The following is an 89659-nucleotide window of genomic DNA, read 5'->3' as shown; positions in this document are numbered from 1 at the left end:
CTCGAATGCAAGAAGTAAAAAGCGGCTCTAGTTTCGGAGCAGGGAACGACACCGCCCTTCACTTTGGCCTAGACAACAACACCAACCCCACTGTCGCAATAATTTGGCCAGACGGCACACAAGAAACCTTCACGAACATAGCCACGAACCGCACATGGAACATCATCTTCAAACACACATGCTGGCTATACAACTGCGTTGACACACCATAAACACTGCGGATAAAAAGGTCCACCGTGTGAATCACGGATTCTAGGATAATTTGGTTTTACTCACAATCAACGGGTGAAGTTCTTTTAGTACCTGCTGGTCTTTCTGTTTGCGCTTGGGCCGTTAGGATCCAGGTAAATCCTTTTGTTTATGGAACTCCCGCAGGAAAAGCGGTAGAGTCTTCCATGGAGGAAACAACCTGTGGCTACTAACATATCGATTGAATTGGACCGAACTCTAGGTGATATTGATCCGAACATTTTTGGTGGCTTTGCTGAGCACCTTGGTCGCCATATTTACGGCGGTATTTTCGAACCTGAATCCCCTCTTGCGGATGCTGATGGTCTCCGGAGTGACGTGCAAGATGCCATCAGGAGATTACGCATGCCGGCAATACGGTACCCAGGTGGCAACTTCGTATCCGGATACCGCTGGCGTGATGCTGTTGGACCTGTAGAAGAACGTAAAGCTCGGATGGAGCTTGCTTGGCATGACATTGAACCAAACACCTTCGGTACTAATGAATTCATACGTTTTTGCCAGAAGGTTGGTAGCGAACCGTACCTCGCTGTTAATTGTGGGGACGGCGACATGCGTGAAGCACGTGATTGGGTTGAGTACTGTAACGGCACCAAAGATACCGAACTAGTGAAACTAAGAAAATCCCATGGTTACGACGAACCGCACGGCGTTAAGTACTGGGGTATCGGCAACGAAGTTGACGGACCCTGGCAAATTGGAATGAAAACACCTGAGGAGTACGCCCGGGCGTACACCGAATTTGCCAAAGTCATGAAATGGACTGACCCGAGCATTAAACTATTCGCGTCCGGAATAAGCTTTTGGCAACCCGATTGGACTGAACGCCTGCAACTCCTTGTGGAGCAAGCAGGAAGTCTTATTGATTACATGGCAATCCACTGGTACGTCGGTAATGACGAGGAACGTGGTTACGGCCAAGGTTTTGAGGACTACATGAGTCTCTCCGAATTGATTAACGAGAAGCTCACTGCCACTGAAGGCATGCTTCATGCTCTTCGTAGCGCCAACAAGATCGAAAATCCAATTCCCATTGCGGTAGACGAATGGAACGTCTGGTACCGCGCGATGAACGAACAGAAGCTCGAGGAGGCCTATAACTTAGAGGATGCTTTAGTAGTCGCGATGCACTTCAATGCCTTTATTCGCCACGCTAGTTCCGTGAAAATGGCGAACATTGCGCAGATCGTGAACGTCATCGCGCCAATCTTAACTAGTCCCGAAGGACTAGTACTACAAACTACATTCTTCCCCTTCGAGGTTTACCGCAACACCTGCGGAACGACTGCTCTTGATGTGCATTGGGCTGGCGATACCTTCTCGACAAAAAAATTCCCTGCCTTACGAACTCTTGATGTATCAGCAACTCTCGATGAGGCGAACAAGAAACTAACTGTGTACGCCGTTAACCGGTCCGAGTCGAAAGCAAGTGACGTGACAATCACTCTTCATGATGGTCATTTCGCTGGTCCAGGCTCCACCCAAATAGTGAATGGCCCTGACGTCAAAGCAGAAAACACCTTTGCGACACCAGATAACGTAATTACCCGCAAGGAATCCATCACTGCTGAAGGCAGCACCTTTGACACTACTTTGGAGCCGCACTCAGTTACAGCATTAGTCTTCGACGTGGCTTAATTCCGCTCAACAAAAAGTCATTACGACAGGATGAATGATTCAAACGAATAATTAGGTGGACGTGGCCCTAGCAGCACGCTTGGATTCGGTCTCTCGTTGCCAATCCTCGAGTGACCAACGGGGCCCGTCACCTCGCACAACCATCGCAGCATGTAGACTCACATTTCGCATCTTCTCGAACATGAATTCAACTCCGGCTTGTTCGGTACTAGAGGTAGCTTGAGTACCGAGCGTCCGAACGTAACGAATATCGACGCTCCAGCGCACACCATCTGTGTGGTTAACCTTGCTGCCGTGAAACGTCATGTTGTGAAATAACAAAATGTCGCCAGCCTTCATCGGGATTGGAATGGGAGTACCCCGAGCTTCAACATCCACAAATGACCGCATGTTGCTGTTTTCATCCCTAGCACTATCGTAAAGCTCCCATTTATGACTTCCAGGAATCACAAACAAGCAACCATTCTTTTCATTAACGTCCACTAACGGTATCCATACGGTCACGGTGTGCGCGTGTTGTGAAGCCTTACCGTAATACTGACTATCTTGATGCAGTGGGAATGCTGTCGATTCGCTCCGCGGCATCTTTGGACGCACAAGGTAATCAACAAAGGTAATGTCTGGCCCAACATGGGCCTCAACAGCATCGATAATAGCTGGATGGTTAATTAGTGGGTACAGGGAAGGATTAAAAGCCGTGGTGGGCCAAGACCGCTTAGTGAGGGGCGCTTCCTGGTGAAGAGCCACAAGACGTTTTCCAAAAGGCAGATTTAAATACAGGTCAGTAGCCTTGCCTTGATTTACAAGCTCACGAGCATGAAGAGTAATCTGTTCATTAATGTCGTTCCGTAACGGTTGAAGGTCTGCTTGAGAAATAGCGCCCTCAATTAGTTGGTAACCATCTCTTTCGTAAATGCTCTCCATTAGTCATTCTGGCACATCAAAACAAATAATCCCAGTCATAATTAATTACGAAACTACGGTCTCACAGTCGCGAGATCGGTACTAGGACAGAGTCTAATTTCGTACAACGAGCCCAAATTATGCGACGATCTACCCTAGAGTGTTTGTAGAAACTAATCTCATTTGTTTTGAAGACCAATATATTGATCTATCGCTCCTTGAGGTGAAGTCAAGTGTCGCAAGAGTTTGACGTGGCTATAGTCGGATTCGGACCTGTCGGGGCTACCTTAGCCAATCTACTGGGTCTTCACGGTTGCCGGACAGTTGTCTTAGAGCAAGACACGGAGATTTTCCCTGTCCCTCGCGCAGTTCACGCTGACGATGAAGCTCTCCGAACATTCCAAAGCCTGGGACTCCTCGAATCAATGCGGCCAGCGCTGGGGACGTACACCAAGAGGGAGTACCTTAATGCTAAGGGCGAGATTTTCTTCGAGGCGTCAGTACGAAAAACTACAGCCATTGGGCACCGAGAAGACATTTATTTCCACCAGCCCACGTTGGAGGCTGTCCTTCGTGGGGGTTTAACTCGCTTTGAACACGTAGATACTCGGCTCGGGATGGAAGTAGAGAAGATAGAACAGGACAACGTCGGAGTAACTCTTACGGCCCGACAGGCAGAAACCGGCAAGATAGAAACGATACGATCAAAGTATGTCGTGGGTTGCGATGGGGCTCGTAGCTTAGTCCGGCAACAACTCAACATCAGACTTCGCGACCTAGGTTTCGACCAACCTTGGCTCGTGCTGGACGTCCGCCTGAACCCCGACGTAACGCCAAAGGAAGCAAACTTACCAAACTGTCACCAGCAATATTGTGATCCGCGCCAACCCGTTACTTATGTACCAACCGCAGTCAAAGGACATTACCGTTGGGAGTTCATGCAAATTGACAAACCGGCGCCTAATTCAGTTCCGCCAAAAGAACAGGTACGGAATCTCCTCTCCTCGGTTGTTGACCCTAGCAATGTTGAGATACAGCGAGTAGCGATTTACACTTTCCACGCACTAATTGCGAAACAGTGGCGCGTCGAACGTGCTCTCCTCGCGGGTGACGCCGCCCACCAAATGCCACCCTTTGCTGGACAGGGTATGTGCAGTGGCTTACGGGACGTACATAATCTCAGCTGGAAACTAGCTTTAGTAGTGAAAGGCGCATCTTCCGACGAACTCCTCAATAGTTACGCGGTAGAGCGTATCCCACACGTGACGCGCATGACCCGAGGAACTATATTCCTGGGAAACCTCATCCAAACACGTAGCTTCCTCGGCGCCTATCTCCGAGACATCTTGTTTAAAACTATCCTGCGTATTCCTAGGTTATTCACAACATTAGCTAGTTTCACTCTCCGCTCCCCTAACCTAAAAAAGGGGGTTCTCGGTGGCGAAATCAGTCGGGCAAAGGGAAAACAATTCATTCAGCCGACAGTTCTACTCGACACTGACGAAGCCGTACCACTGGACTCAGTATTAGGTGATGGCTTTTCAGTACTAACCATAGCCGAACACGATGACGTCCTAACTAAACTTGCAGATACCTTAATAACTACCACGTTGCCTATCACATTTGTGCAGGTAGCCAATGGAAAAGTCACGTCCAACCTGCAGTCAGGAAGTTTCAAGAGAATCCTCGATGTGGAAGGAAAACTAGTGGCGTGGTTCAGAAAATACCGAGCACAATTCGTTATTATCAGGCCTGACCGGTACGTTCTTGGCGCTTACACCGCCACCGGATTAAATCAAGGAATGAAAGAATTATTCTCGCTACTATGTTTACATTCAAACACCGGCGTTCCTTGAGGGAGTTAAAATGACACCTGAAATTCGAATCCGAAAACTATCGCACGTAGGTCTATTAGCTCAAAACCCAGAAGCCCAAGCAGCGTTCTACCGTGATTTCGTCGGCCTAACCGAAACCGCACGCGACGAAACAGGTCGCATATACCTTCGATGCAACAACGACCATCATCAAATTGTCCTTGTACCAGCCGAGGAAAACGGGATGGATCACTACGCCCTAGAAGTCAAGGAACTAGCTGACCTCGAAGCGGCGCAAGAGCAATTACTAAGAGCAGGCATAGAGTGCCAAACTAACTTTTCAACCGAACTTGGGCATGAGGAGTCTATTCGCTTCCGCGACCCACTTGGATTTAATGTGGAACTCATCACTGGCTTGTCCCAACTCACTCCACCTTCTGGCGTACGAACGGTTCGACCTAGAAAGTTCCAACACATCACTCTCAGAACCCCAAAGTTTGGTGCTGGTCTCGAGTTCTACACCAAAGTACTTGGGCTTCGTATCTCAGATTGCGTTGGGGAGGACTTCGTATGGATGCGATGCACCCCCGACCATCACGGCCTAGCTGTATCACGTCACCAAAAACAAAGCCTCCACCACATAGCTTTTGAAGTAAGGGACATGGCGGAGTTAGTTCAACAAGCTGAGTACTTAGCACAGCATGACCGTGTCCTTCTTTACGGCCCTGGACGACACGGACCGGGCAATAACCTTTTTATTTATTTCCACGATACCGAGGGGAACATAGTTGAGTTTTCAGCCGACATGCAACAAATATGGGATGACGCCAAATACGTCCCAAAGGTGTGGGATCCCAACGAACGTTGGTCTAACCGCTGGGGAACTCCTGCCTCACCTGAATTCCGGAAGTAAAAACAATAAGCAACCCTAAAACTTTTAATTTTTTGTATCATTAGTTAAACAAGACGTTGCCCTTAGTTAGTTTGCAAACCATTCAGGAGGTACGGGTAGTGGCACAAACAGATGCTATTCCAGATATGGAGAGAGAACTAAAATTCTTTCCCATTGAAACAAAAGATCCAAAAAAACTCACCAAAGAGCAAATCAAAAAATACAACGAAGTAGGGTACGTCTTCCCATTAGACGTTTACTCGCCTGACGAGATCGAAACTAACCGCTCGTACTTCGACAAACTCCTAGTTATGGCACACGAACACGGACTTGGCGATTGGGACGTAAACGCCTGGCACACAACCTGCCAGGGACTCTATGACCTCATCACGGACGACCGCATCTTAGATTACGTAGAGGACATAATCGGCCCTAACATCGTTTGCACCATGAGTCACTACTTCTCGAAAGCACCGGGAGACAAAAAATCAGTGTACTGGCACCAAGACGCACAATTCTGGCCACTCACACCCAGTAAAGTAGTGACTGTCTGGATAGCAATCGATGATGTGGACGTCGAAAATGGCGCCATGAAACTCTTCCCCACCACGCATCATCTTGGCATCGTCCCATTCGAATGGGTCACCGACGAAGAAGACGGCGTGCTTAACCAACACGTTCATAACCCCGAAGAGAAATACGGGGAACCAATTTCAGTTGAGCTTAAAGCTGGCCAAATCTCTCTCCACACAGACATGCTTCTTCACGGATCCATGCCTAACCCATCCAACCGTCGTCGCTGTGGCCTTACCCTCCGGTATCACCCTGTCGAAGTGCGGGGTAACGAAGATCTACGTACTAAGCACGCTATCCTAGCTCGTGGTCACGATCCAGAAGGCTACTGGGTGCATCACCCCAGACCAACTGAAGAAAAAATACCCTCATGGTTTTCCGAAGAAGCTGCCGACGGAGCTGCCGAGGAACCGCTAGGGCCACGTCCTCCTGATTAAAGTTAGCGAGGTTAAATATGGCAGGATCCAGTAAAGATCTTGTGGGTAACGCCGCAACCGTTGACGTTGCTGCGGGAGGCAAGTACCCGGAGGATCTTTATCGTTACACTGACACTGCAAAATCCGAAATTCATGGTCTTGATAAGGTCGCCGAAAACGATATCCGGTTTTTCCATCAGGAAGGCTACCTCGTAGTTCATGACGCTTTCACACGCGAAGAAATAGCAGATGGCCTAGCGGGGATAACTGACCTTATTAATGGGAACAACCCTGAATTCAAAGGCTTGCAGTACGAGAATTCAATGCAAAAACAACCAGATGAACTAAGTCTTTTGGAACGGCATTCCTACGCACGTAAACTTTTCTTTTTCGCTGATTACGACCCCAGAACGAAAGCCATGACTGAACACCCTAAACTGCTTAGTGCCTTACGAAAGCTAATCGACGCTGAGGAATTGACAATGTTTCAAGACATGGCGCTTCTCAAACCCCCGCTAACCGGTAGAGAGAAACCTTGGCACCAAGATTTAGCGTACTTTAAGGTTCCTCTCTCTACCGTGGTTGTGGGAGTCTGGATTGCGCTCGACGAAGCTACCGTCCGTAACGGCTGCATGGTGGTAATTCCAGGATCACATAATCAGGGACCCGTAACCCATTTCAAGCGACGAGACTGGCAGATTTGCGATACCGATATTAATAACAATGGTGCTGTAGCTGTCCCTTTGAAACCAGGAGGCTGCCTTTTCTTCCATGGCCTTATGCACCACGGCACACCAGCTAACCGCTCTAACCTGCGGCGTCGTGCCCTGCAATTTCACTACAAGGCATCAAACTCACCTTCCATAAGCGAAGAGGAACGCCTTGCCACTTTTGGTAATGAGGGTAAAGACGTCAGCTGCTAAACCGCTAACAATAATACGAACATATGGAAATACTAGAGATGTCAATAGGCTTGTGCCAGGAAAAGACCTATAAATGTTATTGGCGTTAATCGTCGGCCCCAAGATTTTCGGACCAAGAAGACTGTGATGTTATTCTGAATATGGGGTTGCAGAAGTTAAGTGAGCAGGTAGAAGTTTCCGGAGACTCAAGAGTAACAGGTCGCACCTGAAACCCGGTTAAAGAGTAACACCACCATCAACCACAAGCTCAAGGCCAGTAATGTAGCGTGCCTCGTCACTAGCGAGAAACAATGCAGCATGCGCTACGTCCCAAGCATCACCCATGTGACCTAAAGGAACCTGTGCTTCTCGCTGTTTCCACATAGCCTCAACATCGCCCTTTCCAAAAGCGACTGCTAAACTTTCAGAGCGCTCCACCATAGGAGTTTTCATAAGGCCAGGCAACACAGCATTAACGCGCACCGATTTAGAAGCGAACTCCACAGCAGTAGATTTGGTCAGTTGAAGGATTGCTGCTTTACTGGCGTAATAGCTTGAGTAAGGCACTCCTGTCCAACGGATTGCCGCGATCGAAGAAATGTTTACAATCGATCCGCCACCACCATTAATCATTACGGGAATAACGTGCTTCATACTTAGGTAAAAAGACTTTAGATTGACCGACATAACTCGGTCCCAATCCTCTTCAGGAAAATCAATTACTCCACCTGACTCGACAACACCCAGATTATTATCTAGAACATCAATACCGCCATAAACATCAACCGCGGTTTCGACCATATGTTTAATGTCTTCCTGATCAGTAGCGTCAACTCGAAGCGTGACCGCTTCCCCTCCTTCTGCACAAATCAAACTAGTGGTAACTGCAGCTGCTTCTTCATCAATATCAGCACATACAACACGAGCTCCTTCTCTCGCAAACAGAACAGCCGTAGCTTTTCCGTTACCCCAACCTGGTCCACTCGAACCTGCCCCAACCACCACTGCCACCTTGCCCGCAAGACGCCCAACCAATCAAATCACCCCCAACACCTAAATCGATCGCATTCCACCATTGGAACTTTTATCTTCAAAACCCTTCCCTAAGCTTCCCTCCAAATTGTTATTGACCATCTAACTTTTGCCGTAACATGCAAAGCATATTTAGCGCTGGAACAACTCACCATTTAGCTACATCACCACGTTAGTCGCAATCTAAACTTCATGCCTAAATCTTAACCAGGTATTAATTTATATGTAAGGAGATTACCGAATGTTCTTTTCACCGGTTTCATGCGAGCCATCCCATGAAAAGACTATCTATAAAAATGGTTATGAACTACTTAAAACCAACACACGGTCATATTGATCTTTTGTTAGAGGCGAAATACTAAGACGAGAGTTCTTTACGAGTTTTGTTTCTTGAAGAACTTCATCCGCCCGGAATTCTGATATCGATACCGGCCGCTCTAACTCCCTAATTGCTTCAACGTCTACAGTCCACCACCTAGGGTCATCAACTGAGGACTTCGGATCTTCGTACTTGTGTCCAGAAGAAAATTGGGCAGGATCTGGATAAGGTGCGGACTTCACCTCTGCCAATCCTATAGCTGCAGGAATCTTAGTGCTCGAATGGTAAACAACCACAATGTCACCAAGTTCAATCTCTTTAATGAAATTCTTAGCTTGATGATTTCGAACATGCTTCTGCCACATGACCGGGCAGTCGCGTTCAGCTGCTAGGTCAGAATAAGAGTAATGATCCGGCTCGTTCTTAAATAACCAGTAGCGCATACCTAATACTATCAGTTTCAGGCCCAGAATTAATCAAATCTCTCATCCATTAACGACCTATTTGTTTGTCATGTCAACAAACCACAAGTGAAGATTCTCACGTCGTTATTGTGTTTCAGACGCAAGAATCCCTTCACCTGACCATCGTTTATTTGACTACAGGGGGAATAATGGGAGAGAACCTCGCTTTAAGACTACAAACCGACAATAACGTAGACCAAGCACGTTTAACTCACTCGCCACAACTACCACAACACGATGTTGCCGAAAAAAGCAGTGTGACTCGAAATTATTGGTACCTCGCTGCAGAAACACCACCAGTAGAGATTCTGGACAGCCTGAAGTTAAGGTAATCCATCAGTTTTAGGCTTGGGTTAGTCTGCTGCTATTGGTTGATTAATAACTCTGCTAGCAACATAACCAGAATTAATTGATGCTTTTCACCCGGACTCTACCCTAGTCTCTTAAGTCGATTGTCTCAAATCAAACTACCACTGAATTTTGTATAAACAGGACAGCGGAAATTTTCGTAACCTGTGCAGCAAACACGCTCAACGTTTCTTGAGACTCGTGACTCCTAGAACCGCATATTAATCTTTAAAACTTCCTGCTCTGCTCAAGAAAATCTGACAAGAAAACAAAAGTACCCCCAACAAGAATTACGAAGAGGAACAACATTCCAGCAGCTAAAACGGAACTCATCACATCACCTCAATTCGTCTAGAGGTCTAAGAAAACTACTGCCAAAGACATCGAGGAAGTATTTCGCTTCAACTGATTGCAGTTCCTCAAGTTCTTGAGAAATGGCATTGAAGGCCGATTGAAACTCGCAATTTCCATTAGCTATTTCCTGTGCGCACTTAATGTAAGCACAAAGCTTATCAGCAATTTTTACTAGTTTAGCTTCCGAATCATTAGCTCCCAAAAGCGGTTGGTACTCACCCACGAGTTCACTGGGTAGCATGCTTAACAGTTCGGAATTAGCGTAAGTCTCAAGTTCAGCAAATGCGAGTCTAGTTGAATCACTAAATTGCTTAACCGGTGTTGCTACATCCCCAGTAATAACTTCGCTTGCATCATGAAACATTGCTATAACAGCCACCCGCTCTGGATCAGCTTCTTTTCCGAAAATCTGCTTCCGTATTGTTGCAAGAGCGTGAGCCACGAAAGCTACAAGCAGACTATGCTCTAAGACGTTTTCTGATTCACTAACGTGCATTAACCCCCACCGCCGAATAAATCTAAGGCGAGCTAGAAACGCAAAGAACGGCGCTTCCACAGCTGGAGACACCTTTTCAGCAAACATACTTAAATATTAAGGTATTATTGCTTTTATGTCAATCGAGACCACACTAGAGACTAAATTAAAACTACATACAAAACTCTTAAACCACTGAACTCCTAACGCCCTAGCCATTTTCTAAGGCGTAAGAGTGGCTAATGCACACTTCAATTGCAAATAACTGTATCGTTCCTCAAGCACCTCGAACAAAGGTCGTAGCTTTCCGCGTAAATCCTGGGGCAAAGCCTCACGAGCTCGCAATATTTCCTCAATCTGGTGATTTATAAGCCCACATGCCTCTCGAGCAGTCAAATCATTTCTATACACAAGTTCAGAAATGTGACCTTCTACCGTGCGGACCTTTATGTTTCTCTCCTCGGCAATCTGTTCAAGTGAATAGCCTGCGAGCCTTAATTCTAGGGTCTTGCTAGCCGTATCAGTACTGACCAATTTGCTCTCGGAAGAAGCAGATTCTTCTTCTGGAGGCGGAAGCTTAAACTCTGCAGTTTTATTGAGATACTCTAATATCTTTGCTAAAAAAGTGGGGCCGTACCGTTTTAGCTTTGCCTCGCCTATGCCGGTAACGTGACTGAGTTTTAGCAGGCTATTCGACCGATCGGTAGCCATTTGACGAAGTGTGACATCATGAAAAATCACATACGGTGGTACTTGCTGTTCACGAGCGAGCTCACTTCTTAAGCTGCGGAGTGCTTCGTACAACCCTTGCTCGACCTCGCCCTGAAGTTCATTACGGACCGGGGTTGCTTTCTTAACTTGCCTTTTAGCTGGGGTAATAACTGGATCTCGACGCAACTGCACCTTAACTTCACCACGTAGTACTGCGGCACTGGATTCTGTCAGCTTCAGAGAACCAATCCCCTCAGCATCAGTAGTGAGATAACCAGCAGCAACTAGCTGTCGAGTCACGGATCTCCACTGTCGACCATCTAGTTCCTTGCCAACTCCGAAGGTCGTTAACTGGTCGTGACCGAAACGAACCATACGAGGAGTGGGTTTACCCATAACAACATCAATCACGTGTCCAGCCCCGAAACGCTGCCCTGTACGATAAACAGCTGAAAGTACCTTTTGAACAGCAACAGTGCCATCCCAAGTCTCAACTGGCGAAAGACAAGTATCACAATTCCCACAAGGCTTCTCAAGGTCCTCACCAAAGTACGATAGTAAAATCTGCCGTCTGCAGCGAGGAGATTCACAATAACCAAGGAGTGCATTAAGCTTCTGCTGAGTAACTCGTTTATACGCTTCTTCTGCCTCTGAACTCTCTAACATCCGGCGCATGGTCACAACGTCACCAAGTCCATAAGTCATGAAGGCATTAGCAGGCAACCCATCGCGACCTGCACGACCCGTTTCTTGGTAATAACTCTCAAGGCTCCGCGGAGCGTCAAGATGAGCAACAAATCTAACGTCCGGCTTATCAATTCCCATACCGAAAGCGATGGTTGCAACCACAATTAGGCCCTCCTCTTGCAAAAAGCGCTCTTGGTTACACCTGCGCGTCTCGCCGTTAAGACCAGCGTGGTAAGGCACCGCTTTGACATCATGTCGCTGCAGCCAAATCACTGTCTCATCCACACTGCGACGTGAGAGGCAATAAACAATTCCGGACTGGCCTTGGTGCTCATTCTGATAGAAGCGAAGCAGCTGCTGGCGGGCATTCTGCTTATCTAAAACACGATAGTGAATGTTTGGCCGGTCGAAACTTGCGATAAACCGCTCGGCAGTATCAAGATTCAACTTCTCGATTATTTCGCGCCGTGTAACATCATCAGCGGTAGCTGTGAGTGCAACTCGAGGAACCCCAGGAAACCGATCCCCAAGGACACCAAGCCCCAGGTACTCACGTCGAAAATCATGACCCCATTGGGAAACACAATGCGCTTCATCAATTGCGAACAACGATACGCTCGCCTTTTCTAGTAATCCCAAAAAACGATCGGTTAGAAGGCGCTCTGGAGCAACATAGAGCAGATCTAGTTCACCATCAATGAGATTTCGTTCCACGTGCTTAGCCTCAGACAAAGCCAGTGTCGAATTTAAATAAGAAGCTCGAACACCTACCTGTCGAAGAGCATCTACCTGATCTTTCATTAGAGCGATTAAGGGAGAAATCACGACTCCAACACCCGGCCTCAACATTGCCGGAATCTGGTAACACAGGGATTTTCCACCACCAGTAGGCATCAGTACCAACGCATCGCCACCGGCACTTACATGACCTACTATTTCTTGTTGTATATCTCGAAAAGAATCGAAACCAAAAACTTCTTTAAGAATTTGCGAAGCACGCACTAGGTCGGGAATCGACCTCACAGTTACTCAACCCACTCTCCTGATCGCATCAAAGGCTCTCGGGAACCATTCTTTGAAATGCCGCACAAATCCATCTCAGGTGACCCAATCATAAAATCCACGTGCTGCAGGCTACTATTAAGCCCTGCCCTTGTTGCCTCCTCATCAGTCATGGAACGGCCGCCTTCAATTGTAGTCCGATAACTGCTACCCAAGGCTAAGTGGCTAGCCGCATTCTCATCGAACAAAGTGTTGTAGAACAAAAGGCCTGAGCGATGTATTGGACTTGAGCAGGGCACTAATGCTACCTCCCCAAGTCGGCGAGCACCATCATCAGTATCAATGATTTTGTTTAACGCCTCATCACCGCGACTCGCCTTAGCGTTAATAATTTTTCCACCCTTAAAAGTCAGCTCGATGTCTTCAATAAGCTGACCGTTATAAGCCAAAGGCCGACTCGCTCTTAGAATTCCATTCACTCTTTCACGATGAGGTGAAGTAAAGACCTCCTCAGTAGGAAGGTTAGGTACAGACCGCACACCATCCGAGGCGAATACCGCTCCACCACACCAGAGATGACCCTCCGGCAGACCAACCGTAAGGTCGGTACCAGGACCACGAAAATGGAGTTCTCTGAAACTAGCTTCCGTTAGGTACTTCCGGCGTTCAGCTAAAACATCTATATGTCTTTCGAAAGCTTCAATATGCCCAGGCTGATCTACTCTAACCATCTTGAATATTTCATCCCAAAGGCGCTCTTCAGCCGTGTCGGTGTCCCCAGGAAAAACTCTGGCAGCCCAAGCGGGTACCGCAGACGACACAACACACCAACGAAAAGCATGAGCCATGGTCAGCCTAGTAAAAGGCATGAGATGCTCCCGCCCTACCTTGAGTACACGAGCAATACGAGCTGGGTCTACATCCGCAAATAGGGCCGGATCCTCAGCTACAACTGAAATTAAGGCATCTCCACGCTCGGCACCCTCCATAGCAGAGTCAGCCCGCCAGTCCGAGTAAGCATCAAGATTATCTTCATCAGAATGCAAGTACCTTGCAAGAAGAACATGATCATCTCGCCACGTGACATCAACAAAACTAGCTCCTACCTTGTATGCTTGCTCCGCAATCCTACGCGTTAAAGAGGCTGCTTCTACCGGCGAACGTATAACCAAACGCTGACCCGGCTGAAGATTAACGCCCACTCGTACCGCAAGCTCCCCATACCGACCTAACCGCTGATCAAAATCAGAACCCATGAGAAGTTATAGTACCCTGGCATTAGACTGCAAAGGCCACCGACCGTTACCGCCAAGGTTTGAACAGTAGAACTAATGCCCCCAGTAGCACATATTTATTTGAACGACCAACGATTTAGTATGTTTAACTTACAAACTCAGTAGGTGGAATTCGTATACTGGGAACGCGTAGGTGAAACCTGCCTACTAAAAACGAATATCCTTCGGGGCAGGGTGAAATTCCCGACCGGCGGTAAATCTCGAAAAGATGAATAAATTAACCTCGAGATCAAGTCCGCGAAGTCGCAGTTTAAGCGCGACCCGAGCCGGCGCAAATCCGGCACCGACGGTTAAAGTCCGGATGACAGAAGGAGGTGAGCCTTGGCGGTACAAATGTCCCGCCAGGCGTGGTGTGATAGCCATACAAAAGATAAGTGAAGTGAAAGAAAGGGCAGGCCATAAACTTGTGTAGTCACGAGTTTTTCATGGCACGAGCCATAGAACTGGCAGAGCGCGGCCGCGAATCTGTTGCCCCTAACCCCATGGTTGGCTGTGTCGTAGTTAAGAACGAACGAATTATTGGAGAAGCCTGGCACGAAGAAGCTGGCCAAGATCACGCAGAAATCCTGGCACTCAGGCTGGCTGGACCAGAAGCCACCGGAGCCACCGCCTACGTGTCTCTCGAACCCTGTAATCACCAAGGTCGGACGCCACCCTGCACCGAAGCGTTAATCAAGGCTGGTATACAGCGAGTAGTAGTAGCTGCAATGGATCCAAATCCCCAGGTTAACGGCAAAGGCATAAATCGCCTTAGGGAATCAGGGGTGGAAGTTCTAACCGGGATTTTAAGCGAAGAAGCAGAATCCCAAAATGAGGTTTTTCGGACAAACCAACTCGAGTCTCGTCCTTTTGTTTTGTACAAAACAGCAATGACTCTCGATGGTAAAATTGCTACCCGAACGGGACAGTCCAGATGGATCACTGGTGAAGCAGCCCGCGATCGAGCCCAAGCGTGGAGAAGTGAATTAGATTCTATAGCCGTCGGAATAAACACGGTTCTGCTTGACGATCCCCTGTTAACCGCTCGAGGAGCTGGTAGACGCACACCAATAAAAGTGATTTTTGACTCCATAGCCCGAACGCCGCCCAATGCTCACTTGTTTGATCCCGATGAGAACAACAAGAGTGCCCAGGTGATTATTTTCGTCACAGCAAAAGCCTCAACAGAGCGCGTAGATGTCCTGCGTAAAGTTGGTGCAAAAGTAATAGAAGCACCAGAACAACAGGGGCGTCCTGACGTAACCTTCGCCCTAACTACGCTTCTAGAGCTTGGCGTAAGTAGTCTCCTGCTCGAAGGTGGAGGTACGCTTGCTTGGTCATTTTTCCAAGCAGAATCTGTAGATCGAGTAGCCTGGTTCATTGGGCCAAAGCTTCTTGGTGGCGGTGGAGCAAGTCCTCTTGGAGGCTTAGGAATTACTCAAATGGATCAGGCTATTCCTCTTGACATTCACACAGAGATAATCGGTGAAGACCTGCTCATCATGGGTCGTTGTAAAAAGCTGCCAAGATCAACGAAGGGAGTGAGGTGAATCGTGTTCACTGGTATCGTGGAAGAGATAGGGAAAGTTGCCCGCACAAGCGTTACGGCCGCCGAACTTCAGGTGTACATTGAAGCAGAAACAGTATTAGAAGGACTTGCCGTAGGGGACTCAATTGCAGTATCAGGTTGCTGCCTAACAGTCGTAACAATTCTAGAAGGCGAATTCAAAGTCGAACTATCTAAAGAAACAACCCATAAAACCTCACCCAATTGGCAACCAGGTGCTCAAGTAAATCTTGAGAGGGCCACCCGCCTTGAAGATCGATTAGGTGGCCACATTGTTACCGGCCACGTCGAAGGGATCGGGACTATCCTTCACGTTCAAAACAAACCAGCTTCGCACCTAATCACTGTCCAAGGCCCAGAATCACTAGCTGGCTACCTTGTACCGAAAGGAAGTATTACCGTAGACGGAGTAAGCCTCACAATAGTAGATGTTGGTGGCCCAGCAGGATCAAGTGTTGATCTCAACAGTAATGAGTTCACTATATCGCTAGTGCCCCACACTTTAAAAATGACAACGCTTGGCAACTTAGAGCGAGACTCAATCGTAAACCTCGAAGCAGACCCCATAGCGAAATACGTCGAACGCCTAATCCTAACGAAAGAGGCTTCTCATGCCGAGTAAATCCGGTATAGCAAACATCAAAACCATCATCTCCGACCTCAAGGTGGGTCGACCCGTAATCATTGTAGATGACGAAGATCGTGAAAACGAGGGCGACATTGTCATAGCAGCTGAACATGCCAAAGAGTCAAACATCGCGTTCACAATACGTTATACGGGTGGTGTTATTTGCCTTGCCATGGATAACGTTATTGCCGACGACCTTGACCTCCCACCAATGGTCGAACACAACACCGCACGGAGATCAACGGCTTACACAGTATCAATCGAGGCCCGGGAGGGAGTCGACACCGGAATAAGTGCAAAGGACCGTGCCACCACAATCTGTACAACTGTCCGTGACGGAGTAACCGCGGAAGATCTAGCTCGTCCCGGTCATGTCTTCCCATTGCGCGCCCGAGAAGGCGGTGTCTTACGACGCGCGGGGCACACTGAGGCAGCCGTCGATCTGAGCAGACTAGCTGGACTCAAACCGGCAGCCGCAGTTTCCGAATTAATGCATGATGATGGCACTATGATGCGCTTACCAGCAATCCTAGAATTTGCCAAAACACACGACTTAAAAGTTGGTACTATTGCTGATCTGATTGCCTATAGACTCGACGCTGACGCCTTCATAAAACTAGCTGCCTCAGCCCGAATGCCAACGCCTTGGGCGGAGTTCACAGTGTACGGCTACAAGGATCAACTGAATAACAATGAACACCTTGCCATGACTCTTGGCGATACAACTGACGGACATCCCGTACTAGTTAGAATGCATTCGGAGTGCCTTACGGGAGACGCCTTACACAGCTTACGTTGCGATTGCGGCTTCCAGCGCGATGCCGCTCTCAAAGCGATTGCTGATGAAGGAAGGGGCGTATTGGTCTACCTACGCCAGGAAGGCCGTGGCATAGGTCTACTAAACAAGATAAAGGCTTACGGCCTTCAGGACCAAGGTAATGACACTGTAGAAGCCAATCAGAAATTAGGTTTTCCTGCTGACCTACGTGATTACGGCATAGGCGCCCAAATACTTCACAATCTCGGCGTAAAAAAACTCAAATTACTTACAAACAATCCTCGTAAGATAGCTGCTCTTCAAGGCTTTGGTATAGAAATTATTGAACGGGTTCCACTTCACGTGGGCGAGAATCCTTACAACGAACGTTATCTCGAAACGAAGCGCAAGAAACTAGGCCACATAGGGAACTAAAGTTTGATAGCTTGAACACAGTACCAGAAAGGGTCCTACCATGAAAACACCCGAACGGCTGAAAGGAAAAGTAGCCATAGTGACTGGCGGTGGGAGTAGGGGCGAACTAGTCGGCACTGGGCAAGCCACTGCAATTCTTATGGCGCAGCACGGCGCTACCGTACTAGTTGCTGATCGTGATTTAAACAATGCCAACGAAACAGTAGCAACCATTGAAGAAGAAGGCGGTACCGCTTCTGCATTCAAGGCAGACGTTACTGATAACGCATCCTGCAAAGAAATGGTTGAAACAGCTGTAAACCTTTTTGGTGGCCTTCACGTCTTGTTTAACAACGTTGGATTAGGGAGTGGGGGAACGGTTGTTGATGTAGACGAAGACCAATGGGACCTTGCTATTAAGGTAAACCTCAAGAGTGTAATGCTGACCAGCAAACACGCCATCCCAAAAATGATTGGTTGTGGAGGTGGCTCGATAATCAACATTTCATCGATAGACGGTCAAGCTGCAGGTGTTTGGCCTAACACACCGTACGCGGCTGCCAAGGGAGGAATAATTAACCTTACTCGTCATATGGCTGTGCACCACGGACGTGATGGCGTCCGGGTCAACTGTATTGCCCCCGGCATGATCCATGCTCCATTTGTCAGCCATATTTCCGATGAAGTGCGCGATCTCAGACGTTTAGGTTCACCACTCGGAATTGAAGGGAACGCCTGGGATATAGCTTGGGCTGGTGTTTACTTCGCAAGCGAAGAATCCCGCTACGTATCCGGCCAAACTCTCACTGTCGATGGTGGTCTCCTAGCGGCTACTCCCTTAGCAATGCGCCATCATCTTGGCTTTGGGGAGGACACGGACGACTAACACCACAGGGTGGGTTCCTTCGCAAGCTCAAAATGATTAAGTCGTGTTGTAATTACAAATAAAAGAGCCAGGTAAATGCTGCCTTATATGATTTACACTCGGTGACTTCAACCTTGAAGGCAATAATCTAGGTTATTTTTCTGGTGGTGCCCACGCTCTGGGTGCTATACCCTCAAGGTGAGTTTTTACATCAACCACTGCAGGTCTACCATCCGCAAAAGCCTGATCAAGCGCAGTGGGTAGCTCACTCGGCTTATTAACAGTGACCCCAAAACAACCCATCGACTTAGCTATTCCAGCGAAGTCAGTTTCCGGGAATAACCAAAGTTCATCTGAACCAGTCGTCCTACCTCCATAGGTACTTTCGACACCGCCCTGCTCTTGGTTAAGTGAATGATTGTTATTGATAACTGTCACAGTTGGGATACCTGCCTTCAAAGCAGATTCTAATTCAGATAAATGCCACCAGATACCCCCATCACCTGTAAAACACATTACCGGTCGTTCCGGAGCAGCAGCCTTGGCTCCAATCGCGGCGGGTAGTCCCCAACCGAGCGATCCAGCGCATCGTATATATCTCTGTTCCGGGTATTTCAGGTCCACCATGGTTCCTGTCCAAATACCTGAGTGACCAGTATCTGAAACAAGGATTGCGTCTTCGGGTAAGTACTCAGTGAGCTCCCCGCAAAGCTGCTGCGGCATCATCGGTTCCCGGTTAGACTCCACTTCAGGGGCAACCCCTTGACGCCATTCACTCACCAATGCCTGTATACGATTAATCCAGGGGTCCCTTTGAGTAACTGGCTCGGCTTCATCAATCATGCTCTTCAAAGATGCTCTGACGTCACCTTGTAGTCCCAGAGTGAGTGGAAAGTTTCGACCTAACTCCGAGGCGTTGATGTCGAGTTGCATAACACGAGTGCCTGAGGGCGGAATTGTGTAGTCGTTTGTGACCATGCCACCGGCTTGACTACCGATGAAGAAGACAAGATCTGATTCAGCTACTGCCCGATTGGCACACTCTCTTGAATACTGTCCACAAACACCCACCAAGAGCGGGTGATCGTAACGAATTTGGTCCTTTGCATTTAACGAGGTTGCTACCGGGATTTTTAACTTCTCGACTAACTCCACTAACTCTGACCCTGCATCTGAAGCCGTGACACCACCGCCTGCAACTATTACTGGCCTTGCGGCCTCGCGTAGCAACCGGACAGCTTCGCGCACTTTAGAAGCTTCTGCTTTTGGCCTAAAAGGAGGTAATTGTGAAAAGTCCGGCTCAATGACGACTTGTAAGTCTGCCTCACGATCAGCTATCTCCTGCCCTAAGAAACCAGCGAAGTCAAGATGAACTGGTCCAGGTGTACCAGTTGTGGCCTCACGGAAAGCCTGACGGAGGAACAATGGAAGTTGATCGAGGTGATCGACTAAAACATTGTATTTGGTTACCGCATCAAAAGGTCGGGAGTGGTCAACCTCCTGATAGGCATGTCGGTGTTGGTGTTTCTGCACCTGGCGCCCGGTAATCGCTAAAACAGGTGAACTGGCGAGGAAAGCATCCTGGAGTCCTGCAGAGAGATTCACGGCCCCCACGGATTGGGCCATGCAGATCCCAGGGCCACGACGGATCCTGGCGTATCCATCAGCCATGTAGGCTGCAGCCTTCTCACCATGTGCTTGTACGCGCTTTATGCCAAGCTTCTCCATTTCCATTAAGGCCCTTGGCGCAATGTATGGGACGAAAAAGACATGGTCAATCCCGTGACCGTACACGGTTTCAGCTAGGAACCGGCCGCCTGACATGATGGACATGGTGTATTCACTCCTTCTGGGTTGTGTAGACCTGGATTGAGTCTATAACAGTATCGTGTTCTTACCCCTTAAGCTGCTTAGCCAATTATAGCTAGAAAGTTAGTCCATCACGTAACCACCAGAAACAGAAAGCGAGAGGCCCGTGAGGTAGTCGGCTTCAGCCGATGCAAGAAACGCTGCTGAACGAGCAATGTCATCTGGTTGGGCGATGCGGCCGAGAGGCACAATCATTTCAGTACGAGACACTAATTCCTCTCGATAAGCTGTTGTCGCGGTACCCTCGGGCTTAAGTGCTTCTGCCATATCGTCAACCCGTTCGGTATCAACCAGAACTGGACAAATGGCATTAACCGTGATCGCGTGAGGTGCTAATTCCAAAGCCAGAGCCTGAGTAAATCCCCGGACAGCGAACTTAGACGTGCAATACGCGGCGTACCTAGCCACCCCTCGTTTTCCAGCAACCGACGACAGGTTAATAATTTTGCCACCAAGGTCTCTTTTGATCATCGTACGGGCTACAGCCTGTGAACAGAGGAACGTACCCTTAACATTAACGGACTGCACTAGATCCCAGGCATCTTCTTCAACGTCAACAACCAATGTTCGATCACGGCCTGCAGGTGCGCCAGCGTTATTAACCAGGATATCTATGCCACCGAAAACCTGGATTGCTTGATCAATCATCGACTGCACCTGGGTCGAATTCGAAATGTCGGCCTGCAGTGATAATGCCCGCCTACCTTTAGCCTTTATTTCTTCTACTACGGCAGGTAAGCCCCCCCAAGTGTCTGCTTCACCACCAGGACGCTCAATTAGGTCATTAACGATGATATCGGCTCCCTCTTCTGCTAAACGAACAGCGATCGCCCGCCCAATACCGTTCTTACCCGCAGCACCCGTAACCAATGCAACCTTTCCTTCAAGGGAATACATATAGATCCTCCAATAGATGTTCGAGACTTTGCATCAATATTACCCGACCTTGGTTACCAAAACGGACATTTGTTCCCGCAGAGGATATTTCCAGTACTAACTACATTAGGTAAAAATCAGTTCTTTGGAGTCAAAACTTGAGATAGTGACGAAAACGTTTTGTTTCTCAGCAATCAGAGTTACTACGATCAACTAAAAGTTTCCGTAGGTTTAAATCGGGATCTGACCTAGCACCTAAATGCTGAATTACCCACGCTGAAATCTGAGTCGCAAAGCGAGCTGCTGCCTCGGGATTCTGTCCACGGAGGTAACGAGCAAGGAAAGCACCTGCAAACGAGTCACCTGCCCCCGTCGCGTCGATTAAGTGATTAGTAGCGGGCGAGATCCACGTGACTGTGTTTCCATTCCGAATCAATGCTCCCTGAGCATCGAGCTTTAGGGCGATCATTGATGCCGGATAAAGCTTGGCAAGAACTTCAGCAATGGCCACAGGTTCAGTCTCACCAGATAACACTGCGCCTTCCTCTTTATTAGGCAAGAACAAGTCAATATCTAGGTCTCGTGTATGACTAAGAAATGTATCGACACACATCTCCTGAATAAGCTGGAAGGAACCTGGATCAAACGAAATAGTAGCACCTGCCGATTTTGCTAACTTGGCGGCTTGTCTAGCTGCCGTACGGGGCGGATCAGCAAAGAACGACCATGCCGTGAGGTGGAGGTGATTACATTTCCCAAGGAGATCTTTCGGAAGTTCAGATGGCAGCAAATAATGATCAGCACCCTTACCGGACACCATAGACCTTTCACCTTTGCCATCAATCCAAACAGCTACTGACCCCGTGAGTTGCGCGTCAGTCTCAACAAAGCTAGCGAGAACCTTTTCGCTCTGCAAGTTCTCCTTCGCTAATTGACCAAAACGGTCCCTGCCAATCTTGCCAATAAATGTAGTATCGAGACCACACCGACGAGCCCACACTGCCACATTAGCAGCACTTCCACCCGGAGCGAGCATCACTTCCCCGAAAGCATCCCCACCAGTGAGGAGCTCGGTGTTGGTTCTAATCATCACATCCCAAGCAAAATCACCAAGGACCAAGAGAGGTATCGACATGCGGCAAAAGTTTATCACGTCCAGCAACATTCCCTGAGCAAATACCATTTATTTAGCAAAATCAGCGGAAGTGTAACTACTTACGATGTTTTGGGTAGGACCACTCAGAACTCAGTAAACCTCAACCTGTCCTGACGGGCACTGACAGCCTAGAAAGTTATAGAGAAGGATTAGGTATTTGTTGTCATCTTTTACTGCGTATGCTTATCTATAAAGCCCACCCGTTGATTAGTCACTCTTGGCCCGTAATGTCCGTAGAACAACCCCGATGAGAGAAAGTACCAATACGAGAAGAAGACCAAAAACGCCAAATCCAATCGACTGCACGAAAGGAGGAACACCTTCTCTTAAGTCCCCATGAAAAGAAATATTATGCTGCAACACTTCTTCGCTGTTGGTGTTTACAGGTTGTTACAGAAAAGCGTAATAAACATTGATACCTGTTCCATATCTAAGCGAGAACCCCCAAACAGTATTGTCAGGCAACGTAACCTCAAGCCGGTAATATCCTGGTTCTATTGGGGTCATCACACGCCGGACCGAACCTGCACTGGACATACTCGAACGGGGGAACATGAAAGCTAGGATTTCATGATGACGCGTGATTTCGGGCTGAGTCCTAACTTCAAGAATCAAAGGGGCAGCTGGTCGCTGAGAAATTGTTACCTCAGCGCGGCTCCCTAAACGAATGCTTTCGGTTAGTGAGGATGGGTTCGGATGTTCAGCCTGGACAGCTCCTACTAACAAGAACAACAGGCATGCAGCCAAATTTTTCATGCGTCGTCTACTGTAGTTTTTGGTTTGAGGGATTCGGCTACCCAGGATCCCGAGTAAGCGGCCATCACAGCTAGAACCAAACCACTAGGTAAGCCGAACACTAAAGCCCCTTGGTGCCAGTTGACACTGGAGATCAATGTCAGCAGGTAGTTAGTGACAAAACAGGTTAATCCGATCACTAGGCCGCTTAACCACAGTGGGGATCGTTTAACTAAGAGGTCAGCGGCGATTCCTGCTAAAAGGAGGAATGGAATTGCTGGCTTTGAATGGCCAGCAAGGTTAACGCTCGAAGAAATCATTAACCAACCTGCGAGAAGAAGTCTAATTAAGGTGAATCCCGTGGCGGCCAAAGTTGCTGCAAAAGGAACAGGGTTTAGGCGAGCAATCAAAACCAGCACAAAAACGGGTAAACCAGTTAGTAATAGTGGATGCCAAAATGTGGGAAAGGCCGGAACTACAAACTCATACTCCGCGAGAAGAACACCGTACCAGCCAATCAGAGTGGCAGCAAAGAAAATGGAGACAAAACCAAGGAGTTTTTGTCGACCTGGATCTGTTGTAAGCCTTCGATCTACCCAGGTCCCAACTAGACCTCCGAAACTGAGCATGTTCAGGCCCAAGACGCCTATAAGGTGCATGGGGGCCCATAACGTCAAGTCCGTACCGAACCACCTGTGCCATAATTCGTCAGCTGGCGCAAAAACCAGCACTAGCAACGTGCCGAGTGCCGTTATGACGAGTCCTGGGTGGAGATGAGCTCGCCCTAGCCGGAGGTGAAAACGACTTGCCTGCCTGTCACGAAAAAACCCGAGAAGCGTAACAACTAGCACGATGCCCATCGAAAGGTAGATCAGGTTATGTGGTGGCGAGAAAAAAGTATCGCGCCCTTTATCGATATGCCAACTTATATCCCAGTAAATCCCGAATAAACCAGAGAAAGCTCCTACCGCCATTATGGGAAGTATGCCGAGTCGCCAAAGGTCCTTCGTACTACCGGTTGTAACCTGCGTAGGACTCAGTTTAGTCATGAAGTGGTACCTATTTTCTTAGATAGGCTCCAAAACTGGACTGATGTTAACTTTGGGAATCTTCGAGAAATTATTGTCATAGTACTTTGATCTTTTGCCAGCGACCCGACCGGAATCGTATTAGGTATACCAGGGCTAGGCAGGTTCCATAGAAGAGAGCTCCAATCCAAGCATCGCGGACACCACCATCGAAAACAAATACTATTAAGGTAACTAGAGGTAAGAACAACACCCATCCTATGACCATTCGCGCCACCATCGTGAAAGTAGTATCTCCCGAACCGTTCAGCGCTCCGGACAGCACTACGGCGACTGCATCGAACAGTTGAAATATTGCCATCAAGCGTAGAATCTGCACTCCAGCTTTAATTACATCTGGATCGCTCGTAAACAAGCTCATTAGCGCCGCTGGAGCAATCAAGAAACTGAAGCCAATTGTTCCCATTGCGATCATGCCAAGAACAGTTCCTCGATAGCCTACTCCTTGCGCCAGGTCGGGTCGCTTTGCCCCGAGCTGTTGGGCCACCATGCTTGAGGTTGCCATCGAGAAAGCAATGCCAACCATGAAAGATATGCTCATGTACTGAAGTGCTATCTGATTAGCAGCCAGAGCCCCTGTCGAGATAGTGCCAATAATGGCGAAAAAAACGCTAAAGCTGGAGATCTCTACGAAATCACCTAGGCCCATTGGTAGGCCAACGCGGAATACTTGCAAAATATCTCGTTTTTTTATGGCGCGCCGGCGATGTGTTTCGTAGCGCCGGCGGATTGCTGGCGCCCATAAGATAAAGGCGCTAAGTCCGGCGTTAACAGCGTGGGCTATTACTGTGGCTATTGCGGCTCCCGTCACTTCTAATCTGGGAAATCCAAGGTTTCCTAGTACTAAAAGCCAATCGAGAATAATGTTAAGTAGTACTGTTACCCAAGCCAGAATCATGGGAGTGCGAGAATCACCCCGTCCAATCATGAATCCCCAGACCACGCCAGAAAATAGGAAGAAGGGTAGTTCAAAACCACGGATGAAGAGGTAGTTTGCCCCTAGGATCGCAACCTGGGGCTCATCGCTTGGTGCTAGGAATGGGAATCCCCAGCGGAAGATCCATGGAAAGGCTAGCGAAACGGCACTCATGATTGCCACCACGACTAGGCAGCGCCAAACCCATTTTCCTACAGCTTCGTCGTCTTCTGCTCCGTGAGCACGACCGACGAAGACCACGCTGCTATTAGCAGGTCCTCGAAAGAGTAGTGCGATTGCGAAAAACAGTACTCCAGCCAGTCCCGTTGCAGCTAAAGCTTGTGTACTTATTCTCGAGACGAAAAAGGTGTCCGCTACCATGAGTAGGGTGTAAGACATTTGTTGAAATATAAGTGGCGTGGCTAGAATCGCTATCTTCCGGGTTAAGCCGGTACGAGAAAAAAAAGTCCCGCGGATACTCATAGCCCAACAGACGAGGCGTGCATCAAATCGGGTCGGTGGACCTGGCGTAGAGACAGAATTGTGAGTACTGTGTCATCATAATTCGGGTTCACACTCGGATTATGAAAGATTCTAGGGCGCGAAGGCATGACGGCCATTATCGATGCCTGAGGCTCAATTGGGAACCCCCTCCATAACAAATCAACTTCACGCACTAAATTTAGCTCGTACTTTTGTGTATCTCGTCAGCCTGTTGGGGTGTTCCGGATACTTGAGCTTGAATCTATAATAATTAATAAATTGCCTGTCATTGTTAAGTACCCATGCACACGTTAATTTGATCCTATCTCTAATTTCGAGGTTAATGATTGATCGCCTATACTGCGGGGTAGGAAGGCAGGGGAATTCATGAAGATTACTGGGGTTCGCTCTAGCATTGTCGCTGTTCAGCGAAATCGAGCTCTCCGAACTGCTTATGGAGAGATGCCTGCCACTACAACGGTCATTGCTCAGGTGTTCACGGACGAGGGTATCACCGGAATTGGACAAACTGTCGCGCCGGCCCCTTGGTATGGAGAGACTGCTGAATCTATTAAGGTGTCCATCGATCGTTATTTGGCGCCGGCGGTGGACGGCTTGAATCCGTTTGCTATTGAGGATCTCGTTGTTCGTATGCACAAGGCCCTTCGGGGAGCTACTTATGCCATGACCGCTGTTGAGTTCGCACTGTGGGACATCAAGGGTAAAGCTCTTGGCGTCCCCGTTTACGAGTTGCTTGGGGGACAGTGCAGCCAGGGAGCACCCTTGCACGCGTTCGTTGAACGTGAAAGTACCGAGCTGACCGCAGCGCGAGTGGCGGAACTAGCTGATCAGGGTTGGACCTGGTTTAAAACAAAAATTGGGTTTGGGGTTCACGCTGATCTCGATTGGTATGCAGGTTTACGAACTGCAGTACCCGAGGGCCTTCAATTTCAACTTGATGGTAATACTAGCTATGCACTTGGCGAAGCCATCCAAACCCTTACGCAAATAGAGTCAATTGGTGGTGTCGCCATCTTTGAGCAACCCGTTCGCCACCTCGACGAAATGTCGACGTTAGCCACAAGATTGAAAACTCCGCTCCAGGCGGATGAGTTGTTAACAAACCCACGTACCGTCTATGAGATTGCGAGGGCACAAGGAGCTCATGTGTTGCATTTCAAGATTCATAAGTACGGTGGCCTTCTACAAGCCAAGCGTATGGCTGCTGTTGCTGAAGCCGCCGGCCTAGAAATCTCGATCGCTCCTTACTTCGACATCATGGCTGCAGCAGCTGCTCACCTGGCTGCTTCTACACCGAATATTCGCTGGCCCGCCGGCTTCTCTGACATGAACGACACTTTTTTGGTTGAACCGTATCTTCCTAATGGACAGATCATGGAGCCTCCCTCTGAACCTGGCCTGGGAGTACTACTTGATGAAGATAAACTCGCGCAATCATAATTAACCTCGTCCCGAGCTCATTAGTTAGTTCAGTCGAACGAACCCACAATCGTTACTTCTAATCTCCAAACCGCCATTATGCCGTAGATTCCCTACCCGGATTAACGAGATAACTTGGGTCTCATCCGAACATTTGTCGTAAAGTTACGCATCAATTTAATCTAATGAGCTGGCGAAACCGACTTAAGGGTAGTTAAACGAAGCTATGGCTAAAACTAAGTAATCTCTCAGACTAAACGGTGGGCCTCCTAAGGGTATTAGGTTTTGTTCCATGTTTAGGTTTTTGTAGGTTTTCCAACGCTAATTGGTCGTAATCCTTAGAAAACCTGTAATCTTTTACACTTTGCTCCTGTAAATTTTCATACTACGGGTCCTGAAAATAGGTGTAGGTTGTGGATTAACGTCGATAACCGGGGTCAGGTAGGACTTTGGGTCGGCACTTGTCTTATGGAGGACAAAATGAATTCTAGATCGTTAACTGGATGGTGCCTTGTTTTAGGACCGCTCCTAATGTTCATAATTTGGGGATTGCTTGATCCGTTAGTAATTGGAGATACATCAGGAGAAGGCTTAAGTCCTTCAGAGGAAACACTAGGGTACTTGGAGCTGGCTGCGGCGAAGCCCGTGGTGGCAAATCTGTTCGGGTTCCTCGGGTCCTTGGCTATGATCGCAACGTTCGCTGGTTTCACGTGGTTGTCACGTTCGATTAAGGGAGCTGGCGCAACCTGGGCTTCGATACCTGGTTTTATCTTCCCAGCCCTCGCGGCAGTTGCGATAGGGTTCATTGGTTTATCGATAAGCGCTCAGGATCTTTTCGCTGATGGTTTCACGGCTGCGGCTGCTCAATTGGAAGTTGTTGGTAATAATCTTGGTGGGGGCTTCGGTCTGTTTTGGGGAATTGGTGCATTGTTCCTTGGTACTGCCCTAACTTGTGAGAAAAACATTCCCGCCTTTTTGGGTTGGACCCTGACTATAACTGGTTTAATTATGGTGGTCACCTCGGCATTTTCTGGTGGCCAAGGTGGCTCCTTTGGCTTCATCATTTGGATTGTCATGAGTCTCGCCACGATCGGCGTGGGAATCAACATCCTCAGGGGAAACGCTGATTCGGGGGCTTCCTCAGCAGCTACAGAGTAAGGAATTAGTTCGTCAACAAGGGGCTCGTGGCGCGCCACGAGCCCCTTGTTAAGTTCAAAGGTAAAACGAAAGGGAGGGTATCATGGGATCAAGCAGGCAAACAGGTTTACTTCTCGTAATAGGTACGATAGTAGCGGCTATTGGGTGGTTTGTTCTTTACTTACCACTGGCGGGCGGTAGTCCTGACACAAGCACCGCTCAAGTAGCGCAAAACATGATCGACAGTGCAACAAGAGCTCACTGGGCAGTGATATTCGCATATGGCGGATTCATTTCTATCCTAGTTGCGCTAGCATTCGTTGCTCGTGGTATGGCCATGGGTGGTGGTGCAGGAGCTGGCAACGGTAACATCGGAATGATTCTGTTCTTACTGTTCAGTGCTGGCGTCCTAATTGTCTTTGGCCTTGAATGGGGCGCTGCTGGCGCAAGTTCGGTTGAGCACGGAACATTGTTCCTAGATCTCACCGGTGCAATCTCAACTGGTGGCCAAATTGTTTTAGCCATCGCATTAGCACTAACCACTTTGGGTCTCTTGAGTGAGGGGAACAACCCAATTGCTCCTCTTGTATTAATAGTTGCCGCAGTGCTTTTAGCACTCAACTTCGTTTGGCCAGGCATAGGTGCTTGGTCGCAATTCGGTGCCTGGATCCTCTTCATGCTAGGAACACTTATACTAGGTATTCAAACATTAGGTAACTCAGACAGCTAAACAAAGTCATTACAAGAAAAAACCCCTGACTTAAACCTCAGGGGTTTTTTCTTGTATAGGTTCAGTAAAAAGGAAAACATAGTCCACGGTAGTCCGGTTTTGAAGATTCGTACTGTACTCTCTGCTCGAACTCTATTTTGTATTTATTGCCCACTCTCGATGTTGAAGAACATAACTAATAAAGAAAAAACAAACTACTCTAATTTGCTCGTACTGAATTTCTTTCTATTTTGTGCCGACACAAACTAATTCTGTATTCCTTGGTGTGGGTCCTTATGGGAGCTTGATAGTCTATGTAAAGATAGTTTTTACTCTTGTCGGTAATGACATTGAGTGCTACCCTCTCCACTATTGACTAGAGATCCATCAAGCCTGCGAGGTTCCCTATGAAAGAAGCTCCCACCGGGGCCAACGATCGCCCAAGAATTAGAGAGTCCGACCGTTCGGTGCAACCCAACTTCATCACTAAAGTAATTGATGAGGAGCTTAGGGCGGGTCTTCGAAGCAAAATCGTGACGAGATTTCCTCCAGAACCGAATGGTTTCCTCCACATCGGGCATGGCATGGCTCTCTTGTTGAACTTTGGAATCGCTCAAGACTATAACGGTTACGCGAATCTCCGCTTCGACGACACTAACCCAGAGACAGAGGACTCCCAGTTCGTCAAAGCCATGCAGGAAGACATGCACTGGCTTGGTTGCCGTTGGGAGAATGTCCTACACACATCCGATTATTTTGAACAACTTTATAACCTAGCTGTAAAACTCATTGAGCAAGAAAAAGCCTATGTGGATGACTTGTCAGAGGACTTAATCCGGGAATACCGCGGATCCGTAACCGCTCCAGGTCGCGAAAGTCCGTATAGGACTCGTTCCACCGCTGAAAATCTTGAGTTGTTCAAGCGAATGAAGGACGGTGCTTTCAAAGAAGGATCAAGAGTTCTTAGAGCCAGAATCGATATGACGGCACCCAACATGATCATGCGGGATCCGATCCTCTACCGAATTGTGGATGAATCACATTTCCGTACTGGCAATAAGTGGAACATATACCCCATGTACGACTTTGCTCACCCATTATCTGACGCGCTTGAGGGAGTTACCCATAGTCTCTGTTCATTGGAGTTCGAAAACAACCGTGAGATTTACGACTGGCTTGTTGAATCTCTGTTCGAAATTCCGCGACCACATCAGTACGAGTTCGCACGTTTAAACCTCGAGTACACGGTTACATCCAAACGTAAGCTTGCGCCACTCATTACCGATGGTCACGTGAGTGGCTGGGATGACCCACGCTTGCCAACTCTAGCTGCCCTCAGGCGCCGCGGAGTTACTCCCGAAGCAGTAAAGGATTTCGTGAATCGAGTTGGGGTAACGAAGACAAATAGCGTGACTGACCTGGGTCTTCTCGAGTACGCCATCCGTGACGACCTAAACCGACGGGCACCTCGAGTCCTGGCTGTCTCAGAACCGCTGAAAGTAGTTATCACTAACTACCCGGATGACAAGATCGAGAGTCTAGATGCTCCTTACTGGCCACACGACATCCCAAACGAGGGCTCCCGGACCTTACAATTTGACAAACAATTGTTTATTGAACAAAGTGACTTTAGCACTAACCCACCAGATGATTGGCGGCGCCTCGCAGTCGGCAGTGAAGTCCGCCTCCGGCATGCCTACGTGATCCGCTGCAATGAGATCATCAAAGATGCTGACGGTAACACTGTCGAACTTAGGTGCACCTACGACCCTGACACATTAGGGGCTAACCCAACTGACCGCAAGATTGCCGGTACAATCCATTGGTTAGCAGCAGCAACAGCTATCCCAGCTGAGTTTCGGCTTTACGATCGACTCTTTCAGGTTCCAGTCCCAGGAGCAGAAGGTAGGACTCTGGTTCAAGACCTCAACCCACTGTCGCTCGAAATTAAAAATGGGTTTGTCGAGCCGAACGTAAAATCCCACTCGGTTGAAACCCGATACCAATTCGAACGCCTTGGCTACTTTTGGCATGACCCACATCAGTCACCATCGAACGGTCTTGTATTCAATCGAATAATCACCCTAAGAGATAATTGGAATGCCAAACGCAGCAATCAAAAAACAAGCAGGGCAGCTACTGTTACCAAGAGGTCAAGCCAAAAAACATCCTCAGGGCAAACCGAGGCGTTAGATTACTCAAAATCTTTCTCGAGCAAACAGCTTATACGATTTGAACATTACGTTAATCTCGGTCTCTCAAAAGCTGATTCTCAATTGATCACGATGAACGATAATCTTGCTGATTTCTATGACTCTTGTGTAACAGAAGGCCACGACGCCATATCGTTAGCTAACTGGGTGGTAAACGAATTAGCACGGATAGCAAAAACAAGGCCTTTGACAGATCTACCTTTCGGTCCAACCGAATTCACTCGCCTTATTGTCCTTACTGATAACAAGACCATCTCTTCGCGAGCAGCTAAAGAAATTCTTGAAGCAATGCTTATGGATGAAGGTGACCCCGACAAGATTATGGAGGCTCGAGGCCTCACTCAGGTCAGCAATGAGACCGAACTCGAGAAAACCCTCAAAGCAGTTCTTTCTGCAAACTCTGGAAAGGTAGCAGAATATCGTGATGGCAAAAGGGGTTTATTAGGTTTTTTTATGGGCCAAGTAATGCGAGAAACACAAGGCAAAGCAAACCCACAAATGACGAAAGAGCTGCTCGAAAAAATATTAAATGACACTTAACCATTTTTCTTAGGAAGAGCTATTATCGGCGACGCTTTTTTGTGTTGCTACCTCGTGTGTACTTGCAGTGGCAATCCGGATTTAACTTAACTTCTTCACTTAACAACAGTATCTATAACTCTGATTTGGGAATAAACCCAAACTACTACCGTTCTCTTTTCGTCGAACCTTTTAATCATAAATTACACTTCTAAAGACCCTTCGGCACCGGTGCTATTCATAGGTCGAAAACTGTATCGAGCTGCTCAGCGAAATCATCAGGGCTGGTAACTGGGATTCTGCATGCCCCGCCCTCACAAACGTAGGCCGTAGCTCGACCACCTAAAGAATGTTTTTCCTCCAATAAGGGAAGTACCTTCAATAGTGGATCAGAGGCACCCGAAGATAAGATCTGAACTACTTGGGAGAGATCGCGGTCATTTAAGACCTGCACAAGAGCCTTAGTATCGTTTGCCTCTGGACTCCCAACAATAACCACTTCTCTAGGGGGACTCAGTAAAGCCTCTGTGACCAACAACGCTGTAGCAAAACCTCTAGGTTGGGAAGCCATCGCATCCTTTAAAGGACGAACTGACTCAATCGCTATCTCCTCGTAATGGTGATTCCCTAGGAATCGCCCAACACGAAAAATTAGTTCAGCAGCAGCGAAACCCTCGGCCGGGGTCGCACTATCAAAAATCCCCTTTGGACGCACTATGAGCGATTCACCATCATCAGGTGTATTGAAAAATCCACCTCGCGGGTCACGGAAATGCTCTACCACCGATTTTGCCAAGTCAATAGCCAGCTCTAACCAGGTGGCTTCAAAGGTAGTTCGATATAGAGACAAAAGGCCAAGCCCGAAAAATGCATAATCCTCTAGAAGCCCGTCGATTCTCGCTTCGCCATCCTTGTAACTGTGCAAAAGCCGACCTTTACTGTAAAGCTTATCTTTGATAAACCACGCGTTCCGCTGCGCAGCATAGATGTAATCATCGCGTCCAAGTAAACGCCCGGCATCGGCATAAGCACCAAGCATAAGACCGTTCCAAGACGTCAGAATCTTGTCATCTAGACTGGGTCTAATTCTGGCTTCTCTGGCCTTAAAGAGAGTTGACCGAGCCCGATCTATCCGAATTGCAATGTCCTCGATGGTCACTCCGAAGCGCTCAGAAAGAACAGTGTCTTCGTTCGGAATTTCAAGCACATTTCGACCATCAAAATTTCCTGATTCAGTCGCACCAAAGTACGAAGCCACTAGTTCCGTGTCATCCCCTAGGATCTTTTCTAACTCAGTGAAATCCCAAGCATAAAACTTACCTTCTTCTCCCTCGCTGTCAGCATCCAAGGCACTGTAAAAACCACCTTCCACCGAAGTCATTTCGCGACTGACCCATGTGAGGGTCTCTTCGACCGTCCTGAGATAAAGGGGGTCACCTGTCTGACCGTAGGCTTGGGCATAACTATTAACTAATTGGGCATTGTCGTAAAGCATTTTTTCAAAGTGAGGAACTAGCCAGCGGTTATCTACACTGTACCGGCTGAAACCCCCACCCAACTGATCAAAAATTCCCCCACGAGCCATTTTTGTGAGGGTAAAGTACGCCATATCTCGGACCTTAGGGCTCTTCTGGCTTAACAAAAAACGTAACAATACGTGAGGCGGGAACTTGGGAGCACCACCAAATCCGCCGTGATTTGAATCAAACTGTTCTTGTAGAGATTCAATTACAGAACATAACGAGAAGGGTTCTACTCCGCCCTCTCCGACAGGCAATTCAAAGGAACGTTGGAGGTGTTTGGTGATATCGCTTGCTGAATTTTCAACTTCATCCCGCCGGCCCTCCCACAAATCAATCAAGGCACGAAGTACGCGACCGAAAGCAGGCTGTCCGTAGCGGTCTTCCACTGGGAAATAAGTACCGGCAAAGAACGGTTCCCCAGTCGGCGTCAAAATTACCGTCATAGGCCAACCACCGTGCCCCGTCATCGCCTGAACAGCGCTCATATATATTGCGTCAACATCTGGTCGCTCTTCACGATCTACCTTTACATTGATGAAGTATTGGTTCATCACGCGAGCGGTCGCTTCGTCTTCGAATGACTCGTGTGCCATGACATGGCACCAGTGGCAAGACGAGTAGCCGACCGACAATAGTATTGGGAGATCTTGTTCTCTAGCTTCTCGAAATGCCTCTTCGCCCCAGGGATACCAATCGACAGGGTTTTCCTGATGCTGCAACAGGTACGGACTCGTCTCGCCCGCCAATCGATTTTTTTGGTGACCCATTACCGCAGGGTAGCACCGAAGGAAGGTTTGAAAAGCAACTCAAAAACACTAAACATTGCACAACTAACTACTGCCAATAGATGTACCTTGACACAGGCGTAATTTCTACACTGGATTCTTCTGCATCTTAACGAGGAAAATCAGCCCGAAAGTTTTAGAACTATACCAGCAATAATTCAGTCCCCCTGATTGTTTCCATCACCGTCCCCGTCAGAACCTGTTTCTCTCTCACTCTCTTGGGTCGGAGTCAGTTCTAACAGCTCAGGGAACGACTGTACTCCCGAGTCTACTATTAGGGTTTCTATGACCTCGGAGATCCGAATTTGTATAATTTCATCCTCAATTTGGTCACGAACATCACTGAATGGTGTAGTCTTACCGCCTTGACGTTCATAAACGAGAATTGTGTGAAAACCGAATTGGGTTTCTACGGGCCCAATGGGTATGTCAACCTCTGCGCCGAAAGCTGCCTCTTCGAAGGGGGCAACCATTTGACCACGGGTGAAGCAACTCAAATCCCCACCATTAGGTCCGGAGGGACCAGTACTACGATCAATAGCTAGCTGCTGAAACTCGGCCCCCTCCTTGAGATCTGCGAGGGTATCTTGAGCTTCTTCTAAAGTCTCCTGGAGAATGTGACGGGCACATACAGTTTCTTCCGAAGCATACCGATCCTTATAAGCGTAATAATGAAGAGCAAGTTCACCAGTGGTTACCTTTATGTCGTTGTTCAGGACTCGCATAACTTGCTGGATCTGCTCGGTTTCACCCAATACTTGTCGTAATTGGCTCTCATTGGAAAAGCCAGAGAGGTTCAGCAAGTCTTCGAATTCCTGGTCCGACTCAACACTGGCTTTTATCTGGTCAACACGAGCCTGTACGAATTCCTCGGGAAAGGGGATGCCTTGGTCTTCTGCCGCTTTCATAAGAACGAGAGAGGTAACCCTCTGTTCAAGGAAACCCGGTCTAAACTCAGCAAACTGCGCTCGAATTGTATCCGTAAGTTCCATTCTTTGCGAGGCAGCTACAGCTTTTAGGGCAATCTCGAAACGCTCGTCGAACTCAGAGAGCGTCTCGACTTTTTCTCCTAAACGGATCACGACAGGATCATCCTGGGCAACCGCCGGTACTATTAAAGTAAAAACAGCAAGCGGTAATAGGATTCTGGTTAAACAACGTTTTGGTTTGCAGTTCATGACAAGCACCCTACCACCTGATGGTGGGTGTGCTTAGTGACTCACTTAGCCGCGCGACCCATTTGCTTTTTAACCGCCGCCAGCCGTTGGTATAACTCAAGTTGTTCATCAGTCGGTAATTCAGGAACAACCACACTTACCTCTGCAAGTTCATCTCCCCTACCGCCAGTTCTCTTTGGCCAACCTTTCCCACGTAGACGGAGTACGCGACCTGTTTGGGTACCTTTAGGAAGAGACATTTCAACATCACCATCAAGAGTGGGCACACGAACGTTCCCGCCGAGAACAGCCATATAATCTGGTACAGATATTTTAACCCGAACGTTGTCACCATCAAGAGCAAATGTTGGGTGTCGCTTTAGGGATAGCTTGAGCAGTAGATCCCCACCACCGGGCGCATGTCCCCGCAGCCTAAGTTTGGTACCTGCCCTAGCACCTTGGGGAATCTGCACTTCAAGACGTCTCCCGTCCACTGTGACAGTCGTCTGTTGTCCTAGATACGCGGTAATAAGATCAATGGTTAGGCTTGCCTGCACGTTTTGACGACTAGTTACACCACCATGGAACTGACCAAACGGGTCTTGTCCTCCTCACATCGTTCCCCCAAAAAGCCCTTGGAAAAAGTCGGAGAAACCTGCGAAATCTTCAGGACTAACATTGGTGTAAGTTGGGCCACCTTGAGATGCAAATTTAGGGTGTCCATCGGTGGTGCCGAACTGGTTATAAAACTGACGTTTCTCGGGGTCAGAAAGAACCGTGTATGCCTCATTAATTTCTTTAAAGCGCTCTTCAGCGCCGGAATCGTTTAGGTTTCGGTCCGGATGGTGCTTGGCAGCAAGTTTTCGAAATGCAGATTTAATTCCATCCTGATCCGCATTTCTCGACACGCCGAGAACATCATAGTAGTCCTTGTAACTAGACACCCGGCATCTCCCCTCTGGCTATGTAATTACTCTTGAAAAACTAGCACACGAGCAGGCCGTACTAGACGTTCATCGCGGACAAAACCAGACTGGAATACCTCGGCAATCGTCCCCTTTTTCTCGGAATCGTCAGTCGGGACTGCCGTGAGCGCCTCATGCAGGTCAGGGTCAAACTTTTCGCCAATCTCACCTATCCGTTTAAGCCCCAAGGAATCAAGATTACGTTCCAAGCCTGCCATCACAGACTGAACACCAGGAATGATCTTTGCTGGATCTTCTTCATCCGCAACCGCTAAAGCCCGACCGAGATCATCGAATACGGACAGTATTGGAAGTACAGCACTGTCTAGCCCTGCTTGCCGCGCACGATCTGCGTCTTGCGCTGCACGCCGGCGGTAGTTATCGAGGTCCGCCCGTGCCCTTAAATGCCGGTCGTTGGCATCCGAAAGTTCCGACTCGATGGTAGCAAGGGAGGCCTGGAGAGTAGCAAGCTCTTCACGAAGAATATCGATCTCACTTAATTCCCCTTTGTTGACAGTAACTTCAGCCTCAGTTTCACTAGGGGGATTTACAGATTCCTGGGACACATTATTCGTATTTTCTTTATCTCTTTTACTCATGTGACTCCGTCGCTAGGGAATAGGAAGTAACTGTGTACGGGATATTACGACCTCCCCTACCCAGCCGGTTTGAAATCAGCATCGATGACCTCTTCGTCATCATCTTTCGAGCTATTGACGTCATCTTCGGCGTTCTCCTCCCCTTCTGCGGAAGTGGTTGCCGTTGTCGCCTGTTGAAGGGCTTGAAGCGCCTGACCTAACTCACCAGTGAGTTTTTCGTAACGATCCTTAGTAACATCAGAATCGTTAATTGCCTTTTCTGCCGTCTCGATGATTTCACGTACTGGAACTGTAAGTTCATCAGGTGCACCTTCTGCCTCATCCAGCACCCGTTTCGCTTCAAGTCGGAGAGCATCTAGTTGATTACGAGCCTCCGCGAGCTCTCGTGCTTCCTTATCAGCATCAGCATTGACTTCAGCTTCCTGGACCATCCGATCGACTTCATCCTCGGAAAGAGTAGTCGTGTTCTGAATAGTTATTGAAGCCTCTTTGTTGGTTGACTTCTCCTGAGCGGTAACGCTCAATATGCCGTTAGCATCAATATCATACGTAATCTCAATCTGTGGTGTACTTGCTGGCATGGGAGGAATGCCCTCAAGCTTAAATCGGCCCAATGACTTGTTGTGAGCAGCCATTTCACGCTCACCCTGGAGTACGTGTACTTCAACACCAGTTTGATTATGTTCAGCTGTGGTAAACGTCTGACCCTTCTTAACTGGGATGGTAGTGTTCCTATCTATAAGACGAGTGAACACGGCCCCCTTTGTCTCAACTCCAAGGCTTAAAGGAGTGACATCGAGAAGTACAATGTCATCTACATCACCGGTCAGTACACCCGCTTGGATAGCTGCGCCTAGAGCTACGACCTCATCAGGATTTACCGTCTGATTAGGTTCCTTTCCAAGCATGTCGGTAACAAGTTGCTTAACTGCCGGAACGCGGGTCGAACCACCCACCAGGATCACTTCATCAATCCCATCCTGGGAAAGTTTAGCGTCGCGAAGAGCAGCTTGCACCGGTTCGCGAACACGCTTAAGTAGAGGAGATATGAGCTCCTCAAAAGTGCTACGCGTCAATTTCTTCTCAAGATACAGTGGCGCGTTAGAGCCAGGATCCATAGCAATAAAAGGCAAGCTTAAGGTGGTTTCTGGAAGACCAGAAAGCTCAATTTTGGCTTTCTCTGCAGCCTCAATAAGCCGCTGCAAAGCCTGCTTATCCTTACGAAGATCAACATCGTACTCCTGCTGAAAATCGTCAGCGAGCCAGTCAACAATGGCATGATCGAAGTCCGAACCCCCAAGGTGTGTATCTCCGGAGGTGGAACGTACTTCAAAAACCCCTTCACCTACCTCGAGGATAGAAACATCAAAAGTCCCTCCCCCAAGATCGAACACTAGAACAGTTTCGTTACCCTTCTTGTCCAAACCGTAAGCGAGAGCTGCGGCTGTAGGTTCATTCACGATACGAAGAACCTCTAAACCAGCAATCTTACCGGCATTTTGGGTTGCTTCGCGTTGGGAATTATTGAAATAGGCTGGGACAGTTATCACGGCTTTTGTCAACGTCTCGCCTAATGAGGCGCTCGCATCGTCCACCATTTTTCGTAGAACCATCGCCGAAATTTCTTCAGGCGTGTACTGCTCTCCCTCGACTACAAAACGTACTCCATCATCGTCGCCCTGGACAACCTCATAGGGAGCTCGTTCCGCTTCACCCTGAATTTCCCCCCAGGTACGACCAATGTACCTCTTAACCTCAAATAGGGTGCCCTGAGGATTAAGCACTCCCTGCCGTTTAGCTACCTGACCAACCAGTCGCTGGTCATCCTTAAAGGCAACAACTGACGGGGTGGTGCGATTACCTTCACTATTCACTAAGACCGCTGGTTCACCAGCTTCCATCACAGCAATGACGCTGTTTGTAGTACCGAGATCTATTCCAATTGCCTTTGCCATCCGTAAACTCCTTAACCGTTAATGGGGTGGACCGAACATGCCTCGTCAGGAAACCTGCTAGGACAAGGCGCAGAGTTCTCACCGGACGCAATTATACCGAGAGGCGTTCACGGTGTCAACAGATATGAGTCTATCATTATCAAGTTTCTTTGTCATTCCCTAGTTGCGAAATGGTTTCCTATGTAGCGTAGAAAAATAATTTGGGCGCCAATCAATAACAATGGGGTTATCCGCTCCCATTTCGTTAACTAACCCAGGTAATTCCCGACCTCGATTGAGTAACTTAGGTGGCTAAGCTTACGAACTACACAAGAATTTTAGCGTGCAAAGATAACCGCTAAACAACCAAATCAAACATCTCCAAAAAACCGAAGATCTAGGGAATTAAAGTAAGTTACATAAGATCAACAAAGCAAGCATAGACTTAATTAATGCTGGAAAAACCAGCTTTAGTACCCTAAAACACTACTTTAGGAGGTCATTTGATAGGGTTTTACCCCCTTAAACGCAATCAAGATGCAAACCCTTGACGAATAATGCATAACGCGGTATTATGCCCTTTATACGCGCTCAGGTTGAGCGCTTTTTTTTTGCTTTGCGCATCCCTTACCCAAACCGATCCTCTGGCGCCTTCGAATCTCCCTCGCAACAACGAGGTTACCTACTAGCAGGACTAACGAAATCAAAATGTACCAAATGTTTAACCTGAATCCTCCAAACCTAAAATCTCCTTCAATTGAGGCTCCAGCTAATACAGCAACTAACAAGCTGGGTAGCCCCCCAATAGCAGTAGCAACAAAAAATGCAGTAAACGGCACTCGCAAAATCCCAGAAGCGTAGTTCACAAAATCACCGGGAACCGCGACCAACCGAGCACAGAGCACCGTCTCAAACGCCGCTTCCCGAAGACCTTGGAAAAACCCCACACTAGGAGGGACTATACGTATCGACAACAACTTCGGGAAAAAATAAGCTAACGAAGCGGAAGTAAGTGTAGCGATAAAAGAGTACACGAATCCCCAAAATGGACCAAAAAGGTATCCAGAGCAAACAGTAAGAATAGTTGTCGGCAAAAATAGAACTGGCCGTACAAGGTAAATCACAAAGAGCCACAGACCACTTAATGGAGAAATCGTCACCGCTAAAAGCCAACTCTCTAAAAGAGCGCCAATCCCCCCCTCCCAGCTCCGGATTCTTATCCAAAACACAGCAAGTCCTGCGGCCCACAATGCGACCCCAAGGTAACGAACCCACCCGTGCGCTATATGCATGAACCCTCCAAAGTAAAGGTCTCAACTATTATGCCCCTGCAGAAAGTAAAATCATGACATGGCACAAGTTAGCAAGGATCCTTTCAGCGGAGCAGTCTTAGCAGGAGGCCGCTCAAAGCGTTTCGGAAGTAATAAAGCTATGGCTAACTACCAGGGCCAAACCCTCCTTTGCCATGTCCTCCAAAGTCTGACAGAAGCGCACGAACGCTTCGTAATAGCGAATCAACCAATATCTTCCGTAAATGTTCCCATATATCCCGACCTCATCAAGACAGGAAGCCCAATGTCTGGTCTACATAGCGCCCTAACCTATGCAAACCACTCCTGGGTAGCTGTTGCTGCTTGTGATCTACCCAATCTAAACACAACCTACTGGCGTTTTCTTTACAACGCAAAGGGGGATAGCCAAGCTGTTGTGATAAAACATGATAATGGCAGGCTAGAGCCATTAGCAGCTCTATATCACCGCACAGCTCTACCAATAATAGAAACTAGGCTCCGCACAAACCAGTTTTCTCTTCACGCACTAATGGCTGACCTCAATACAACCTATGTTGCGTCGCAACCGTTTGCTTTGGGCGGATTGTTTAAAAACATTAATAAACCAGAAGACTTATGAAGGATTCTACTGCTTTTCTTGACGTTCTTTTAGCGCTTGCTGATGATAGATAGAACCATGTGGTAGTTGTTGGCAGCAAATCAACCACTCCAGTAATCTCTAAAGCTCAATCTGGTATTTAGTTATCAATCCTTCAGAAGAGACATGATAGATTCACTAGACACAGTGCCCACACTTTGGGCTAATCGAAAGGGGAACCATGAAGCATCTACCTGACGGAGTAAGCCTCGAAGGCCCAATTAAGGGTTTTGAGGAAATACTTACCCCTGAAGCTCTCAGCTTAGTTGCAAGCCTTCACCGAGAATTCAACCAAAGGCGGACCGAGCTACTGCAACATCGGGTAGAAAGACAGACCCGCATTGACGCAGGCGAAAATCCTGATTTTCTAACTAGCACAGCCAACATCCGTGAAGGCGATTGGAAAGTAGGCCCGGCACCTAAAGATTTGGATGATCGTCGAGCTGAAATAACCGGCCCGGTAGATCGCAAAATGATGATAAACGCTCTTAATTCAGGTGCTAAGGTATTTATGGCTGACCTCGAGGACGCTACCAGTCCCACCTGGTCTAACGTGGTAGAAGGCCAAATTAACCTCCGTGATGCTGTTCGACGAACAATACGCCTAGAGGATCACGACCGCGACCGAATCTATGAACTTGGTGATACCATCGCCACCTTAGTTGTTCGACCTCGCGGTTGGCACCTACCAGAAAAACACCTCATTGTTGACGGCGATGCCGTTTCAGCCAGCCTATTCGACTTCGGGCTGCACATGTTCCACAACGCCCGGGCCGCACTTGACCGGGACAGTGGACCTTATTTTTACCTCCCCAAACTAGAGAGTCACCTAGAAGCCCGACTGTGGAACGAGGTCTTCGATTTCACTCAGGATGCTCTAGAGATTCCCCGTGGGACTATTCGAGCTACAGTTTTAATTGAGACAATCCTTGCCGCCTTCGAGATGGATGAAATACTCTACGAGTTACGCAATCACATGGCCGGACTCAACGCAGGCCGTTGGGATTACATCTTTAGTGTAATCAAGAAATTCTCACAACGCGGAAATATGTTGTTGCCCGACCGAGCTGAGGTAACCATGGGAGTACCATTTATGCGGGCCTATGCTGAACTCCTGGTCAAAACCTGCCACCGCCGGGGTGCTCACGCGATTGGTGGAATGGCAGCCTTCATCCCAAGCCGCCGTGATCCAGAGGTCAATGAGAAAGCTCTGGCCAAAGTCCGAGAAGACAAGAAACGAGAGGCTGATCAAGGATACGACGGAACATGGGTAGCTCACCCTGACCTCGTGCCACTAGCCGAGGAAGCCTTCGGCGCCACCTTTGGAGCCTCGCCCAACCAAAAAGGAAACATGCGTGAGGACCTAAACGTTAGTGGGAGTGACCTGCTAGACCTAGATTTCGAAGGCAGTGTTACTCACGACGGTGTACGGATGAACATCGATGTGGGCCTACAATACCTGAATGCCTGGTTCTCTGGAAACGGAGCTGCCGCAATTTACAATCTGATGGAGGATGCAGCTACAGCAGAAATTTCTAGGGCACAGCTTTGGCAATGGATCCGCCATGGAGCTAAATTAGACGACGGTCGTCCTGTAAATACGGAGATGTACAAGCGCTTACGTGATGAAGAGTACGCCCGACTAACTTCCAAGGGCGTCCAAAAGTACCCAGAAGCAGTCAAGACTCTGGATCAACTAGTGCTTACGGACAAATTCGAGCCTTTCTTGACTCTTCCCGCCTACAAGAAGCTCTGAAGCCCTACGATAGGCGGGAAATAATTCAACCAAGGTTTTGGTCGAGTAAGTTCTTTGAACTTATTTCGCCAGCCTACGTCCAAAACGAATTGGGAGAAAAATGCAGTTAACTTGGTATGGCCACGCCAGTTTTCGGATTGAATCTTCGGATGGCAAAACAATTGTTACTGACCCCTATGACCCTGACACCTCTGGCTATAAAAGTTTCACAGAGCCCGCTGACCTGGTAGTCATTTCTTCTGCCACCGACTCCTTTCATTGCAATGCACACCTAATACCAGGAGCTCCCACTATTATTAATGCCCTAGAAATTGCCCAGAATGGGCGTGAGCGAACGGAGTTAGGGATACGGTTCGAAGCTATCGAAGCTATGGAAGCACTAAATCATCGATACCACGATCCTGATCAGAATGCCATGTATCGACTCAATGTAGACGGGATAAATATTGGTCACTTAGGGGATGTCGGCAATGCTCTATCAAAAAGTCAATTAGAGTTCTTTGAAAATACAGATATTTTGCTTGCCCTGGCAGGAGGTCATCCAACCATAGAACTTGACGACCTTAAACGGGTGATAAACGACACGGCGCCTCGAATCGTCATTCCAATGCATTTCAGAACACTCAGATATAAACCACGTAATAGCCTATGGATTGATTCATTCCTTGCGCTTTTTCCTAATGAACAAATAGACTTCGCCTTCGAATCAAACGTCACCCTTACTAAGGACAATCTACCTACAGAGACCAGGATATTGGTCATGGATTACTGCTAGGAATAAAAGCTAAATATTCAGAATTAAGGGTGAGACACGAGTATAAGCGCTAGCAAAATCAGTTAACTACAAATAACTGTCATTTTAAGAATTAATTAACCTAAGATATTGGTTAACCAGGTAGATTTAACAGTTCAGCTATCAACTCCTCGTTATGTTCCCCGAGTAGCGGCGGATAGCGACGGTAAGTTGGTGGGGTTTCACTTAGGTTAATTGGATTTCCAATAGTCCTAACAAGACCTACAAGCGGATGTTCTAATTCGACAACCATGCCACGAGCCAATGGGTGCGGATCATTCAAAATATGCTCTGGCAAATTAATCGGCCCAGCTGGAATCTGTTCCTCCACGAATGCATCAATCCAGTAATCAGCGCACTGAGTTTTTAGGATATCTTCAAGGAGTGGTATGAGTTGACTACGGTTACTATTCCTTAAAGGGTTTGTTGCAAAACGTTGGTCCTCCATAATGCTTGTTTCTATGTCGAGTACTTTACAAAAACGCCTCCATAGTGGCTCGGTACCCACCGCCACCATGATCGGCCGATCACTAGTTTTTAACGGTTGATAAGGCGTAATGGTGGGATGCAAATTACCAATTTTTTCTGGTCGCTTCCCTGCAATAAGATAGCTTGCCCCAAGATTCGCAAGCCACGTAATCTGGGCATCCAAGAGCGATACGTCAATAAACTGTCCTCTTCCAGTACCATCGTTACTCTTGTCTCTTGCATAAAGAGCTGTGAGGACTCCCATAACTGAGTAAATCCCGGCCGTAATATCAGCAATTGGAGTGGGGAACCGCTTAGGACCTTCGTCTGCTTCACCAGTAAGAGCCATTAAACCTGCCTCACCCTGGGCGATAACGTCATAACCTCCACGGTTTGCCTTAGGACCACTATGGCCATACCCACTAATTGCGACATAAATTAACCTGGAGTTAAGGTTGCGTAAAGTAGTAGGGTCAAGATTGGCCCTTTTTAGAGACGCCATTCGTGGGTTATTGGTCACAAACACGTCAGCCGTTTCAATCAATTGGTGAAGCACTTTTAAATCAGCTTCGTCTTTAATATCCAGCGCAAAGCTACGCTTGTTGCGATTTACAGACAGGAAATACGCGCTTTCTCCTTCGACAAACGGAGGGCCCCAGGTTCTTGTCTGATCACCAATCTTTTTTCGTTCAACCTTGATGACATCAGCACCTAAATCTCCCAGCATCATGCAGCAGTAGGGTCCAGCTAGCGCCTCTGTCATTTCGACGACGCGAATACCTTCTAAAGGCAAGGACAACGGAATGCCTTGGTTAGAATCCACAACCCTAGAATACTGCGTATGGGCTTTTAATGGGAGAGGGAAGAAATTACGCAGCGGATATGACAGCTGGCAATTTGTATAACACCGCGAACACGACCAGATTATAATTTTGTTGGGAGGAAACTTTCTGTTTTCCGATACCCATACATTCCAACGTTACGATAAAATGTCTCAGAAAGGCCAAATCGAGTTCTGATGATCAAATTCCTAACATATTCTTTTTGGCCGTGGGCTGAGAATAAAGCGCCCTTGCAAATTGTATTGTTGCAAATCAGAAATTGTGCTGCGTGAAACAAAGTACTACACCTAGACTTGGCATTTCTTGGCTAATGGTCGCACTTATAGCTCACACCTGCTGGGGAATCTCCCCAGTATTAGCACGATACTTACAGAATGTGGTGGGACTACCTAGCATGTCATTCCTTACAGTCGTAGGTACCCCACTTTTATTGACGATGCTATTTTTCATGCTCCCCCGCCATGGATTCAGTTTTCTCAACTCGTCCACACTCTGGACACTAGGAGTGCTTCACGTGCTGCGCGTTGCGTCTAATCTCCTCGCTGCCCGTTTCACACTAGCCATTAACGTACAGCTTTTTGTCCTCATGACTCCTTTCATAGTAGTCGGCTTAAATTGGCTGCTGCTTAGGGAAGCCGTACCGCCCTATACTAAGCGGGCGATTCTGGCTACCTTTGTTGGCGCCATTCTAATGCTCTCTAGCGACATTAATCGAACTAGCATTAATTTCAACATGGGACTTGACGACCGTATCGGTATTGGTCTGGCAATCAGCACAGGAGTCTTATTTGCACTTCATATGATGGTTATTCGTCGAGGCGCCCAGAACAATCTCCGTCCCAGCCAAATGCTGGTTTTTCAGGGAAGTATGCTTACCCCACCTGCTCTCGTCACCAGCTTTCTTCTCAAAGAAGATTGGGGGGCATGGCTTCAACTACCCGCGATCGATATATTGGCGGTTCTCGCATTCATAGTATTGGTTCCAATCGGAGCAAATATTAGTAACATAACTGCCATTGCTCGCATAGGAGCACCAGCCGTTAGTAGCCTGATGCCCTGGCGACTAGTAGTAACACTAGCTATAGGTTGGTTGATTCTCAATGAGAAATTATTCAATTCTTGGCAGGTCATTGGAGCCATAACAGTCTTTATGGCCGTGGGTTGGTACTTATTGATGCAGTGGAAACAACGAAACAATAACTAATTAATAAAAAGTGGTTCTGGTTCGATGGCTAGGAACGTGTTTGTAGTACTCGGCCTGCCCCCGATTCCATAAGAAGATATCTAGATTTCGGGCTGTAATGAATATCCTATTTTTCTTGAGGACTGCAGTCATCTCCTCAACCGCATGAAGAGTTACAGCCCGAAGTTCAATCTCTTCCGTCGACCCTGATTTGAGCTCTCGTCCCTGCACAATCCGGCTGACTAAATCGTCATCGTATTCTAGGACCTTATCTACCCACAACACGTGTGGAACCAAATTATCAGCAAAAATTGTTAGCTCGTCGAGATCATGGAATTCACCTGCTCCTTGGCCACTAAAGGCTAGCGCAAGGTCAGAAACTGTAATCTGGGCACGCTTGTAAAATGGCACCTCGAGACCTCTCAGGTAGAACACATCACGGTATAACGGCATCTTAATAAGAAATTTAATCAGATTCTCTGCAGAATGATTAGCAGCCTCCACTAACTTCAGGAACTGCCCTTGATGAGCAAAATTTAAGTAGGAACCAAGATCATTTAGTGCCTGGGCAAACAATGCTAACAATTCACTCCGGATTGGATTACATAAATTCTGTCTAAATATCTTCGAGAGCGCCTCAGCATCTAGGGAACTCAAATCACAAGCAGACAAGGGACCCTCATTTTCAAAGTGCTCTTTCAAACCCATTGCTATGGTGAAATACCCTGAAAGGCCTGGACGTAAAATCAAACTTGAGAAATACCCAGAGCCAAAGTTAATTGCGTTAAGAGTAATAACAAATGCAGCCAACGCCTCCGGATCAGAACTATAGTAGTGATGCCGTAAATCATAGTAAGGCTTGGGCAAATTCACCAACCCAAGTCCCTTAGCATACGAATCAAGTTCACTAGTTATTCTCACGAATCGTGCACCTTGGGCAACTTCCGCACAAGCAACTCTTACGCTACCTAAAATACTTCCCATCAACTGCCCAAAGCAGAGACAAGCTCTCTCAGGTTACTAACTTTCAAATCTGGCGATATCCCAATTTCTTCATCGGAATCACCAAAGCGATTAACCCAACAGGTAAAGAACCCGAATGATTTCGCTCCAGCAGCATCCCAAGAATTTGAGGTCACATAAGTAACTTCGCTAGCTTCAACGCTAAAATATTCGGTTACCAGCCGATAAACTCGAGGATGAGGCTTAAACGTTTTAACAGCGTCAGCACTCATGATCGAATCAAACTGAGAAGTCAGACTGGCTGACTCAACGAGGGACCAAAGCATTTGAGAAGTACCATTTGAAAGAATCGAGCGCTGCCAAAGCGACAAGGCTTCTAGACATTCCCTCACTTCAGGATGCGGGGTTAATCGCAAGTAAGCGGTGGATAACTCTTGTCTCTCGGCTTCTTCAAGATCTAGACCGAAGTGAGCTAACACATAATCGAGAGCTTGGCAGGTAACGCTTTCAAAATTACAATAGTTGTCCATTAGTGCCCGGAGCCATGTATACTCCAACTGCTTGAATCGCCAGAGTTGGCTAATTGCTATAGACTTATCAGGAAAAAGTCGAGCCAGGCTCATATTCACAGAACCAACGTCAAATAACGTGCCGTAGGCATCAAAAACAATTACCTTATCTATCACGACTAGATTCCGGATAATGCCATGGCACGCGTTATGCCAAAGCAACCTTTTGCCGAACTACTTAACGTGAAGTGAATTACTCGTTTGATCAAGCGGGCTTGACTACGATTCTACGGTCCCGCCCCTGACCTTCAGACTCGGTGATGACAGAAGCATCATCAGCCAATGCCATATGTACAACCCTTCTCTCAGCAGCGGTCATCAATTCTAAAGCGAATTGTTGTCCGGTATCTCGTACTCGTCCAGCAGCCTTGCGTGCAGCATTACGAAGACGCTCATCTCGACGTCTCTTATAACCCCCGACGTCAATATTGACCCGAACGTCCTGTTGGTCACCTCTATTGAGCACAGCATTAGCAACATATTCTAGGGCGCTTAGGGTACGCCCGCCACGACCAATAATTTTGCCTGGGTCGCCCCCGAAAATTTCTACAGCAATTTCATCCTGATCAGTTCTATGGAGCTCGACAGCGTAGGCCGGATCAAAATTGAGAAGCAGGTTCACTAGAAATGATTCACAGCGCTCAGCAAAATCACCTTCAGTGTCTATACGGACTGCGTTAGGATCCTGGGCGAGGAGTTCCACCTCGGTATTGAAGTTTTGAACCTCTTCCTCATGGACCGCGGGGGCTTCCTGAATCTTGGCTTCGTCATCCACCTCAATACCAATGCCCTTTAGGTATTTTTCGAGATTATTATCCGCCATTCTCGCTCCCCCCCTTATTTAGCCTTCGACAATGCGGGCTCGGGTTCATTACGACTAACGAGCCAGTACTGAAGCACTTGCACGCCCATCGACACAACAAAGTATAAGATGACTCCCGCTGGAAATGAAAGGATAATAAAAGCAAATACAAGATTAATGATGACTTGCTGACGAAGACTTGAAGGATTTCCTTTTGCTGCGAACCAGGATTGACCGAGCATCACGCCGACGTAAAGTATCGGCAAAATGAAGTACGGATCAGCCTGCCCGAGATCTGGTACCCACAGGAATCCTTCATTAAATTCGAAGTTCACGAATACCCGCCAAAGGATAATGAATAAGGGCATTTGTACGAGAATCGGGAGGCAACCACCTGCGGGGTTAACTCCTGCTTCCTTATAGAGTTTCATCGTTTCCTGAGTCAGCTTTTCTTTATTATCCTTGTATTTCTTTTGTAAAGCCTGAATTTTAGGCTGCAATTTCGTCATTCCGAGCATCGATCGTGTCTGAGTTGTGATTAACGGCCAGATAATAATCCGGAAAAGTAGCGTCAAAACTATTATTGACATTCCCCAACTAAGTCCATATTCATGAATCTTTTGAAGAACCCAAATAATACCTACCGAAAGGCGTCCAAGAATATTTGGCTGGAACAAGCCAGGAAGTTCCGAATACCCTTCCTGGTAGTAGCGCACCAATTCGTTGGGCCCAGTATAAATTTGCAGGTCGAATTTAATTTGTTGTAAAGACCACCAATTTATGGTCTTTTGCATGGCGACCTTATTTGGTGGGAGAGCTAAAGCACTTAAATCATCAAAATCTTGTTTTCCAGGCGTAACAATTATCGAGAAACCCCTCTTAGGTTTACTCTGAAGGGAGATGTAAGTAGGATTTTCTACAGGCCGCCCAAAAGAATCCAAGGATGCATCTTTTTGGCCAGTCTTGATTTCTGGCGTGCTCTCATTACCTACGCCGGGGAATACTATTTGGAAAGTACTAGATGATGGCGTAGAAACATCATCACCCTCCTCAGCCTCAGTGGTTACTGGATTACTACTCACTGTAACCTCAAGGTCGTAAGTATGACTCACATTACTGACCCGAACTAACTTTTCCACTAAGAAGTCAGCAATTTGGATGCGGAATGAACCTAAGAATGTTGTTTCGTCAATTTGACGCCAACTCGAATCAAGCACTTCTGGAACAACAAAATCTCCATCTATTGTAAGAGCGCCACCTGGAATAGTTGACTGAAAAGGGATCACATTGTTCTGTGCATCTATATTGTATTTGTTTAGACGCATCCCTTTTTGCTGCTTAGCGAAAGCGGCGACTAAGTGACCAGCATGGTCGAAGAAAAAATCGACGCCCTTTGTCGGGATACGCGTAAGAGTACCCTCTAAAGCCCCTCCCTGGCAGAGAAAAGAAGAATCATTTATATTTAAAGTAGCACAGTGCTCCTGAATCTTTGCTGCATCTCCAAATTCTTTGATATCAAATTTGCTCGCAGCAAACTCGAGACGTCCAAAACCAATTTGGGGCATCATCTGCTGAGCGGAAGCATTAGCCCACACAAAGATTATTATTAAAAAGCAAAGATAGTTCCAGGGAATTTTCAAAATTCCTCCGTATGACTGTGAATTCTCACTGGGTCATATCCCCCTGGGTGAAAAGGTTGACATTTAAGAAGACGTCGCAAAGAAAGATAGAGCCCCTTCAAAGGGCCGTAAGCCTCAATAGCCTGCAGCGCATAAGAGCTGCACGTTGGGTGGAAACGACACGTAGGTTGTAGTTTTAACTGAGAGAACAACCGTTGATAAGTACGGATCAAGAAAATAAATAGCTGGCCAAGAAGGTTCACAGTAAACCCCCGCGCTTAAGGGCACGAAACAAGGACCGCTTAAGACTTTGAGGTTTTGCTTGTGCGGCTTCAGGACGAGCAATGACAATCAAGTCGAACGACGGTAATCCACGATAAATCGCGTCAGGTGCATTAAAGGACCCTACTAGACCGCGCAAGATTTCTCTTAACCGTCTTCTAACACGATTCCGAATCACTGCTATACCCACCTTTTTGCTCACTACAATACCCACGCGCACTTCACCGGCTTGATTGGGACGCCAACGTAAACTAAGTAACTTACCTCTGCCAGAGCGCCCCTTTCGGAGGCGCCTGAAACTTCGATCGCCCTTGAGTGAAACAAGCACTGGGCGGCCTTCACTTAACGATCGGATACGCTGAGGCTTTTACGCCCCTTATTTCGTCTACGCTTTAGGGCATTACGTCCAGCAGTCGTACTCATACGTGCCCGAAAACCGTGGGTCTTAGCCCGCTTCCGACGATTGGGCTGATAGGTACGCTTCATAGTCTTTCTCCTTTCACTCCGGCCATTTAGTAACAAGGGGACATACAGGATTTAAGGGAATAAGCCCACCCGCAGAGTGCAAAAACAAGCCGTAGAAGAATACCACAACCGCATTAGAAGGACCAACCTTCCACGCAAACGGAAGAAATATCTCTTTACAACTCAGCGTTGAGTTTTCAGCTTAATCTGAGACGATAATCCTTTAGCTCACCCAGGAGCTAAAGGGGCAAAATCAGTACCGGCCTCATTCTCTAATGCAGCCACCAGCTTGACAAGCTGCTCGTCATGTAATGGTGGAGCAAGTAATTGGACGCCACAAGGAAGACCCTCTTTTGTCAATCCAGCTGGAATGCTTACAGCTCCCAGCCCAACCAGGTTGGCTAGGCATGTACACACATCACCAAGATACATTGAGAGAGGATCATTAATCTTCTCACCGAGATCGAACGCAACGGCCGGCGTAGTTGGCATCAAAAGGAGATCAAAGCGCCTAAAGGCCTCCTGAAATTCAAGAGATATCAACCTCCGTACCTTAAGTGCTTTACCGTAGTAAGCGTCATAGTAACCTGAGGCGAGAGCATAAGTTCCCATAAGAATCCGTCGTCGAACTTCTGAACCGAAAGCTTCGCCCCGAGCTCGCATCATTACCTCTGCCTGACCTTCCCTATTATCACCTACTCGAGTGCTAAACACCATTCCGTCAAAGCGTGCAAGATTGCTGCTAGCCTCTGCAGTAGCTACAAGGTAGTAGCTTGGTACCCCGTAACGAACATGTGGCAAGGAAACCTCACTAACGCTAACACCGATCTTCTCAAGAGTTGCCCTAGTACGCTCGACAGCCCCTTGGACTTCTCGAGAAATACCTTCACCAGTTAACTCCGTCACGACACCCACTGAAAGGCTTGAAAGATTTTGTTCCGCATCAATAGCCGTAAGAAAACGTGGTGGAGTACCCTTTAAACTAGTGGCGTCTTTAGTGTCATGACCTCCCATGACATCCATGGCAAGAGCGAGATCCCGTGCACTGCGACTTAGTACACCAATTTGGTCAAGCGAGCTTGCAAAAGCCATCACCCCATATCGCGAAAGACGCCCATATGTAGGCTTGAAGCCAACCACACCATTAAAGGCTGCAGGCTGTCTCACTGAACCTCCCGTGTCGGTGCCTAAAGCCAAGGGTGCTACCCCAGTAGCAACAGCCACGGCCGACCCACCGGAGGAACCACCTGAGACTTTTGAAGGAACCCATGGGTTACGTACCGGACCAAAATACGAATTTTCGTTACTTCCACCCATCCCGAACTCATCGAGATTAGCCTTGGCAATAATTACTGCACCAGCGGCCTCAAGTCTGTCCACTACCGTCGCGGAGTAGGGCGGAATGAAAGATTCTAGACTTCTTGAACCGGCGGTAGAGAGTAATCCCGCTGTGGATATATTGTCTTTAACTACTATAGGCACCCCAGCAAGTAACCCCAAGTCATTACCTTTAGAGCGAAGAACATCTATTTCTTTGGCTCGCTCGATAGCCTTAGTATGGATCAAGGAAATAAAAGCGTTAGTCCGTTCCTGTACAGATTCTGCTCTATCCAACGCCTGAGCCACAATTTCTTGGGCACTTGCTTCCCCATTGCGGACTGCACGAGCAATGTCTTCCGCACTGTTCATGGGGCATCCGCCATGAAGCGAAGCATAACAAACTAACTTGTCTAAGTCGCTAATGAGGCGATATTCGGTTCTTTTGCAAAGACTGCTTTGTATGATGAGACCCTATGGGTTTCAGAACCCCAACAGATGCTCGTCCAGAAACCAGCATCCTTTCTGGTGGTTATACCGACCCTGGCAAGGTGCGTAGGATTAATCAGGATAGCTTCTTTGTTGGTGAAATACCTGGGAAGGGCTTTCTCGCGGCGGTGGCTGATGGCATGGGGGGGCACCAAACGGGTGAGGTGGCAAGCCTAAAGGCAATCACCACGCTTCGGCGCGAGTTGGAACGCAGTCGTAAGTATTCGCCGAAAGCAATCACAAGGGCAGTACAAATTGCAAACTTAGGGATCTACGATTATGCTTCGACCCACCCTGAACATCAGGGCATGGGGACGACTTTAACTTCGGTGTTTCTTGATGACCAAGTGGGACTCGTGGCGCACGTCGGCGATTCACGAGCTTACCTAATACGTAATGACAGCATTTCCCTCCTTACCCGTGACCACAGTTGGGTCGCTGACCAAGTCCGACGAGGTTTACTAACTGATGATGAGGCTCGACGTCACCGCTGGCGCAACGTAATCACTAACGCACTAGGAACAGACCAAAAAGTCTACCTTGACTTGCAGCATTTCGCAATCCAAGAAGCAGATCAGATTATGGTTTGCAGCGACGGGATAAATATACTTCTCACTGATTCTCAAATTTTGCAAATTGTTAGGGACAACACTCCCAGGGAAGCAGCTAGGCAACTAGTGCTAGAAGCCAATGACAGGGGCGGGCCTGACAATATAACTGCCGTAGTGGTCAAAGTAGAGTCGGTACTTGTAAAAACCAAACGCTACAACCTACCGAAGCATCAAGATGCTTTCAAAATCGTCGAGCTCAATGAAAATATGATTGGCTACGGTAATTTAACAAATATTTTCCGTAGCCAAAACCTGTGGCTAAAACTACAGCATCATAAATGGTATCCGCATCGAGCTTGGCTTCTAGGTAGCTTGGGACTCCTAACACTATTTATCTTTTTTGGGGTCTGGCGTTGATAGCTAACCTAAGGAAACAATCCGGATTAGTTTCAGGCTAAAATGTCAACATGACAAAGAAAATAATCGAGGCTAAAGCTGCTCCTGCTGCAGTTGGACCTTACTCCCAGGCCATTTGCGCAGGGGGACTTGTTTTTACCGCCGGTCAAATCCCGATGCGCCCAGATGGGAGCTTGTCAGAGAATGACATAAAGGTACAAACACGCCAGGTCCTAGACAATCTCAGTGCAGTTTTAGAGGCAGCTGGGACAGGGTTAGATCGAGTAGTCAAGTGTACGTGCTTCCTAGCTGACATGAACGATTTCGCAGTTGTTAACGAGGTATACAGCGAGTACTTTCCTGAATCCCCTCCGGCCCGTAGTGCAGTAGAGGTCTCACGATTGCCTAAAGACGTGGGTATTGAGATTGAAGCAATCGCACTTACTACTGACTCTTAAGGAGCGCTTTGTTTCCCAAAATACCCCGAAAAGATAATTTCATTCAGTGGCTTGCGTGTCCGAGATCTACCTTCTTTAGCTTGAAGATCAGCTGGGAGTGCGCTTGGATCTCCCTCATATCCAAGTGCAATAGCGGTAACTACGTCAAACTCATCGGGTATCCCAAATCGATTCTTTGCTTCCTCAGGAATTATTCCACCAATTTGGTGCAATGCAAGACCCAGGGCCGTAGCCTGCACAGATAGTATTCCGACGGAAAGACCAACGTCATGCCAAGCATGACGGTTATTTACCCCAGTCTTCTCATAGGTCTTTCTGGATAAGACAAGGAGAAGGACTGGAGCTGTATGGGCCCAAGCTCGATTACCCGGACGAAGGCAATTCAATAGATCGCCATATGCCCCTATATCGTCCTTAATGGCAACTATGAAGCGCCAGGGTTGTTCGTTATTTGAGGATGGAGCCAAGCGAGCAGCTTCAAAGAGGCTAAGGAGTTTACCTGGTTCCACCGAACGCTCCAAAAAAACACGTGGACTCCGACGTTGCGAGATCGCTTTTATAACGGAGCTATTATCACTCATTAGAAGGTCCTATTGAACCTAGAAATAGCCTCTTAGGACAGGTTGGGTCAGCCAAACCCACCCTGAACCCCCACAAACTATGTTGAGTTTCCCTATCAAAAACCCAGGTTATCAGCATCCGAATAATTCCATTCACAAAATACCTCCTTTTTTCTCAACCTCACCCAAAACAGCCTAACTAAACCCGATCTCATAACCACCGTAGAGAGACCATACAAATCAGTCTTGGCAAAGAAAATCTCGACGTTATTAACTCACCAAAACCGATTTATTCAGGCCAACCTGAAGTCCCTAGTGATTTGATATTAACCACCTCTTACCAAGCTAGTTTCCAAGGATCTCGGGGCCGCGAAGGCCACTTCAGGATTAGGCGTGAAACACCCACGTCACTACTCTATTACTTAACTTACTAAATCCATTGGGGACTAAAACATTTTCACTTCGACTCAACTCTATACCCTGATTTCCTCCCTTCTTATAGCCAAGGTGTCGATCAAGTCACGATTTAACATTACGCCTATTCCTGGCCCCTCTTCTGGTACCTGTTGAATACCGTCATTAGCATCTAATATTGGGTAAACAACGTCATCTTCCCAATAACGACTTGCAGAGGCCGTGTCACCAGGAAGAGTGTAATTTTCCAACGTGGAGAGGTGAAGGTTGTGGGCACGCCCAACTCCTAGTTCTAGCATACCCCCACACCAAACGGGAGCACCAAACGCAAGTGCAACATCGTGTACACGACGAGCCTCAAGGTGGCCTCGCACACGTGCAACCTTAACGTTTATGACGCGACCAGCATCAATTTGTAGGGCCTTTCGAGTATCAGCTGGCGAGTGGATAGACTCGTCAAGACAAATCGGGGTAGTTATTAGAGCCTGGAGACGGGCATGATCTAGAAGATCATCATGGGCTAACGGCTGTTCTATATAATCCAAATCAAGCTCATCTAAACTCTGAAAGACACGGATATCAGTTAATCGATAAGCACTGTTGGCATCGACCGTAAGGACTGTGTCAGGTAGTTCCTGACGAACTGCTTTAAGAGGAGCAATATCCCAACCAGGCTTAATTTTAAACTTCAGTCTCCGATAACCAAGTTCAATATGGTTCTGGGCTAATTCGATGGTCTCATTAATGCCATCCTGAATACCAAGAGAAGCTCCGACAGGAATGCTAGTCCTCACTCCGCCTAGAAGTTGCCAAAGGGGTAGGTTCAAGGTCTTGGCTTTAAGATCCCAAAAAGCCATTTCAAATGCAGCCACTGCCATGTTGTTTCCTCGAACCGGAGCAAGATCACTGAGGAGTTGGTCAGCAGTATCGTATTCACGGCCCATCACCCTGGGCAGAATATAATCAGTCAAAGCTAACCAGCAGGTAGCTCCTGTCTCACTGCTATATCCTGGATAAGGAGCTGCAGCAACCTCGCTGTATCCTTCAAGGCCCTCAGAATGTAAAACAAGGATCACCTTGCTCGTTTCCTGTTCTGCCCCAAAGCTAGTCTCAAAACGGAAACGGAGCTTAACCGCTAGTTCAATAAGTTCAACACGTTCAATCCTCATGCAATCCTCCTGGGTTTCATCAAGCATACCGGGTACGAAAAACTCAAACACACAACGGGCAGAATCTGCGTAAGAAGACCTCAGGAGCGCATAAGGCCTACCTGAAAACTAATCTTCATCCTTCGCGAATCATTTGACATTTAGGCACTGCACACTATTTCCGCAATGCCAATTTTTTCTATTTCGGTAAGGTAAATCACAACAACTGAGTCCCTTTCTAATACCGGTTAGGTTGCCTAACGCCAATCTAGGGTACCGTTATTTATGGAGCTTCATCGAACGGCAGACGGTAGTGCTACCTTATTCCATCCCGATTATGAGCAAACCTTTCACTCACTCCACGGAGCTATAACAGAGGCTCGTCACATCTTTCTGGAGGGTAGTGGTGTTGGTGAACGTCTACGTAATGGCTGTCGAACCTCGGTGTTGGAAGTAGGTTTCGGTACTGGATTAAACTTCTTGATTACCACTGACCTTGCTCGGACTTATAATACTTCCCTCCATTACGTAGCTCTCGAACGTTCTTTGCCTTGCCGAGACACACTCGCTAACCTCAATTACGATGATCACCTAAAGGACAGAAGTATTTGGCAACAGTTCCTTGCTTTTCGAGACTCCCTGAACCTCTACTCGACAGATTTAGGCTCCAAGGTAGGTTTTGACGAACTTGAGTTGAAACTTGGTGATGCAACATCCGTAAGACTTCAATCCAACAGATTTAACGCCATATATCTCGACGGCTTTAGTCCTGACGCCAACCCAGAACTATGGTCCAACGATTTTTTAAATACTCTAGTCAAAACCTTGAAAACTAATGGAACACTCGTCAGCTTCTCCGTGAAAGGGATTGTACGGCGAAACCTGTTGAGTATGGGTCTAAAAGTGGCTCGTAAATCTGGTCCTCCTGGCGGAAAAAGAGAAATGCTCTGGTCACAGAAACCTCACTAATCCTAGTAATCAGGTTGGAGCAAATCACGATTGTCACAGTGAGTTATAAATACCATTCATAATAGCCAACGACGTTAGCCCCAGGGAAGCAGGGGTCTATTACCCCAAGGAATACCAACAACTAAAAACACAGCTGCCATTAAAAATCCTATTGAAGCACGCGTGAATTTAGCGCGATCGTTGTTTCCACGCCGTGAGAGTGAGTACCCCAATTGTGCTGCTACTAGAGCTAACATCATGAGGATTGGGTGTTCAAAAGCGAATTGCCTTACCTCAAGACCTTGAATCGATCGATCTAGGGTATTTAGAGCTCCTCCAGCCAAAGGGCTAATCACGTAAAGTGCTATGCCTAGAAGAAGCTGTATCTGCAGGGCAATGGTAAAAATCAAACCTGAACGCTGTACCATAGGCGTCCATCGATTTTTCGTAAGCAATCCACGGACAGAACTATAGATAGCCCAAATACCACCTGCAACAACAACCCACCTAGTTAGGTTGTGAAGCCCCTTGATAAAATCCTCCATAGTGACCATCTTAAATAATATGCAGCTAAACTGGTAGGCCGTGGGAACGTGTAATCGTTTACAGATCGCTGTTATCGGTGCTGGAGTCGCCGGCTGTACAGTGGCGTTCGAATTAAGTCGACGAGGCTTCGGTGTGACCCTGTTGGATCAGTCGACTCCTGGACATGAAGGGGCCTCAGGAGTACCTGTAGCATTACTAAATCCTTACAGGGGCCGTAGTGGCCGAGCATCCTCTGAAGACTTGGCCAGCCTTGCTACCTTGTGGAAATTATGCTCAAATCTTAAGCAAAAAGGTTTCAACCCAGGGGCTACTAAGTCCGGCATACTCCGTATAGCCCACAATCCTCGCCAAGCCAAGAATTGGCAAAGGCTGCCAGCAGTTTACTGGTTGAATCCGGAGGAAATACCACACCCTTATAACGCACCGTACGGCGGGTTCATAGTAAATGATGGTGGGTGGATACGGCCAGAGAAATTCTTAATGGCTTTAGTAAATGGCGCAACCGAATACGGTATTCGTACTTTGTTCAATCATAAAGTAGAAACCATTTCTGGCAGAGTCGGGGCATTCTTTATTAGAACGGGGCAAGTTTCACTTCGTGTTGACCGGGTAGTATTGTGCACGGGTGCGGGTAAAGTTCCAAAGCTGGACACCCCACAATTACAATTGATAGCGGGTGAAATTGTAGGCTTATCGCCAACACCAGAGCTACCCCTTCCCATAGCTGGTGCAGTTTATGGGGCCACTCTTAACGAAAAGACATTCATCGGTGGAAACCACAGGCAAGTTGGCAAATACGACCCGTCTGTAACCGAATCTCTACGCACCTCCTTCGGCTGGTTCGTTCCCGGGCTACAAGAAGCTAATGTAATGTCCATCTGGACCGGAGTACGTGCAAAAAGGCCTAACAACGTCCCACTTTTGACAGAACTACAACCAGGCCTGTGGTTTCTAGGTGCCCTAGCAGGACGCGGATTCCTAGCGTCTGCCCGACTTGCCAACGAACTAGCAAGGTACTTGCATTCTGCACCGAGCTGGCAAAATGGGGATTGAGGTTAGCATGGCATCATCATCCGGATATTGCACTAACTAGATGACGCCTCGTCATCGCATCATTTAACGCATGAATTAATTCAACAGGTTGAGCTCGAGCCAATCAGCCACACCATTGTGTTCCGGTGCAGCAATCCACTCATCAGCCAAATCTACAAGCTTAGTATCAGCATCCGGTCCAACCGCAATACCGTGATTCGCCCAAGCTAGCATGGTCAAATCATTAACCCCATCTCCGAATGCTATTACGTCTCTTTGTTCGAACCCTAAGTGACAGGAGATGAGCTCCAAAGCCGATCCCTTATCGGCGTTGGAACCCGTGACCTCAACATATTCCTCAGACCACTCGTAAACAACATATTCTGGGTAACGCATTGCTGCCTCTTTCCCGAGCTGTTCGCTTGCAGCTACCCCCCCAAAAATTAGCTTATCGGCCTCTATAGATATCTTAGGATCAAGAGTAATCACCTGGCGATTCTCGTCATGAGTCCAGATCCACTCGCTCTGTAACTCTTCGTAATCGGGGTTACCAACGTAAAGAATGTCATCTAACATACAGCAATATTCTATTTTTCTTAATTCAGCAAACCGCACGAGCTGTTGCACATCAATTGCTGGTATCCGAATACGCTTCAGGATTTCTCCCTGGGAACCGATCACCAACGCACCATTATTAACGCCATAAGGCCCCTGTAGTCTGAGTTGATCTAGGTAAGGAAGCGCTGCGGCTTTACCTCTACCAGTCAACACTGCAATTACGTGCCCAGCTAACTTAGCTCTTGCAATAGCTTCTTGAATGGTCTTCGGCAGACGATAATCGTCAGTAACAATTGTCTTATCCAAATCAAACACCAAAAGCATATTGAAGCTTACCTTCTCCCTGTCAGCTCTACGTCAAACACAAACAAAGTGTAAAGACGCCCATCAGCAACTCAATAGTAATTTGGATACATTGAATACCTTATAAATAATTATCTGCGACCCAGGATGGCAGTCAATCAAGTTCCCTTGCAAAATATGTTCGAAATAGCGAGACTACCTTCTTGATGCGAATAAGGATCTTCTTATTTTCTGCAGAGATTTTCTTATCAGAAAGAGGCGAGTAACATGTCGACTCAAGGAGAAAGCATCACATCAACTAATCCCTCTTTAGCTCAGAAGAAATAGCAAATCAAAGGCCAAAGTCATCTGGTATGGATTAGATTAAGTAGGTTTAAACAAAAAGACAGTCTTCAAGAAATCACAACCCGTGATAGAATCCCTTCTCGTAATGCTCATGAATCACACAAAACTGGAACCTTTTAGGAACCGTAGCATGTTGACAAAAACCCCAAGGTCTCGAAGGAGGTTGTAATGTATCGAGGCAGAGAAGGTTATTGGGCGTTCTTGTTACACAGAGCCTCAGGAGTAGCCCTCGCACTCTACCTGCTACTTCATGTGGTTGACATCAGCCTAGTAATGTACGGACCAGACGGTCCATTCGACATGTTTTTGGCGTTTTACCACAAATGGCCCTTCCGCATAGGCCTCATTCTAGTAATGGGAGGCGTTGTTTACCACGCCCTTAATGGTCTAAGAATAATTCTTATGGACTTCACCGGCTGGGGAATTCGCTTCCAGCGAATCCTCTGGTACTGCGTTCTTACCTTAACGACCGCCATAGGAATACCAGTACTAATAAAGGTTCTCCCGGAAATCTTCGCAGGATCCTGAAATGTCTAATAGGCCAAAGACCCTCCAGCAAGCTCGTGCCACCTACAGTACTAACTCAGAGATCTTCTGGTGGGTATTCATGCGAATCTCAGGCCTTGCGCTGGTGTTTTTGGTGTTTGGACATCTTTTCTTCAACAACATCCAAATCAATGTGAGCGATGTGGACTATAACTATGTTGCTTCAAGGTTTTCCAAGAGTTGGGTCAAGATTTACGACTCATTTTTACTTGGATTCGCCATGCTGCACGGTATAAACGGTCTTCGCTACAGTATCGAAGATTACGTCAAAAGCCCATCCCGCAGATTCTGGGCAAAAATTGCCCTCTTTACAATCGCCGGCATTGTATTGGTTTTAGGTGTAATTACACTCTGGGCATTCACGTTTGAAGAAATGGGGGATGCAATCCGTGCTCTCCCTGGCGACTAAAGCGAAAAAGGTAACGATTTGCACAGTCAGATTCTATGTTGAGTCGGGAGACGAAACTTGAACAACTCACACAAATTCGATGTAATTGTTATAGGCGCAGGCGGTGCTGGCCTAATGGCTGCTCGTTATGCAGCTCAAAATCCTAACGTCACAGTAGCAGTAGTCAGCAAACTGTACCCAACTCGCTCTCATACTGGTGCAGCCCAAGGTGGCGTGGGAGCAGCTTTGGGTAATGTCAGCGAAGACCACCCAGAATGGCATGCTTTTGACACGATTAAAGGAGGAGATTACTTAACTGACCAAGATGTGGCCGACGCCTTCGCAACAGAGGTGATCGATGCTGTGTACGAACTTGAGCACATGGGCCTACCATTCTCTCGGACTCCTGACGGAAAAATCGCCCAGCGCAAATTTGGTGGCCACACAAGGGATTTTGGTAAGTCTGCGGTAGAACGTGCATGTTACTCAGCTGATCGCACTGGCCATATGATTTTACAAACCCTTTACCAACAATCCATAAAGAACAATGTGGTATTTTTTAACGAGTTTCACGTCCTCGATATTATTCTCATTGCCGGAGAGTGCCGTGGTGTAGTGGCCTACGAATTAGCTACAGGTAAATTACACACATTCCAGGCTAAATCGACGGTTCTAGCCACAGGAGGAAATGGGCGTATGTTCAAGGTCACTTCGAACGCTCATGCCCTCACTGGCGACCTTACCTCCGTGTTGTACCGACAAGGATTGCCTATCGAAGACCCGGAGTTCTATCAGTTCCATCCCACAGGTCTTTATCGTATAGGAGTTTTACTGACCGAAGGTGCCAGAGGGGAAGGTGGCGTCCTCCGCAATAACCTTGGGGAGCGCTTCATGGAACGATATGCCCCTACCATTAAAGATTTAGCACCCCGAGATCTAGTTTCTAGAGCGATGTACCTTGAAATTCGTGAAGGACGAGGCGCAGGACCTGATAATGATTATTTACTTCTCGACCTAACACACATAGATGCTGAAATAATAGAGTCCAGACTTCCTGATATAACCGAATTTGCCCGCATTTACCTCGGAGTGGATCCAATTGTAAGCCCCGTCCCTGTGCAGCCAACAGCTCACTACGCCATGGGTGGTATTCCTACTACTATTGATACTAATGTGATTTCCGATGGGATTGAAACTATTGTTCCAGGTCTCTATGCTGCTGGTGAGGTAGGCTGCGCATCTCTTCACGGAGCAAACCGGCTGGGTACCAACAGTCTTGGTGACCTGATAGTATTTGGTCGTCGAGCAGGAATTAACTCAGCAGTATACGCAGAATCTTCGGATTATAGCGATATCCCGAAAGATACTCAGGATTTCACTAAAGATCTGCTTAGCCGCGCTAGAACAGGCTCAGGTACAGAACGAGCCAGCCACATCCGAGCTGATTTACAAACCACTATGATGGACAATGCATCAGTTTTTCGCACACGTGAGACTCTGTCGGCTCAGGTGGAAAATGTTAGCGAACTCAAAAAGCGTTACCAGGATGTAACAGTTGATGATGAGGGACACCAATACAACACCGAATTGATGGAGGTAATAGAACTTGGCTTCCTACTAGACAACGCAGAGCAGTTGGTCCACGCGGCACTGAATCGAAAAGAATCACGCGGGGCTCATTCACGCGAGGATTTCAAAGATCGCGATGACGAAACTTGGCTCAAACATACTCTAGTTTATAAGGATGGGGAAAGCGTTAGGATTGACTACAAACCAGTAACTATTGGTAAGTATGAACCAAAACCTAGGGTCTATTAGGAAGGGGCGCCATGAAAATAGAATTCAAAATCAAGCGCTTAAATCTCGAGAATAGTCCTCGATCCTACTGGTCATCCTATTCCGTGGATGCTGACCCAGGAGATCGCGTACTAGACGTACTAAACCACATTAAATGGGAAATCGACGGCAGCCTTTCGTTCCGACGAAGTTGTGCACACGGTGTTTGCGGTTCTGATGCAATGTTAATTAACGGATCAAATCGCCTAGCTTGTAAACTTTTAATTAAAGACCTAGGTAAAAAAATTACTATTGAGCCACTTCGCGGACTACCTGTACTAAAAGATCTTATTGTCGACATGGAACCTTTTCTTGACTCTTATCGAGAAATTCTTCCGTATTTCATCAATGAAAGTGCGCCGCCATCTAACGAGAGACACCAAAGCATTGAAGAGCGAGAGGTTTTCGATGCTAGTACCAAATGCATCCTCTGTGCCTGTTGTACAACTAGCTGCCCCGTCTTCTGGGCCAACGGAAGATACATTGGACCAGCCGCTATTGTAAACGCACACCGCTTCATCTTCGACTCGCGAGATCAAGGGACCACCCAGAGGATGGATATTCTCAACCAAGCAAATGGCCTCTGGAGATGCAGAACAGCCTATAACTGCACAGAATCTTGCCCACGTGACATTCCTATTACAAAGGCCATAGAGGAAGTACGCAGAGAATTACTTTGGCAACGGTCTTAGTAACCTATTACCGATCCACTGAACTTGATTCATAAATGAATTAAATAACGTTGTCTAATTCCTCAAGTTTTCCAAAATTAAAACCCAACAAACATTGTCATTTAGCATCTTGCAGCAAATAGCGTGAAGTGCTCTCTGGTAAGTTAATCTGGCTCAATAGCTGGTACTACAAAAAACTCCGAAACCTGGTCTCTGCCTGATAGGTCCTTTTTATGGGTTCTTTAGTTCAGCGTTCTAACCATCCCGAAGTGACACCATATTCCAGTGCAGGTTCCTCCTGACCGACAAACACATTCACTGTTCGGTAGTGTGACGGATTCATAGTGTCACCTACAACAGCAGTAATTTTTTCTTGTCCTCCCCGTGGACTGTCGAAACCAATACTAATTTCGGTGCCACAACCCAGGGACTCTAATAGTTCGCGACTAACAGCGACATGACGCCACGGTTCAAGAACTACACCACAAGCACCGCTTCCGCCAGTGACAAAACTAAATCCTATCCGTTCTAGGATTATCGGGTCGTCGTTCATAACCTCTTGAAGGACAGACCTATTATCCTCCGACGAAATCTCTTCAACAACGAGACCCTCACCGTTAAGGACAGGAGGCAGTCCAGAAGGATCACCCTTAACACCTAGATCGATAGGTTGGATTCCGAAAGCGACCGAGTCGCTATTTGCGGCATCAGGAGGTTCGTAAAAAGACTGTGTCGAAGGTTTTCCCAGCGAGAGCAATGTCCAGCCCACAGCACCTGCTGCCAGTATCAGAACAAATAGAAGTACTAAATCTATTAAACGATCCCGCAACTTTAGCCCCCATCCAGGTAATTTAATTAATCAGCGGACTCACGATTTAACAAACCAAGAGCACCGGTTCTCAAAGAAAGACTGCAGTGTAAAGCTGTACCCTTCGCAATTGTACCGCTCTTTTGCGTAAGGACCTATCAAACCGGACCTACATCCATTTTTCCGAGTCTTTACACGGCCAAACAAGCGTCAGTATCACCTATCAGAATCTTCTTAAAGTTCGACTTGAAATATCATGTTATTCATTCCATTGAATAACTCTAATTTAGTCTTGTTGTATAGCTTGCAGCAACCCGACCGATTTCATCAACCTATTAGACCAGGAAGTGATACGTTACTGCTCCTGCGAAAGAAGAATCGCAACCGAAATTGAAGAAACAATGACCAGTAGCAGGGCGAACGGCGCAGCTTGAGCAAAAAAGGCTTCTTCTGTCCAAGACCATACTCTAGTAGCTAGTGTTTCGAACCCGGTAGGACGAAGAAGCAACGTAGCTGGTAATTCTTTCATAGTTGTGAGGAAAACTAGTACAGCACTAGTAACAATGCCTGTGCGAACTAACGGTAGAGTCACATCAAATAACACGCGAATAGGTGATCGACCTAGACCGAGGGCTGCCTCCTCAAGATGGATATTCACCTGCAAAAGGGTTGCCCGAAGATTACCAACTGCTTGGGGGAGAAACAGAAGGGCGTAAGCAAATACCAGTAGAGCGTAACTCTGATAACCCCAAGGAAAAAAACGTAAAGCAAAGAATACCAAGGAAAGAGCCACTACAATGCCTGGTAATGCGTAAGACACGTAGGTAAGTCGCTCAAGAAAAGCGCTTAGCTTTGAAGGAAACCGCACAGCCAATACGGCTACCGGGATTGCTGCCACTACGACAACAGCAGCGGCTGCTAATGCAATGCCACCAGCATTGACCAAAGCACCCAAATCAAACACAAGAGGTTGATCCGCAGCAAGACCTCGAATCAACCAAGTAACAATGATGGCCACGGGTGCGACGAGGCCAAGAACTACTGTTCCAGAAAGCATTGCTAGAGCTGGTATGTACCAGGGACCGAGTTGATGATACCTTGGTGCCCGAGCCTCGCCAACGCCAGTTCGCCCAATCCTGCCCAACCCCCTCAACCTAGAATCCACAAAGATAATAGCCCCAGCTAACAAAACCAACATTAAACCAAGTGCAGCCGCATTTCCCAGATTAAAGGAGTTCTCATACTGTACATATATAGCGCGAGTAAACGTATTGTATCGAAGCATAGACACGGCGCCAAAATCTGAGAGAACATATAAAGCTACCAACAGGACACCAGCAGCTAGGGCTGGCCGCAAAAGCGGTAAAGTCACTCTAAAAAAGGTGGTTAGAGAGGAACGACCTAGACTTCGCGAAGCCTCCTCAACTCCTGTATCGATCCCTAAGAAACCAGCGCGGAGCGTAAGGAGAAGATAAGGATAAGTAGATAGAGTAAGCACTATTAGGGCACCCCAAAATCCATATACAGGTAGCTTGATGCCTAGCCACCCTGAAATCAAACCACCTTTTGCAAAAGCTGAAACATAAGCGTAAGCTCCAACATAACTAGGAATTACAAGGGGCAAAACAGCCAGAACGAACCACAGTCGCCTAGCTCTAATTCTTGTCCGGGTCGTCAAAAATGCAATTGGGAGAGCGACCGCAACACTAGCGACCGATACACTACTGACCAACAAAAGAGTGTTACCAAGGACCACAAGGGTACGGGGCCTGAAAAGATAAGCCCAGATGCCATCAGAAGCTCCTGTAGCCCTGACTACCAGGTAAAACAACGGAAGCAGAACTGCCACTCCCACTATAGCCGTGAGTACAATCAATACGAATGGTGGCCTTCGGCGGCGAGTCTTTACTAATGGTTGGAGTGTCGAATTACTATTCACAGCGCGAGAACCAGCCTAGCAGGGAAAGCTGGGTTAACAAAATACCCAAAGAATTTAGATTAGGAATACATGAAGCTTTCAGGGCGACTCAACTTGGTTAGCTGATCGCTTCAAGAAATTCCTGTCGGGTCCGAGCATCATTCTTAAACACCCCACGCATTGCGCTAGTTCGTGTAGTACCACCTTGCTTCTCTACACCCCGCATCATCATACAAAGATGACTAGCCTCCATAACTACCGCTAGACCTTGAGGCTCAAGTACCTCGATAAGAATGTCAGCGATTTGCAAAGTTAAGCGCTCCTGAACCTGCATCCTCCGAGCATAAAGATCGATGACACGAGCAAACTTACTAAGCCCAAGGATTCTCTCGTTCGGAATGTAGGCAATGTGGGCTTTGCCAAAAAAGGGAAGCATATGGTGCTCACACATTGAATAAAACTCAATGCCTTTGACTACAACCATTTCGGACCCCTCAGCGGCAAATAGGGCTCCGTTGATAACATCATCTATTTTTACTCGGTAACCACTGGTCAGATAACGAAGTGAACGTTCAACTCGCTGTGGCGTTTTAGCAAGACCCTCGCGAGAAATATCTTCGCCAAGACCGGCTATCAACTCAGCAACAAGATGACCAAGACTGCACTCTCCCGTCTCATCGAAGTCGTCCGTTTCCGGAAGATATGAGTTCATTGAGCCATTAACATCCATCTCGTCTCCCATACCACATTCGTAGTTTAATTTCGCGGCCATCTCGGTATCCTAAACCACAATCTCGTTTTTATGGTTAAATCAACAAGTCGATTTTCGCCGTTTTTTCTTTAGCCAAAAACAGATATTCAACATGTAGGCTAGGTCATTTTGGACTGCTCTCACCACAAGAGCTTTTGAACCCGCCTCAGATCGACAGCCGCGTTATGGAGTAAATTTGAATGGAATTTAATTTCCTCACGTGATCATACGGGATAAAAACCGTAAAGATCCTATCCAACCTGGCCCTTAAGCTTCAAAGGCATTCCCCCCGTAGTCATCAACTAAAGCATTCTGTTCGACGACATGCTCTGCAATCAGAATCGGGGCTTGGGACCGAACCGCCACAGCTAGTGCATCACTAGGCCTAGCATCAATTTCGAAATTAACCCCCTGGCGCTCAATAACTAACATCGCGAAATAAACACCCTCGACGATATCAGTTATTTCTATGCGATCAATCTTTGCGCCGAATAACTCAATCATTGACAAAATCAAGTCGTGGGTCATCGGCCGACCGGGATCATCTCCACTACGGCCTGCAGAAATAGAAATAGCTTGAAAGGCATCTATGAATATAGGAAGGATAGATCCGGCATCAGTTTTAAGCAAAGCCAGAAACTGGTTCCCATCACCCGCAACTGCGATGTCTTCAAGGGAAGCAGCAATCATCTCAGTATTGTAGCGTATTACCTCCAGGTACTATCATGCAGCTTGTCGAGTTACACTACGCCAATGTTTGAACCAGTAATTGGCCTAGAAGTCCACTTGGCTCTTAAGACGCAAACAAAGATGTTTTGCGGGTGTCCTGCCGACGGGTTTGGCGAAGATCCAAACGTTAATACTTGTCCAGTGTGCTTAGGACTACCGGGGGCCCTGCCCGTAGTTAACGTAGAGGCGATTCAGAAAGCCATCATGTTTAGCCTCGCGATTCAATGTACCGTTCCTAACCAAACCCAGTTCCATAGGAAGAACTACTACTATCCAGACGCGCCGAAGAATTATCAGATTAGCCAGTTCGACCAACCAGTTGGTGAGCATGGTTTCATCGAGGTTGAAGGCAAACGCATCAGGATTACACGCTGTCATGTCGAAGAAGATGCTGGCCGCCTTGTCCATCCCAAGTATGCGGACCACACCTTAGTTGATCTTAATCGTGCCGGGGCACCACTAATCGAGATGGTTACAGAACCAGATTTACGGACCCCCGAACAAACACGTAACTTCTTAAATCAGGTTCGAGCTATAGCTCAGGCTCTCGAAATATCAGACGCTTCGCCAGAGGAAGGCAAGATGCGTGCAGATGTCAACGTATCACTACGTCGCCCGGGAGAGTCGTATGGGACAAAAGTCGAAGTAAAAAACTTGAACTCCTTCAAGAGCGTGAAAAGCGCCCTTGAATACGAGATTAGTCGTCAAACAAGAATACTTGAGGTTGGAGAGCCCATCCGTCAAGAAACCCGTGGTTGGAATGAAGGCGGTCAAAAAACATACACCATGCGAACCAAGGAGGGAACAGCGGACTACCGTTATTTCGCTGACCCTGACCTACCACCACTTGAGCTAGGAAAGAAACAGATTGAGAACATACGATCTAGAACGCCAGAATTGCCTGGGCAAAAATGGACCCGCTATCTTGAGCTCTCATTGAAGCAAGCTGATGCTGAAATGATTGCGTATGATACAAGCCTTTCCCGCTTCTATGACGCTGCAGTGAACCTTTTTCCTTCTGGAGCGCAGGCTCTTGCTAATTGGCTTGTTAGTGATGTTATTGGTTATCTAAATAACAAAGGGCAAGACCTAGAAACAAGTGCGCTAACACCAGTGGAACTAGTTAATCTTGTGCGTCTCGTGGAAAACGACTCTATTTCAGGCCGAGTGGCTAAAGAAATCCTACCTGCTGTGATGGAAGGTCAAAACTCCGAAGACCTTGTAAAGGAGAGAGGCCTTACCCAAATCACGGATGTATCACAAATTGAACAGCTAATAGCAACTACCCTTCAATCCAATCCCAAGATCGTTGCCAGTATCAGTGAAAATCCCAAAGCAATCAATGCGCTCCTTGGGAGAGTCCTAAAAGAGAGCCGAGGTCAGGCTAAGCCTGACCTAGTCCGTCAGTTACTCATCCAAAAACTCAGAATAGAATGAATTCGAAAGGAAACGAAAAATTGTGGTTGGGATATATAATATTTTTTGTTAATTCACTCCACCTTGCTCGAATCAACTCAAAAAGGGGTTAATTATGATGCAAAATTCGACCATTAGCCTTCTTAAGTTACACCGAACTAAATATGATGCGCTTTTGTGAGTAATGATGTCACTTAATATGAATCGTCACGCAACTAGATTAAAGGCATCAAAAAATTTCAGAATCAACGTTGCTACGGACGACTGGAAAATACTTTATGGCCTTTTCAGGAGTAAGGGAAATAGCAAATTACCTGCCCAATTCCTGAGGGAATTCGAGTAGTGATTCTAATTATGCGAAAAGACGCTTTTTATGCTGGAAGAATCAGTCTCACAAAGAAAATTAATTTAGGGTCTTGCAATGGCAATAAAACCATTACCTCATTATCATGCACTACGACGTAGCTATTATAGGTGGTGGAATACTAGGGCTCAGCACCGGCATGGTCCTCTTACAACAAAGGCCCGACTTGAAACTTATTTTGCTTGAGAAGGAGTCGAGCTGGGCTAGTCACCAGACCGGGCGTAATAGTGGCGTAATACACTCAGGGATCTATTATAAGCCGGGTAGCATGAAGGCCCGTTTTGCTAAAGCTGGTAACCGGTCAATAGTTACTTTCTGTCAACGTCATAACCTTCCCGTTGAAATCTGCGGGAAAGTCATTGTAGCTACACGAAAGGATGAACTTCCGAGATTAGACGCCTTATATAAGCGGGGCCTAGAAAATGGTCTTGAAGTAGAGAATCTCAATGAGGAAAAACTCCGAGAAATAGAACCCCACGTTGCTGGAATTGGGGCCCTCTACGTCCCTAGTACAGGTATTGTAGATTACAGCTTGATAAGTCGCACAATAGCCTCCGAAATTGTGCGACTAGGCGGCGAGTTACGCCTAAATACTACGGTTACCAGACTTAATCAGATGACTCAAGGTGCTGGGCAGTTAGTTTCAACTTCACAAGGTGAAGTTGAAACTAACTTAGTAGTTAATTGTGCTGGACTTTACAGCGATCGAGTTGCCCATATGGGACAGACCGAAGTCAACAGTCGAATTATTCCGTTCAGAGGAGAATATTACGAACTAACACCAAGCGCACGTCATCTGGTCCACGGCCTTATCTATCCGATCCCAGATCCAGCCTTCCCATTCCTGGGGGTTCACTTCACAAAGATGATTGACGGTAACGTTCATGCCGGCCCTAATGCTGTTCTCAGCCTAAAGCGCGAGGGTTACAAAAAAACCGATGTCAACCTACGGGACGCAACAGAAATATTAGCCTTTCCGGGCTTCTGGCGATTAGCTAGCCGACATGTCAAGCATGGCTTAGCAGAGGTAATTCGCTCATGGAGTCGAGCTGCGTTTTTACATAGCCTACAAAGGCTTATTCCTAACATTCGGAATAATGATATTAAACCATCACCAGCCGGAGTTCGCGCCCAAGCGCTTAAAAACACGGGTGAGTTAGTTGATGACTTTCTCATCGTTGAAGAATTTTCAGGCATACACATTATCAACGCACCTTCCCCCGCAGCAACGTCTTCTCTGGAGATTGCGAAACACTTAGTTCATCGAATTGCTTCGCGGTTCCCAATCAAAAAGATTTTTACGCAAGGAAATTAAAACACAAAAATAACCACGAACTAATCACCTCCACGGAACCACGGTAGAGATTTTATCGATATTAACTAAGGGACAGAAACCTAACCCTGCTAACTCTCCTTATCCTAAATAATTAGTTAATTACGCTAGCATCAGTCACGTTTTTGCCCCAGCATCAGAGCCATGATCAAATTGTCTTCGAGACCTTCTTCGGTAAGGATGTGATCTCGTTCGCAACCTTCAAGAATAAAACCCTCACCTTTATAAAACTCAATCGCTGCTAGATTATGCGCTCGAACGTGCAGCGAAATTTTCTTGACACCCGAACCTAACGCCCAATAGCATCCGCGCCTCATAAGGGCCCGGCCGATACCCTGACGACGGTAAGGAGCTGCGACAGCCAGAGTAAGTACCACAACATGGCTCATAGTCATAGGACGGAACCTGTTAAGCTCCAACCAACCACACACCTGTTCACCATTAACGGCAACAAGCATTAGTGATTGGTAGCGATCAAGATACTCTAGATGCCTTCGAATTTCGCCAGCGGTAGGGGGTCCATCTCCCACAAACCAAGTTCCTTCTTCATAAATTCCCCTCTGAAGGGCAACAAGGTTCGCAGAGTCGTCTATACGGGCATGCCTGATATCAGTTTTAAGACTCATCGGGCGCATTAATTAAGCTTTAGTATAGCTCCACTGTCCTCACTGTCCGTCACGCCCTACGAGCTGGATTGGTATCCTGTTTAATGAGACACGGTTCATCTCAAAATCTTAAGGGGGTAATTCGATTGCAAAGGCTGGTCACTGCAGAGTCTGTCACTGAAGGGCACCCGGATAAACTCGCTGACCGTATCAGCGACGGTGTGCTCGACGCTATTCTAGCTACGGACCCGGATGCCAGAGTAGCTATAGAAACCATCTTATCTACAGGAGTAGCCCTTATAACAGGTGAAATCACCTGCCAAGGTTACGTGGACTTCCAAGAAATAGTTCGCAGGACTGTACGGGAAGTCGGTTACACCGATAGCGCCTTCGGTATAGACGCAGACCACTGCGCTGTTCTCATTGCTGTACATGATCAGTCTCCAGACATCGCGATGGGAGTTAATGAGGCTCTAGACTCGCATTCTGGTGATCCCTTTGATCAAACTGGAGCTGGAGACCAGGGCCTGATGTTTGGTTATGCCGTTTCTGAGACTCCAGAACTTATGCCCCTTCCTATTAGCCTAGCCCACAAACTGGCTGCTCGCCTGGCTGAGGTTCGAAAAAATAGCCTTCTCGAGTACCTACGCCCAGATGGCAAATCACAGGTCACCATCGCTTACGACGGTGATAGAGCCATTGAGGCAACTGCTTTAGTAGTTTCAGCTCAACACTCACCCGATATTGACCAAGAAACCCTACGCCGTGACCTCGAAGAGTTAGTAATCCGTGAAGTTATTCCCACAGCATTAATTACCCACAACACACGTATATACATAAACCCCACGGGCCGATTCGTTATTGGCGGCCCCCAAGCTGACGCTGGCTTAACGGGCAGGAAAATCATAGTCGATACATACGGTGGTGCTATTCCTCACGGTGGCGGTGCCTTCAGCGGTAAAGACCCAACGAAGGTCGATCGTAGCGCTAGCTATTACGCCCGTTACATAGCAAAAAATGTGGTTGCGGCTGGCCTTGCAAAACGCTGTCAGGTCCAATTAGCTTACGCGATTGGCGTCGCTCAACCAGTTGGTATGTACTTAGATACTTTCGGAACTTCTGATTTCGATGAAGAAAGTCTCATTCAAATGGTTTTGAAAGTTTTCGATCCAAGACCTGCAGCAATCATTAAACAACTTAACTTAAAACAACCTATCTACACGCCAACTAGTAGCTACGGGCATTTTGGCAGGGAAGCCTTTCCATGGGAAGCAACAGATCGAGCTGCCCAACTTCACGAATTAGCTTATTCGAAAGAGGGCCTACAGAATTAACTTCTCGGATAACCTTAATAAATCTATATGTTGCTGGTTATATTTTGAGCAGTACAAGTGGGGGCTTGATTGGCTTCTCCCGAAATTCTCCTATAAATTTGCTACTTTAGATCAAAGCATCAGGCTTTCTAGGCTCTTAACACCCTCCCAGGACCTATTTGCATGCTAAGTAGACTTCTCCTCACAACATTAGGAGTCTTAGCAAGTGCTGCATTAGCGCAAAATCCAGGGCAACTAGCTCACGAATTCACTCTGGTCAACAAAAATGGTCAGGTGGTCCGCATGGATGATTTCAAAGACCAAGCTATAGTCCTCAATGCCTGGGCCACCTGGTGCTCTTTCTGTATTGATGAGATCCCTTTATTTCAACAAGTTCATAACGAAATAAATATAGACAAAATCCAAGTAACATTTCTACTAATCAACCTGGGAGAAAATGCTGACCGCGCCTTGAAATTCCTTGATGAGCAGGTAACTACTAATCTACTAACCTTGTTTAGTCCTACTAAGGCCCAGCTCAATAATTACCCCAACGTTAAATTTGACAGTTCTCAAAACCTCCTGGCTGGAAACTACAGAGTCAGGGCTATGCCCACAACTTTCTTCATAGGGGACGATGGAATAATATCTAGCGTTAAGGTGGGCCCAATCACCGCCGATGAGATGATGGATCACCTATCCGGCCTCGGAGTCGAGTGGAGTCCTTGAAAATTAGTTGCCAATTATCCTCGAATAATCCCAACAGTGTTCCGGTACGTTTGCACCTGGCTTTGCACACTGTGGCATTTATGCTCGGTTTATCAGCAATATTCGTTGCGTTAGGATTTAGTGCCGGTTTAGTCAGCAATTTCTTATTCGAATTTGGCAATATTGTTAGAATCGCAGCTGGGATTTTCCTAATGGCTATGGGGCTAATTAAACTCGGCCTTATCCCCATACTTTTCCTTCAACGAGACGTGCGGTTCCATATACAAAATAAATCCGCAGGATATCTCAGGTCTGTAATAGTAGGTGTTGCTTTCGCAGCTGGCTGGACACCCTGCATCGGACCTATGCTAGCTGGAATACTAGGCATCGCAGCTGCTACAGGCAACGCTGTTAAGGGAAGCTTATTGCTCGGTTTCTATGCGCTTGGTTTAACCATTCCGTTCCTTATCTTTGGTCAGGCTATACCAGCTTGGCAGAGGCTTCGACGCTACACAAACCTCCTTGAAAAGGCTGGTGGAGTACTTCTAATTTTAGTCGGCTTTGTCTTGCTGACGGGATCTATAAAACTCTTTGGTCCTTACCTAGCAAGCCTAGGTAGTGTCGAAGGGTTAATTTTAGGTGGTGCAAAAACCCCAACACTTGGCCTTTCTTTCTTTGCCGGAATACTTTCTTTCCTTTCCCCATGTGTTCTCCCTCTTGTACCCTCTTTCCTCGGATATCTCACCGGAACAGCCATAGACCAAGTCCTGGAAGGTAGCAAGCTTTGAATTACTATTGGACGCTACTGCTGACCAACCAAGATCAACCCCCCCCTCGCAATAACTTTGGAATAACATTGTGACCAAGAAACGAATCGTAATTGCGGGAGGCACGGGACTTCTTGGGCGCTACCTGGTGCAGGCAGCTAGCGAATACGATGTAGTTGTCCTAACGAGGAGCGTCAATAGAAACCTCCGAACTGCACAAACTGTGCAATGGTCACCCGAATCTGTATCGACCGCGAATTTGAATGAAATTAATAGGCTAGCTTCTATACTTAATGGGGCGCACGCAATAATAAACCTGGCTGGCTCATCGATAGGTGCTGGCAGACTCGGGCCCAAACACCGGCGTACGGTTTTGGAGAGCCGGCTAGATTCTACTAGTACTTTGGTGGAAGCATTCTTCCGAACACGTAATCCCCCAAAAGTTTGGTACCAAGCATCTGCTGTCGGTTTATACGGCGACCGTGGCGAAGAATTACTTACAGAGAACGCTGGCCCCGGATCCTCTCTTTTGTCCGATATCACCGAACGTTGGGAATTATCTGCCCAGCCTGTATCGAAAATAGTGCGGCTGGTGATTGGACGCGGCCCCTCATTCGCAATTGCTCCCGAAGCACTTGCGTGGCGAAGATTCTTAAAACCCATCAAGGGTTTTATTGGTGGGCCACTGGGAGGAGGTAAGCAGTGGTTTACATGGATAGACGCACATGACTATGCCCGTGCAGTGCTCCACCTTATAGAAAATGAGTCTAGCTGTGGTGCATACAACATCGTCGCCCCCAAACCTGTTCGCCAAATCAAGCTTACCCAGATGTTAGCTCGCCAGTTAAGGAAACCTGCATTCTTACGAGTTCCAGCCTACGGTCTCCGCTTGATACTTGGTGCCGTTGCCGATGAACTCATACTAGCTAGTACCCGTGCAATCCCCGGAAAACTTTTGTCTGAGGAATTTGACTATCACTTCCCAGATTTAGGTGAGTTGATGAAAAAGATGTACAGCTAATCCTTGCATAAGTTTTTACCCAATCAGCGGCCGTCAAAGAACACGAGTCAAACCTAGCGCTACCGTTCAGCAATCAAATATAAGCGTCAACTTACTATCTAAACACCAGTATCTCTATTAACAAACCCTATGTGTGCCATGACGTAGAAGATTGCCGTTATACCAAGTAAAACTGCGAAATTAACCAACTCACCATTACCGTTTAGCACTCCTGAAACATCTAGATAGTAGAACGGCGAAAAATATCTAAGGCCTTCAAGATTGTCTACTAACTTAGAAACAATATTTGCCGCGTAAGTTAACACCAACAATCCTGCACCTATACCACTACCAACGCTCGTTTTGCCTGTTAAACCTTGTGCCGCTAGTGAAGCCATCGCATATACCATTCCGAGTAAAAAGACAGATAGAGATGCCAGAGCCACATTTTTAAGGTTCACATCAAAGACAAACAGCGCCTTACCAAGAACTACGCCTAGAAATGCACTAAATGCCACTATGAATAGAGTAGTTTTAATTGCAGCGAGTTTCTGCCAGATTATCTTACTTCTGCTTATTGGGCTCGCTAGTAGTAATTCAAGCGTACCAGAGTCTTCTTCTCTACCGATTGCTTTTGAAGCAAATGCGATGCCTGTGATTGCGACAGCAAACGGTAAGAATAGAGAATATAATTCAACAGCTAAAAAACCCTCTGGCGTTGCCGCCGCTGACATGTCACCAACGAATGCTGAAAGCTCTGATGGGACAATATTTGCAAATCGAGTTATCTCACCTGCAAACGACTCATGTAATACCGTAAACAGAAGTGCAAATACAAACATGCCTAATGAAGTGGCAAATAGACCAATTTTTCTGTCCCAAACAGCTTTACCAAATATTGAATTAAGCATTTTTGTTCTCATTATAGTAGTGCATAAATAAATCTTCTAGGTTCGTCTCTTGCTCGTCCAAGTCTACTGGTTTGTGCTTTGCTAATTCACTCACAAACTCCGCAACACTACCTGTTATGGTTGCCGTCAAGTCATTGTCATTTACGATAACTTCCTTAACTGATTTTAATTCAGCAAATTTAGACTTGTCAGGTTTAGTATCAAATGTCGCACGGAAACGTCGAAGATTAAGCGATTTTGCATTCCTAACGTCTTCTATGCCCATTAGCTTGCCTTCACTAATAAAAGCTGCTCGGTCACATATTTTCTGTACTTCTGTTAAGTCGTGTGACGAAACGAATATAGTCTTACCCTCTGTCTTCATTTCAAGAACCATAGCGTAGAACGCCTCTTTCATAAGCGGGTCAAGACCACTTGTCGGCTCATCTAGAACGAGTATTTCTGGCTTATGCATAAATGCCTGAATAAGACCAACTTTTTGTACGTTACCCTTTGAAAGTGTGTGCATCGGTCTTTCTAAATTTGCATTCAATCTTTCTACAAGTTCATCGACATATTTCCAATCAGTTTTTTTGCCAAGGCTAGTTAGGAATTTCAGAGCATCCCTGCCTTTCATATTTTTATACAGTGCAATGTCACCTGCTAAATAGCCAACGTGGTTTTTAATCGCAACACTTTCTTTGACACTGTCTAACCCTAAAATAGTTGCTGAGCCTGACGACGGTTTGATGAAGTTGAGAATGGTGCGAATGGTTGTGCTTTTTCCAGCTCCATTTGGTCCTAGAAAACCGAAAACCTCACCATTTTCCAGCTCCATACTTACATCATCTATGCCCCTGTACTGACCGTAGGTTTTTGTGAGATGAGTTAATTTTAGTGGTACTTTTTTTGGCATATTACTCCTTATATCGACTACATCATTTTTTGTGTAACTAATTGGTTGCGGAAGCCGCCAGCAATCTAGCACATATAAGATCTACACAAAGAAATCTTGTAACTTGTGCCCACGTTGAGCTCTAAAAAGATGAAACATCCAAATAGAACAATTACCCAGCACCCCAGTACCATCGACAAACACCAAAAAATGTCAAGAGAAAAAACTAGTTGCTGGGATTGGTCTTCAGCGTCAGGATTGTAAAACTCTCCGTCGTAGCTACATAATTAGTCTTTTGTGTCAGAGCCTACAACGCTGTCCTGTATAAGACCATCTATTTCTTGTCTTGTTAATCCAAGGGTTCCCTCCAACACCTCACGAGTATGTTGACCAAGGTAGGGGGGCGCAGATCTCCTCGAAGCCACTTTTCCAAAAGGACTTCCCACCATTGGAATGGGTCCAACAGTCGGGTGAATAATCTCTGAAACCATGTGACGAGCAGCGACCTGAGGATCCCCTAAAGCCTCGGGCAGTGTGTTGACTGGAGTTACAGGTACACCAGCCGCCCGAAGGCGCTCGATCCAATCGTCCCGATCACGCCGTAGAAATGCTGATTCCAGTTTTCCAACAAGCACCTCTCTATGCTCTACACGACTCTCGTTTGTTGCAAAACGTGCGTCCGACGCCAATTGCGTAATATCAAGAACTTCACACAGGCTGGTAAACTGAGTGTCATTACCCACAGCAATGACGAGGGAACCTTCGCGAGCTAAAAAAGCTTGGTAAGGAACTAGACTAGGATGACCACTACCCAGAGGGACAGGGGCCTGACCGGTAAGTAAAGTAGCCTGGGCCTGATTAACCATGCTCGCTAAAGCCACATCAAAAAGGGCTATATCCAAATAACGTCCTTTACCCGTACGGTTCCTTTCGTAAAGTGCCGCTAAAATCCCAGTTGCTGCATGAACCCCGGTAAGCACGTCGACCCAAGCTACCCCAATCTTGGTCGGACCGCCATTCTTTTCACCAGTCATCGCCATTAATCCCACCAAACCCTGAATTGATGCATCGTAGCCCGGCTCTGCTGCACGAGGACCAGTTTGACCAAACCCAGTGATGGAAGTGTATACAAGCTGGGGATTATGACCTTGTAGCGTCTGATAATCGAGCCCATAACGAACAAGGTCCCCAGTTTTAAAGTTTTCGACAAGGACATCAGCATCCATAGCTAATCGAGAGACTAATGAGCGGCCCCGCTCATCCTTTAGATTAACCACCACACTTTTTTTGCCCCGGTTAGTGGATAGGTAGTAAGCACTCTCGCCATCTACAAATGGAGGTCCCCAAGACCGAGTATCGTCACCAACAACCGATTCTATCTTGATCACCGTGGCACCCAAATCAGAAAGTAGTTGGGTGCAGTACGGTCCAGCTAGGACCCGAGTCAGATCTAGTACCGTCACCTCTTCAAGCATCATTGTTACCTCCAATTTACGGAGACACACCGTCAATCAGTTCAACCTGACCACCACGACCCAATTCCTGTAACATGCGGTCAGGCCGGTCGGTGATGACACCTCCAACTTTCATGTCAAGAAGCCGGCTAATATCGCTCCTGAGGTTAACCGTCCACACTTGGACATCAACATTTTTCCGTCTAGCGGCGGAAACAAACCGTGATGTTACAACTCGTAGGCCTCCTTGGTATTCTGGGACTTGAAAAGCTTCTATTACCGGCTTATAGGTGTCACTAAGGAAAACTGTATTTAGCAGGAAAAATATTAGAACCTCACGAGGAGAGGCTGAAGTCGCAAATTCAGGACATATTTTCCGAAAGTTTGACAATACCCGTCGATGAAAACTGCCAACTATTACAGATTCAGCTCTTCTTGCCTCTCGCAAGGTATCGCAAAGGGTTCGGGTAACGACCTCCGAATCCGGCTTAATCTCAATTGCCATATTTGTCTCAGGAAACCGCGTCAAAACATCTTTGAGGGCAGGTATCTGAATGCCCAACCCTCGATAAGGAAACTTGTACCCTTTCTGTTCCGACGACCAATTGTAACCGGCATCTAGAGACCGTAACTCAGCAAAAGTCAACTCCTCTACCAGTCCCTTACCATCCGTTGTACGGTCAACAGTCTCATCATGGACAACAACCAGGACACCATCTAAGCTAGCCCTCACATCCATTTCAAGGACATCTACGCCAAGCTCAGCTGCACGTTGGAAGGAAAACAAGGTGTTCTCGGGCCAAAGCCCTGCACCACCCCTATGAGCTATAACAAGCGGGGTTTCAAGGCCTTGGTAAAAGAGATGCGATGGGCGAGGTGAAGCCCATAAAATAAATACAATATAAATTACTATTGCAGGGACCAGAACAATCGAAAGTAGGCGAAAAGCTACCCGCATCCAATAATGTTACATCTGTACGACCAAATCCGGAAACAACTTACGTGATCTGCTAAGCACAGATAGTTAGGTCGCCACCTTCACCACGAAATGATCGAGTGCAGGAAGAAGAAATTAATCTAAGAAATCACGGAGCTTACGAGTACGGCTCTCATGATACTTAAGTTTCCGGAGAGCCTTGTTCTCAATCTGCCGAATACGTTCCCGGGTTACACCGAAGTGACTACCTACTTCCTCCAGAGTGTGCTCCCGACCATCAACTAGACCTTTTCGGAGCTTAAGTACCATTGCTTCGCGCTCATTTAGCTTACTCAATGCCTCTTCTAATTCTTCAGATAAAATGATTTTGCTTGCTTGCTCAACTGGGCTCTCGACATTCTCATCCGGTATGAAATCTCCATAGAAGCTGTCTTCCTCATCGCCGATAGGAGTTTCTAGGCTAAATGGCTCCCGGGTAAGTTTGAATGCTTCTTCAACCTTGTCAGCAGTCCAATCAGGACCCATGGCGTCAGCAATCTCCTCGTAAGTAGGCTCACGGGAAAGTTCCTGTTGCAAACGACGAGAAGCCCTGGTCAATTTATTGATAGTCTCAACCATATGGACTGGAATACGGATAGTCCTTGATTGGTCGGCAATCGCCCGGTTTATAGCTTGGCGTATCCACCAAGTAGCATAGGTAGAAAACTTGTAACGCCGACGATACTCGAATTTCTCCACAGCTCTGATTAGTCCCTGATTTCCTTCTTGAATAAGGTCAAGGAAACTCATTCCACGACCGTTATATTTTTTAGCGATAGAGACCACAAGTCTAAGGTTTGCCTCTATCAAATGTTGTCTAGCTAAATCTCCGTCCTCCACGATCCTACCTAACCCACGGAGATCGCGCTCGGAAAGTCCTTTTGGTTTTTCAAGTAAAGTATCGCGAGCCTCTTCTCCTTCTTCGATACGCCGCGCAAGAGCGATCTCCTCTTCCAACGTAAGTAGTTTGACTCGACCTATCTCCTGCAAATATTGGCGGACCGGATCATTAGTCTTGACTCTTGAATCAGCAAGGGCTTCAGCTCTCGCTTCAAGCTCGCGCCGACCCATCGCGGTATCTTCCTCGACCCCCTGTTCAGCATTTTCTCCGTTCCCTTCCTGAATACCGTCATCGTCAAGAATTTCGTCATCGGCTAGATCAGCAATAGCTATTTTTTTCTCCGCTATTATGCCCATCAAATCCTCAAAATTAGCTTCTTGGCTATCCAACTTTAGGTGTTTTAAGGCTTGATTAAAAGCTACACTGATCCTTTCAGTGTCCAAAGAACCTTCCTCTTGACCTTGTTCAAGAAGCTCCTTGATCTGGGGAGATTCAATCCAGGCTGGTAATTTAGGGATTTTGGCAACTTTCTCTTTCACTTTAGCCATACTGGCTCCTTCGTTACGGTGGTGTCGTAATTTATGATTAACTTAGCTAGACTGCACTAACAGCATTGGTCTCCTACGGCCCAATAATTACCTAAAGCAAATCTCTTAAGAAAGACCTACCAGGCCCGGATTGTAGCATAAGTGGAGCAGCATCCTCATCACACCTAGAACAGTATACTTAACCCAGTTAACTCCGATTTTCGATATCTAAAGACAACTTATCCGCACTGGTCCTCAACAGCCATTTTAAGATTAGCAATTAGTGGCCGCAAACTATCTGCCTTTAGTTTTAAAGCCGCTCGGTTAACAACGAAACGAGCACTGGATCGTAGAATCACATCAATCTCTATAAGGTCATTATCTTGTAAAGTACTCCCGGTTTCTACTATGTCTACCACTGCATCAGCAAGACCCGTTATACAAGCCAGCTCAACATTTCCAGCGAGTTTGATTACCTCTGCATTAGAACCAATCCTGCTGAGATATTCTGCTGCAAGATTCGGGTACTTACTTGCGACCCTATAAAGATCACCTATGTCCCCCCTCTTACGAATGAGCGATAACCTACACGCTGCAAATCCAAGATCCACGGGCGCAAAGAGTCGACTCTCCATCTCGCTTAACACATCTTTTCCAACCACTCCGGCGTCTGCAACGCCTAGCTCTACATAAGTGGGGATGTCTCGATTCCTCATCTCGATTAAAATTACGTCCCCTGCGTCATATCGTAAGGCCCGCGAGGAGTCTGCAACGACAATTTTAAGTCCGGCACGCTGGAAAATAGCAAGGCCTTTTTCCATTACCCGGCCTTTAGGAAGCGCCAATGTCAACTTCTCACCCATCATCGCTATTAAGTGCCCTCTCAAGAAGGTCCTTGTCAGGAGGATCAGATATGAGCGACTCAAGAGTGTCTGAAAAGAGATAAGGTATACCGCGATTGGAAGCATCTCGCCTTGCTGCATCAACATCCGAGGTTAGAGCCCGTTGGACGACAAAGCCTGCAGTCCTCAGTCGTCTTGATACCGCATCATCAAGGCTAACAACTAATGGCCTAGAGAGCTCCTTAGATTCTGGCAAAGCAAGCATCAATCTCTCGAGTCCGAAAGAGAAACCTGCTGCATAAGGAAGAAGCGCTCCGTCATACCTACCGCCTCCTAAGAGAGGTTGACCAAAATAAAAAGTGTATGCCCGAAAGGTAACACCAGTGTAATAACTTAGGCGACGGGCCATGCCTAAATCAAGAAGTAGTTCAGAGTCATCCTCGAATTCAGCTAATGTCTCTTCAAGTCGGTCCAATTCCCTCATCGTTTCTTCCCAAGGGGCAGCTCGCCTCGCTTCTTCCAAAACCTGGGGTCTCCCGTAAAGTTCCGTCACTTTGTGAAATGCAGCCCTGAGGTCTGGAGCTAACTGTTGCTCAACAAGTTGATTCTCAATATCGCTGGCATCTTTCCGATCTATAGCATCAGCCAGACGTCCATGCCTTTTCTCAGGGATTTCAGACAGCCGAAGAAGAGCACGCACGAATCCGGGATTCCCAATCTCTACGCGTGGAACCAGATCCACCACACGAACTGACTCCCGAGCTAAATGGATGAGTTCTGCATCAGCCCGAGCATTACTTATACCAACAAGCTCTATTCCTATTTGCGTGAATTCGCGGGTCCGTGCCAGATCCGGATCAATGGCGTGCCATACTCGACCAGCATATTGCAACCTCAAAGGCTCTTTACTCCCAGCCGCGATACGGGAGTGAGAATGACGTACCAAACCTGCCAATGCTGGAGTGAAATCAGACCGCAAAGCCAAGACCCCATTATCTCTATCTGAAAATTTGAATGATTGTGGTTCTCTCGGATGCGCAGGATCGTAGTGTTCCAGCACAGGCAATTCAACTCGGGCATAACCCCAAAGTTCATACAACCGGTGCAATCTGGCAAGCACATTTCCTCTGCGTCGAGCGGAATCAGCAAGCTCGTAGCGCGTTCCCTCAGGCACACCGTGGGTCGATACCCGACTCACAACGGAAACTCACGTTGCACTCGAAAGCTCATATCGGCATCGTAGCACCATCGGAACAAAACGCGTAAGCCATATATGGTCTTAACGAATCAATACCAGGTTGTCACGATGCACTACTTCATCATAGTCCTTATAGCCTAATACATCGAAAATTTGGTGGGTTTGCAAACCAAGAATAAGCTTTAAGGCATCACTGGAGTAGTTAGACAATCCCCGACCAATCTCATGCTCCTCTGAAACGAGGGTGACTGCATCACCAAACTCAAACGAGCCATTTAATCCAATAACACCGCTCGGCAGAAGACTCTTTCCTTCAGAAAGGGCACGTACTGCACCAGCATCGACTAAGACCTGCCCCTGACATGCTTGTTGAGACAGCCATGCCTTCCGAGCTGGCGTAGGCTTACGCGCCCGAATTCGAGTACCCTGCACCTTTCCTCGAGCAAGTGCTTCTAAACCCTCTCCTCCTCCACCTATAATCAGTGTCTCTATACCAGCCTCGGTAGCTATCCGAGCTGCCCCAAGCTTAGTAATCATGCCCCCAGTGCCTCGCTTTGAGCCTGCGGTACCTGCTAGATGTTCAATCTCGCTAACATCTTCGACAATTCCGATTTGCTTTGCATCAGGATTAAGACGCGGATCTGAATCATAGAGCCCTTCAACATCCGTAAGAATTACGAGGACGTCAGCATCCATCAGATAAGCAGTCCAAGCAGAAAGAGTATCATTATCGCCAAACTTCAGCTCCTCCGTTGCAACGCTGTCATTCTCATTGATAACGGGTACAGCCCCTAAACGAAAACTGGCCTCAAGTGCATTGCGAGCGTTCACATACCGCTCTCTCTCCTGCATATCTGATGCAGTAAGAAGCAACTGAGCTACAGGCAGCGGGACAAAAGCCTGCGCCCAATCCAGTACCAACAACGCTTGTCCCACAGCTGCTGCGGCCTGTTTTTCTGGAAGAGTCAAAGGGCGAGTTAAACCAAGACGCTCTTTACCAGCTGCCCCCGCGCCCGACGATACCAAAGCAAATCTAGCTCCATTTTTCTCAGCGAGTATTTGTGATCCTCGAGCAATAGACTGCAATTTCGGCGAATGAATCCGCCCTGATTCATCAGTTAGGCTACTACTCCCAACCTTTATCACTATCCGCTTCCAGGCTTCCACCTTACTCCTCCAAATAACACAGGCAGATGTCGGGGATTAGATCTAGGTCGACCCATAACTTCTTCCCAGATTTCTCAGCGCGCCCCTCTCGCCGTAACCGCTTAAGGTTTGCTTGGACCTTACCCTGAATCCTCCGTAGCAAGGTCTTATCCCATTTTTCACTAGGATCAACCAACGCCAAAAATGCTCGATGGAATGCAGGAAGTTCGTCCAATGGAATCCGCCGTTCAAGCGAGTGCCAATCAACTCGCTGAGGGCTTTTGCTCGCCATGCTACTTATCGTACGACAAGAAGACCCCCGACAAGTCCTTGGTGACTTATAGCGGCACAAATACCCAAGGCACTTGGTTGTATAATTAACACAAAAGCTCAAACAAGGAAACGAATTCTATTATCTGAAATTTTCCATAAAAAAGAGCGGCAACCTTCTACCAAAAGGTTGCAGCGAACGGTAAGGTAATTACGACCTAACGAAAATGTTCATTTTCGACAATCTATCCTAAAAACCATTCTTCCTAAAACTTGGGAATAGGTTGAACAATCTACACATGCTACACTCCGGCTAAATACAGAATGATATGCCCAGTAGACTATAGAGGTTATGCAAAAACTACTAGTAAAACATGTCGGCTCAAAAGGCCAGAGTTAACGTGCTAGCAGTAGCGGGCCCAAATCTTGGGGAACTTCAAAGAACCAGCAGGGCCCCTTAGAGGAGAATTGTAATTATGAGAGTCGCCATCGTAGGTGCAACTGGGGCTGTTGGTCAGGAGTTAATGAAACTCCTCTATGAGCGTTCCTTCCCACTAACGTCTTTGGAGCTTTACGCTTCCGCTCGCTCAGAAGGAAAGGAAATAGTTTTTGATAACCATACCCTTAAGACCAAAACTTTGCCCGAGGATGGAAACTTAAATGCGGACGTTGTGTTTTCATCAGCTGGCACAAGGATCTCACGAGACCACGCTTGGGATTGGTGTGACAACGGAGCAGTAGTAATAGATAATACCAGCGCCTGGCGGATGGACGATCGCTGTCCACTAGTAATCCCTGAAATAAATGGTGAAAATGCTTTAGGTCACTCCGGAATTATTGCAAACCCTAACTGCTCCACAATAATTGCCCTGATGGCACTCGCTCCACTGCATAAAGAATTTGGCCTGAAACGCGCTACTATAGCAACCTATCAAGCAGTCTCAGGTGCAGGAACGGCTGGGATCGAAGAACTCAGGAACCAGTCCTACGCTTTCCTAAGAGGCGAGCAATACCCGCCAAAAACATTCCAACACCCGATTGCCTTTAATCTGTTTAGCCACGATAGTGAGCTAGGGAAGGACGGTTACAATGCCGAGGAACGAAAGTTGTCGCTTGAGTCTCGCAAGATTCTTGGAGTACCTGAGTTAATGATTAGTGCAACTTGTATTCGGGTGCCAGTGTTTAGGGCCCATAGCGAAGCTATTCACGCAGAGTTTTCTGTCCCGGTAACCGCAAATGAGGTCACAAAAGTCCTGACCTCAGCTCCTGGCGTTACCTTGATTGATGATCCAACTAACAACACCTTTCCGATGCCCCTAGTTGCGTCCGATAAAAATGACGTGATCGTCGGTCGTATACGCCCCGATGCTAGCAAACCGGGCGGCATTGCTCTACTTGTTACTGGTGACCAGATACGTAAGGGGGCGGCACTTAATGCCGAGCAAATCGCCGAGGTCCTTCTCTCGGAAGGCGCAATCGGATAACTAATACGAACATTACTCTAACCTCTTGATGTGATACTAAAACATCAAATGCTTACTTTGCACACAGCACAGGATCCTGGCTAAGCTACATGGCACCAATAATCGTAATCGGGGCAGGCTTGGCTGGTTTGGTCGCAGCTCGTACCCTTCAAAAAGCGGGTAAGAAAGTCCTAGTTCTGGAAGCTAAGTCTAATCCAGGGGGCCGGGTTCAGACCCGGAATATTAATGGATTTCGGATCGACCATGGCTTTCAGGTACTGTTCAGCGCTTATCCCGCTGTTCNGAGAAACCTAAATCTTGTAGATTTAGAACTAGTCCCCCTACCACTATCCGCGGTTATAGTAACGGCTTTGGGCCGGGAATTAATTGGCGATCCAGTTCGAGATGCTAGAAGTCTATTGGGAACAATCCGAGCTCGCTCCCTATCAATGGCCGACAAAGCGCGAATNGCTATTTTAGTGGCTCGCCTGAAAACAGTTCCACCTTGGAAATTACTCATAGGACAAGATGAATCTACAGAAAGCTTCCTAAGGCGCCTAGGTTTCTCGAACCGATCACTTGAAACCTTCTTCCGGCCATTCTTCGGGGGAATATTACTGGATAGGACTTTGTCGAGCAGCGCCCGACTATTTCGCTACTACTTTCGTATGCTCATTGACGGTCCAACTGTAGTGCCTAAAGGGGGAATCGGAGTAATAACTCAAAAGCTTTCTGAAGGATTAGATATTTTGACAAAAAGTCCTGTCAGAAAGTACGAAACGGATTCCAAAAAAATAAAGGTTTTTACGGATAATAGCGTCTTCGAAGCAGAGTCATTGATAGTCGCAACCGATCCCAAGGAGATTAAACGTCTTACTGGTTTACGATTTACTACTGAGGCTGTTGGAGCCACCTATCTATATTACGGATCCCGAATAAATTTGGATACTCAATCGCGTCTAATTNTAAATGCGGATAGAGGCATCATTAATAACGCTCTTTGGTCAAGTAATGTCAATCCTGAATTAACACCAAACGGCTTTCATCTGCTAACCGTGACCACATTAGGAACAAAGAGGAGTACAGATGCTGAAATTGATTGTGAGGTTCGTGATGAACTTGCCGCTTGGTATGGGGACAACAGTGTCGACAAACTCGACCTAATTAATGTCGAACATATTCCCTTCGCACAGTTTAAACAGCCACCAAATTTCGTTAACCTTCTCCCCGGAAACAACACCCATGACCCCAGAGTCTTAATAGCTTCAGAGCGAACTAGCATGAGCTCCTTACAGGGTGCCATGGAAAGTGGTGAACGTGCTGCTGCTCACCTTCTAGGTGATACTTCCGGGATGAGCAGAGTACGGGGTAGTTAATCTCTATTACTTTTTAGTTGGTTTAGTCGTCAATTCGACCCATATACCGGTAAATCCAGTAAGCCCCTAATTCTCGAACAATAAGGTCAAGATCCGCAAGAGCAGATGCCACATTAATGCTGGGAGCAAAACGGATTTTTCCCGTTGTCCGATAATCTACTGGATAGGGTATAAGTTGCCAGCCCTGAGTCTGAAACGTGGCCAATGACCTGGGCATATGGAGTGCACTAGTTACAAGGATCCAACTTGCATTAGGTTTTGGTTGCAAGACCTCAATAGCACGCAGGGCATCCTCATAAGTACTACCTGACTCGCCGATAAAAGTTGGATGGCGGTCCTGAAAGGCTTCACCAAAGAAGAGGCTTTGTGGGTCAGCGTAAGTCTGGAAATTATCAATTAACTGATCCGCAAATACGCCCGTGAACACAAGTTCGGCCTGAGGGTAACGCTGCCCGAGTGCTGCTGCAGCTGCCAAGCGCTCACCACTACCATTCAGAGAAAGCTGACCTCGCGCCTTGGTAACACGCCAATCGAGTGCCCCGCCAAGAACAATAATTCCATCGACTCTATCTGGTAGGCCTACTTGAGGCGAAATCTGACCCTCTAGGACGCCACCGAGAATCTCATCAATTGGCAACACCACTACTACCAAAACAATCGTTATGGTAAGACCAAGTGAAAACCTGGAAAGTGAATACCACTTGACCCGAGCCAGTATCAGAGATGCTACTGCTAGCAAGGCTAGAAGAGTNCTGGGCTGCAACANCCACCAAATGAGCTCTAGCATAACCTCGAACCTTTTCGCCTCAACCTTGACGTCCTTCCCTTATACTCTTAACGGATAGCACAGTTGGTCGGTCCTTGGGTGAAAACAGCCCGGACCTGAAAGGTGAGAGCATGAAAATAGCGGTCATAACAGATTCGACTTGTGATCTAACAGACGCTGAACTTCGCGATCTAGACATTCGCCGAGTACCACTGTACATAGAATTCGAAGGTAAAACACATCGGGATTGGGTAGACATTAGCGCCAGTGACGTAATCCGGGGAGTAGAACTGGGTGCTGACCTTCCCACAACCAGCCAGCCCACCCCAAAGGACTTCGAAGACGCATATGCAGCAGCNGTAACTGAAGGGGCTGAAGCGATTATCTGCATCACCATTAGTTCCGACCTCTCAGGAACTTTTCAATCTGCAAATATTGCCGCAAATACCTCCCCGATTCCCGTAACAACAATCGACAGTCGGCACACGAGTCTTGGCTTAGGCAATATGGCCCGCAAGGCCGCTGAGTTAAGGAATAACGGTGCCACGATCGAGGAAATTCTTGTAGCTATCGAAAACGTGCGCAGCACAAATCATGTTCTCTTCACAGTAGCTAACCTAGAATTTCTACAGAAGGGTGGTCGCCTAGGCCGAGCTAGCGCTTTGGTTGGGGGACTCCTCAACATCAAACCAATTCTCAGTCTAGATGAGGGGACTATAGTCCCACTAGGTAAGGCACGGGGTAACAAACGCGCTCTACGAGAGGTAATTGGTCACATTAAGGACTACCAAAAACTTCACCCAGGCACCCTAATATTAGACATTATTCATGTTGAGGATGCTTCAGCAGTTGATAGGATAAAGATAGCTCTTAACGAGGCAGGGATTGAGTACACAGGGGGTCGTGTATACGAAATGGGAGCAGTATTAACCTCGCACATTGGCCCAGGGTCTTATGGAATTTACTTACATACGGAAAAAGATTAAAGCTTTTGGTGTACTATCCCAATGCCTCGATACACTAAATGAGTTAAGACGCACACGGTTATACGGCTATTACAAACCTACATATGATCTGTTGGTCATGCAAATTTAATCACTGGCTGGGAAAAGTAAAAATATTCCAACAGTTCAGTCCGACCGAGTCTCTTAGCGTCCGTTTGTACTTAGTGATTCGCAATACACCGGCAAGTAATCTTATCCTCTCTGACCATCTATAACTTGACTACTCGTCAATTAATTTAGTTATGGTGCCTATTTTTAAAGTAGCAGACTTTAAAGAACCAGTCATTAAAGCGATATTCGTGTTAACAAAAAGAGAGACAATCCGTCTACATTTCGTAACCTCCGTCCTGTGTTACATTGTGGTCTTGATGGTGCGATTGGCAGCAAAAANCAAAATGATGGTTTATGGGGAAATGTATTGATGCGGAAACTTGTCCGGATTCTTCCCCTGTTCGTACTGATACCTTTACTAGGAGCCTGCTCCTTGAACGGCCCTCAATCNATTTTCGAGACTGCCGGGCCCGTGGCAAGACAACAGGTGGACCTACTAATCTTCACCTATTACCTAAGCTGGTTCGTAATTATTCTNGTGGCTGGAGTTATGATTTACGCTCTCGTGCGTTTTAGAAGACGCCGAGGAGATGANNCGATCCCGACACAGACCCACGGCAATCCTGTGCTAGAGATTACTTGGACAATTATTCCAATCATCCTAGTTGTTCTAGTAGCTATTCCTGGTGTACGGACAATTTTCCGGACCGAAACGATCGCTAAACCCACACCCGATGACGTCATCATCAATGTTATCGGACACCAATGGTGGTGGTCATTTGAATACCCCGAACTCGGCATCCTCACAGCTAATGAAATCCATATCCCTGAGGACCGTCGCATTATATTGAATATGACTTCGGCTGATGTACTGCATAGCTTTTGGGTTCCTCAGATAGCAGGAAAGCGCGATCTTATCCCGAACCAGAACAACCAACTCTGGTTCATTGCTGATGAACCGGGAATTTATCGATCTCAATGTGCCGAATTATGCCTGGGACCTCACGCCTATATGAGGGGTCGTGTAATTGTTGATACCGAAGATGACTTTACCGCCTGGGTAAACAAATTCCAGGCTGTGCAGAAGAACAATGCGCCATCCAATCACGGTGCGGCGACAACATCAGAAATCCAGTGGGGACAGCAACTTTTTGGCCAAAAGTGCGCAGCATGCCATAGCGTAGCGGGATTTGCAGAGGGTACTACGGTGGGTGAGGCCATTTATCCAAATCTGACTAATTTTGGACTTCGTACGACAATAGGTGCTGGGATCCTNGAAAACAACGAGGATAACCTCGCTCTTTGGTTACGAGATCCACAAGCTGTAAAACCAGGCAACNGAATGCCTAATCTTTGGTCTATGTCGAACCCGAATCGTGAGAAGGAGATTGCAGCAGTTGTAGCGTACCTCCTAAGCCTTGGCAAAGAAGATCCACTCTCGGCGCATGTGAGCGCCAGGTAGATGAGGGGTTGATTACATGACCTACGGAAAGCAATCTACTCGTTCCGTCAGTGAATCTACGGGCTTGCTAATCCGTCCCAATTGGGATCGGGGTATCCTTAGTTGGCTTACAACTGTCGACCATAAACGGTTGGGAATCCTGTACATCCTTACCAGCACATTTTTCTTTTTGACCGCAAGTGTCGAAGCGTTCGTTATGAGACTACAGCTTGCTCGCCCTG

Annotated in this window: 83 protein-coding genes, 1 pseudogene and 1 riboswitch (1 of these 85 running past the window's edge); of the genes and pseudogenes, 38 read left to right on the top strand and 46 right to left on the bottom strand. The window is 47.2% G+C overall.

The features are described from left to right. Positions 1 to 5: 5 nt before the first annotated feature. Together CMO31_02010 and CMO31_02005 are read left to right on the top strand one after the other, a co-directional pair. Positions 6 to 212, top strand: coding sequence for a hypothetical protein (locus CMO31_02010; GenBank protein ID MAZ52775.1), 207 nt, complete (start codon positions 6 to 8; stop codon positions 210 to 212). A 199-nt stretch (positions 213 to 411) separates the two neighbouring features. Beyond that, positions 412 to 1887, top strand: coding sequence for an alpha-N-arabinofuranosidase (locus CMO31_02005; GenBank protein ID MAZ52774.1), 1476 nt, complete (start codon positions 412 to 414; stop codon positions 1885 to 1887). Positions 1888 to 1938: 51 nt separating this feature from the next. Here CMO31_02005 and CMO31_02000 read toward each other — a convergent pair whose 3' ends face one another. After that, positions 1939 to 2811 (bottom strand): hypothetical protein, encoded by an 873-nt coding sequence (locus tag CMO31_02000; protein MAZ52773.1) that lies wholly within the window; start codon positions 2809 to 2811, stop codon positions 1939 to 1941. A gap of 212 nt (positions 2812 to 3023) precedes the next feature. Here CMO31_02000 and CMO31_01995 point away from each other — a divergent pair, with 212 nt between their 5' ends. From CMO31_01995 to CMO31_01980, 4 genes are all read left to right on the top strand, one after another. Then, positions 3024 to 4646, top strand: a complete 1623-nt coding sequence (locus CMO31_01995; protein ID MAZ52772.1) for a hypothetical protein — start codon at positions 3024 to 3026, stop codon at positions 4644 to 4646. A 10-nt stretch (positions 4647 to 4656) separates the two neighbouring features. Beyond that, positions 4657 to 5517: a hypothetical protein gene (locus CMO31_01990; GenBank protein MAZ52771.1), complete on the top strand. Its 861-nt coding sequence runs from the start codon at positions 4657 to 4659 to the stop codon at positions 5515 to 5517. 98 nt (positions 5518 to 5615) lie between these two features. Continuing rightward, on the top strand, positions 5616 to 6506 hold the full coding sequence (locus CMO31_01985; protein MAZ52770.1) for a phytanoyl-CoA dioxygenase family protein: 891 nt from the start codon (positions 5616 to 5618) through the stop codon (positions 6504 to 6506). 17 nt (positions 6507 to 6523) lie between these two features. Beyond that, positions 6524 to 7408, top strand: coding sequence for a hypothetical protein (locus CMO31_01980; protein MAZ52769.1), 885 nt, complete (start codon positions 6524 to 6526; stop codon positions 7406 to 7408). Between the two features lie 216 nt (positions 7409 to 7624). Here the strand turns inward: CMO31_01980 and CMO31_01975 are convergent, their stop codons facing one another. Both CMO31_01975 and CMO31_01970 read right to left on the bottom strand, forming a co-directional pair. Then, a complete protein-coding gene (locus CMO31_01975) occupies positions 7625 to 8422 on the bottom strand; it encodes a 3-oxoacyl-ACP reductase (GenBank protein MAZ52768.1) in 798 nt (265 codons plus the stop codon). Positions 8423 to 8719: 297 nt separating this feature from the next. Then, positions 8720 to 9181 (bottom strand): EVE domain-containing protein, encoded by a 462-nt coding sequence (locus tag CMO31_01970; GenBank protein MAZ52767.1) that lies wholly within the window; start codon positions 9179 to 9181, stop codon positions 8720 to 8722. Between the two features lie 170 nt (positions 9182 to 9351). On the opposite strand from CMO31_01970, the gene CMO31_01965 reads away from it, so the two are divergent. Beyond that, positions 9352 to 9534, top strand: coding sequence for a hypothetical protein (locus CMO31_01965; protein MAZ52766.1), 183 nt, complete (start codon positions 9352 to 9354; stop codon positions 9532 to 9534). Between the two features lie 353 nt (positions 9535 to 9887). Here the strand turns inward: CMO31_01965 and CMO31_01960 are convergent, their stop codons facing one another. The 3 genes from CMO31_01960 to CMO31_01950 form a co-directional block, all read right to left on the bottom strand. After that, the gene (locus CMO31_01960; protein ID MAZ52765.1) at positions 9888 to 10487 is read right to left on the bottom strand and encodes a 5'-deoxynucleotidase; all 600 of its coding nucleotides are present in this window, start codon (positions 10485 to 10487) and stop codon (positions 9888 to 9890) included. Positions 10488 to 10601: 114 nt separating this feature from the next. After that, entirely contained in the window at positions 10602 to 12791 is a 2190-nt protein-coding gene (recQ, locus tag CMO31_01955; GenBank protein ID MAZ52764.1) for a DNA helicase RecQ, read from the bottom strand. Between the two features lie 11 nt (positions 12792 to 12802). Further along, complete coding sequence (locus CMO31_01950) at positions 12803 to 14035, bottom strand: aminopeptidase (GenBank protein ID MAZ52763.1); 1233 nt, start codon at positions 14033 to 14035, stop codon at positions 12803 to 12805. A gap of 195 nt (positions 14036 to 14230) precedes the next feature. After that, positions 14231 to 14391: riboswitch (FMN riboswitch) on the top strand. 108 nt (positions 14392 to 14499) lie between these two features. Between CMO31_01950 and ribD the strand changes: the two genes are divergently transcribed. The 4 genes from ribD to CMO31_01930 are packed head-to-tail and all read left to right on the top strand — an operon-like array spanning position 14500 to position 18305. Beyond that, a complete protein-coding gene (gene ribD / locus CMO31_01945) occupies positions 14500 to 15603 on the top strand; it encodes a riboflavin biosynthesis protein RibD (protein ID MAZ52762.1) in 1104 nt (367 codons plus the stop codon). A 3-nt stretch (positions 15604 to 15606) separates the two neighbouring features. After that, positions 15607 to 16242: a riboflavin synthase gene (locus CMO31_01940; GenBank protein ID MAZ52761.1), complete on the top strand. Its 636-nt coding sequence runs from the start codon at positions 15607 to 15609 to the stop codon at positions 16240 to 16242. Further along, a complete protein-coding gene (locus CMO31_01935) occupies positions 16232 to 17440 on the top strand; it encodes a bifunctional 3,4-dihydroxy-2-butanone-4-phosphate synthase/GTP cyclohydrolase II (GenBank protein MAZ52760.1) in 1209 nt (402 codons plus the stop codon). Before CMO31_01940 ends, CMO31_01935 begins: the two co-directional genes overlap by 11 nt. 40 nt (positions 17441 to 17480) lie before the next feature. After that, positions 17481 to 18305: a short-chain dehydrogenase gene (locus CMO31_01930; GenBank protein ID MAZ52759.1), complete on the top strand. Its 825-nt coding sequence runs from the start codon at positions 17481 to 17483 to the stop codon at positions 18303 to 18305. A 132-nt stretch (positions 18306 to 18437) separates the two neighbouring features. Here CMO31_01930 and CMO31_01925 read toward each other — a convergent pair whose 3' ends face one another. The 6 genes from CMO31_01925 to CMO31_01900 form a co-directional block, all read right to left on the bottom strand. Further along, entirely contained in the window at positions 18438 to 20117 is a 1680-nt protein-coding gene (locus CMO31_01925) for an acetolactate synthase (protein ID MAZ52758.1), read from the bottom strand. A 99-nt stretch (positions 20118 to 20216) separates the two neighbouring features. After that, complete coding sequence (locus tag CMO31_01920) at positions 20217 to 21050, bottom strand: hypothetical protein (GenBank protein ID MAZ52757.1); 834 nt, start codon at positions 21048 to 21050, stop codon at positions 20217 to 20219. 166 nt (positions 21051 to 21216) lie between these two features. Continuing rightward, positions 21217 to 22164: a carbohydrate kinase family protein gene (locus CMO31_01915; protein MAZ52756.1), complete on the bottom strand. Its 948-nt coding sequence runs from the start codon at positions 22162 to 22164 to the stop codon at positions 21217 to 21219. A gap of 411 nt (positions 22165 to 22575) precedes the next feature. Next, positions 22576 to 22941, bottom strand: coding sequence for a hypothetical protein (locus CMO31_01910; protein ID MAZ52755.1), 366 nt, complete (start codon positions 22939 to 22941; stop codon positions 22576 to 22578). Then, positions 22938 to 23969: a hypothetical protein gene (locus CMO31_01905; GenBank protein MAZ52754.1), complete on the bottom strand. Its 1032-nt coding sequence runs from the start codon at positions 23967 to 23969 to the stop codon at positions 22938 to 22940. The genes CMO31_01910 and CMO31_01905 overlap by 4 nt, the downstream gene beginning before the upstream one ends. Before the next feature lie 76 nt (positions 23970 to 24045). Then, positions 24046 to 25407 carry a hypothetical protein gene (locus CMO31_01900; GenBank protein ID MAZ52753.1) on the bottom strand — a complete coding sequence of 454 codons (1362 nt, stop codon included), beginning with the start codon at positions 25405 to 25407 and terminating at the stop codon, positions 24046 to 24048. A 387-nt stretch (positions 25408 to 25794) separates the two neighbouring features. Between CMO31_01900 and CMO31_01895 the strand changes: the two genes are divergently transcribed. The 4 genes from CMO31_01895 (at position 25795) to CMO31_01880 (ending at position 31446) form a co-directional block, all read left to right on the top strand. After that, positions 25795 to 26868, top strand: coding sequence for a hypothetical protein (locus CMO31_01895; protein ID MAZ52752.1), 1074 nt, complete (start codon positions 25795 to 25797; stop codon positions 26866 to 26868). A 459-nt stretch (positions 26869 to 27327) separates the two neighbouring features. Next, positions 27328 to 28005, top strand: coding sequence for a hypothetical protein (locus tag CMO31_01890; protein MAZ52751.1), 678 nt, complete (start codon positions 27328 to 27330; stop codon positions 28003 to 28005). 82 nt (positions 28006 to 28087) lie between these two features. Beyond that, complete coding sequence (locus tag CMO31_01885; protein MAZ52750.1) at positions 28088 to 28714, top strand: hypothetical protein; 627 nt, start codon at positions 28088 to 28090, stop codon at positions 28712 to 28714. Positions 28715 to 29100: 386 nt separating this feature from the next. Next, entirely contained in the window at positions 29101 to 31446 is a 2346-nt protein-coding gene (locus tag CMO31_01880) for a glutamine--tRNA ligase (protein ID MAZ52749.1), read from the top strand. Positions 31447 to 31663: 217 nt separating this feature from the next. Here CMO31_01880 and CMO31_01875 read toward each other — a convergent pair whose 3' ends face one another. The 6 genes and pseudogenes from CMO31_01875 to CMO31_01850 all read right to left on the bottom strand — a co-directional run bounded on the left by CMO31_01875 (position 31664) and on the right by CMO31_01850 (position 39680). Next, positions 31664 to 33715, bottom strand: a complete 2052-nt coding sequence (locus CMO31_01875; protein MAZ52748.1) for a thioredoxin domain-containing protein — start codon at positions 33713 to 33715, stop codon at positions 31664 to 31666. A gap of 176 nt (positions 33716 to 33891) precedes the next feature. Continuing rightward, positions 33892 to 34920 carry a hypothetical protein gene (locus CMO31_01870; protein ID MAZ52747.1) on the bottom strand — a complete coding sequence of 343 codons (1029 nt, stop codon included), beginning with the start codon at positions 34918 to 34920 and terminating at the stop codon, positions 33892 to 33894. Positions 34921 to 34952: 32 nt separating this feature from the next. Next, positions 34953 to 35834, bottom strand: a pseudogene (locus tag CMO31_01865) (molecular chaperone DnaJ). 26 nt (positions 35835 to 35860) lie between these two features. Next, positions 35861 to 36454 carry a nucleotide exchange factor GrpE gene (gene grpE, locus CMO31_01860; protein ID MAZ52746.1) on the bottom strand — a complete coding sequence of 198 codons (594 nt, stop codon included), beginning with the start codon at positions 36452 to 36454 and terminating at the stop codon, positions 35861 to 35863. Between the two features lie 56 nt (positions 36455 to 36510). Further along, positions 36511 to 38409 carry a molecular chaperone DnaK gene (locus tag CMO31_01855; protein ID MAZ52745.1) on the bottom strand — a complete coding sequence of 633 codons (1899 nt, stop codon included), beginning with the start codon at positions 38407 to 38409 and terminating at the stop codon, positions 36511 to 36513. Positions 38410 to 38969: 560 nt separating this feature from the next. Further along, positions 38970 to 39680 (bottom strand): hypothetical protein, encoded by a 711-nt coding sequence (locus tag CMO31_01850; GenBank protein MAZ52744.1) that lies wholly within the window; start codon positions 39678 to 39680, stop codon positions 38970 to 38972. A gap of 58 nt (positions 39681 to 39738) precedes the next feature. Here CMO31_01850 and CMO31_01845 point away from each other — a divergent pair, with 58 nt between their 5' ends. From CMO31_01845 to CMO31_01835, 3 genes are all read left to right on the top strand, one after another. Next, the gene (locus tag CMO31_01845; GenBank protein ID MAZ52743.1) at positions 39739 to 40299 is read left to right on the top strand and encodes a molybdenum cofactor guanylyltransferase; all 561 of its coding nucleotides are present in this window, start codon (positions 39739 to 39741) and stop codon (positions 40297 to 40299) included. Positions 40300 to 40498: 199 nt separating this feature from the next. After that, the gene (locus tag CMO31_01840) at positions 40499 to 42073 is read left to right on the top strand and encodes a malate synthase A (GenBank protein ID MAZ52742.1); all 1575 of its coding nucleotides are present in this window, start codon (positions 40499 to 40501) and stop codon (positions 42071 to 42073) included. A 100-nt stretch (positions 42074 to 42173) separates the two neighbouring features. Then, complete coding sequence (locus CMO31_01835) at positions 42174 to 42848, top strand: Zn-dependent hydrolase (protein ID MAZ52741.1); 675 nt, start codon at positions 42174 to 42176, stop codon at positions 42846 to 42848. 112 nt (positions 42849 to 42960) lie between these two features. Here the strand turns inward: CMO31_01835 and CMO31_01830 are convergent, their stop codons facing one another. Further along, positions 42961 to 44157, bottom strand: coding sequence for a formyl-CoA transferase (locus CMO31_01830; GenBank protein MAZ52740.1), 1197 nt, complete (start codon positions 44155 to 44157; stop codon positions 42961 to 42963). 533 nt (positions 44158 to 44690) lie between these two features. Between CMO31_01830 and CMO31_01825 the strand changes: the two genes are divergently transcribed. Then, a complete protein-coding gene (locus CMO31_01825; protein ID MAZ52739.1) occupies positions 44691 to 45380 on the top strand; it encodes an EamA family transporter in 690 nt (229 codons plus the stop codon). Here CMO31_01825 and CMO31_01820 read toward each other — a convergent pair whose 3' ends face one another. The 8 genes from CMO31_01820 to CMO31_01785 form a co-directional block, all read right to left on the bottom strand. Beyond that, on the bottom strand, positions 45381 to 46334 hold the full coding sequence (locus tag CMO31_01820; GenBank protein MAZ52738.1) for a hypothetical protein: 954 nt from the start codon (positions 46332 to 46334) through the stop codon (positions 45381 to 45383). Between the two features lie 8 nt (positions 46335 to 46342). Further along, positions 46343 to 47053 (bottom strand): haloacid dehalogenase type II, encoded by a 711-nt coding sequence (locus CMO31_01815; GenBank protein MAZ52737.1) that lies wholly within the window; start codon positions 47051 to 47053, stop codon positions 46343 to 46345. A 43-nt stretch (positions 47054 to 47096) separates the two neighbouring features. Next, positions 47097 to 47714 carry a DNA-binding protein gene (locus tag CMO31_01810; GenBank protein MAZ52736.1) on the bottom strand — a complete coding sequence of 206 codons (618 nt, stop codon included), beginning with the start codon at positions 47712 to 47714 and terminating at the stop codon, positions 47097 to 47099. A 14-nt stretch (positions 47715 to 47728) separates the two neighbouring features. Then, the gene (locus CMO31_01805; GenBank protein ID MAZ52735.1) at positions 47729 to 49333 is read right to left on the bottom strand and encodes a hypothetical protein; all 1605 of its coding nucleotides are present in this window, start codon (positions 49331 to 49333) and stop codon (positions 47729 to 47731) included. Continuing rightward, positions 49330 to 49575 (bottom strand): membrane protein insertion efficiency factor YidD, encoded by a 246-nt coding sequence (locus tag CMO31_01800; GenBank protein ID MAZ52734.1) that lies wholly within the window; start codon positions 49573 to 49575, stop codon positions 49330 to 49332. The genes CMO31_01805 and CMO31_01800 overlap by 4 nt, the downstream gene beginning before the upstream one ends. Beyond that, positions 49572 to 49949, bottom strand: a complete 378-nt coding sequence (gene rnpA, locus CMO31_01795) for a ribonuclease P protein component (GenBank protein MAZ52733.1) — start codon at positions 49947 to 49949, stop codon at positions 49572 to 49574. The genes CMO31_01800 and rnpA overlap by 4 nt, the downstream gene beginning before the upstream one ends. Next, positions 49937 to 50080: a 50S ribosomal protein L34 gene (locus CMO31_01790; protein MAZ52732.1), complete on the bottom strand. Its 144-nt coding sequence runs from the start codon at positions 50078 to 50080 to the stop codon at positions 49937 to 49939. The genes rnpA and CMO31_01790 overlap by 13 nt, the downstream gene beginning before the upstream one ends. A 207-nt stretch (positions 50081 to 50287) precedes the next feature. Continuing rightward, positions 50288 to 51748, bottom strand: a complete 1461-nt coding sequence (locus CMO31_01785) for an Asp-tRNA(Asn)/Glu-tRNA(Gln) amidotransferase GatCAB subunit A (GenBank protein ID MAZ52731.1) — start codon at positions 51746 to 51748, stop codon at positions 50288 to 50290. Positions 51749 to 51852: 104 nt separating this feature from the next. Here CMO31_01785 and CMO31_01780 point away from each other — a divergent pair, with 104 nt between their 5' ends. Continuing rightward, a complete protein-coding gene (locus tag CMO31_01780; protein MAZ52730.1) occupies positions 51853 to 52833 on the top strand; it encodes a serine/threonine protein phosphatase in 981 nt (326 codons plus the stop codon). A gap of 50 nt (positions 52834 to 52883) precedes the next feature. Next, positions 52884 to 53270 (top strand): reactive intermediate/imine deaminase, encoded by a 387-nt coding sequence (locus tag CMO31_01775; GenBank protein ID MAZ52729.1) that lies wholly within the window; start codon positions 52884 to 52886, stop codon positions 53268 to 53270. Here the strand turns inward: CMO31_01775 and CMO31_01770 are convergent. Together CMO31_01770 and menC are read right to left on the bottom strand one after the other, a co-directional pair. Continuing rightward, positions 53267 to 53851, bottom strand: a complete 585-nt coding sequence (locus CMO31_01770) for a nitroreductase (protein MAZ52728.1) — start codon at positions 53849 to 53851, stop codon at positions 53267 to 53269. The genes CMO31_01775 and CMO31_01770 overlap by 4 nt on opposite strands. A gap of 452 nt (positions 53852 to 54303) precedes the next feature. Beyond that, positions 54304 to 55413 (bottom strand): o-succinylbenzoate synthase, encoded by a 1110-nt coding sequence (gene menC / locus CMO31_01765; GenBank protein MAZ52727.1) that lies wholly within the window; start codon positions 55411 to 55413, stop codon positions 54304 to 54306. Positions 55414 to 55677: 264 nt separating this feature from the next. On the opposite strand from menC, the gene CMO31_01760 reads away from it, so the two are divergent. After that, positions 55678 to 56361, top strand: a complete 684-nt coding sequence (locus CMO31_01760) for a hypothetical protein (protein MAZ52726.1) — start codon at positions 55678 to 55680, stop codon at positions 56359 to 56361. A 74-nt stretch (positions 56362 to 56435) separates the two neighbouring features. Here the strand turns inward: CMO31_01760 and CMO31_01755 are convergent, their stop codons facing one another. Continuing rightward, positions 56436 to 56885 carry a hypothetical protein gene (locus tag CMO31_01755; GenBank protein ID MAZ52725.1) on the bottom strand — a complete coding sequence of 150 codons (450 nt, stop codon included), beginning with the start codon at positions 56883 to 56885 and terminating at the stop codon, positions 56436 to 56438. Between the two features lie 40 nt (positions 56886 to 56925). On the opposite strand from CMO31_01755, the gene CMO31_01750 reads away from it, so the two are divergent. Then, complete coding sequence (locus CMO31_01750; protein MAZ52724.1) at positions 56926 to 57939, top strand: hypothetical protein; 1014 nt, start codon at positions 56926 to 56928, stop codon at positions 57937 to 57939. A 75-nt stretch (positions 57940 to 58014) separates the two neighbouring features. Here the strand turns inward: CMO31_01750 and CMO31_01745 are convergent, their stop codons facing one another. Further along, complete coding sequence (locus CMO31_01745) at positions 58015 to 58800, bottom strand: hypothetical protein (GenBank protein ID MAZ52723.1); 786 nt, start codon at positions 58798 to 58800, stop codon at positions 58015 to 58017. 492 nt (positions 58801 to 59292) lie between these two features. Between CMO31_01745 and sdhC the strand changes: the two genes are divergently transcribed. From sdhC to CMO31_01725, 4 genes are read left to right on the top strand one after another with little or no spacing between them, the layout of a single operon-like run. Beyond that, positions 59293 to 59652 (top strand): succinate dehydrogenase, cytochrome b556 subunit, encoded by a 360-nt coding sequence (sdhC, locus tag CMO31_01740; protein ID MAZ52722.1) that lies wholly within the window; start codon positions 59293 to 59295, stop codon positions 59650 to 59652. A 1-nt stretch (position 59653) separates the two neighbouring features. Then, on the top strand, positions 59654 to 60079 hold the full coding sequence (locus CMO31_01735) for a succinate dehydrogenase (protein ID MAZ52721.1): 426 nt from the start codon (positions 59654 to 59656) through the stop codon (positions 60077 to 60079). 57 nt (positions 60080 to 60136) lie between these two features. Next, positions 60137 to 61876: a succinate dehydrogenase flavoprotein subunit gene (locus tag CMO31_01730; GenBank protein ID MAZ52720.1), complete on the top strand. Its 1740-nt coding sequence runs from the start codon at positions 60137 to 60139 to the stop codon at positions 61874 to 61876. A gap of 11 nt (positions 61877 to 61887) precedes the next feature. Beyond that, complete coding sequence (locus tag CMO31_01725; GenBank protein ID MAZ52719.1) at positions 61888 to 62586, top strand: succinate dehydrogenase iron-sulfur subunit; 699 nt, start codon at positions 61888 to 61890, stop codon at positions 62584 to 62586. 226 nt (positions 62587 to 62812) lie between these two features. Here CMO31_01725 and CMO31_01720 read toward each other — a convergent pair whose 3' ends face one another. The 4 genes from CMO31_01720 to CMO31_01705 form a co-directional block, all read right to left on the bottom strand. Continuing rightward, positions 62813 to 63394, bottom strand: a complete 582-nt coding sequence (locus CMO31_01720; protein MAZ52718.1) for a hypothetical protein — start codon at positions 63392 to 63394, stop codon at positions 62813 to 62815. 334 nt (positions 63395 to 63728) lie between these two features. Then, positions 63729 to 65249 carry an iron ABC transporter permease gene (locus CMO31_01715; GenBank protein MAZ52717.1) on the bottom strand — a complete coding sequence of 507 codons (1521 nt, stop codon included), beginning with the start codon at positions 65247 to 65249 and terminating at the stop codon, positions 63729 to 63731. A gap of 160 nt (positions 65250 to 65409) precedes the next feature. Then, a complete protein-coding gene (gene folE / locus CMO31_01710) occupies positions 65410 to 66003 on the bottom strand; it encodes a GTP cyclohydrolase I FolE (protein ID MAZ52716.1) in 594 nt (197 codons plus the stop codon). A 306-nt stretch (positions 66004 to 66309) separates the two neighbouring features. Beyond that, positions 66310 to 66732: a hypothetical protein gene (locus CMO31_01705; protein MAZ52715.1), complete on the bottom strand. Its 423-nt coding sequence runs from the start codon at positions 66730 to 66732 to the stop codon at positions 66310 to 66312. Between the two features lie 63 nt (positions 66733 to 66795). Here CMO31_01705 and CMO31_01700 point away from each other — a divergent pair, with 63 nt between their 5' ends. Then, entirely contained in the window at positions 66796 to 68208 is a 1413-nt protein-coding gene (locus CMO31_01700) for an Asp-tRNA(Asn)/Glu-tRNA(Gln) amidotransferase GatCAB subunit B (protein ID MAZ52714.1), read from the top strand. Positions 68209 to 68636: 428 nt separating this feature from the next. After that, positions 68637 to 69866, top strand: coding sequence for an L-2-hydroxyglutarate oxidase (locus CMO31_01695; protein ID MAZ52713.1), 1230 nt, complete (start codon positions 68637 to 68639; stop codon positions 69864 to 69866). Between the two features lie 131 nt (positions 69867 to 69997). Here CMO31_01695 and CMO31_01690 read toward each other — a convergent pair whose 3' ends face one another. Beyond that, the gene (locus CMO31_01690; protein MAZ52712.1) at positions 69998 to 70519 is read right to left on the bottom strand and encodes a hypothetical protein; all 522 of its coding nucleotides are present in this window, start codon (positions 70517 to 70519) and stop codon (positions 69998 to 70000) included. A gap of 74 nt (positions 70520 to 70593) precedes the next feature. Between CMO31_01690 and CMO31_01685 the strand changes: the two genes are divergently transcribed. The 4 genes from CMO31_01685 to CMO31_01670 all read left to right on the top strand — a co-directional run bounded on the left by CMO31_01685 (position 70594) and on the right by CMO31_01670 (position 74298). Further along, positions 70594 to 71823 (top strand): methionine adenosyltransferase, encoded by a 1230-nt coding sequence (locus CMO31_01685; protein MAZ52711.1) that lies wholly within the window; start codon positions 70594 to 70596, stop codon positions 71821 to 71823. 162 nt (positions 71824 to 71985) lie between these two features. Next, positions 71986 to 72531: a hypothetical protein gene (locus CMO31_01680; GenBank protein MAZ52710.1), complete on the top strand. Its 546-nt coding sequence runs from the start codon at positions 71986 to 71988 to the stop codon at positions 72529 to 72531. A gap of 80 nt (positions 72532 to 72611) precedes the next feature. Continuing rightward, on the top strand, positions 72612 to 73298 hold the full coding sequence (locus CMO31_01675; protein MAZ52709.1) for a cytochrome C biogenesis protein: 687 nt from the start codon (positions 72612 to 72614) through the stop codon (positions 73296 to 73298). Between the two features lie 67 nt (positions 73299 to 73365). Beyond that, a complete protein-coding gene (locus CMO31_01670) occupies positions 73366 to 74298 on the top strand; it encodes a TIGR01777 family protein (protein ID MAZ52708.1) in 933 nt (310 codons plus the stop codon). Between the two features lie 98 nt (positions 74299 to 74396). On the opposite strand, the gene CMO31_01665 is transcribed toward CMO31_01670, so the two are convergent. The 9 genes from CMO31_01665 to CMO31_01625 form a co-directional block, all read right to left on the bottom strand. Then, positions 74397 to 75200 carry a hypothetical protein gene (locus CMO31_01665; protein ID MAZ52707.1) on the bottom strand — a complete coding sequence of 268 codons (804 nt, stop codon included), beginning with the start codon at positions 75198 to 75200 and terminating at the stop codon, positions 74397 to 74399. Continuing rightward, entirely contained in the window at positions 75181 to 76083 is a 903-nt protein-coding gene (locus CMO31_01660; protein MAZ52706.1) for an ABC transporter, read from the bottom strand. Before CMO31_01660 ends, CMO31_01665 begins: the two co-directional genes overlap by 20 nt. 266 nt (positions 76084 to 76349) lie before the next feature. Next, positions 76350 to 77540 carry a CoA transferase gene (locus tag CMO31_01655; protein MAZ52705.1) on the bottom strand — a complete coding sequence of 397 codons (1191 nt, stop codon included), beginning with the start codon at positions 77538 to 77540 and terminating at the stop codon, positions 76350 to 76352. Positions 77541 to 77553: 13 nt separating this feature from the next. Next, positions 77554 to 78474, bottom strand: coding sequence for a glycerophosphodiester phosphodiesterase (locus CMO31_01650; protein MAZ52704.1), 921 nt, complete (start codon positions 78472 to 78474; stop codon positions 77554 to 77556). A gap of 114 nt (positions 78475 to 78588) precedes the next feature. Next, positions 78589 to 79881 (bottom strand): RNA polymerase sigma factor RpoD, encoded by a 1293-nt coding sequence (rpoD, locus tag CMO31_01645; GenBank protein ID MAZ52703.1) that lies wholly within the window; start codon positions 79879 to 79881, stop codon positions 78589 to 78591. Positions 79882 to 80099: 218 nt separating this feature from the next. Then, complete coding sequence (locus CMO31_01640) at positions 80100 to 80726, bottom strand: ATP phosphoribosyltransferase (GenBank protein ID MAZ52702.1); 627 nt, start codon at positions 80724 to 80726, stop codon at positions 80100 to 80102. After that, positions 80716 to 81900, bottom strand: a complete 1185-nt coding sequence (locus CMO31_01635; GenBank protein ID MAZ52701.1) for an ATP phosphoribosyltransferase regulatory subunit — start codon at positions 81898 to 81900, stop codon at positions 80716 to 80718. Before CMO31_01635 ends, CMO31_01640 begins: the two co-directional genes overlap by 11 nt. A gap of 81 nt (positions 81901 to 81981) precedes the next feature. Next, positions 81982 to 83082: a glutamate 5-kinase gene (proB, locus tag CMO31_01630; protein ID MAZ52700.1), complete on the bottom strand. Its 1101-nt coding sequence runs from the start codon at positions 83080 to 83082 to the stop codon at positions 81982 to 81984. Next, the gene (locus tag CMO31_01625; protein MAZ52699.1) at positions 83069 to 83338 is read right to left on the bottom strand and encodes a hypothetical protein; all 270 of its coding nucleotides are present in this window, start codon (positions 83336 to 83338) and stop codon (positions 83069 to 83071) included. The genes proB and CMO31_01625 overlap by 14 nt, the downstream gene beginning before the upstream one ends. 454 nt (positions 83339 to 83792) lie before the next feature. Here CMO31_01625 and CMO31_01620 point away from each other — a divergent pair, with 454 nt between their 5' ends. Beyond that, positions 83793 to 84800: an aspartate-semialdehyde dehydrogenase gene (locus CMO31_01620; protein MAZ52698.1), complete on the top strand. Its 1008-nt coding sequence runs from the start codon at positions 83793 to 83795 to the stop codon at positions 84798 to 84800. A gap of 89 nt (positions 84801 to 84889) precedes the next feature. After that, on the top strand, positions 84890 to 86155 hold the full coding sequence (locus CMO31_01615) for an amine oxidase (GenBank protein ID MAZ52697.1): 1266 nt from the start codon (positions 84890 to 84892) through the stop codon (positions 86153 to 86155). A gap of 22 nt (positions 86156 to 86177) precedes the next feature. Here the strand turns inward: CMO31_01615 and CMO31_01610 are convergent, their stop codons facing one another. Further along, the gene (locus tag CMO31_01610; protein ID MAZ52696.1) at positions 86178 to 86942 is read right to left on the bottom strand and encodes a hypothetical protein; all 765 of its coding nucleotides are present in this window, start codon (positions 86940 to 86942) and stop codon (positions 86178 to 86180) included. Between the two features lie 110 nt (positions 86943 to 87052). Between CMO31_01610 and CMO31_01605 the strand changes: the two genes are divergently transcribed. The 3 genes from CMO31_01605 to ctaD all read left to right on the top strand — a co-directional run. Beyond that, entirely contained in the window at positions 87053 to 87907 is an 855-nt protein-coding gene (locus tag CMO31_01605) for a fatty acid-binding protein DegV (GenBank protein MAZ52695.1), read from the top strand. 367 nt (positions 87908 to 88274) lie between these two features. Beyond that, positions 88275 to 89438: a cytochrome c oxidase subunit II gene (gene coxB / locus CMO31_01600; protein MAZ52694.1), complete on the top strand. Its 1164-nt coding sequence runs from the start codon at positions 88275 to 88277 to the stop codon at positions 89436 to 89438. Positions 89439 to 89454: 16 nt separating this feature from the next. Further along, positions 89455 to 89659, top strand: partial view of a cytochrome c oxidase subunit I gene (gene ctaD, locus CMO31_01595; protein MAZ52693.1) — the 5' end (the start) only. The gene runs 1706 nt beyond the window's last position; the window shows 205 of its 1911 coding nt (coding positions 1-205); its start codon is at positions 89455 to 89457; the stop codon falls past the right edge of the window.

Source organism: Trueperaceae bacterium (genome assembly GCA_002707365.1).
Taxonomy (GTDB): domain Bacteria; phylum Deinococcota; class Deinococci; order Deinococcales; family Trueperaceae; genus UBA6957.
Note: the sequence above shows the minus strand (reverse complement) of the source record. Positions and strands in the feature narration are given on the sequence as shown.

Excerpts from the sequence above, each read along its gene's own strand:
- CMO31_01695 (MAZ52713.1), top strand. The coding sequence starts at position 68,637 with ATGCACTACGACGTAGCTATTATAGGTGGTGGAATACTAGGGCTCAGC.
- CMO31_01675 (MAZ52709.1), top strand. The coding sequence starts at position 72,612 with ATGCTCGGTTTATCAGCAATATTCGTTGCGTTAGGATTTAGTGCCGGT.
- CMO31_01755 (MAZ52725.1), bottom strand. The coding sequence starts at position 56,885 with ATGGAGGATTTTATCAAGGGGCTTCACAACCTAACTAGGTGGGTTGTT.
- CMO31_01660 (MAZ52706.1), bottom strand. The coding sequence starts at position 76,083 with ATGCCAAAAAAAGTACCACTAAAATTAACTCATCTCACAAAAACCTAC.
- CMO31_01895 (MAZ52752.1), top strand. The coding sequence starts at position 25,795 with ATGAAGATTACTGGGGTTCGCTCTAGCATTGTCGCTGTTCAGCGAAAT.
- CMO31_01875 (MAZ52748.1), bottom strand. The coding sequence starts at position 33,715 with ATGGGTCACCAAAAAAATCGATTGGCGGGCGAGACGAGTCCGTACCTG.
- CMO31_01855 (MAZ52745.1), bottom strand. The coding sequence starts at position 38,409 with ATGGCAAAGGCAATTGGAATAGATCTCGGTACTACAAACAGCGTCATT.
- CMO31_01905 (MAZ52754.1), bottom strand. The coding sequence starts at position 23,969 with ATGACTAAACTGAGTCCTACGCAGGTTACAACCGGTAGTACGAAGGAC.
- CMO31_01950 (MAZ52763.1), bottom strand. The coding sequence starts at position 14,035 with ATGGGTTCTGATTTTGATCAGCGGTTAGGTCGGTATGGGGAGCTTGCG.
- CMO31_01910 (MAZ52755.1), bottom strand. The coding sequence starts at position 22,941 with ATGAAAAATTTGGCTGCATGCCTGTTGTTCTTGTTAGTAGGAGCTGTC.
- CMO31_01915 (MAZ52756.1), bottom strand. The coding sequence starts at position 22,164 with ATGTCGATACCTCTCTTGGTCCTTGGTGATTTTGCTTGGGATGTGATG.
- CMO31_01960 (MAZ52765.1), bottom strand. The coding sequence starts at position 10,487 with ATGTTTGCTGAAAAGGTGTCTCCAGCTGTGGAAGCGCCGTTCTTTGCG.
- sdhC (MAZ52722.1), top strand. The coding sequence starts at position 59,293 with ATGTATCGAGGCAGAGAAGGTTATTGGGCGTTCTTGTTACACAGAGCC.
- CMO31_01700 (MAZ52714.1), top strand. The coding sequence starts at position 66,796 with ATGTTTGAACCAGTAATTGGCCTAGAAGTCCACTTGGCTCTTAAGACG.
- CMO31_01735 (MAZ52721.1), top strand. The coding sequence starts at position 59,654 with ATGTCTAATAGGCCAAAGACCCTCCAGCAAGCTCGTGCCACCTACAGT.
- CMO31_01665 (MAZ52707.1), bottom strand. The coding sequence starts at position 75,200 with ATGAGAACAAAAATGCTTAATTCAATATTTGGTAAAGCTGTTTGGGAC.
- CMO31_01725 (MAZ52719.1), top strand. The coding sequence starts at position 61,888 with ATGAAAATAGAATTCAAAATCAAGCGCTTAAATCTCGAGAATAGTCCT.
- CMO31_01655 (MAZ52705.1), bottom strand. The coding sequence starts at position 77,540 with ATGATGCTTGAAGAGGTGACGGTACTAGATCTGACTCGGGTCCTAGCT.
- CMO31_01890 (MAZ52751.1), top strand. The coding sequence starts at position 27,328 with ATGAATTCTAGATCGTTAACTGGATGGTGCCTTGTTTTAGGACCGCTC.
- CMO31_02000 (MAZ52773.1), bottom strand. The coding sequence starts at position 2,811 with ATGGAGAGCATTTACGAAAGAGATGGTTACCAACTAATTGAGGGCGCT.
- CMO31_02010 (MAZ52775.1), top strand. The coding sequence starts at position 6 with ATGCAAGAAGTAAAAAGCGGCTCTAGTTTCGGAGCAGGGAACGACACC.
- grpE (MAZ52746.1), bottom strand. The coding sequence starts at position 36,454 with ATGAGTAAAAGAGATAAAGAAAATACGAATAATGTGTCCCAGGAATCT.
- CMO31_01935 (MAZ52760.1), top strand. The coding sequence starts at position 16,232 with ATGCCGAGTAAATCCGGTATAGCAAACATCAAAACCATCATCTCCGAC.
- folE (MAZ52716.1), bottom strand. The coding sequence starts at position 66,003 with ATGAACTCATATCTTCCGGAAACGGACGACTTCGATGAGACGGGAGAG.
- CMO31_01930 (MAZ52759.1), top strand. The coding sequence starts at position 17,481 with ATGAAAACACCCGAACGGCTGAAAGGAAAAGTAGCCATAGTGACTGGC.
- CMO31_01965 (MAZ52766.1), top strand. The coding sequence starts at position 9,352 with ATGGGAGAGAACCTCGCTTTAAGACTACAAACCGACAATAACGTAGAC.
- CMO31_01835 (MAZ52741.1), top strand. The coding sequence starts at position 42,174 with ATGCAGTTAACTTGGTATGGCCACGCCAGTTTTCGGATTGAATCTTCG.
- CMO31_01990 (MAZ52771.1), top strand. The coding sequence starts at position 4,657 with ATGACACCTGAAATTCGAATCCGAAAACTATCGCACGTAGGTCTATTA.
- CMO31_01650 (MAZ52704.1), bottom strand. The coding sequence starts at position 78,474 with ATGCGGGTAGCTTTTCGCCTACTTTCGATTGTTCTGGTCCCTGCAATA.
- CMO31_01980 (MAZ52769.1), top strand. The coding sequence starts at position 6,524 with ATGGCAGGATCCAGTAAAGATCTTGTGGGTAACGCCGCAACCGTTGAC.
- CMO31_01775 (MAZ52729.1), top strand. The coding sequence starts at position 52,884 with ATGACAAAGAAAATAATCGAGGCTAAAGCTGCTCCTGCTGCAGTTGGA.
- CMO31_01770 (MAZ52728.1), bottom strand. The coding sequence starts at position 53,851 with ATGAGTGATAATAGCTCCGTTATAAAAGCGATCTCGCAACGTCGGAGT.
- CMO31_01625 (MAZ52699.1), bottom strand. The coding sequence starts at position 83,338 with ATGGCGAGCAAAAGCCCTCAGCGAGTTGATTGGCACTCGCTTGAACGG.
- CMO31_01620 (MAZ52698.1), top strand. The coding sequence starts at position 83,793 with ATGAGAGTCGCCATCGTAGGTGCAACTGGGGCTGTTGGTCAGGAGTTA.
- CMO31_01885 (MAZ52750.1), top strand. The coding sequence starts at position 28,088 with ATGGGATCAAGCAGGCAAACAGGTTTACTTCTCGTAATAGGTACGATA.
- CMO31_01840 (MAZ52742.1), top strand. The coding sequence starts at position 40,499 with ATGAAGCATCTACCTGACGGAGTAAGCCTCGAAGGCCCAATTAAGGGT.
- ribD (MAZ52762.1), top strand. The coding sequence starts at position 14,500 with ATGGCACGAGCCATAGAACTGGCAGAGCGCGGCCGCGAATCTGTTGCC.
- CMO31_01810 (MAZ52736.1), bottom strand. The coding sequence starts at position 47,714 with ATGGCGGATAATAATCTCGAAAAATACCTAAAGGGCATTGGTATTGAG.
- CMO31_01780 (MAZ52730.1), top strand. The coding sequence starts at position 51,853 with ATGGGTTTCAGAACCCCAACAGATGCTCGTCCAGAAACCAGCATCCTT.
- CMO31_01920 (MAZ52757.1), bottom strand. The coding sequence starts at position 21,050 with ATGTATTCCCTTGAAGGAAAGGTTGCATTGGTTACGGGTGCTGCGGGT.
- menC (MAZ52727.1), bottom strand. The coding sequence starts at position 55,413 with ATGAGGATTGAACGTGTTGAACTTATTGAACTAGCGGTTAAGCTCCGT.
- CMO31_01705 (MAZ52715.1), bottom strand. The coding sequence starts at position 66,732 with ATGATTGCTGCTTCCCTTGAAGACATCGCAGTTGCGGGTGATGGGAAC.
- CMO31_01790 (MAZ52732.1), bottom strand. The coding sequence starts at position 50,080 with ATGAAGCGTACCTATCAGCCCAATCGTCGGAAGCGGGCTAAGACCCAC.
- CMO31_01880 (MAZ52749.1), top strand. The coding sequence starts at position 29,101 with ATGAAAGAAGCTCCCACCGGGGCCAACGATCGCCCAAGAATTAGAGAG.
- CMO31_01685 (MAZ52711.1), top strand. The coding sequence starts at position 70,594 with ATGAGACACGGTTCATCTCAAAATCTTAAGGGGGTAATTCGATTGCAA.
- CMO31_01785 (MAZ52731.1), bottom strand. The coding sequence starts at position 51,748 with ATGAACAGTGCGGAAGACATTGCTCGTGCAGTCCGCAATGGGGAAGCA.
- CMO31_01845 (MAZ52743.1), top strand. The coding sequence starts at position 39,739 with ATGGCACAAGTTAGCAAGGATCCTTTCAGCGGAGCAGTCTTAGCAGGA.
- CMO31_01925 (MAZ52758.1), bottom strand. The coding sequence starts at position 20,117 with ATGTCCATCATGTCAGGCGGCCGGTTCCTAGCTGAAACCGTGTACGGT.
- CMO31_01900 (MAZ52753.1), bottom strand. The coding sequence starts at position 25,407 with ATGAGTATCCGCGGGACTTTTTTTTCTCGTACCGGCTTAACCCGGAAG.
- CMO31_01680 (MAZ52710.1), top strand. The coding sequence starts at position 71,986 with ATGCTAAGTAGACTTCTCCTCACAACATTAGGAGTCTTAGCAAGTGCT.
- CMO31_01850 (MAZ52744.1), bottom strand. The coding sequence starts at position 39,680 with ATGCATATAGCGCACGGGTGGGTTCGTTACCTTGGGGTCGCATTGTGG.
- CMO31_01970 (MAZ52767.1), bottom strand. The coding sequence starts at position 9,181 with ATGCGCTACTGGTTATTTAAGAACGAGCCGGATCATTACTCTTATTCT.
- CMO31_01690 (MAZ52712.1), bottom strand. The coding sequence starts at position 70,519 with ATGCGCCCGATGAGTCTTAAAACTGATATCAGGCATGCCCGTATAGAC.
- CMO31_01760 (MAZ52726.1), top strand. The coding sequence starts at position 55,678 with ATGGAGCTTCATCGAACGGCAGACGGTAGTGCTACCTTATTCCATCCC.
- rpoD (MAZ52703.1), bottom strand. The coding sequence starts at position 79,881 with ATGGCTAAAGTGAAAGAGAAAGTTGCCAAAATCCCTAAATTACCAGCC.
- CMO31_01640 (MAZ52702.1), bottom strand. The coding sequence starts at position 80,726 with ATGATGGGTGAGAAGTTGACATTGGCGCTTCCTAAAGGCCGGGTAATG.
- CMO31_01745 (MAZ52723.1), bottom strand. The coding sequence starts at position 58,800 with ATGCTTTTGGTGTTTGATTTGGATAAGACAATTGTTACTGACGATTAT.